At 70.0% G+C, this 112,560-nt stretch carries 107 protein-coding genes and 2 pseudogenes (2 of these 109 only partly in view); 53 read left to right on the top strand and 56 right to left on the bottom strand.

The features are described 5' to 3' along the window. Together K244_RS0115715 and hemC are read right to left on the bottom strand one after the other, a co-directional pair. Positions 1-14 carry the 5' end (the start) of a uroporphyrinogen-III synthase gene (locus tag K244_RS0115715; protein WP_020187237.1) on the bottom strand. It extends 736 nt beyond the left edge of the window, so 14 of the gene's 750 nt are visible here — the first part of the coding sequence; it begins with the start codon at positions 12-14; its stop codon lies beyond the left edge, outside the window. 12 nt (positions 15-26) lie between these two features. After that, the gene (gene hemC, locus K244_RS0115710; RefSeq protein ID WP_020187236.1) at positions 27-956 is read right to left on the bottom strand and encodes a hydroxymethylbilane synthase; all 930 of its coding nucleotides are present in this window, start codon (positions 954-956) and stop codon (positions 27-29) included. Between the two features lie 205 nt (positions 957-1,161). On the opposite strand from hemC, the gene K244_RS0115705 reads away from it, so the two are divergent. The 3 genes from K244_RS0115705 to K244_RS0115695 all read left to right on the top strand — a co-directional run bounded on the left by K244_RS0115705 (position 1,162) and on the right by K244_RS0115695 (position 4,094). Beyond that, positions 1,162-1,923, top strand: a complete 762-nt coding sequence (locus K244_RS0115705; RefSeq protein WP_020187235.1) for an alpha/beta hydrolase — start codon at positions 1,162-1,164, stop codon at positions 1,921-1,923. A 99-nt stretch (positions 1,924-2,022) separates the two neighbouring features. After that, a complete protein-coding gene (locus tag K244_RS0115700; protein WP_020187234.1) occupies positions 2,023-2,796 on the top strand; it encodes a SprT family zinc-dependent metalloprotease in 774 nt (257 codons plus the stop codon). A 95-nt stretch (positions 2,797-2,891) separates the two neighbouring features. Continuing rightward, positions 2,892-4,094: a multidrug effflux MFS transporter gene (locus tag K244_RS0115695; RefSeq protein WP_020187233.1), complete on the top strand. Its 1,203-nt coding sequence runs from the start codon at positions 2,892-2,894 to the stop codon at positions 4,092-4,094. Between the two features lie 4 nt (positions 4,095-4,098). Here K244_RS0115695 and K244_RS0115690 read toward each other — a convergent pair whose 3' ends face one another. From K244_RS0115690 to miaB, 8 genes are all read right to left on the bottom strand, one after another. After that, positions 4,099-4,788 carry a tRNA (guanine(46)-N(7))-methyltransferase TrmB gene (locus K244_RS0115690; RefSeq protein ID WP_020187232.1) on the bottom strand — a complete coding sequence of 230 codons (690 nt, stop codon included), beginning with the start codon at positions 4,786-4,788 and terminating at the stop codon, positions 4,099-4,101. 41 nt (positions 4,789-4,829) lie between these two features. Further along, complete coding sequence (gene metK / locus K244_RS0115685) at positions 4,830-6,002, bottom strand: methionine adenosyltransferase (protein ID WP_020187231.1); 1,173 nt, start codon at positions 6,000-6,002, stop codon at positions 4,830-4,832. A gap of 96 nt (positions 6,003-6,098) precedes the next feature. After that, positions 6,099-6,506, bottom strand: coding sequence for a helix-turn-helix transcriptional regulator (locus K244_RS0115680; protein WP_020187230.1), 408 nt, complete (start codon positions 6,504-6,506; stop codon positions 6,099-6,101). Positions 6,507-6,648: 142 nt separating this feature from the next. Next, a complete protein-coding gene (gene lnt, locus K244_RS0115675) occupies positions 6,649-8,244 on the bottom strand; it encodes an apolipoprotein N-acyltransferase (RefSeq protein ID WP_020187229.1) in 1,596 nt (531 codons plus the stop codon). Between the two features lie 31 nt (positions 8,245-8,275). Continuing rightward, positions 8,276-9,274: a hemolysin family protein gene (locus tag K244_RS0115670; protein WP_020187228.1), complete on the bottom strand. Its 999-nt coding sequence runs from the start codon at positions 9,272-9,274 to the stop codon at positions 8,276-8,278. Between the two features lie 4 nt (positions 9,275-9,278). Continuing rightward, on the bottom strand, positions 9,279-9,794 hold the full coding sequence (ybeY, locus tag K244_RS0115665; protein WP_020187227.1) for an rRNA maturation RNase YbeY: 516 nt from the start codon (positions 9,792-9,794) through the stop codon (positions 9,279-9,281). Then, positions 9,791-10,711, bottom strand: a complete 921-nt coding sequence (locus K244_RS0115660) for a PhoH family protein (RefSeq protein ID WP_155932027.1) — start codon at positions 10,709-10,711, stop codon at positions 9,791-9,793. Before K244_RS0115660 ends, ybeY begins: the two co-directional genes overlap by 4 nt. Positions 10,712-10,857: 146 nt before the next feature. After that, positions 10,858-12,243 carry a tRNA (N6-isopentenyl adenosine(37)-C2)-methylthiotransferase MiaB gene (gene miaB, locus K244_RS0115655; RefSeq protein WP_020187225.1) on the bottom strand — a complete coding sequence of 462 codons (1,386 nt, stop codon included), beginning with the start codon at positions 12,241-12,243 and terminating at the stop codon, positions 10,858-10,860. 160 nt (positions 12,244-12,403) lie between these two features. Between miaB and K244_RS0115650 the strand changes: the two genes are divergently transcribed. Continuing rightward, on the top strand, positions 12,404-13,465 hold the full coding sequence (locus tag K244_RS0115650; protein WP_020187224.1) for an FUSC family protein: 1,062 nt from the start codon (positions 12,404-12,406) through the stop codon (positions 13,463-13,465). Between the two features lie 10 nt (positions 13,466-13,475). Here the strand turns inward: K244_RS0115650 and K244_RS0115645 are convergent, their stop codons facing one another. From K244_RS0115645 to K244_RS0115635, 3 genes are all read right to left on the bottom strand, one after another. Further along, on the bottom strand, positions 13,476-13,889 hold the full coding sequence (locus K244_RS0115645; protein WP_020187223.1) for a dihydrofolate reductase: 414 nt from the start codon (positions 13,887-13,889) through the stop codon (positions 13,476-13,478). Between the two features lie 60 nt (positions 13,890-13,949). Further along, on the bottom strand, positions 13,950-14,384 hold the full coding sequence (locus K244_RS0115640) for a heme-binding protein (protein ID WP_020187222.1): 435 nt from the start codon (positions 14,382-14,384) through the stop codon (positions 13,950-13,952). An 83-nt stretch (positions 14,385-14,467) separates the two neighbouring features. Then, positions 14,468-15,121 carry a pyridoxamine 5'-phosphate oxidase family protein gene (locus tag K244_RS0115635; RefSeq protein ID WP_020187221.1) on the bottom strand — a complete coding sequence of 218 codons (654 nt, stop codon included), beginning with the start codon at positions 15,119-15,121 and terminating at the stop codon, positions 14,468-14,470. 220 nt (positions 15,122-15,341) lie between these two features. Between K244_RS0115635 and rimP the strand changes: the two genes are divergently transcribed. The 5 genes from rimP to rbfA all read left to right on the top strand — a co-directional run bounded on the left by rimP (position 15,342) and on the right by rbfA (position 21,736). After that, complete coding sequence (gene rimP / locus K244_RS22115) at positions 15,342-16,091, top strand: ribosome maturation factor RimP (RefSeq protein ID WP_024816540.1); 750 nt, start codon at positions 15,342-15,344, stop codon at positions 16,089-16,091. A gap of 5 nt (positions 16,092-16,096) precedes the next feature. Further along, positions 16,097-17,719, top strand: coding sequence for a transcription termination factor NusA (gene nusA / locus K244_RS0115625; protein ID WP_020187219.1), 1,623 nt, complete (start codon positions 16,097-16,099; stop codon positions 17,717-17,719). A gap of 20 nt (positions 17,720-17,739) precedes the next feature. Continuing rightward, positions 17,740-18,429, top strand: a complete 690-nt coding sequence (locus K244_RS0115620) for an RNA-binding protein (RefSeq protein ID WP_020187218.1) — start codon at positions 17,740-17,742, stop codon at positions 18,427-18,429. Continuing rightward, complete coding sequence (gene infB / locus K244_RS0115615; RefSeq protein WP_020187217.1) at positions 18,426-21,161, top strand: translation initiation factor IF-2; 2,736 nt, start codon at positions 18,426-18,428, stop codon at positions 21,159-21,161. The genes K244_RS0115620 and infB overlap by 4 nt, the downstream gene beginning before the upstream one ends. Positions 21,162-21,304: 143 nt before the next feature. Beyond that, positions 21,305-21,736 (top strand): 30S ribosome-binding factor RbfA, encoded by a 432-nt coding sequence (gene rbfA, locus K244_RS0115610; RefSeq protein WP_024816539.1) that lies wholly within the window; start codon positions 21,305-21,307, stop codon positions 21,734-21,736. Positions 21,737-21,825: 89 nt separating this feature from the next. On the opposite strand, the gene K244_RS0115605 is transcribed toward rbfA, so the two are convergent. Continuing rightward, positions 21,826-22,170: a DUF559 domain-containing protein gene (locus K244_RS0115605; RefSeq protein ID WP_024816538.1), complete on the bottom strand. Its 345-nt coding sequence runs from the start codon at positions 22,168-22,170 to the stop codon at positions 21,826-21,828. Positions 22,171-22,267: 97 nt separating this feature from the next. Between K244_RS0115605 and truB the strand changes: the two genes are divergently transcribed. The 4 genes from truB (at position 22,268) to K244_RS0115580 (ending at position 29,100) form a co-directional block, all read left to right on the top strand. Continuing rightward, a complete protein-coding gene (gene truB, locus K244_RS0115600; RefSeq protein ID WP_020187214.1) occupies positions 22,268-23,197 on the top strand; it encodes a tRNA pseudouridine(55) synthase TruB in 930 nt (309 codons plus the stop codon). Between the two features lie 42 nt (positions 23,198-23,239). Beyond that, entirely contained in the window at positions 23,240-23,509 is a 270-nt protein-coding gene (gene rpsO / locus K244_RS0115595) for a 30S ribosomal protein S15 (RefSeq protein ID WP_020187213.1), read from the top strand. A 332-nt stretch (positions 23,510-23,841) separates the two neighbouring features. After that, complete coding sequence (gene pnp, locus K244_RS0115590; RefSeq protein ID WP_020187212.1) at positions 23,842-26,067, top strand: polyribonucleotide nucleotidyltransferase; 2,226 nt, start codon at positions 23,842-23,844, stop codon at positions 26,065-26,067. A gap of 273 nt (positions 26,068-26,340) precedes the next feature. Further along, a complete protein-coding gene (locus tag K244_RS0115580) occupies positions 26,341-29,100 on the top strand; it encodes a response regulator (protein WP_051460029.1) in 2,760 nt (919 codons plus the stop codon). A gap of 6 nt (positions 29,101-29,106) precedes the next feature. Here K244_RS0115580 and K244_RS0115575 read toward each other — a convergent pair whose 3' ends face one another. The 8 genes from K244_RS0115575 to fabA all read right to left on the bottom strand — a co-directional run bounded on the left by K244_RS0115575 (position 29,107) and on the right by fabA (position 35,609). Then, the gene (locus K244_RS0115575) at positions 29,107-29,376 is read right to left on the bottom strand and encodes a hypothetical protein (RefSeq protein ID WP_020187210.1); all 270 of its coding nucleotides are present in this window, start codon (positions 29,374-29,376) and stop codon (positions 29,107-29,109) included. Further along, positions 29,373-30,152, bottom strand: coding sequence for an anti-sigma factor (locus tag K244_RS0115570; RefSeq protein ID WP_020187209.1), 780 nt, complete (start codon positions 30,150-30,152; stop codon positions 29,373-29,375). The genes K244_RS0115575 and K244_RS0115570 overlap by 4 nt, the downstream gene beginning before the upstream one ends. Further along, positions 30,139-30,627, bottom strand: a complete 489-nt coding sequence (locus K244_RS0115565; protein WP_020187208.1) for a sigma-70 family RNA polymerase sigma factor — start codon at positions 30,625-30,627, stop codon at positions 30,139-30,141. Before K244_RS0115565 ends, K244_RS0115570 begins: the two co-directional genes overlap by 14 nt. 110 nt (positions 30,628-30,737) lie before the next feature. Beyond that, the gene (locus K244_RS0115560; RefSeq protein ID WP_051460145.1) at positions 30,738-31,388 is read right to left on the bottom strand and encodes a YitT family protein; all 651 of its coding nucleotides are present in this window, start codon (positions 31,386-31,388) and stop codon (positions 30,738-30,740) included. 49 nt (positions 31,389-31,437) lie between these two features. Next, the gene (locus tag K244_RS0115555; protein WP_020187206.1) at positions 31,438-32,697 is read right to left on the bottom strand and encodes a hypothetical protein; all 1,260 of its coding nucleotides are present in this window, start codon (positions 32,695-32,697) and stop codon (positions 31,438-31,440) included. Between the two features lie 63 nt (positions 32,698-32,760). After that, on the bottom strand, positions 32,761-33,600 hold the full coding sequence (gene fabI, locus K244_RS0115550) for an enoyl-ACP reductase FabI (protein WP_020187205.1): 840 nt from the start codon (positions 33,598-33,600) through the stop codon (positions 32,761-32,763). Between the two features lie 159 nt (positions 33,601-33,759). Next, complete coding sequence (gene fabB / locus K244_RS0115545) at positions 33,760-34,971, bottom strand: beta-ketoacyl-ACP synthase I (protein WP_020187204.1); 1,212 nt, start codon at positions 34,969-34,971, stop codon at positions 33,760-33,762. Positions 34,972-35,087: 116 nt separating this feature from the next. Further along, positions 35,088-35,609 carry a 3-hydroxyacyl-[acyl-carrier-protein] dehydratase FabA gene (gene fabA, locus K244_RS0115540; RefSeq protein ID WP_020187203.1) on the bottom strand — a complete coding sequence of 174 codons (522 nt, stop codon included), beginning with the start codon at positions 35,607-35,609 and terminating at the stop codon, positions 35,088-35,090. A 240-nt stretch (positions 35,610-35,849) separates the two neighbouring features. On the opposite strand from fabA, the gene irrA reads away from it, so the two are divergent. Next, positions 35,850-36,353: an iron response transcriptional regulator IrrA gene (irrA, locus tag K244_RS0115535; RefSeq protein WP_020187202.1), complete on the top strand. Its 504-nt coding sequence runs from the start codon at positions 35,850-35,852 to the stop codon at positions 36,351-36,353. 106 nt (positions 36,354-36,459) lie between these two features. On the opposite strand, the gene K244_RS0115530 is transcribed toward irrA, so the two are convergent. Then, entirely contained in the window at positions 36,460-36,768 is a 309-nt protein-coding gene (locus K244_RS0115530; protein WP_020187201.1) for a DUF1294 domain-containing protein, read from the bottom strand. A 27-nt stretch (positions 36,769-36,795) separates the two neighbouring features. Further along, a complete protein-coding gene (locus K244_RS0115525; RefSeq protein WP_020187200.1) occupies positions 36,796-37,362 on the bottom strand; it encodes an SH3 domain-containing protein in 567 nt (188 codons plus the stop codon). A gap of 178 nt (positions 37,363-37,540) precedes the next feature. Here K244_RS0115525 and K244_RS0115520 point away from each other — a divergent pair, with 178 nt between their 5' ends. Continuing rightward, the gene (locus K244_RS0115520; RefSeq protein WP_020187199.1) at positions 37,541-38,536 is read left to right on the top strand and encodes a D-glycerate dehydrogenase; all 996 of its coding nucleotides are present in this window, start codon (positions 37,541-37,543) and stop codon (positions 38,534-38,536) included. Positions 38,537-38,652: 116 nt separating this feature from the next. Next, the gene (locus K244_RS0115515) at positions 38,653-39,021 is read left to right on the top strand and encodes a hypothetical protein (RefSeq protein WP_020187198.1); all 369 of its coding nucleotides are present in this window, start codon (positions 38,653-38,655) and stop codon (positions 39,019-39,021) included. Positions 39,022-39,152: 131 nt separating this feature from the next. On the opposite strand, the gene K244_RS0115510 is transcribed toward K244_RS0115515, so the two are convergent. Further along, positions 39,153-39,971 carry a HesA/MoeB/ThiF family protein gene (locus tag K244_RS0115510; protein WP_020187197.1) on the bottom strand — a complete coding sequence of 273 codons (819 nt, stop codon included), beginning with the start codon at positions 39,969-39,971 and terminating at the stop codon, positions 39,153-39,155. A gap of 277 nt (positions 39,972-40,248) precedes the next feature. Between K244_RS0115510 and K244_RS0115505 the strand changes: the two genes are divergently transcribed. Together K244_RS0115505 and K244_RS0115500 are read left to right on the top strand one after the other, a co-directional pair. Next, positions 40,249-41,256 carry a TraB/GumN family protein gene (locus tag K244_RS0115505; RefSeq protein WP_020187196.1) on the top strand — a complete coding sequence of 336 codons (1,008 nt, stop codon included), beginning with the start codon at positions 40,249-40,251 and terminating at the stop codon, positions 41,254-41,256. A gap of 115 nt (positions 41,257-41,371) precedes the next feature. Continuing rightward, complete coding sequence (locus tag K244_RS0115500) at positions 41,372-42,301, top strand: amidohydrolase family protein (protein ID WP_245259780.1); 930 nt, start codon at positions 41,372-41,374, stop codon at positions 42,299-42,301. Between the two features lie 16 nt (positions 42,302-42,317). Here the strand turns inward: K244_RS0115500 and K244_RS0115495 are convergent, their stop codons facing one another. Beyond that, a complete protein-coding gene (locus K244_RS0115495; RefSeq protein ID WP_024816536.1) occupies positions 42,318-42,764 on the bottom strand; it encodes an NUDIX hydrolase in 447 nt (148 codons plus the stop codon). 89 nt (positions 42,765-42,853) lie between these two features. Here K244_RS0115495 and K244_RS0115490 point away from each other — a divergent pair, with 89 nt between their 5' ends. Both K244_RS0115490 and K244_RS0115485 read left to right on the top strand, forming a co-directional pair. Then, positions 42,854-43,498 carry a DUF47 domain-containing protein gene (locus tag K244_RS0115490; RefSeq protein ID WP_020187193.1) on the top strand — a complete coding sequence of 215 codons (645 nt, stop codon included), beginning with the start codon at positions 42,854-42,856 and terminating at the stop codon, positions 43,496-43,498. A gap of 7 nt (positions 43,499-43,505) precedes the next feature. Next, positions 43,506-44,516, top strand: a complete 1,011-nt coding sequence (locus tag K244_RS0115485) for an inorganic phosphate transporter (RefSeq protein WP_020187192.1) — start codon at positions 43,506-43,508, stop codon at positions 44,514-44,516. 9 nt (positions 44,517-44,525) lie between these two features. Here K244_RS0115485 and K244_RS0115480 read toward each other — a convergent pair whose 3' ends face one another. From K244_RS0115480 to K244_RS0115465, 4 genes are all read right to left on the bottom strand, one after another. Continuing rightward, positions 44,526-44,771, bottom strand: coding sequence for a hypothetical protein (locus K244_RS0115480; RefSeq protein WP_020187191.1), 246 nt, complete (start codon positions 44,769-44,771; stop codon positions 44,526-44,528). A gap of 104 nt (positions 44,772-44,875) precedes the next feature. Then, positions 44,876-46,180: a cyclopropane-fatty-acyl-phospholipid synthase family protein gene (locus K244_RS0115475; RefSeq protein ID WP_020187190.1), complete on the bottom strand. Its 1,305-nt coding sequence runs from the start codon at positions 46,178-46,180 to the stop codon at positions 44,876-44,878. 102 nt (positions 46,181-46,282) lie between these two features. Then, a complete protein-coding gene (locus tag K244_RS0115470) occupies positions 46,283-46,921 on the bottom strand; it encodes an extensin family protein (RefSeq protein WP_020187189.1) in 639 nt (212 codons plus the stop codon). A gap of 115 nt (positions 46,922-47,036) precedes the next feature. Further along, positions 47,037-47,228, bottom strand: a complete 192-nt coding sequence (locus K244_RS0115465; RefSeq protein WP_020187188.1) for a DUF1674 domain-containing protein — start codon at positions 47,226-47,228, stop codon at positions 47,037-47,039. A gap of 129 nt (positions 47,229-47,357) precedes the next feature. Here K244_RS0115465 and htpX point away from each other — a divergent pair, with 129 nt between their 5' ends. From htpX to K244_RS0115450, 3 genes are all read left to right on the top strand, one after another. After that, positions 47,358-48,287, top strand: a complete 930-nt coding sequence (gene htpX, locus K244_RS0115460) for a zinc metalloprotease HtpX (protein WP_020187187.1) — start codon at positions 47,358-47,360, stop codon at positions 48,285-48,287. After that, complete coding sequence (locus K244_RS0115455) at positions 48,284-49,660, top strand: transcription antitermination factor NusB (protein ID WP_346430351.1); 1,377 nt, start codon at positions 48,284-48,286, stop codon at positions 49,658-49,660. The genes htpX and K244_RS0115455 overlap by 4 nt, the downstream gene beginning before the upstream one ends. An 82-nt stretch (positions 49,661-49,742) precedes the next feature. Continuing rightward, the gene (locus K244_RS0115450; protein WP_020187185.1) at positions 49,743-51,500 is read left to right on the top strand and encodes a heparinase II/III family protein; all 1,758 of its coding nucleotides are present in this window, start codon (positions 49,743-49,745) and stop codon (positions 51,498-51,500) included. A gap of 222 nt (positions 51,501-51,722) precedes the next feature. On the opposite strand, the gene K244_RS22110 is transcribed toward K244_RS0115450, so the two are convergent. Beyond that, positions 51,723-51,914 carry a hypothetical protein gene (locus K244_RS22110; RefSeq protein ID WP_020187184.1) on the bottom strand — a complete coding sequence of 64 codons (192 nt, stop codon included), beginning with the start codon at positions 51,912-51,914 and terminating at the stop codon, positions 51,723-51,725. A 245-nt stretch (positions 51,915-52,159) separates the two neighbouring features. After that, complete coding sequence (locus K244_RS0115440; RefSeq protein ID WP_020187183.1) at positions 52,160-52,645, bottom strand: MmcB family DNA repair protein; 486 nt, start codon at positions 52,643-52,645, stop codon at positions 52,160-52,162. Between the two features lie 153 nt (positions 52,646-52,798). On the opposite strand from K244_RS0115440, the gene K244_RS0115435 reads away from it, so the two are divergent. Next, positions 52,799-55,198 (top strand): transketolase, encoded by a 2,400-nt coding sequence (locus K244_RS0115435; RefSeq protein WP_020187182.1) that lies wholly within the window; start codon positions 52,799-52,801, stop codon positions 55,196-55,198. 16 nt (positions 55,199-55,214) lie between these two features. On the opposite strand, the gene K244_RS0115430 is transcribed toward K244_RS0115435, so the two are convergent. Continuing rightward, positions 55,215-55,727, bottom strand: coding sequence for a L,D-transpeptidase (locus tag K244_RS0115430; RefSeq protein ID WP_024816535.1), 513 nt, complete (start codon positions 55,725-55,727; stop codon positions 55,215-55,217). Between the two features lie 197 nt (positions 55,728-55,924). On the opposite strand from K244_RS0115430, the gene K244_RS24240 reads away from it, so the two are divergent. Further along, entirely contained in the window at positions 55,925-56,434 is a 510-nt protein-coding gene (locus tag K244_RS24240; RefSeq protein ID WP_020187180.1) for a hypothetical protein, read from the top strand. Positions 56,435-56,586: 152 nt separating this feature from the next. On the opposite strand, the gene acs is transcribed toward K244_RS24240, so the two are convergent. The 18 genes from acs to K244_RS0115335 form a co-directional block, all read right to left on the bottom strand. After that, complete coding sequence (gene acs, locus K244_RS0115420; RefSeq protein WP_020187179.1) at positions 56,587-58,542, bottom strand: acetate--CoA ligase; 1,956 nt, start codon at positions 58,540-58,542, stop codon at positions 56,587-56,589. A gap of 221 nt (positions 58,543-58,763) precedes the next feature. Then, positions 58,764-61,184, bottom strand: coding sequence for a phenylalanine--tRNA ligase subunit beta (gene pheT, locus K244_RS0115415; protein ID WP_020187178.1), 2,421 nt, complete (start codon positions 61,182-61,184; stop codon positions 58,764-58,766). Between the two features lie 127 nt (positions 61,185-61,311). Continuing rightward, on the bottom strand, positions 61,312-62,403 hold the full coding sequence (gene pheS, locus K244_RS0115410) for a phenylalanine--tRNA ligase subunit alpha (RefSeq protein ID WP_020187177.1): 1,092 nt from the start codon (positions 62,401-62,403) through the stop codon (positions 61,312-61,314). 186 nt (positions 62,404-62,589) lie between these two features. Next, entirely contained in the window at positions 62,590-62,964 is a 375-nt protein-coding gene (rplT, locus tag K244_RS0115405; protein WP_020187176.1) for a 50S ribosomal protein L20, read from the bottom strand. Between the two features lie 57 nt (positions 62,965-63,021). Further along, entirely contained in the window at positions 63,022-63,219 is a 198-nt protein-coding gene (rpmI, locus tag K244_RS0115400; protein ID WP_020187175.1) for a 50S ribosomal protein L35, read from the bottom strand. A gap of 170 nt (positions 63,220-63,389) precedes the next feature. Continuing rightward, positions 63,390-64,172, bottom strand: a complete 783-nt coding sequence (locus K244_RS0115395) for an AcvB/VirJ family lysyl-phosphatidylglycerol hydrolase (RefSeq protein WP_020187174.1) — start codon at positions 64,170-64,172, stop codon at positions 63,390-63,392. 73 nt (positions 64,173-64,245) lie between these two features. Next, positions 64,246-64,746, bottom strand: a complete 501-nt coding sequence (locus K244_RS0115390) for a hypothetical protein (protein WP_020187173.1) — start codon at positions 64,744-64,746, stop codon at positions 64,246-64,248. A gap of 17 nt (positions 64,747-64,763) precedes the next feature. Continuing rightward, positions 64,764-65,567 (bottom strand): TSUP family transporter, encoded by an 804-nt coding sequence (locus tag K244_RS0115385; protein ID WP_020187172.1) that lies wholly within the window; start codon positions 65,565-65,567, stop codon positions 64,764-64,766. A 150-nt stretch (positions 65,568-65,717) separates the two neighbouring features. Beyond that, on the bottom strand, positions 65,718-66,500 hold the full coding sequence (locus K244_RS0115380) for an enoyl-CoA hydratase (protein ID WP_020187171.1): 783 nt from the start codon (positions 66,498-66,500) through the stop codon (positions 65,718-65,720). 138 nt (positions 66,501-66,638) lie between these two features. Then, positions 66,639-67,502: a bifunctional DNA-formamidopyrimidine glycosylase/DNA-(apurinic or apyrimidinic site) lyase gene (gene mutM / locus K244_RS0115375; protein WP_020187170.1), complete on the bottom strand. Its 864-nt coding sequence runs from the start codon at positions 67,500-67,502 to the stop codon at positions 66,639-66,641. Between the two features lie 214 nt (positions 67,503-67,716). Then, the gene (locus K244_RS0115370; RefSeq protein WP_020187169.1) at positions 67,717-68,652 is read right to left on the bottom strand and encodes a prephenate/arogenate dehydrogenase family protein; all 936 of its coding nucleotides are present in this window, start codon (positions 68,650-68,652) and stop codon (positions 67,717-67,719) included. Further along, entirely contained in the window at positions 68,645-69,781 is a 1,137-nt protein-coding gene (locus K244_RS0115365) for a histidinol-phosphate transaminase (protein ID WP_020187168.1), read from the bottom strand. Before K244_RS0115365 ends, K244_RS0115370 begins: the two co-directional genes overlap by 8 nt. A gap of 25 nt (positions 69,782-69,806) precedes the next feature. Beyond that, the gene (locus tag K244_RS0115360; RefSeq protein ID WP_020187167.1) at positions 69,807-70,574 is read right to left on the bottom strand and encodes a chorismate mutase; all 768 of its coding nucleotides are present in this window, start codon (positions 70,572-70,574) and stop codon (positions 69,807-69,809) included. 141 nt (positions 70,575-70,715) lie between these two features. Next, entirely contained in the window at positions 70,716-71,108 is a 393-nt protein-coding gene (locus tag K244_RS0115355; RefSeq protein ID WP_020187166.1) for an ester cyclase, read from the bottom strand. 82 nt (positions 71,109-71,190) lie between these two features. Next, the gene (locus K244_RS0115350) at positions 71,191-72,351 is read right to left on the bottom strand and encodes an osmoprotectant NAGGN system M42 family peptidase (RefSeq protein ID WP_020187165.1); all 1,161 of its coding nucleotides are present in this window, start codon (positions 72,349-72,351) and stop codon (positions 71,191-71,193) included. Between the two features lie 57 nt (positions 72,352-72,408). Beyond that, entirely contained in the window at positions 72,409-74,082 is a 1,674-nt protein-coding gene (ngg, locus tag K244_RS0115345) for an N-acetylglutaminylglutamine synthetase (RefSeq protein WP_036306883.1), read from the bottom strand. A 118-nt stretch (positions 74,083-74,200) separates the two neighbouring features. Then, a complete protein-coding gene (locus K244_RS0115340) occupies positions 74,201-75,973 on the bottom strand; it encodes an N-acetylglutaminylglutamine amidotransferase (protein WP_020187163.1) in 1,773 nt (590 codons plus the stop codon). Positions 75,974-76,290: 317 nt separating this feature from the next. Then, positions 76,291-77,298, bottom strand: a complete 1,008-nt coding sequence (locus K244_RS0115335) for an NAD(P)H-quinone oxidoreductase (RefSeq protein WP_020187162.1) — start codon at positions 77,296-77,298, stop codon at positions 76,291-76,293. Between the two features lie 157 nt (positions 77,299-77,455). Here K244_RS0115335 and K244_RS0115330 point away from each other — a divergent pair, with 157 nt between their 5' ends. The 7 genes from K244_RS0115330 (at position 77,456) to K244_RS0115300 (ending at position 83,358) form a co-directional block, all read left to right on the top strand. After that, the gene (locus K244_RS0115330) at positions 77,456-78,826 is read left to right on the top strand and encodes a leucyl aminopeptidase family protein (protein ID WP_020187161.1); all 1,371 of its coding nucleotides are present in this window, start codon (positions 77,456-77,458) and stop codon (positions 78,824-78,826) included. 89 nt (positions 78,827-78,915) lie between these two features. Then, on the top strand, positions 78,916-79,506 hold the full coding sequence (locus K244_RS0115325) for a YqaA family protein (protein ID WP_020187160.1): 591 nt from the start codon (positions 78,916-78,918) through the stop codon (positions 79,504-79,506). Between the two features lie 55 nt (positions 79,507-79,561). Then, positions 79,562-80,404 (top strand): NlpC/P60 family protein, encoded by an 843-nt coding sequence (locus K244_RS0115320; RefSeq protein ID WP_020187159.1) that lies wholly within the window; start codon positions 79,562-79,564, stop codon positions 80,402-80,404. A gap of 128 nt (positions 80,405-80,532) precedes the next feature. Continuing rightward, on the top strand, positions 80,533-81,504 hold the full coding sequence (locus tag K244_RS0115315) for a YeiH family protein (RefSeq protein ID WP_020187158.1): 972 nt from the start codon (positions 80,533-80,535) through the stop codon (positions 81,502-81,504). 14 nt (positions 81,505-81,518) lie between these two features. Next, positions 81,519-82,415, top strand: a complete 897-nt coding sequence (locus tag K244_RS0115310) for a LysR family transcriptional regulator (protein WP_020187157.1) — start codon at positions 81,519-81,521, stop codon at positions 82,413-82,415. Continuing rightward, positions 82,412-82,849: an EamA family transporter gene (locus tag K244_RS0115305; RefSeq protein ID WP_020187156.1), complete on the top strand. Its 438-nt coding sequence runs from the start codon at positions 82,412-82,414 to the stop codon at positions 82,847-82,849. The genes K244_RS0115310 and K244_RS0115305 overlap by 4 nt, the downstream gene beginning before the upstream one ends. 23 nt (positions 82,850-82,872) lie before the next feature. After that, a complete protein-coding gene (locus K244_RS0115300; RefSeq protein ID WP_036305816.1) occupies positions 82,873-83,358 on the top strand; it encodes a hypothetical protein in 486 nt (161 codons plus the stop codon). Positions 83,359-83,362: 4 nt separating this feature from the next. Here the strand turns inward: K244_RS0115300 and K244_RS22100 are convergent, their stop codons facing one another. After that, positions 83,363-83,830 carry a class I SAM-dependent methyltransferase gene (locus tag K244_RS22100; protein WP_020187154.1) on the bottom strand — a complete coding sequence of 156 codons (468 nt, stop codon included), beginning with the start codon at positions 83,828-83,830 and terminating at the stop codon, positions 83,363-83,365. Between the two features lie 352 nt (positions 83,831-84,182). Between K244_RS22100 and K244_RS0115285 the strand changes: the two genes are divergently transcribed. Then, positions 84,183-84,857 (top strand): WecB/TagA/CpsF family glycosyltransferase, encoded by a 675-nt coding sequence (locus K244_RS0115285; RefSeq protein ID WP_051460026.1) that lies wholly within the window; start codon positions 84,183-84,185, stop codon positions 84,855-84,857. On the opposite strand, the gene K244_RS0115280 is transcribed toward K244_RS0115285, so the two are convergent. Continuing rightward, positions 84,814-86,226, bottom strand: coding sequence for a hypothetical protein (locus K244_RS0115280; RefSeq protein ID WP_020187151.1), 1,413 nt, complete (start codon positions 86,224-86,226; stop codon positions 84,814-84,816). The two genes, K244_RS0115285 and K244_RS0115280, sit on opposite strands and share 44 nt — an antisense overlap. Before the next feature lie 95 nt (positions 86,227-86,321). Between K244_RS0115280 and K244_RS0115275 the strand changes: the two genes are divergently transcribed. Together K244_RS0115275 and K244_RS22790 are read left to right on the top strand one after the other, a co-directional pair. Beyond that, positions 86,322-87,377 (top strand): glycosyltransferase family 4 protein, encoded by a 1,056-nt coding sequence (locus K244_RS0115275; protein WP_020187150.1) that lies wholly within the window; start codon positions 86,322-86,324, stop codon positions 87,375-87,377. Then, positions 87,371-88,555 carry a cellulase family glycosylhydrolase gene (locus K244_RS22790; protein ID WP_020187149.1) on the top strand — a complete coding sequence of 395 codons (1,185 nt, stop codon included), beginning with the start codon at positions 87,371-87,373 and terminating at the stop codon, positions 88,553-88,555. Before K244_RS0115275 ends, K244_RS22790 begins: the two co-directional genes overlap by 7 nt. Before the next feature lie 30 nt (positions 88,556-88,585). On the opposite strand, the gene K244_RS0115265 is transcribed toward K244_RS22790, so the two are convergent. Both K244_RS0115265 and K244_RS0115260 read right to left on the bottom strand, forming a co-directional pair. After that, a complete protein-coding gene (locus K244_RS0115265) occupies positions 88,586-89,461 on the bottom strand; it encodes a prephenate dehydratase (RefSeq protein WP_020187148.1) in 876 nt (291 codons plus the stop codon). Then, on the bottom strand, positions 89,458-90,228 hold the full coding sequence (locus K244_RS0115260; RefSeq protein ID WP_020187147.1) for a 3-deoxy-manno-octulosonate cytidylyltransferase: 771 nt from the start codon (positions 90,226-90,228) through the stop codon (positions 89,458-89,460). The genes K244_RS0115265 and K244_RS0115260 overlap by 4 nt, the downstream gene beginning before the upstream one ends. Before the next feature lie 229 nt (positions 90,229-90,457). Here K244_RS0115260 and K244_RS23210 point away from each other — a divergent pair, with 229 nt between their 5' ends. The 11 genes from K244_RS23210 to K244_RS0115205 all read left to right on the top strand — a co-directional run bounded on the left by K244_RS23210 (position 90,458) and on the right by K244_RS0115205 (position 104,132). Further along, positions 90,458-91,540 (top strand): cytochrome c family protein, encoded by a 1,083-nt coding sequence (locus tag K244_RS23210; protein ID WP_020187146.1) that lies wholly within the window; start codon positions 90,458-90,460, stop codon positions 91,538-91,540. A 184-nt stretch (positions 91,541-91,724) separates the two neighbouring features. Then, complete coding sequence (locus K244_RS0115250) at positions 91,725-93,602, top strand: extracellular solute-binding protein (RefSeq protein ID WP_020187145.1); 1,878 nt, start codon at positions 91,725-91,727, stop codon at positions 93,600-93,602. A gap of 224 nt (positions 93,603-93,826) precedes the next feature. Then, the gene (locus K244_RS0115245) at positions 93,827-95,716 is read left to right on the top strand and encodes an extracellular solute-binding protein (protein ID WP_020187144.1); all 1,890 of its coding nucleotides are present in this window, start codon (positions 93,827-93,829) and stop codon (positions 95,714-95,716) included. A gap of 260 nt (positions 95,717-95,976) precedes the next feature. Beyond that, a complete protein-coding gene (locus K244_RS0115240; protein WP_020187143.1) occupies positions 95,977-97,083 on the top strand; it encodes a microcin C ABC transporter permease YejB in 1,107 nt (368 codons plus the stop codon). Between the two features lie 154 nt (positions 97,084-97,237). Beyond that, positions 97,238-98,398 carry an ABC transporter permease gene (locus tag K244_RS22085; RefSeq protein ID WP_245259821.1) on the top strand — a complete coding sequence of 387 codons (1,161 nt, stop codon included), beginning with the start codon at positions 97,238-97,240 and terminating at the stop codon, positions 98,396-98,398. Next, on the top strand, positions 98,395-100,026 hold the full coding sequence (locus K244_RS0115230) for an ABC transporter ATP-binding protein (RefSeq protein ID WP_020187141.1): 1,632 nt from the start codon (positions 98,395-98,397) through the stop codon (positions 100,024-100,026). The genes K244_RS22085 and K244_RS0115230 overlap by 4 nt, the downstream gene beginning before the upstream one ends. Continuing rightward, entirely contained in the window at positions 100,023-100,673 is a 651-nt protein-coding gene (locus tag K244_RS0115225) for an NUDIX hydrolase (protein WP_020187140.1), read from the top strand. The genes K244_RS0115230 and K244_RS0115225 overlap by 4 nt, the downstream gene beginning before the upstream one ends. Before the next feature lie 129 nt (positions 100,674-100,802). Beyond that, entirely contained in the window at positions 100,803-101,858 is a 1,056-nt protein-coding gene (tsaD, locus tag K244_RS0115220; protein WP_020187139.1) for a tRNA (adenosine(37)-N6)-threonylcarbamoyltransferase complex transferase subunit TsaD, read from the top strand. Next, a complete protein-coding gene (locus tag K244_RS0115215; RefSeq protein ID WP_020187138.1) occupies positions 101,855-102,826 on the top strand; it encodes an NAD(P)H-dependent glycerol-3-phosphate dehydrogenase in 972 nt (323 codons plus the stop codon). Before tsaD ends, K244_RS0115215 begins: the two co-directional genes overlap by 4 nt. Positions 102,827-103,050: 224 nt before the next feature. Next, positions 103,051-103,470: an EVE domain-containing protein gene (locus tag K244_RS0115210; protein ID WP_020187137.1), complete on the top strand. Its 420-nt coding sequence runs from the start codon at positions 103,051-103,053 to the stop codon at positions 103,468-103,470. Continuing rightward, positions 103,431-104,132, top strand: a complete 702-nt coding sequence (locus K244_RS0115205; RefSeq protein ID WP_020187136.1) for a methyltransferase — start codon at positions 103,431-103,433, stop codon at positions 104,130-104,132. Before K244_RS0115210 ends, K244_RS0115205 begins: the two co-directional genes overlap by 40 nt. A gap of 9 nt (positions 104,133-104,141) precedes the next feature. On the opposite strand, the gene ppk2 is transcribed toward K244_RS0115205, so the two are convergent. Continuing rightward, on the bottom strand, positions 104,142-105,098 hold the full coding sequence (ppk2, locus tag K244_RS0115200) for a polyphosphate kinase 2 (protein WP_020187135.1): 957 nt from the start codon (positions 105,096-105,098) through the stop codon (positions 104,142-104,144). 62 nt (positions 105,099-105,160) lie between these two features. Here ppk2 and K244_RS0115195 point away from each other — a divergent pair, with 62 nt between their 5' ends. From K244_RS0115195 to phoU, 7 genes and pseudogenes are all read left to right on the top strand, one after another. Further along, positions 105,161-106,510 carry an ATP-binding protein gene (locus K244_RS0115195; RefSeq protein WP_245259779.1) on the top strand — a complete coding sequence of 450 codons (1,350 nt, stop codon included), beginning with the start codon at positions 105,161-105,163 and terminating at the stop codon, positions 106,508-106,510. Positions 106,511-106,710: 200 nt separating this feature from the next. Further along, positions 106,711-107,754, top strand: coding sequence for a PstS family phosphate ABC transporter substrate-binding protein (locus K244_RS0115190; protein WP_036306875.1), 1,044 nt, complete (start codon positions 106,711-106,713; stop codon positions 107,752-107,754). Positions 107,755-107,852: 98 nt separating this feature from the next. Continuing rightward, a complete protein-coding gene (gene pstC / locus K244_RS0115185; RefSeq protein WP_020187132.1) occupies positions 107,853-109,232 on the top strand; it encodes a phosphate ABC transporter permease subunit PstC in 1,380 nt (459 codons plus the stop codon). Next, a pseudogene (locus tag K244_RS24235) lies at positions 109,225-109,713 on the top strand (DUF3333 domain-containing protein); the annotation flags it as partial. The gene pstC and the pseudogene K244_RS24235, both read left to right, overlap by 8 nt. A 558-nt stretch (positions 109,714-110,271) precedes the next feature. After that, a pseudogene (pstA, locus tag K244_RS24230) lies at positions 110,272-111,066 on the top strand (phosphate ABC transporter permease PstA); the annotation flags it as partial. Between the two features lie 23 nt (positions 111,067-111,089). Next, on the top strand, positions 111,090-111,908 hold the full coding sequence (pstB, locus tag K244_RS0115175) for a phosphate ABC transporter ATP-binding protein PstB (protein WP_020187130.1): 819 nt from the start codon (positions 111,090-111,092) through the stop codon (positions 111,906-111,908). Positions 111,909-111,940: 32 nt separating this feature from the next. After that, positions 111,941-112,560, top strand: the 5' portion of a protein-coding gene (gene phoU, locus K244_RS0115170) for a phosphate signaling complex protein PhoU (protein ID WP_020187129.1). 88 nt of this gene lie beyond the right edge of the window; the window shows 620 of its 708 coding nt (coding positions 1-620); it begins with the start codon at positions 111,941-111,943; the stop codon falls past the right edge of the window.

The raw sequence follows: 112,560 nt of genomic DNA, 5'->3' as shown, positions 1-112,560 counted from the left end.
ACGAGGACCCTCATCGCGGGCGGCCGTCAGCCGAAGGCCGCGAGCAGATCGGCGGGCGTGCGCGCCTTTACGTCACGCCCTACCTCAGCGCCGAGCCGCGCCGCGTCCGCCATGTCGCCTTCGATTACGCCTTCGACTGTGCGAGCGCCGTCGACCGACAGCACAAGGCCGAGGAACCGGAGCCTGCCCGCTTCGGCGCGTGCGAGGCCCGCGATCGGCGTGCGGCACGAGCCGTCGAGGACGGCGAGGAAGCTGCGTTCGCAGGCCAGAGCCGCCGCCGTCGCCGCATGGTCGAGCGCGCGCAAGGCCTCGCGGGTGGCGTCGTCGTCCTCGCGCGCCGTCACCGCGATCGCGCCCTGCCCGAGCGCCGGGGGAAAGTCGTCGATGTCGAGGATCTCGGTGGCGTGGCCCTGGAGGCCGAGGCGGGTCAATCCCGCGAGCGCGAGGAGCGTGGCGTGGGCCTCGCCGCGCCCGAGCTTGTCGAGCCGGGTCTGCACGTTGCCGCGAAAGGAGACCACTTCGAGATCGGGCCGGAGGCGCCGCACCAGCGCGCCGCGACGCAGCGAAGCGGTGCCGACGATCGCGCCGGCCGGGAGTTCCTTCAGCGTCCGCGCCGACCCGCCGATGAGCGCGTCGCGCACGTCGGCGCGCTCCAGCGTGGCGGAGAGCGCAGTGCCGGGCGCAAGCTCGGTGGGCAGGTCCTTGGCGGAATGCACGGCGAGGTCGACGCGCCCGTCGAGCAGCGCCTCGTCGATCTCCTTGACGAACAGGCCCTTGCCGCCGGCTTCCGACAGCGGCCGGTCCTGGATGGCATCGCCCGTGGTCTTGATAGTCACGATCTCGACCGCCTCCGGCGCAAGGCCATGGGCTGCGATCAGGTCGTCGCGCACCCGGTTCGCCTGCCAGAGCGCGAGCGGGCTGCCGCGGGTGCCGATGCGAAAGCGAGGAGAGGTCATGAAGGAGGTCTTCCGCCGCAGAACGTCGCCTGCGGGTTAGCAGCCTCCGCCGGGCTTGCGCAATGAGCCTGGACTGAAGCGCGCGACGTTCGGGGCCGCCGTCCCGTCGCCGACGGCGTGACGTCGTCGTCGTCCTGTGCCAAGCGTGCGCGCCATGATCTTCCGCAGCCCGCGAGGATCTTCCGAGCACAGCGAGGGCGAGCGCATGTCCGAGATCACCTCCTTCAGACTGACGGTGGGCGAAGGCGCGGAGGCGCGCGAGCTCGCGCTGCTCGTGCGGTCCGGGACGGGCCCTTGCGTCGTCTGGCTCGGCGGCTTCCGCTCCGACATGACGGCGACCAAGGCGAGCGCGTTGGATTCCTGGGCGGCCGAAAGAGGCCGCGCCGCGCTCCGGTTCGACTATTCCGGGCACGGCGGTTCGGGCGGGCGGTTCGAGGACGGCACGATCGGTTCGTGGACCGAGGACGCGCTCGCCGCGATCGAGGCCCACGCGGGACCGGCGCCCGTGCTCGTCGGCTCGTCCATGGGCGGCTGGATCGCGCTCCTGGTCGCGCGGCGCATGGCGCGGCCCCCCTCCGGCCTCGTGCTGATCGCGCCGGCGGTCGATTTCAGCGAGACGCTGATGTGGGACCGGTTCTCGGAGGAGGTTCGCGCCGAGATCCTGGAGACCGGCCGGTGGCTGCGCCACAGCGACTATGCGCCGGAGCCGTACCCGATCACCCGGCGTTTCATCGAGGAGGGCCGCGACCATCTGCTGCTCGGCGGTCCGATCCGCGTAGGCGCGCCGATCCACATCCTGCAGGGCATGCGAGACCCGGACGTGCCGTGGGAGCACGCCCTGCGCACGGTCGAGCGCCTCGCCGAGGACGACGTGGTGGTGACGCTAATCAAGGACGGCGACCATCGCCTGTCGCGCGACGAGGACATCGCGCGGCTGCTCGAAGCCGTGGACGGCGTCACGAGCTGAGCATGAAGGGGTCGCGCAGCCGGAATCCGCGCGGCTAAAGTCGGCGGCGACGCTGATTCGCCGCCTTGCCGGCGGTCGGCCCACCACCGTCCGGTCGCCATGTCGCTGTTCCGCGCCTTCCGTGCCCTGCCGCTCCTCGCGCGTCCCGACGCGCGTCTGCACGACGACGCGCTGCGCGTCGACACCCGACTCGGCGAGGTCGCGATCGCGATCCGACGGAACGCCCAGGCGCGGCGGATGACGCTGCGGGTGCGCTCAGCCGCACGCGACGTGACGCTGACGCTGCCGGCGCGCACGTCGCTCGCGGCCGCGCGCGATTTTGTGGAGCGTCACGTCGGCTGGATCGAGCAGCGGCTCGCCAGACTGCCGGAGCACGTGCCCTTCGCGCACGGCGAGATCATTCCGCTGCGAGGAGAGCCGCACCGCATCGTGCTGAAGGAGAGCGTTCGCGGGCTCGTGCGCGTCGAGCCAGGCCTTCGCGGCGAAACGCCGGTCCTTGCGGTCTATGGCCTCGCCCCGCACGCGCCGCGCCGGCTCGGCGACTTTCTGAAGCGCGAGGCGCGCGATGACCTCACGGAGGCCGTCCGGCGCCACGCCGCGGCGCTCGGCGTCATGGTCGGACGCATGACGATCAAGGACACCAAGAGCCGCTGGGGCTCGTGCTCGGTCGCCGGCGATCTCGCGTTCTCCTGGCGGCTCATTCTGGCGCCGCCCTATGTGCTCGACTACCTCGCCGCGCATGAGGTCGCGCACCGCAAGGAGATGAATCACGGGTCGCGTTACTGGGCGCACGTCGCCCGCATCGTTCCCGACTACGACCGCGCGGAAGCCTGGCTCAAGGCCCATGGGGCGACGCTGCACCGATACGGCTGAGTCGTCGCGCGCATCGGCGCCATGCCGCGACGCGCCTCGACCTCGTCGGTCCCCGGCCTATCTGCGCAGCCTCCCGCCTCGTCTCCCGGCGTCCGATGCATCTGCGGCCCGACACCTTCGCTCTGACCTGCCTGCTCGCGCTGCTGACGGCGGTCGGACCGCTTGCGATCGACATGTATCTGCCGTCGCTGCCGCATCTGACGGCCGCGCTCGGCGCAAGCCCGGCTGAGGGGCAGCTCACGCTGTCCGCCTTCCTGTTGGGATTCGCCGGGGGGCAGATCGTCTACGGGCCGATGTCGGACGCGCGAGGCCGCAAGCCGACGCTGATCGTGAGCCTCGCGCTGTTCACCTTCGGAAGCGCGCTTTGCGCGCTCGCGCCCTCGATCGAGATGCTGATCGCCGCCCGTTTCGTTCAGGCGCTGGGAGGCGCGGGGCCGGTCGTGCTCGCGCGCTCGATCGTGCGCGATCTCTATTCCGGACCCCGCGCGGCCCGCGAGCTCGCGCGGATGGCGACGATCCTCGGCGTGGTGCCCGCGGCGGCGCCCCTGATCGGCGGCGTGCTCGAAACAACCTTCAACTGGCGCGCCACCTTCGTGCTGCTGACCGTCGTGCTCGCCCTCGAGATGCTGGTCGTCGCCTTCCTGCTGCCGGAGACGCTCAAGGCGCGGACCACCGGCGCGCTCAGCCCGCGCACGGTGCTCGCAAGCTACGGCGTGTTGCTGCGGCACAAGGCGTTCCTGTCCTACCTCGGCCTCACTGTGATCGCCTTCGGCGGGCTGTTCGCCTACATCTCGACGTCGTCGTTCATCCTGCAGTCGGTCTACAAGCTGTCCGAGATCGCCTACGGCGCGGCCTTCGCGATCGGGGTCATTGGCTTCATCGGCGGCACGCTCGCCGCGGGCCCGCTGGTGAAAACCCGCGGGCTGGACGGCGCGATCGGCGTCGGCGCCTGCGCGGTCGCGCTCGGCGGTTGCCTGATGCTGGCCCTCGTGACCCTGGGGCCGGGCTCTCCCGCGGAGGTGGTCGTCCCGATGATGATCTACATGTTCGGCGTCGGGCTGGTGATGCCGCAGAGCATGGCGTCCGCGCTGCAGCCGTTCCCGGAGCGAGCCGGCGCGGCGTCGTCGCTCGTCGGCTTCAGCCAGATGGCGTTCGGGGCGATCGTCGGCGTCGCGCTGGGCCGCACGCTCGGCGCCGGCGGCGTTCTCCCGCTGCCGATCACCGTCGCGTTCTTCGGCGTGGCGACGCTCGTGCTCTTCCGACTGTCGCGCGCGGCGCGCGGCGAAACGCCGGTCTGAGCGGTCAGAGCCGGCGGAAGATCAGGTAGCTGCCGCGCCGCCCTTCGCGGATCGCCTTCGCCTCGTAGCGGGTGCCCGGCCATCCGGCCCAAGGCTCGCGCCAGTCGGCGGCGCGGCGCGCGGTCCACTCGAAATCGTCCGAACGGCGGGCGTGCTCCAGCGTCCAGGCGACATAGGTGTCGATATCGGATGCGAAGCGGAACGGCGCGCCAGGTTTCAGCGCGCGGGCGATGCGGCCGAGGTTCTGGTCCGAGACGAAGCGGCGCTTCCAGTGGCGCGTCTTGGGCCAGGGGTCAGGATAGAGCAGATCCACCTGCGCCAGCGAGGCCGGCGGCAGTCGGTCGAGCAGCTGGGTCGCGTCGTCGTCGTAGAGACGAACGTTGCGCAACCCGCGCTCGGCGACGCCCGCCAGACCTTTGGCGAGGCCCGAGAGGAAGGGCTCGACGCCGATGAAGCCGATGTGCGGGTTGGTCTCCGCCTCATGAAGCAGGTGCTCGGCGCCGCCGAAGCCGATCTCGAGGCGCACCTCGGAAACGGGCGCCTCGAACAGCCGCGTGAGATCGTCGGGAATCGCTTCGAGGTCGACCTTCAGCCGCGGGAGATCGTCCTCGATCCGCGCCGCGCGGCCCGCGCGCAGCGGCTTGCCGCGGCGGCGGCCGAAGAACGAGCCTTCGTAGCGCGTGTCGTCGGACATGGGACGTTCGATCGCTCGCGCGGAATAGCTTCGCCCTGTGCTCAGCCGAGCGCGGACTTCAACGCCTCGGCGAGGTCGATCGCCTCCCAGGAGAAGCCGCCGTCGGCGTCCGGCGCGCGGCCGAAGTGGCCGTAGGCGGCGGTGCGCGCGTAGATCGGGCGGTTGAGCTGAAGCTTCTCCCGGATGCCGCGCGGCGACAGGCTCATCGCGTCGCCCAGGACCTGTTCGAGCTTCGCCTCGTCCACCCGGCCGGTGCCGTGCAGATCGACGTAGATCGACAGCGGCTGCGACACGCCGATGGCGTAGGATAGCTGGATCGTGGCCCGGTCCGCGAGGTCCGCCGCGACGACATTCTTCGCGAGGTAGCGCGCGGCGTAGGCGGCCGAGCGGTCGACCTTGGTCGGGTCCTTGCCCGAGAAGGCGCCGCCGCCGTGCGGGGCCGCGCCGCCGTAGGTGTCCACGATGATCTTGCGGCCGGTGAGGCCGCAGTCGCCGTCGGGACCGCCGATGACGAAGGAGCCGGTGGGGTTCACGTGCCAGATCGTCTCATCAGACACCCAGCCCTCGGGCAGAGTCTGGCGGATGTAGGGCTCGACGATCGCGCGGATATCGGCGGAGGTCTGGGTCTCGTCCGTGTGCTGGGTCGAGAGCACGATCGAGGTGACGCCGACAGGGACGCCGTTGGCGTAGCGCACGGTCACCTGGCTCTTGGCGTCCGGTCCGAGCGTCGGCTGCTCGCCTGAGTGCCGGACTTCGGCGAGGCGCTTCAGGATCTTGTGGGCGTAATAGATCGGCGCCGGCATCAGCTCCGGAGTCTCGCGGCAGGCGTAGCCGAACATGATGCCCTGGTCGCCGGCGCCTTCGTCTTTGTTGCCGGAGGCGTCAACGCCCTGCGCGATGTGCGCGGATTGGGCATGGAGATACACGTCGATTTCGGCGGTCTTCCAGTGGAAGCCATCTTGCTCGTAGCCGATGTCGCGGATCGCCGCGCGGGCGGCCTCTTCGATCCTGGCGTGCGTGATATCGTCCGGGCCGCGGACCTCGCCGGCGATCACCACCCGGTTGGTGGTGACCAGCGTCTCGCAGGCCACACGCGCTTCGGGCAGGGCGGCGAGGTAAAGATCGACGACCTCGTCCGAGATCCGATCGCTGACCTTGTCTGGATGACCTTCGGAGACCGACTCGCTGGTGAACAGGTAATCAGCACGCGCCACGAGCGGCCTCCTGCGACAGAAAAGGAAGACAAAACCGTTCGGTAGGCCGAACGGTTTTGTTCCTCGCAGAAGCCGCGCGGACGGTCAAGAAGGCGTTCAGGCCGCGGGTTCGGCGAGCGCGGAGACCAGGTCCACGATCTTGCGACGGACCTTCGGATCTGCAATCCGCACGAACGCCTTGTTAAGCTGGAGGCCTTCGGTAGTGGTCAGGAAGTCCACCACGTAGTCAGAGCTCGGAGCTTCGCCGAAGCCGGGCTGACCCTCGGCCAAGGCGCCGGGCGCGTCTTCGAAGAAGTACGACACCGGCACGCCCATCACCGTGGCGATCTGCTGCATCCGGCTTGCCCCGATGCGGTTCGTGCCCTTCTCGTACTTCTGAATCTGCTGGAACGTGATGCCGAGAGCTTCGCCAAGTTTTTCCTGGCTCATGCCGATCAAGACACGACGCATCCGCACCCGGCTGCCGACGTGCTTGTCGACCGGGTTCGGCGTCTTCTTAATCATTGAATTCTCCTCGCACACTTGAGCGTGCGGCGTCGCCCCCGCCGAACCTGCTTCGTTTCGCTTTGCGCGTCCGCTAACGCAGAAAGATCAAAACGCCCGACGTGAACAACGCGCCCAATTTTGATCTTGCCACGTTTCCCTGTCAAACGCGGGAACGCTTTATGCATACAACGATCAAAAATACCACAGGCAGCAGAAGGAAAAGCCAGCCCTCGGTACTTGAATACAGCGTGGCGGCTATTGGACGCGGCAGCCGCGCGTCGACTGTCCCACGTTGACCCAACGGCAGGGAGGCGATGACCCGCCCATAGGCGTCGACCACCGAGGACACCCCGCCATTCGCCGAACGCACCATCGGCAGGCCCTGCTCGATCGTCCTCACGCGGGCCTGCGCGGCATGTTGATACGGGCCGGGGGTGTGGCCGAACCAGGCGTCGTTGGTGACGTTCAGCAGGAAGTCCGGCCTGTCCCCTTGGGCGATCTCCTCGGGAAAGATCGCCTCATAGCAGACGAGCGTGCGGAAGCGCGGCCCCTGCGGCAGCGCGATCAGGTTCGCCCGCTCCCCCGCGGCGAACCCGCCCTGCAGGCGCGTCAATTGCTCGAGGCCGATCGCCTCCAGCCAGGACTGCAGCGGGAGGTATTCGCCGAAGGGCACCAAGTGGATCTTGTCGTAGGTGGCGAGGATCGAGCCGTCGTCGCCCACGAGGTGCAGCGCGTTCCAGAAGTCCGCGCCCGAGCCGTCCGCTCGCCGCTCGCCGCGCACGGAGCCGGTCGCGAGCGTCGTTCCCGGGGCGAGGCTGCGACCAATGCGGTCGAGCGCATCGGGCGCGCGCGACAGAAGGAAGGGGAATGCGGACTCCGGCCACACCGTCAGCGTCGCGTCGGCGAAGCCGCGCGCTTCCGGCGAGCGCGCCTCGTCCGACAGCGCGAGGTAGGCGTCCATGATGGTGTCGCGGGCCGCCTCCTGCGTCTTCAGGTCCTGAGGAATCTCCGGTTGCAACGCCCGCACCGTGACGCCCGGATCGAACTCCGTCTCGCCCGCGAGCGTGAGGCGCGCGAAGCCGAACACGGCGAGGCCTGCGAGCGTCGCCGCGGCGAGGCCGACCAGGCCGACGCGCGGGCGCAAGTCGCCAAGGACCGCGGGCGCGGCGAAGATCGCGAGGCACAGGAAGGTCAGGCCCTCGACGCCGATCACCGACGCGAATTGGCCGAGCCAGAGTTGGTCGGCGAGCGCGTAGCCGAAGGAGTTCCAGGGAAATCCGGTGAGCACGTGGCCGCGGGCGAGCTCCGCGAGGCCGAGGCCCAGCGCGAAGGCGAAGACCCGCCGCGCGCCGCCGCTCCACATGAGCCGCGCGAGCGCGAAGCCGGCGGCCGGAAACAGCGCGAGCCCCATGGGGAGACCGACCACCGCGAAGGGCATCAGCCAGCCGAACACGTCGGCGTCCACCAGGAAGGCCGAGCCCACCCACCACAGGCCTGCGAGGAAGTAGCCGAAGCCGAAGCACCAGCCGATGCGGGCCGCGGCGAAGAGGCTGCGAAGCCGCGTCGCGCCGGAGGCGCCGTCGATCAGCCAGACGGCGACGGGGAACGTGAGGGCGAGCGCCGGCCAGACCGAAAACGGCGGCATGGCGAGGGCGGAGACGGCGCCGGCGAAGACGGCGGCCAAGGCTCGCCGCCAGCCCGAAAGCAGCGTCAGCCGTTCCGCGAACGACGATAGGCCCTCGAGACGTCGCGGCATGGCGGTCGGGCCCTGTGATGTCGAAAACGGCTCAGGCCGCGTCCGCGGCGCTCCCGGGCGTATCCGATTCGTCCGCCGCGCGCGCGGGGTCGGTTCCGCCGCGCACGATGCGCACCGACACGACCCGCCGCGGATCGGCCTTCAGCACCTCGAGGCGGTGCCCGCCGGGGCCGGCCACCACGTCCCCCTCCGCCGGCACGCGGCCGGCGAGCGTCACGATCAGCCCGCCGAGCGTGTCGACCTCGTCGATGAAGTTCGAGATGTCGAAGGCGGGGCCCACAGCCTCGGCCACGTCCTCCAGCGCGGCGCGGGCGTCCGCCACGAAGCCGCCTTCGCCGTCGGCCGCGATCCGCACCTCCTCCTCGTCGTCGTGCTCGTCCTCGATGTCGCCGACGATGGTCTCGACGATGTCCTCGATCGAGACGAGCCCGTCGACGCCGCCGTACTCGTCGACCACGAGCGCGAGATGGATGTGCAGCGACTGCATGCGGGCGAGCAGGTCGGTCGCCGCCATGGAGGGCGGCGCGTAGATCACCGGGCGGATCAGGTCGGCGTCGCCGATGCGGGCGGTGACGTCCACCGTCGCGAGGTCGAGGGCCGTTCCTTCGCCCTCGGCGCCGCGGGCGATGACCGCGAGCGCGTCCTTGACGTGGATCATGCCGCGGGGCTCGTCGAGCGAGCCCTGGTGCACCGGTAGCCGCGAATGTCCCGCCGCGGCGAAGGTCGCGAGCAGCTGGCCGAGCGTGATGTCGTCTGACACCGCCACGATCTCGCTGCGGGGAACCATCACGTCGTCGACGCGGGTGCCGCGCAGGCCGAGCACGTTGCGAAGCAGCACCCGCTCCTGCGGCGAGACGGAGAGATCGGTCTCGTCCGTTTCGTCCAGGGCCTCGGCGAACTCTTCCCGCAGAGTCTGCGGCGCGCCGAGCCCGACGAAGGCCCGCAATCGCTCGATCCAGTTGTCGGAGCGCCCGTCGGAGCCGCGGCCGTGGGGGGCGCGTTCGCGGGCGGGGGTGTCGGAGGAAGACATGGGGTCAGACCGTTCGGAGAGTTTCAGGCGCGTCGGCGTAGGGGTCTGCGACCCCGATGCGAGCGAGGGCGCGGGTCTCGATCGCCTCCATCTCCTCCGCCGCGGCGTCGACGACGTGGTCGTAGCCGAAGAGATGCAACACGCCGTGGACGACGAGATGGGAGAGATGGGCGGAGAAGGGCTTGCCTTCGTCCTCGGCCTCGCGGGCGACGGTCTCGTAGGCGAGTATCACGTCGCCGAGCATCGGCGCGTCGGCCATCTGGTCCGGCTCGAAGGCCGGGAAGGTGAGGACGTTGGTGGGCGTGTCCCTGGCCCGCCACGCCGCGTTGAGCTCGCGCACGCGCGCGTCGTCGGCGAGCGTCACCGCGAGCTCCGCGTCGGGGAGGGCGTCGAGCTCGGCCTCGTCAAAGGCGGCGAGCACGGCGGCGGCCACGAGCGCTTCGGCGTCGGGGAGGGCGTCCCAGAGTTCGCTGTCGCGCACGGTTTCGAGCGCGACGGGGGGAGATCGATCCGGGCTCATACGCTCGGACTCTCGTGCGCGCCCTCGTAGGCGCGGACGATCCGCGCGACGAGCTCATGGCGCACCACGTCGGCGGCGGAGAACCGCGTCACCCCGATGCCCTCGACGTTTTCGAGCAGGCCGACCGCCTCGGCGAGCCCGGACACCTGGCCCGGCGGCAGGTCGATCTGGGTCGGGTCGCCGGTGATGATCATGCGGCTGTTCTCGCCGAGACGCGTCAGGAACATCTTCATCTGCATGGACGAGGTGTTCTGCGCCTCGTCCAGCAGCACGATCGCGTTCGCCAGCGTCCGGCCGCGCATGAAGGCGAGCGGGGCGATCTCGATCATGCCCGAGGTCATGCCGCGCTCGACCTTCTCAGCCGGCATCACGTCGTAGAGCGCGTCGTAGAGCGGGCGGAGATAGGGGTCGACCTTCTCCTTCATGTCGCCCGGCAGGAAGCCGAGGCGCTCGCCGGCCTCGACCGCGGGGCGGGAGAGGATGATGCGGTCGGCTTCGCCGCGTTCGATCAGAGCGGCGGCCCAGGCGACCGCGATGTAGGTCTTGCCGGTGCCTGCTGGGCCGGTCGCGAACACCAGCTCGTGGCGTCCGAGCGAGCGGATGTAGGCGTCCTGGGCCGCGGTGCGGGCGACGATGGTCTTCTTGCGGGTCGCGACCTGGGCGAAGCCCGGGCGCGGGCCGTCGCCGTCGGCGGGAAACAGCTGCCCCTGCGACGCCGCCATGCGGATCGCGCCGTCGACGTCGCCGAGGGCGACGGCCTCGCCGCGCTTCACCCGGTCGTAGAGGCTCTCCAGCACCTTGCGAGCCTGGCGGCAGGCCTCGGCGGGGCCGCGCAGCGCCACATGATTGCCGCGCACCGTGGCCTCGATGCCGAGCCTACGCTCCAGGAAGGCGAGGTTCTGGTCGTGGCTGCCCATCAGGCTCGAGGCGTGCCGGTTGTCGTCGAAGGCGATGGTGACCTCCGCCGGCGAGGAGGTCTCGCGGGCGAAGCCGGGCTTGCGCGGGGACGGCGCAGCCGCGTTCCCCCGCAACGGATCGAAACCTTTAACGGTGCTGTCCGCGCTCAAGCGGTCGCCTCCGCGGGCTCACGATGGGTTTCGCGCGCGCCGCCCGCGGGCGCGGCGAACAAGCTGTTGGCGCCGACGTCGGTCACCACGGCGTCGATCACGTCGCCGAGGTTAGCGCCCGGAGCGACGATCTGCACAGGCTGAAGATAGGGCGAGCGGCCGGCGAGCTGGCCCGTATGGCGTCCCGGCCGATCGAGCAGCACGTCGATGCGGCGTCCGATCAGCGAGCGCGCGAAGGCGGCCTGCTGCTTGGAGATCAGCGCCTGCAGCCGCTGAAGCCGCTCGTCCTTCACGGCTTCGGCGACCTGGCCGGCCATGTCGGAGGCGGGCGTGCCCGGCCGCGGGCTGTACTTGAAGGTGAAGGCGCTGGCGTAGTCCGCCGCGCGGGCGATCGCCATTGTCGCCTCGAAATCGGCGTCGGTCTCGCCGGGAAAGCCGACGATGAAATCGCCGGAGAGCGCAAGGTCCGGCCGGGCGGCGCGCACCTTGTCGATTAGGCGGAGGTACTCGTCGGCCGTGTGCTTGCGGTTCATCGCGGCGAGGATGCGGTCGGAGCCGGACTGCACGGGAAGATGCAGGTAGGGCATCAGCTTGGGCAGGTCGCGATGGGCGGCGATCAGGTCGTCGTCCATGTCGCGGGGATGGCTGGTGGTGTAGCGCAGCCGCGCGAGGCGCCCGATCTCGGCCAGACGTTCGAGCAGGCGCGCCAGCGACCAGGCCCGGCCGTCCGGTCCCTCGCCGTGGAAGGCGTCCACGTTCTGGCCGAGCAGCGTCACCTCGCGCACGCCGGCGGCGACCAGGCGCTCGGTCTCGGCGACGATCTGCGCCACCGACCGGGAGGCCTCGGCGCCGCGGGTGTAGGGCACCACGCAGAAGGTGCAGAACTTGTCGCAGCCTTCCTGCACGGTGACGAAGGCCGTGACGCCGCGGCCCCGGATGGCCTTGGGGGCCGGCCGCGAGAGGTGGTCGAACTTGTCCTCGACCGAGAACTCGGTGTCGACCGGCCGGCGCCCCTCCGCCGCCTCCCGCAGGAGCTCCGGCAACCGGTGATAGCTCTGCGGCCCGACCACGAGGTCGACGACCGGCGCGCGCTTCAGGATCTCGGCGCCTTCGGCCTGCGCGACGCAGCCTGCGACCGCGACCTTGGGCCGGCGCCCGGTCTCCTGCTTCATCTTCCGGATGCGGCCGAGTTCGGAATAGACCTTCTCGGCGGCCTTCTCGCGGATGTGGCAGGTGTTGAGGATGATCAGGTCGGCGTCGTCCGCCGACTCGGTTTCAACGTAGCCTTCGGGCGCAAGCGCGTCGGCCATGCGCTCCGCGTCGTAGACGTTCATCTGACAGCCGTACGATTTGACGAAAAGCTTGGGAGTGTGGGCTGTCATTCCAGAACGGTCTTTTGGAGCTCCGCGGGGCGGCGGAGGCCGCCCGTTCGAACCCAAGCTTTAGCCCGAAACCGCGTGCGAGAGAATAGCCGAGCGTTGATCTCGCGGGTCTTCGCGCCCGCGCGGGTCGCGCCATAACGTTATCGACGGGACATATTCGATGCGCCTCACCTTCGCCGACCGGCACGCCGCCGACCTCAAGTTCGCTGCGAAGGTCGCCGTGGCCTCGGCGTCGGCGTTCGTCGCAGCCACGCTGCTGTCGCTGCCCCAAGGTTACTGGAGCGTGATTTCGGCGCTCATCGTGGTCCAGACCAGCGTCGGCGGCACCGTCGCCGCGGCGCAGGAGCGAGCGGTCGGGACGGTCGTCGGCGCGATCGTCGGCGGAGCCGCTGGCTTCCTCCATCCGCAGTCGCTGGTCACGACCTCGGTCGTGCTGACGGCGACGGTCGCGCTGCTGTCGTTTGCGGCGGCGGGGCGTCCCATGTTGCGGCTTGCGCCGATCACGGCGGCGATCCTGCTGGTGGCGACCGCGAACCAGTCCGGCGCCCTGGTGGTCGCGGCGGAGCGCGTCGCGGAGGTGCTGCTCGGCTGCGCGATCGGCGTGGCCACGACGTTGATCGTGTTCCCCGCGCATGTGGACCGGGATCTCGCCCGCGAGGCGCGCAGCGTGGCGAAGGACATCGCCGCCTTGCTCAGGGGTGCTCCGACCCGCCGTCGCGGACCGGAGGGCGCGCACGTGCTCTTGGGGGCGCAGGACGCGATCCGCCGCAAGCTTGCGGCGCTGGAGAAGACGGTGGCCGACGCCCGCCGCGCGCCCGGCGCCCGGTCGGGCGCGGAGGGACGGGCGGCGCTCGCCCGGACGCTCTGGCGGGTGCGCAACGATGCGGTGGCGGTCGAGCGCGCCTTGAACGCGGCGCCCGACGCGACACGACGGCTGGTCGGGCCGCTGGCCGACGCGGTCATTCTGGCGGCCGCCGACATGCTCGACAGCGTCGCCTCCGGCCGGGACGTGACCGCCGAGCGCGACGAGGCCGACGCCCGGCTCGCCGCGCTCGACGACGCCGTGGCGCATCTTCGCGACGGCGAGACCGTCCGGCTGATCGACGTGGCGGCCGCCGTGCCCACCATGGGGCTCGTTTTCGCGCTCAGGAACCTGGTGGGCAACCTGGCCGATCTGTCCGACCGGCTGGGCGAGGCGAAGGAGCGGTTGGTGGTGGAGTGAACCTCGCGGCTCAGAACTCCAGCGCCTGCCCGCCCGCCAGCAGCCAGGCCGGGTCGAACCAGCGGTCGGCATCCCCGTCGTAAGGGAGACGGTTGATGTCCCAATGGCGGATGTACGGCGCATAGGCGCCCCAGGCGACCGGGCCGCCGCCGACGTACACGATCCGGTCGGGGAAGCGGGCGAGCACGTCGCGCGGCTCCATCGTGCGGTCGGTGATGAACAGCGTGCGGTCGCCGCGGGCGAACTCCGGGATCGCCTCGATCGTCTTGCGGCCCGCGACCAGCACGTGGCCGCGGGTGATGTCGAAGAAGCGCGCGACGTCGTCGACGAAGGGTGCGCGACGGTCGCCCTCCCAGGGAAGCACGCCGTGAAGACCCATCTGGCCGCGGAGGCCGATAGCGCAGATCGAGCGGACGTCGGGCATTAGCTTGAGGCCTCCTCGGCGCGGCGCCGGTCGCCGCGCCGGCGGTCTTACGGCGTTCGCTCAGGTCCTCCAAGGGTGCGCGGGGAGCTCCGACGAGCCGAGCGCCTCGACGCCTGCGGTCGCCACCGCGTGGTCGTTGTCGACCGAGCTGCCGCTGACCCCGATCGCGCCGATCATGACGCCGTTCTCGTCCACGATCGGCAGGCCGCCGGGAAAGGTGATCAGCCCGCCGTTGGAATGCTCAATCCCGAACAGCGGCGCGCCGGGCTGCGACAGCTTGCCGATCTCGCCGGTGGGCATGCCGAAGAACACCGCGGTCTTCGCCTTCTTGATCGCGATGTCGATGCTGCCGACCCAGGCGTCGTCCATGCGGTGAAAGGCCTTCAGGTCGGCGCCGGAATCCACCACCGCGACGCACATGAAGGTGTCGATCTCGCGGGCCTTCTCGATCGCCTTCGCGATGGCGGCTTCGGCGTTCTCTAGCGTGACGTGCATGACGCTCTCCCTGTTCCTGGTGCGAGCGGCGAGCTAGGGCGGGGCCATCGGGCTGCGACCGCGACGAAGGAACAACGGGCGCCTCAGGCGTCGCCGGTCACGAGCTTCGCTTCGTAGGAAGGCAAGTCGAGCAGGCCTTCGCTCTCCGCCCGCGCGCGCTCCTCCTGGGGAAGCGCGTCCTGCACGATGTCGAGCCGCTTCCAGGCGGCGAGCGGCGTGGTCTTGCCGGCTTCCGGCACGTACTTCGAGGTCTCGACCCGCACGTGCTTGTGGATGTAGCGCGGGCAGTTGACCCAGGCCTTGGTCACGTCGACCCGGACCACGTACTTCGCCTCCGGCCACGCGCCGATGAGCGGATCCTCGCGCTCCACCCGCGCCGTTCCTTGAACGCGCAGCCGGTGCGGCGTCTCGAAATCGATGAACAGCAGCCCGACCTTGGCCTGCCCCGCGACGTTGCCCATCGAATAGAACATCCCGTTGCCGTCGAAGCCGGGGAAGGCGAGGGCGTTCGGCCCCAGCACCTTCACCGCGCCCACCGGCCCGCCTTTGTATGAGACGGTCGGCATGCCCTCTGGATCGACGGTCGAGAGGAAGAAATAGTCCCGCGCGGCCACGAAGGCCGCGTCCTTGTCGCTCAGGGCGTCGGTCACGTGATGCTCGTCCAGGAAGCCCGCGAGCTTCGTCGAGCCGAACTCGTCCTGCAACGCCAGATGCTCGGCCGAATACAGCGAACCCATGATCCGTTTCTCCCGATGACGTTTGTCGTTGTTGGGCGGCATGACTGCACGGCCGGACGCGGCTGTCCATCGACGGCCGACGACGGCCGCGCTCTTGCGATCCGCGCGCAAGGCGCGTATATCCGCCTCACTCAATGACATCGTCGACTGGCTCGAACGAGCCCTTCGAGGGTGGGTCCTCCCGGGCCCGCTCCCAAACCTTGTTAGCCGAATGGACTCCATGGCCGACGCCATCGCGACCGAGATCGACAGCCCCCTCGACGAACCCCGCCTCGTGACCGAGAGCGGCGTCGATGCGCGCGTGGCGTCGATCGTGGGTCCCACGCTAATGGATCTCGGGTTCCGCCTCGTGCGGGTAAAGTCCTCCGGACGAAACGGCTACACGCTCCAGATCATGGTGGAGCGGCCGGACGGCACCTTCACGGTCGACGACTGCGAGGTCGCGTCCAAGGCGGTTTCGCCTGTGCTCGACGTCGAGGACCCGATCGAGAAGGCCTATCACCTCGAGCTGTCGTCGCCCGGCATCGATCGGCCGCTGGTGCGGGTCTCCGACTTCGCCCGTTGGGCCGGACATCTCGCCAAGGTCGAGATGGAAATCCCGGTCGACGGCCGTAAGCGCTTCAAGGGCTTTCTCGAAGGCGTCGCCGGCGACAAGGCGATCCTGCGCCGCGACGACGCGGCCAAGGACGAGGTCGCCCGGGTCGAACTGCCGATCGCCGACGTCGGCGAGGCGCGGCTGATCCTGACGGACGAGTTGATCCGCGAGGCGCTGCGGCGCGCCAAGGCCGCAGGCCGCGCGCCCGAAGAAGCCGACGAGGACGTGCCGATGACGGACGACGGCGCACCGTCTCCGGCTGCGAACGATGAAGACACTGACGCCGCTGCGCCGTCCGGCGCGCGGCCGGCCCGCCGGTGGAGCGGGAATGCGAAGGGGAACGGCGCAAAGCCGGCCCCTAAGGGACGGAGGTGACGTCAATGGCGGTCAGCGCCAACCGGCTCGAACTGCTGCAGATCGCCGAAGCGGTCGCCCGCGAGAAGGTCATCGACAAGAGCATCGTGCTCGAGGCGATGGAGGACGCGATCCAGAAGGCCGCGCGCTCGCGCTACGGTCAGGAGACTGAGATCCGCGCCGAGATCAATCCGAAGTCGGGCGAGATCCGACTTTCGCGGCTGATGCTGGTGGTCGAGCTCGTCGACAACGACAACATCGAGATCGCCGTCGAAGACGCGCGCAAGCGCAACCCCGCGGCGCAGCCCGGCGACTACATCGCCGACACGCTGCCGCCGTTCGATTTCGGCCGCATCGCCGCCCAGTCGGCCAAGCAGGTGATCGTGCAGAAGGTGCGCGACGCCGAGCGCGACCGGCAGTACCAGGAGTACAAGGAGCGCATCAGCGACATCGTCAACGGGCTGGTGAAGCGCGTCGAGTACGGCAACGTGATCGTCGACCTCGGCCGCGGCGAGGCGATCGTTCGCCGCGACGAGCTGTTGCCGCGCGAGATGTTCCGCCCCGGCGACCGCGTCCGCGCCTACGTCTACGACGTGCGCCGCGAGCCGCGCGGCCCGCAGATCTTCCTGTCGCGCACGCATCCGCAGTTCATGGCGAAGCTGTTCGCGCAGGAAGTTCCGGAGATCTATGACGGCGTCATCGAGGTGAAGGCGGTCGCCCGTGACCCAGGCTCGCGCGCCAAGATCGCCGTGATCTCGCGCGACGGCTCCATCGACCCTGTCGGCGCCTGCGTCGGCATGCGCGGCTCGCGCGTGCAGGCCGTGGTGCAGGAGCTGCAGGGCGAAAAGATCGACATCATTCCGTGGTCCCAGGACGCGGCTACCTTCATCGTCAACGCGCTGCAGCCGGCGCAGGTGGTGAAGGTCGTCCTCGACGAGGACTCGGAGAAGATCGAGGTCGTGGTTCCCGACGACCAGCTCTCGCTGGCCATCGGCCGCCGCGGCCAGAACGTGCGCCTCGCGTCGCAGCTCACCGGCTGGGACATCGACATCCTCACCGAGGCCGAGGAGAGCGAGCGGCGCCAGAAGGAATTCACCGCGCGCACCCAGGCCTTCATGGAGGCGCTCGACGTCGACGAGACGCTCGGTCAGCTGCTTGCGGCGGAAGGCTTCGCCTCCGTCGAGGAGCTCGCCTATGTCGAGCCGTCCGAGCTCGCGACCATCGAGGGCTTCGATGAGGACATGGCGGCCGAGATCCAGGCCCGCGCCCAGGACTATCTCGCCCGCATCGAGGCGGAGCACGACGCCAAGCGCATCGAACTCGGCGTCGAGGACGCGCTGAAGGAAGTGCCCGGCGTCACCACCGCCATGCTGGTCGCTCTCGGCGAGAACGACGTGAAGAGCGTCGAGGACCTCGCGGGCTGCGCCACCGACGACCTGATCGGCTGGATCGACCGCTCCGGCCCCGAGCCGAAGCGTGAGGCCGGCGCCCTCGACGGCTTCGACCTGTCGCGCGACGAGGCGGAGGCCATGATCATGGCCGCCCGCGTCAAGGCGGGGTGGATCGACGAGGCCGACCTGTTGCCGCCTGAGCCGGAAGCGGTCGAGGGCGAAGAGACCTACGTCGCGGACGGCGAGGCGCGGGTCTGAGCGGAGCGAACGAGGCGGACGTGGCTGAACGCGAGGACGACCGCAAGGCGCCGGAACGCACCTGCGTCGCCACGCGCGAGGCGAAACCCGTCGAGGAGCTGATACGTTTCGTCCGCGCGCCGGACGGAACGGTGGTTCCGGATCTGAAGCGCGAGCTTCCAGGCCGGGGCGTTTGGGTGACGGCGACGGCGGACGCGGTTCGCGTCGCGCTGAAGAAAAAGGCGTTCGCGCGCGGCTTCAAGGACGGCGCGACCGCGGTGGATCCGGCGCTTGATATGAGCGTGCGCGATCTGATGGAGCGCCAGGCGCTCGCGATGCTCGGCTTCGCCAACAAGGCGGGCCGTGTGATCTGCGGCTTCGCGAAGGTCGAGGCGGCGCTCGCGAAAGAGCCCGTCTTGGCGTTGGTGGAGGCGAACGACGCGGGAGCCGACGGCCTTCGCAAGCTGAGACAGACCGCCACGCGGCTCGGAAAAAGCTCCGGCCTGCGGGTGATGAGCCTGTTTCGCTCAGGTCAATTGGACTTGGCGTTGGGGCGGTCGAATGTGGTACATGCAGCGCTGCTCGCAGGTCCGGTCAGCGCCGCCTTCCTCGCACGATGCGACGCGCTCGCGCGGTATGAAGGCGTAAGCGGCGACGGACCCCCTCCGACGGACGCCGTCGGAGCGACAGTTACAGGCGCGGGCGAGCCCGCGGGAACGGACAAGGCATGACGGATACGAAAAACACGGGCGACAAGACGCTGACCGCTTCGCCGAAGACGCTGACGTTGAAGCGTTCGTCGGAGCCGGGCGTCGTGCGGCAGAGCTTCAGCCATGGGCGCACCAACGCGGTGGTCGTGGAGAAGGTGAAGCGGCGCACGCTCGGACCGGGCGAGACCGCCAAGGCGCCGGCTCCGGCGGCGCCGACGCAGGCGGCGGCTCCCGCCACCCCGCGGCCGGCTGCGCCCCAAGCGCCCGCCGCGAGCGCGCCGCGCCCCGCGGCGCCGCAGTCCCCCGCGAGCCCTCAGCGTCCCGCGCAGGGCGCACGTCCGAGCGGCCCGTCGCGTGGCGGCGGCCCCGGCGGCATGGTGCTGCGCACCCTGACGAGCGACGAGATGGGCGCTCGCGCCCAGGCGCTCGCCGGCGCCCGCGTGCGTGAGGCCGAGGATCGGAAGAAGGCCGAAGAAGAAGCTCGCGCGCGGATCATCCGCGAGGCGAACGAGGAGCGCGAGCGTCTCGCCGCCGAAGCGCGCAAGCGCGAGGAGGACGCGCGCCGGGCCCAGGAGGACGAGACCAAGCGCCGGGCGGAAGCCGAGGCCGCGAAGCGTCTCGGCGACCAGGCGCCTGCGCCGACGTTCTCGTCTCCGGCGGCGTCGCCTGCTCCTTCCGCCGCATCGCCCGCGGCCCGCCGTCCCAGCGCGCCGACCTCGGCCGCTCCCGGCGGCGTGCGTCGTCCGACGATGGCCGAGCCGGAGGAGCCCGCGCGCGCCGCGCCGCGCCGTCTCGGCGCCGCGCCGTCCCGCCCCGTCACCCCCGCGAAGCCGGAGCGCGCCAAGGCCGCCCCGACGAAGGAACGCGGCCGCCTGACCATCGCGACCGCGACCGGCGCGACGGGCGAAGACCGCACCCGCTCCGTCGCCTCTTACCGCCGTCGCGTTCAGCGCATGTCGGGCAAGGGACACCAGGAGCCCAAGGAGAAGCTGGCCCGCGAAGTGATCATTCCCGAGACGATCACCGTTCAGGAACTTGCGAACCGCATGTCGGAGCGCGCGGTCGACGTGGTGCGCCTGCTGATGAAGCAGGGCGTCATGAAGAAGATCAACGAGCTGATCGACGCCGACACCGCGCAGCTTGTGGCCGAAGAGCTCGGCCACACCGTCAAGCGCGTCGCCGAGTCCGACGTGGAAGAGGGCCTGTTCGACGCGGCCGACGTGGACGGCGAGGCCGTGACGCGGCCTCCGGTCGTCACGATCATGGGTCATGTCGACCACGGCAAGACGTCGCTGCTCGACGCCATCCGCCACACGGCGGTGGTGAAGGGCGAGGCCGGCGGCATCACCCAGCACATCGGCGCCTATCAGGTGACCTCGCCGCTCGGCGGCAAGATCACCTTCATCGACACGCCGGGCCACGCCGCGTTCACCGCGATGCGCCAGCGCGGCGCGCGCGCGACCGACATCGTGGTGCTGGTGGTGGCCGCCGACGACGGCGTCATGCCGCAGACGGCGGAGGCCATCAACCACGCCCGCGCAGCCGGCGTTCCAATCATCGTGGCGATCAACAAGATCGACAAGCCCGACGCCAAGCCGGACAAGGTCCGCAGCGAGCTGCTGCAATACGAGCTCCAGGTCGAGTCGCTCGGCGGCGAGACGCTCGAGGTCGAGGTTTCGGCCAAGGAGAAGCTCAATCTCGACAAGCTGCTCGAGATCATCCAGTTGCAGGCCGAGATCCTCGATCTGAAGGCTAATCCGGACCGCGCGGCCGAGGGCATTGTGATCGAAGCCAAGCTCGACCGCGGTCGCGGCCCGGTCGCGACGGTGCTCGTGCAGCGAGGCACGCTGAAGCAGAGCGATATTGTCGTCGCCGGCTCCGAGTGGGGCCGCGTGCGCGCGCTGATCGATGACCAGGGCGCCGCGCTGACGAGCGCCGGACCATCGACTCCGGTCGAGATCCTGGGCTTCAATGGCGCGCCTGAGGCGGGCGACCGCCTCGCGGTCGTCGAAAACGAAGCCCGCGCCCGCGAGATCGCCGACTACCGCCAGCGCCAGAAGCGCGAGCAGGCCGCGGCGCGCGCCACGGTGCGCGTCTCGGGCCTCGAGCAGATGATGTCGCAGATCAAGGTCGCCGGCAAAAAGGAGTTCCCGCTCGTCATCAAGGGCGACGTGCAGGGCTCCGTGGAAGCGATCGTTCAGGCGCTCGAGAAGCTCGGCAACGACGAGGTGGGCGCCCGCGTGCTGCTGTCCGGAGCCGGCGGCGTTACCGAGAGCGACGTGATCCTGGCCGCGGCCTCGAACGCGGCCGTGATCGGCTTCAACGTCCGCGCGCTGAAGGAAGCCCGCGACGCGGCCGACCGCACCGGCACCGAGATCCGCTACTACAACATCATCTACGACCTGGTGGACGACATTAAGTCCGCGATGTCGGGGATGCTGTCGCCGGAGCGGCGCGAGGACTTCCTCGGCAACGCCGAGATCCGGGAGATCTTCGCGGTGTCGAAGGTCGGCAAGATCGCCGGCTGTCTGGTCACCGAAGGCGTGGTCCAGAAGGGCGCCAGCGTGCGCCTCATCCGCGACAACGTCGTCATCCACGAGGGCAAGCTCTCGACGCTCAAGCGCTTCAAGGACGACGTCCAGGAGGTCCGCGCCGGCACCGAGTGCGGCATGTCCTTCGAGAACTACCAGGACATGCGCGCCGGCGACGTCATCGAGTGCTACCGCGTCACGGAAGTGAAGCGCACGCTCTAAACGCGTCCGACGCTCGAACCGTTTGCGACCCGCGGCTCACGCCGCGGGTCGTTCGTTTATCCGCTCACGGCCGGTCCGATCCCGGCCCTGACGGCGCAGCCGATCATTCCGGCCGCCGCATAGGCGCTTGAGGAACAAGACAAATGTCCCGCACTTCCGGGGGCTCGAAAGCCCCGTCGCAACGCATGCTCCGCGTGGGCGAACTCGTGCGCCATGCGCTGGCCGACGTGCTGCAGCGGCGCGAGATCCCTGATCCCGTCCTGGAGAAGCACGTCGTCACGGTGCCCGAGGTGCGGATGACGCCGGACCTCAAGCTCGCGACCGCCTACGTCATGCCGCTGGGCGGCAAGGACGTTAAGAAGGTGCTCGCCGCGCTCGACGCCAATCGTAAGCAGATCCGCATGCTGGTGGTGAAGCGGCTCGAGCTGAAGTCGGCGCCCGACATCCGCTTCCGCGTCGACGAGAGCTTCGACCGCGGCGCCCAGATCGACGCTCTGCTGCGCTCGCCTGAGGTGAAGCGCGACCTCGAGCCCGACGACGACGCGTCGACGGACGGCCCGGAGGACGCCCGGTGAGCGAGGCGCCGATCGGAGCCGGATCAGGCGCGGGCCTTCACCTCTCCCCGGCGGGGAGAGGTCGGCCCGCAGGGCCGGGTGAGGGGGCTTTATCCTCCTTGAAGTTGAGCGTCGATCGCCGACAGCACGCCATCGAGATTTTCGTAGACGTCGGCGTTCGTGACTCGCACGACAAAGAAGCCGCAACCCTCGAGCCGCGCGGTTCGAAAGTCGTCGCGCGCAATTTCGGCGGGCGTTCCATGGGTTGCGCCGTCAACCTCGACGATCAGTTTTCCGGCGATCGTGACGAAATCGACGACGTAGCCATCGATTGGATGCTGGCGGCGGAATTTCCAGGACGCGAGGCGCCTGCCTCTGAGCGCCTGCCACAATCCGGCTTCGGCGCTTGTCTGCTTCGCCCTCAAAGCTTGAGCGCGCGTTCTGAAACGTTCCATCCCCCTCGCCCGCTCGCCGCGCTCGCGACCTCTCCCCGCCGGGGAGAGGTGAAGGCCCCCGCCTCCTTCGCCAATCCTAGCCGGAAGGACGATCGCCATGTCGCGGCGTAAGAAGGGCCTTGAGATCTCCGGCTGGCTGATCCTCGACAAGCCTGTCGGCGTCACCTCGACCCATGCGGTGTCGAAGGCGCGTTGGCTCTACCAAGCGAAGAAGGCGGGCCACGCCGGCACGCTCGATCCGCTCGCCTCGGGCATCCTTCCGATCGCCTTCGGCGAAGCGACCAAGACCGTGCCCTTCGTGATGGACAGCCGAAAAATCTACCGTTTCGAAGTGCTGTGGGGCGTCGAGACCGACACCGACGACGCGGAAGGCGAGCCGATCGCGACCTCGGACGTTCGGCCGACGGCGGAGCAGATCCGCGCGCTGCTGCCGTCGTTCCATGGCTCGATCGAGCAGACGCCGCCGAAGTTCTCCGCGATCAAGATCGACGGCCAGCGCGCCTACGATCTCGCACGCGAGGGCGAAGAGGTCGAGCTCGCGGCGCGCACCATCGAGGTGCACCGGCTGGATCTGGTCGAGACCCCGGCGCCGGACCGCTCGGTGTTCGAGGCCGAATGCGGCAAGGGCACCTATGTCCGCGCGCTCGCCCGCGACATGGGACGCGCGCTCGGAAGCCGCGGCCACGTCACGGCGCTGAGGCGCACGGTGGTCGGCGGGTTCACCGAGGACGACGCGATTTCACTGGACGAACTGGAGCAATTGCGACAGGGTGCCGCCGGCGAGCATGGTCTCGCTGACGCTCTGCTTCCGGTCGAGACGGCGCTGGACGACATCCCGGCGCTCGCCGTCAATCGGGCGGAGGCGGCTCGGCTGCTCAATGGGCAACCGGTGCTGCTGCGCGGACGGGATGCCCCGACCTTCCAAGGTACGGTCTCCGTGACGACCGACGGCGCGTTGATCGCGCTCGGCGAGATCGAACGCGGCGAACTTCATCCCCGACGCATCTTCCACATCGCGCGGCCTTGAGGGTCGGGCGACGACTAAAACCGATCGAACGAGAGAGACCCGATGTCGATCACTCCAGAACGCAAGCAGGAGCTCGTCTCCGAGTACGCCACCAAGCAGGGCGACACCGGCTCGCCGGAAGTCCAGGTCGCGATCCTCACCGAGCGCATCTCCAACCTGACCGGCCACTTCAAGAGCCACGCGAAGGACAACCACTCGCGTCGCGGCCTGCTCAAGCTCGTCAGCCAGCGCCGTTCGCTGCTGGATTACGTGAAGGGCAAGGATCATGCTCGGTACCAGAGCCTGATCGAGCGTCTCGGCATCCGCCGCTGACGCCACGCTGAAGGGCGGTCGCCGATCGACCGCCATCCGCCTGTCATGCGACGGTGAGACGAGCATGGCGGAGACCGCAGACCGCGGCCTCCCGAGGCGACCAAGACGATAAGGGTGGTCGGCGCATGGGGCGCCGGCTCACGCCACGAACGAAGGGACCCGGGACGCCATCGGGCCCGAACGTCATGGGGCAGGATCGCAGGGCGCTTTCCCGGCCGACGTCGCGAGACGACGGTCCGAGTTCGCGGAGAAGCGCCGCGCCGTCTTGCCCATGGCCTTCACGACGCCCGACGGCCTCCTTGACGGTTCCAGACCGCAAGGACTGATTTTGCATGTTTGAGATCCACCGCGAAAAGATCGAGTGGGCCGGCCGCACGCTGACGCTCGAGACCGGGCATGTCGCCCGCCAGGCCGACGGCGCCGTCCTCGTGACCTACGGCGACACCACCGTGCTCGCGACCGCCGTGTCGGCGAAGTCGCCGAAGCCCGGCATCGACTTCTTCCCGCTGACCGTGAACTACACCGAGAAGTACTACGCCGCCGGCCGCATCCCGGGCGGCTACTTCAAGCGTGAGCGTGGTCCGACCGAGAAGGACACGCTGACCTCCCGCCTGATCGACCGCCCGATCCGTCCGCTGTTCGCCGACGGGTACAAGAACGAGACGCAGGTCGTCATCACGGTTCTCTCCTACGACCTCGAGAACGACGCCGACATCGTGGGCATGGTCGGCGCCTCCGCCGCGCTGACGCTCTCGGGCGTGCCCTTCATGGGCCCGATCGGCGGCGCGCGCGTCGGCTACATCGACGGCGAGTACGTCCTGAACCCGGTTCAGGACCGCATGAGCTCCTCGGCGCTTGACCTCGTGGTCGCCGGCACCCAGGACGCGGTGCTGATGGTGGAGTCGGAAGCCAAGGAGCTCTCCGAGGACGTTATGCTCGGCGCCGTGATGTTCGGCCACGCCGGCTTCCAGCCGGTGATCGAGGCGATCATCCGCCTGGCCGAGAAGGCCGCCAAGGAGCCGCGCGACCATCAGGTCGCCGACGTGTCCGAACTTGAGGCCAAGCTCCGCGAGCTGGTCGAGGCCGACCTCCGCGACGCCTACAAGATCAAGCGCAAGCAGGATCGCCAGGACGCCGTCTCCGCCGCCAAGAAGAAGGCGCTCGCCGCCCTCTCCGGCGAAGGCGTCGAGAACCCGGTCGAGCCGCTCAAGCTCGGCGCGGTGTTCAAGGAGCTCGAGGCCAAGATCGTCCGTTGGGGCATCCTGGACGACAAGATCCGCATCGACGGCCGCGACCTCACGACCGTCCGCCCGATCCTCGCGGAAGTCGGCGTCCTGCCGCGCACGCACGGTTCGGCGATCTTCACCCGCGGCGAGACGCAGGCCCTCGTGGTCGCGACGCTCGGCACCGGCGAGGACGAGCAGTTCATCGACGCGCTGTCGGGCACCTACAAGGAGCGCTTCCTGCTCCACTACAACTTCCCGCCCTACTCGGTGGGCGAGACCGGCCGCATGGGCGCGCCCGGCCGTCGTGAAGTCGGCCACGGCAAGCTCGCCTGGCGGGCGATCCACCCGATGCTGCCGGAAGTGACGGAGTTCCCCTACACGCTCCGCATCGTGTCCGAGATCACCGAGTCAAACGGCTCGTCCTCGATGGCGTCGGTCTGCGGCGCCTCGCTCTCGGCCATGGACGCGGGCGTGCCGCTGAAGCGCCCGGTCGCGGGCATTGCGATGGGCCTCATCCTCGAGGGTGAGAAGTTCGCGGTGCTCTCCGACATCCTCGGCGACGAGGATCACCTCGGCGACATGGACTTCAAGGTCGCCGGCACCGATCAGGGCGTCACCGCGCTCCAGATGGACATCAAGATCGCCGGAATCACCGAGGAGATCATGAAGGTCGCCCTCGCCCAGGCGAAGGACGGCCGTCTCGGCATCCTCACTGAGATGTCGAAGGCGATCGAAGCCGGCCGCACCGAGCTCGGCGAGTACGCGCCGCGCATCGAGGTCATCAAGATCCCGACCGACAAGATCCGGGAAGTGATCGGCACCGGCGGCAAGGTCATCCGCGAGATCGTGGAGAAGACCGGCGCCAAGGTGAACATCGAGGACGACGGCACCGTGAAGGTCGCCTCCTCGGACGGCAAGGCCATCAAGGCCGCGCTGAACTGGATCCGCTCGATTGCGTCCGACCCGGAAGTCGGCGTCGTCTATGACGGCACCGTCGTGAAGGTCGTCGAGTTCGGCGCCTTCGTGAACTTCTTCGGCGCGAAGGACGGCCTCGTCCATGTGTCGCAGATCTCGCGCGAGCGCGTCGCCAAGGTCTCGGACGTCCTCAAGGAGGGCGACAAGGTCAAGGTAAAGCTCATGGGCTTCGACGACCGCGGCAAGACCCGCCTGTCCATGAAGGTCGTCGACCAGGAGACCGGCGAAGACCTCGAGGGCAAGGGCGGCGCCGATGGCGGCGAAGCCCCGGCGGCCGAGGCCTCCGAGGGCGGCGAGGAGCGCTCGGGCGGTCGTCGCAGCGGCGGTCGTCGTCGTCGCGAAGAGGCGGCTGAGTAATCAGGCCTCGCGCTGACCGATGATTGAAAGCCCGCCGGCGGCGACGCCGGCGGGCTTTTTCATGCCGCCGCAAAGCCGCAAGCGCGCGGTGGAGGATCTCGGACATCCATGTTTATCAAGTAATTGCCTCGATCTGGACGAGTGGGGGCCGCAGGCGCTAACTGGTTCGATGGGATGTCGCGCGCGTCCCGGGGCGCCTGCGCCTCGACGATCGAGCCTGCCCCGCCCCCGGCACCTTCACGGGCCTCGCGAAGGACGGACCACATGAGCTCTATGACAGGACCCGTCGCTTCGGATTGGCCCCCCGCGGGAGGCGACGTCGGCCGCTTGATGCGTGTCCCGGGTTTCGAGGCCGCGGGCCTCGGCCCTGTCGACGCCTGGCCTGGCGCTCTGCGATCCCACGTCGACACGATGTTGGCGTCCCGCCAGTCGATGTACGTGGCCTGGGGACCGGATCTCGCGTTCCTCTACAACGACGCCTACGTGCCGATCTTCCCGGAGCGCCACCCCGGCGCCCTCGGCCGGCCGTTTTCGGAGGTGTGGTCCGATGTCTGGGCCCAGTTCGGCGGCACGATTGCGAGCGTGCTGAACGGCGAGCCGGCCCTGTTCGAGAACCTGCCGATCCCGATGATGCGGGCGGGCCATCTTGTCGACACCTGGTTCACCTTCTCGTTCACGCCGCTGCGCGGAGCCGGCGGCGCGATCGACGGCCTGCTCTGCATCACCACCGAGGTGACCGAGGGCGTGCTGGCGGCCCGACGCGAGCAGGACGCGCTTGCGGCTCTGAAAGCGCGCACCGACGCGCTGGCGACGGTCAACCGGGCCGGCGTCGCCATCACGTCCGAGCTCGACGTGGAGCGCGTCGCCCAGACCATCGTGGACGCGGGCGTCGCCCTCACAGGCGCGGAGTTCGGCGCGTTCTTCTACAATACCAGGGACGAGCGCGGAGAGGGCTACAGGCTGTACGCCCTGTCCGGCGCCGACCCGGAGGCCTTCGCGAGCTTTCCGCAACCTCGGAACACCGCGCTGTTCGCCCCCACCTTCGGCGGCGAAACCGTCGTGCGGTCGGATGACGTCACCCGAGACGCGCGCTACGGCCGCAACGCCCCCCACGCCGGGATGCCGGACGGGCACCTGCCCGTCCGCAGCTATCTCGCAGTGCCGGTCAAGTCGCGGTCGGGCGAGGCGATCGGCGCGCTTCTCTTCGGTCATGGCGAGCCGGCGCGGTTCGACGCGGCGGCGGAGGCGAGCCTGCTGAGCCTCGCGGGCCAGGCGGCGGTCGCGATCGACAACGCGCGCCTGTTCGCCCAGCTCGAACGCCAACTGCGGCACCGGGCGCGGGCCGAGGAGCAGCTCCGTCAGCTCAACGAAACGCTCGAAGCCAGGGTCGCATCCGAGATCGCGGACCGAAGGCAGGCCGAGCGGGCGCTTCAGCAGGCGCAGAAGATGGAGACGATCGGAAAGCTCACCGGAGGCGTCGCCCACGATTTCAACAACCTGCTCCAGGTCATCTCGGGCAATCTCCAACTGCTCACCCGGGACGTGGCGGGCAACGAGCGCGGCGAACGGCGGGTGGCCAACGCGCTCGCCGGCGTGGCGCGCGGCGCGAAGCTTGCGAGCCAGCTCTTGGCTTTCGGCCGCCGGCAGCCCCTGGCGCCTAAGGTGGTGAACGTCGGCCGCCTGATCGCGGGCATGGACGACATGCTGCGGCGCTCCATCGGCGAGGCCGTCGAGGTCGAGACCGTCGCAAGCGCCGATCTCTGGAACACGCTGATCGATCCCACGCAGATCGAGACCGCGATCCTGAACCTCGCCATCAACGCCCGCGACGCGATGAATGGCGCCGGCAAGCTGACGATCGAGGCCGGCAACGCCGTGCTCGACGCGGACTATGCGCGGCGTCACAGCGAGGCGACGGCGGGCCAGTACGTGCTGGTGGCCGTCAGCGACACCGGCTCCGGCATGACGCCGGAGGTGCTCGAGCAGGTGTTCGAGCCGTTCTTCTCGACAAAGCCTGAGGGCAAGGGGACGGGGCTCGGGCTGTCGATGGTCTATGGTTTCGTGAAGCAGTCCGGCGGCCACATCAAGCTCTACAGCGAGCCGGGCCAGGGCACCGCCGTGAAGCTCTATCTGCCGCGAGCGGACCAGGTCGAGGACGTGCAGGTCGCGCTGGACGGGACGCCGGTGCGCGGCGGAACCGAGACGATCCTGGTGGCGGAGGACGACGAGGAGGTCCGCGCCACCGTCGTCGAAACGCTCGGCGACCTCGGCTACCGAGTGCTGACCGCCAAGGACGCCGCGAGCGCGCTGAGCGTGGTTGAAAGCGGCGTTCCGATCGACCTGCTGTTCACCGACGTCGTGATGCCGGGAACGCTGAAGAGCCCCGAACTCGCCCGCAGGGCGCGCCTGCGCCTGCCGAACCTCGCGGTGCTGTTCACCTCGGGCTACACCGAAAATTCGATCGTGCACGGCGGCCGGCTCGACGCGGGCGTCGAGCTGCTGTCGAAGCCCTACGCCCGGGAGGCGCTGGCGCGGAAAATCCGGCACGTGCTGGCGAATCAGGCTCAGCGGACGCAGGCCGCTGAGCCTGATTCGGAGACCGCCGCTGTCGAGCCTGCCGGCGCGCTCGCGGACGCCGCGCCGTTGACCGTCCTGCTGGTCGAGGATGACGCGCTGATCCGCGCGAACGCGGCGGAAATGCTTCAGGGCTTCGGCCACGTTGTCGTCGAGGCCGGCAGCGCGGAAGAGGCGGACGCGGCGCTTCAGACGATGCCCGTGGATGTGTTGATGACCGATCTCGGGCTTCCCGGTGTCTCGGGCGGCGCCTTCGCGGCGCGCGCGCGAGAGCTGCGGCCCGGGGTCGGCGTGATCTTCGCCACCGGCAGCGACCTCGCGCCCGAGGTTGACGGCGACGCGCCGCTTCTACTGCGGAAGCCGTACGACGCCGAAGCGCTCAAAGCGGCGCTCGCCGCCGCGCGCCCCGCCGTCGCGGGACCGACGCAGGCCGCCGCCGCGCTCGTCCCGGACGGCTGACCGCGCTTAGTCTTCGGCGCTGCGGGGGCGGACGTCGTGGGGACAGAGCCGCCTGAGAGCGGACAGCGGCGAAGGCACGCGGCCGCCCATGGCGCGCAGCAGCCCGACGACGTTGCCCCGCGGCCGCGGCGCCGCCGTTTCGGCGATGGTTTCCTCGATGAACTCGTCGACGCGGCCCGCGCACAGCGCGTCGCGCAGGCGCGACCTGCAGGGGCTCGACCGCTCCGTTTGCGGCGTCGGCGCGGCGCGGCGAAGGACGACGACTTCGCCCCTCATTTGCGCCGCCGCGCCAGATCGCCCGCGATCTCGACGAGGCCGCTGGCGTCCACGCCGGGATTCGCCACCAGGACATAGCCGACCTCGCCCTTGCGCCAGAACGCGGCGGTCGCGCCGTCCGTCTGTGCGATCGTCGCGGGCTCCGTGCGCCGGTCGCCCGGTCGGGAGGCGTAGAGCGAAAGGACTCCGAAGGGCTCGGTCGCGAGCGTCATTTGGACGCTCGGTCCATACGTCGAAGGAAACACCTGCACGTCGAGCGCCTTCCAGCCGGATGGCAGCCGCGGCATCATGATCGCGGTCGCCGACCGCACCTCGTCCGGATCGTAGTCCGGCGCCTCGATCTGTGACCGCATCTCGCCGCGAAGCAGCGCGGTGCGATGGGCCATCACCGCTTCGGACACGAAGGTCGGGGGCTGCGTCGACGCCGAGACCTTGCTGACGAGCAGACTGTCCAACTGCTCGTTCGCGACCCAGCCCGCGCCGATCAGCAACAGAATGGCTGCGGCGCGCCGGAAGCCGGAAAACCGCGTGTCCAACCAGGCGGCGCGCTGCAGGCGCCGAGCGGCTGCGAGCGACCCGGCGGTCGGGCCGGGGACGTTCGCAAAGGCGAGCCTCAGCTCATCGCGCGAGCGTAGATCGGCCATCACCCGGCTGGCGAGGGCGGGATGGCGAGCCAGATGGCCCTCCACCTCTATGCGCCGCCCCACGGGCAACTGGTCGTCAACATAGGCGTCGAGATCGATTTCGGACATCTGGTCGTCGTCAGCGCTGGTCATCCGAACCTCCAACGAGCCGCAGGCGAGCGGGGCCCGAAGACGGGACGGTCTCCGGCGCCCGCAGCGCGGCGCGCGCGCGGCCGAGCCGCGACATCAATGTGCCGATGGGCGCGCCGATCGCGGCCGCGGCGTCCTGGTAGGAAAGGCCCTCGATCGCCACGAGGTGCAGCGCCGCGCGCTGATCCTCGGGAAGGGCGTCGAAGCGCACGCGCACCTCGGCGAGGCGCACGGCGTGCTCCTGCGGCGCGTCGAGGGCGGCCGCCACCGCCTCGCTCACCTCGAGCCGGGTCATCTCCGCGCGGCGGCGGCGCACGCCGTCCACGAACACATTGTGCAGGATCGCCAGGAGCCAGGGCCGAAGGGCCATGTCGGAGCGGAAGCTCGCGCGCCGTTCCAGCGCACGCGCAAGCGCTTCCTGCACCAAGTCGTCCGCATCGCCGTGGGGACCGGCCAAGGCCCGGGCGTAGCGACGCATGGGGTCAAGCTCCCCTGTCACGTCGAACCCGCGCCTCGGTGTTTTCATGATGTGTTTACGGAGCCGGTCGAGGGTTTAATCCCGACGCTTCGCAAAAAATTGCGTCGCGGTCAGAATCCTGCGTAGCGCCCGGGCTTGTGGTTCAAGACGAGCACCAGGCTCAGCGTCAGGGCGCTCAGCACCGAGAGCGCCAGATGCTCGAGGTCGAGCACCGTCGCGGCCGCCGCGAGCACCAGGAAATCGGTCAGGGCCTGGACGTGGCCGGCCCGCAGCCAGCCGCGCTCCTGGGCGTAGAGCGCGAGCGCGCTCGTGCCGCCGACGCTCGCCCTGTGCCGGGCCAGGGCGAGGACGCCCATGCCGAGCAGCACGCCGCCGGCGAGGGCCGCGAACACGCCGCTCTTCGACTGCAGGGCGAAGACGTGCGGCGCGAGCGCCCCGAATCCCGCGAGCATCGCGTTGACGATCAGGGTCTTCAGGGTGAACTCAGCCCCCATGGTGCGGTAGACGAGCGCGTAGAACGGCAGATTGACCAGCAGGAACAGCACGCCTGTCGGCCAGCCCAGCGCGAAGTGCAGGATCAGCGCGATCCCGGCGACCCCGCCGGTGGCGAGTCCGGCCGCCTGCAGCAGCGCAAGTCCGAAACCGATCAGCAGCACCGCGATGCAGAAGGCGACGGCGTCCTCCAGCCGCGTGTGCTTGCGCGCGTCGCCCTGTGGCTTCAGCTTTTCGGCGAGGCGGGCGGCGGGCTTGCTGATGTCCATGAACCGCAGCAAGCCACGGCCGGAGGCCGGCGTCCACGCCGGAGGAGGCTTAGCTGATCTTCAGAAACTCGCGGCCGACCTTCACCAAGTCGAAGCGTCGCCAGTCGCCCTCGGCCTTCGGCAGCTCGTAGCGCACGATGTCGGCGGTGGCGTAGGTGCGCGAGAGCTTGGACGGCAGGAACGAGCCGGTGCCGACCACGTCGACCGGCGCCGAGAGATTGCCGAACACGCGGCATTTCAGCGTGTCGAAGCCTGAGGAGGCGACGATCTTCGGCTTCTTGAAGCCGGCGTCGTCGAGCGCCTTGCGGAAGAAGATCACGGCCGCCGCCGTCACGCCTGTGCCGAACAGGACCTTGTCGCGGATCTCGTCGGCCGACAGGCCGTCGAGTTCGGCCAGATCGAAGCCTTGCAGCGCGAGCTTCGCCACCTCGCCGGGCGTGTGCCGGTGGGTCCATTTGAGGAGCGTGCGGACGCTCTCGTCCCAGTCGAGCCCTTCGAGGTGGCGGCCGCCGTGGGTGTCGAGCCGAAAGCTCAGCGTCCTGCCCGCCTCAGCGGGGCCGCCGGGCGCGTAGAACCACCGGCAGACGGCGAGCGCGTCGGTCACCTCGCGGCCGTCGTAGTCGACGAGCACCGTCAGGCCGGGTTCGTCGGGGAACTGGGCGGCGTAGAGCTTGGCGGCCTCCAGCGTCGCGCTCTCCACCGTGGGGTCGCGGCCGTCCTTCAGCATCAGCGCCTTGGCGTAGCCGATCAGCGAGTGCGGCATGGTGCCGAGCCCATGGGCCGTTCCATAGAACGGCGCCGCGAGGTCGGTGGAGGTCCCGACGAAGCCCTTCGCGCCCATCAGCTGCGCAGTGCGCGACCCGACGCTTGCGCCGTAGGAGCACGCGAGGTGCATATCGTCGCCGGTGGTGTGGCGGGCCTCCATGGCGAGGAAGGCGCAGTCCGGCAGCGCGAGCGCCATGGAGAAGGCGTTGAACGCCGACACGCAGGCGAAGCCGATCCGCTGCAGCAGCAGCGTCTCGATCGGCGACAGGGCGGCCAACGACCCAGTGACGTAGAGCATCGGCTTGCCCGGCGCGAGCGCGGCGCCCTCCGGCGCCGGTCGGTCGACCGCCAGCGGGATCGCGGCGTCGGCGGGATAGACCTCCTCCAGGAAGGCGATCGCCCGGTCGAGCGCGACGACGGCGTCCGCGCGCAGGAACACTGCGTAGGTGACGCGCGCGTCGCCATGGGCCGCGACGATCTCGGCGGTCTTGGCGAAGTAGGCGTCTGTGCGCTGCGCAACGAAGTCGGACGGGTGGTCGCTCACGTGGATCGCTCCGAAGCGCTCTCGCTCGTTCTCAGGGGCGGACGATCGCTGAGCCTGCTGGGTTCAGCCGACGCCGGCCTTCTCCGCCGCGTCTTCCGCCGCGACGATGGTCTTCAGGCTCTCGGGCCGCGGCATGGAGATGATGTTGTAGCCGGCGTCCACGAAGTGGATCTCGCCGGTGACGCCCGACGACAGGTCCGAGAGCAGATAGAGCGCGGCGCCGCCGACGTCCTCGATGGTGATCGGGCGGCGCAGCGGCGCGTGGCGGCGCTGGTGCTCGTACATCAGCCGCGCGTCCGAGATGCCCGCGCCCGCAAGCGTCCGGACCGGGCCGGCGGAGATCGCGTTGACGCGGATCCCCTGCGGGCCGTAGTCGGCGGCCAGATACCGCACGCTGGCCTCCAGCGCGGCCTTGGCGACGCCCATGACGTTGTAGTTCGGCATGACGCGGGTCGCGCCGCCGTAGGTCAGCGTGATCATCGACCCGCCATCCGTCATCATGTCGGCCGCGCGCTTCGCGACCTCGGTGAAGGAGAAAGCTGAGATCACCAGGGTGCGCGAGAAGTTCTCGCGCGTGGTGTCGGCGTAGCGGCCCTTCAGCTCGTTCTTGTTGGAGAAGCCGATGGCGTGGATCAGCAGATCGAGCCCGCCCCAGCGCTCTTTGAGCGCGGCGAACACCGCGTCCACGGAGGCGATGTCCTCCACGTCGCAGGGCAGCACGAGGTCTGAACCGACGCTCTCCGCCAGCGGCCGCACGCGCTTGCCCAGCGCGTCGCCCTGATAGGTGAACGCGATCTCGGCTCCTGCTTGCGCCAGCGCCTTGGCGCAGCCCCAGGCGATGGAGTGGTCGTTGGCGACGCCCATGACGAGGGCGCGCTTGCCTGAAAGAAGTCCGGCGACCATTCAAGTTCTCCGAAGGCTTGCGCCGGGCGGACGCTGGGCGTCATCCCGGACGTAGCGAAGCGGAGATCCGGGATCGTCACCCAGACATGGCGCTTCGTTCTGAAGACGATCCCGGCTCGGCCTGACGGCCGTCCGGGATGACGCTTTGCGCCCAGCTGGTCAGACCCGCTCGAACACCAGCGTGGCGTTGGTGCCGCCGAAGCCGAAGGAGTTCGACATCACGGCGTTCAACGTCTTGTCGGTCCGCTCGCGCAGGATGGGCATGTCGGCGAAAGCCGGATCGAGCTCCTCGATGTGCGCGCTCTCGGCCATGAAGCCGCCCTGCATCATCAGCAGCGAGTAGATCGCCTCCTGCACGCCGGCCGCGCCGAGCGAATGGCCGCTGAGCGACTTGGTGCCGGAGATCGGCGGGCACTTGTCCCCGAACACCGCGCGCAGGGCCTCGATCTCCTTGGCGTCGCCGACAGGGGTCGAGGTGGCGTGCGGGTTGACGTAATCGATTGGGTTCCGGGCGGTCTTCATCGCTTGGCGCATGCAGCGCATCGCGCCTTCGCCCGACGGGGCGACCATGTCGTAGCCGTCGGATGTCGCGCCGTAGCCGGTGAGTTCGGCGTAGATCTTGGCGCCGCGCGCCTTGGCCCGCTCATACTCCTCCAGCACCAGCACCCCGGCCCCGCCGGCGATGACGAAGCCGTCGCGGTTCTTGTCATAGGCGCGCGAGGCGGTGGCGGGCGTGTCGTTGAACTTGCTCGACATGGCGCCCATGGCGTCGAACATGTCGGACAGCGTCCAGTCCAGCTCCTCGCAGCCGCCGGCGAACATCACGTCCTGCTTGCCGTACTGGATCATCTCCGCGGCGTTGCCGATGCAGTGGCTCGACGTCGCGCAGGCGGAGGAGATCGAGTAGTTCACGCCCTTGATCTTGAACCAGGTGGCGAGCGTGGCGGACGCCGTTGAGGACATCGCCTTCGGCACGGCGAAGGGCCCGATGCGCTTCGGGCCGCCCTTCTCGCGGGTGATGTCCGCTGCCTCCACGACGACCTTGGTCGAGGGACCGCCGGAGCCCATGATGATGCCGGTCATCTCGTTGGAGATGTCGCTCTCCTCGAGCCCGGAATCCCGGATCGCCTGATCCATCGCGACGTGGTTCCAGCCGGAGCCGCCGCCGTGGAAGCGCATGGCGCGACGGTCGACCACCTCCGCCGGATCGAGCGTCGGCGCGCCTTGAACCTGGCACTTGAAGCCATGGGCCGCGAACTGCTCCGCGCGGGTGATGCCGGATTTCGCTTCGCGCAGGGAGGCGACGACCTCCTGCGTGGAGTTTCCGATCGACGACACGATACCCATGCCGGTGACGACGACGCGCCTCATGGGGAGCCTCCAGTTCCGTGACGGCCCGGGGTCCGCAGCATCTTGCGCGGGACGCGGGCCGGATCAGGTTGACGCGCCGCGTCGCGGCGCCGGGGGGTAAAGGCGACCTCCGCGGCTCAGGCCGCGGCGGCCTCGGCCTTGAACAGGCCGACCTTCAGGTCCTTCGCCTCATAGATGGTCTGCCCGTCGGCCTGAAGCCAGCCGTCGGCGATGCCGAGCACGAGGCGACCGCGCACGACGCGCTTGAAGTCGACGCCGTAGACCACCTTCTTGACGCTCGGGAGCACTTGGCCGGTGAACTTGATCTCGCCCGTGCCCAGCGCGCGGCCTCGGCCCGAGGATCCGGTCCAACCAAGGAAGAATCCGGTCATCTGCCAGAGCGCGTCGAGGCCGAGGCAACCCGGCATCACCGGGTCGCCCTTGAAGTGGCAGTCGAAGAACCAGAGGTCCGGCGTCACGTCGAGCTCGGCGCGGACGAAGCCCTTGCCGTGCGGGCCGCCGGTCTCCGAAATCTCCGAGATGCGGTCGAACATCAGCATGGGCGGTAGGGGAAGCTGGGCGTTGCCCGCCCCAAACAGCTCCCCGCGGCCGCAGGCCAGAAGGTCTTCATACTCGTAGCTGGCCTTGCGTTCGGTCATGTGACTGCGTCTGCGTCCTTATGGATCATTGCGTTCGCCAGAAGTCCGGCGCGCGAAGCGCGGCTTAGCTAGCACACATGTCGGACCGGCGAAAAGCGTTCCGAGTGAAGGAGGTTGCTCGCTGCGTTGCGACACGGTACGATTACGCATGCTTTCGCTGCGCATTGCTGCGCGCGTGTCCTTGTCCGGCGCGGCCGCCCTTCGGCTCCGCCTTCAACATGAGCGTACCCGAGACCGACGATGGCCGAACCGATCACGACCACCGCCGCCCCCGTCGCTTCCTCCGCCGCGGCCGATCGCTCGGTCGACTGCGGCCTGCGGCCGTCCCTGTGCGTCGCGCGCGACGTTGGTGGTCTGCTGCGCGACTCCGGCCTCCGTCCCACCCGCCAGCGCATCGCGCTCGGCCGTCTGCTCTACGCCAAGGGCGACCGGCACGTGACGGCCGAAATCCTGCACGAGGAGGCGATGCGCGCCCGCGTGCCGGTGTCGCTCGCCACCGTCTACAACACGCTCCATCAGTTCACTGAAGTCGGCCTGCTGCGCGAGCTCGCGGTCGACGGCTCCAAGACCTGGTTCGACACCAACGTCACCGAGCACCACCACTTCCTGGTCGAAGACGACAACCGCCTGATGGACATCCCGGGCGCGCACGTCTCCGTCGACCGCCTGCCGGAAATTCCGGACGGCATGGAGATCGCCCGCGTCGACGTCGTGGTCCGCCTGCGCCGCAAGCGCGTGAGCTGATCTCGGTCCGAGTTCGAGAAAAAGCCGCCGCGGTCTCCGGGGCGGCTTTTTTGTTGTCCGGACGTTGTCATCCTAGCCGAAGCGCAGCGGAGAACCGGGATCGCACTCAGAACGTAGTTTCGATCGCCCGCCACAGCAGCCATCCGCAGAGCGCCCCGGCAAGCACGCCGTGCGTCATAGCGATCACGTCGAGGATCGACCGAAACGGCTCCTTCCACGTCTTGTGGCGCAACAGGCGCTGGCCGGCGAGGGCGCCGACGCTGCCGCCCAAAGCCGCGAGCATCAGGAGTGTGCGCTCAGGGATGCGCCAGTCGCCTCGACCGGCGCGCGCCTTGTCGGAGACAAACGCCATGAACGCCGCGGCGTTGACGCCAAGTAGGTAAAGCGCCGCGAGCGGGAGCGCGGAGGGGCCCATATCAGGCTTTGCGGGCGCGATTGGAGATCAGTCGAAGCGTTCGCCGGGATAGACGCCCCAGAGCCGGTCCTGCGGGATGAAGCCGTCGAAGCCGTCGCCCTCCACCTTGCACCACGAGCCGTCGCAGCGGCGCACCTCGACGAGCACCTTCGGCTCCAGCCGCGCCGACAGGCGAGCGTCTGCGGTCGCCGAGGCGCGGATCGGAAGCGCGCTGTCTTTGGACCAGGGCGCGACCAGCGCCGTGCGCCGGCCCGACAGCAGGCTGTGCCAGACCCAGCCTTCAGACCCCTCGGAATCCCTGATGCGCCGCCAGTTGTCGTACTCGGCGACGATCTCGACCGGCTCGCCTGCGCGGCGGTAGACGAACGCCACGGGATGGTCCTTGGTCGGACCCTGGCGCACGTAGACCTTGGCGCTCTTCAGGCTGACGTAGCGCGGCACGGGAAGACCCGACACCGGACCGATCATCACCCCGGCCTCCGTCTCCCTGGCGGCCTGCGCGCGCGCCGCGCCGCTCAAGCCGGCCAGAACGCCGAGAGCCGCCGCCGCCGCCAGCGCCGCCCGTCCGAAGGGCTTCAGTCGATTCCCAGCCATGCGCGTCGCACGCTCCGTCTTTCGTCGCCGTCTTGCGTTCCGCCCTCCGTCTGCTAGAGACGCGAGGGGTCGCCGCGGGTCGCGTTCGCCGCACCGCGCGGCCTCGAACAAGCATCCGTTGTCCACGTTGACGATGGATTAACCGTACGCCCGAGCTCCTCCAGAAAGGTCGCCGGCCATGAAGAAGCGTCCGCTCGTCGTCGTGACCCGTCGGCTGCCCGACGTGGTCGAGACGCGCATGCGCGAGCTGTTCGACGCGCGGCTGAATCATGACGACAAGCCGATGACGCCGGACGAGCTGGCGACCGCCGTGCGGGAGGCCGACGTGCTGGTGCCGACCGTGACGGACCGCATCGACGCCGCGCTGCTCGCCCAGTCCGGGCCGAACTTCAAGCTGATCGCGAACTTCGGCAACGGCGTCGACAACATCGACGTCCAGAGCGCGCTCGATCGCGGGATCACCGTCACCAACACGCCCGGCGTGCTGACGGAGGACACCGCCGACATGACCATGGGCCTGATCCTGACGGTGCCGCGCCGCATCGCCGAGGGCGCCCGCGTGGTGCCGGACGACCACGAGTGGTCCGGCTGGTCGCCGACCTGGATGCTCGGCCGCCGCATCTGGGGCAAGCGCCTCGGCATCGTCGGCATGGGCCGCATCGGCCAGGCGGTGGCGCGGCGCGCCCGCGCCTTCGGCCTCTCGATCCACTACCACAACCGGCGCCGGGTGGCGCCCCACGTCGAGGAGCAGCTGGAGGCGACCTACTGGGAAAGCCTCGACCAGATGCTCGCCCGCATGGACATCGTCTCGGTCAACTGCCCGCACACGCCGGCGACCTACCACCTGCTCTCGGCGCGCCGGCTGAAGCTGCTGAAGAAAGAGGCCTACGTCGTCAACACCGCGCGCGGCGAGGTGATCGACGAGAACGCGCTCGCCCGCATGCTGGAGGCCGGCGACCTCGCGGGCGCCGCGCTCGACGTGTTCGAGAACGAGCCCGCGGTGAACCCCAAGCTCGTCAAGCTCGCGCGCCAGAACAAGGTGGTGCTGCTGCCCCATCTTGGCTCGGCCACCCTCGAGGGCCGCATCGACATGGGCGAGAAGGTCATCGTCAACATCAAGACCTTCATGGATGGCCACCGCCCGCCCGACCGCGTGCTGCCCTCGATGTTGTGAGCGCCTGACGTTCGACGTGAAGATCGACTGCGCCGCAACCCGTCTTGACTCGCCAAAACCGCCGTGCTGGATTTGTTCTGTGAACAAGGCGCGAACATAGGGCGACGGAGGGCGGCATGCGCATCATCGGCATTCTTGCGGGAGTGAGCGCACTGGCACTGAGCCTTGCCTCCGAACCTGCGGCCGCTGTCGAACTCGTCGGACCGCAGGACCTGAAAGCCAACTGGCTCGACGGGCGAACCGTCTCGACCACCGGGCCGCGCGGCGGGGCCTCCACCTTCGCGTTCGCGGCTGACGGAAAGGTCACCCGCGCCGGCGGCCGCGCAGGCTCCGCGACCGAGGGGACGTGGCGGGTCGACGACGAGGGCTTCTGCATGAAGCTCGGCCAGGCCCGGCGCGAATCCTGCTACCTCGCCATCAAGGCCGACGACGGCTCGCTGAAAGTCGTGCGCCGCCAAGGCGCGGCCTTCGTCTGGCGCCGCTGAGGCGACAGGCTCCGCCCTCGTCGCGCCCGCGCCGTCATGGTCCAGCTTGACCGGACCATCCACGTGAGGCGTCGAGTGCGACGCCGGAGATGGCCCCTCCGGTCGAGCCGGAAGGTGGCCCGCCCCGTGCGTCAGCCGCCGAATTTTTTAGCGTGGATCGACAGGTCGGTGATCGTCGGGTTGTCGCCGGTGACCGGGTTGTCCGGATCCCAGCCGTAGGAGACGGTCTCGAACCGCATGGCGCGGGCGTCGATGACCAGCAGGCGGCCGACGAGCCCCTGCCCGAAGCCGACGATCTCGCGCAGAACCTCGATCGCCATCAGCGAACCCATCAGCCCCGCCAGCGCCCCCAGCACGCCGGCCTCGGCGCAGCTCGCCACCGCGCCAGGCGGCGGCGGCTCGGGGAACAGGCAGCGCCAGGTCGGGTTGCGCTCGCCTTCGGCGTTCGTCTCGTGGGCGCGGATGGTGGTGATCGCGCCGTCGAAGGTCCCGAGCGAGGCGGTGACGAGCGGCCGTCCCGCTAGCGCGCATGCGTCGGCCACGAGATAGCGGGTCGCGAAGCTGTCCGAGCCGTCGGCGACGATGTCGTAGGCTTCGACGAGCGCCATCGCGTTTTCGGCGGTCAGCCGCGTCGGGTGCGGCTCCACCGTCACGTGCGGGTTCACGCGGGCGATGGCGTCGACGGCGGAGTCGGTCTTCAGGCGGCCGACGTCGGGGGTGCCGTGCAGCACCTGCCGCTGCAGGTTCGAGAGCGAGACGTGGTCGTCATCGACGATCCCGATCGTTCCCACGCCCGCCGCGGCGAGATAAAGCGCGAGCGGGCTGCCCAGCCCGCCGGCCCCCACGACCAGCACGCGGGCCTTGGCGAGCTTCTGCTGGCCCGGCCCGCCCACGTCGTGCAGCACGATGTGGCGGGCGTAGCGTTCGACTTCCGAAGGACTGAGCGGCATGGCCGCACCATACGCCGCAGGCCCCGGCGGGCAAGAGCGACGACAATTCCGGCGGACGATTGAGCGTCGCTTAAGAAGCCGCGGCGACGTCGGCCGTGGGACGCCAGAGCCGGGCGCCTGCGTGACCCCCCGGGGGGCTTTCCGGTCAGCGGGCGTAATGGCCGCCTCCGGGCCATCGCTCGTTAACGACGCGTCGAACTTTCGGACGGCGTTAACCCGCCGAAAGCGCCGTCGCGCGAGGATCGGCGACCCTCGCACGCCGGACCGCGCCCGCATCATGTTCTTCCGTCGCCTCGCCGCAGCATTCGCCGCAGCCCTGGTCGTCTCGCCCGTGGCCGCGCAGGACGTGGCGCGGTCCTGCGAAGGGCGGGACCTCATCGCCAAGGCGAAGGCGGAGGACCCCAAGGCCTACGCCGCCTTCGAGACGGAGGCGCGCGCCGTGCCGAACGCCGAAGGCCTGCTGTGGCGGATCACGCCGAAGGCCGCGAACGTCGCGCCGTCCTACCTGTTCGGCACCATGCACACGACCGACGCCGACCTCGTCGCCCTCAGGGAGCCGGTGCGCGCCGCGCTGAAGGACGCCAAAGCCGTCGCGGTCGAGATCGCCGACGCCAACGGCGCGGCGGCGCAGGCCGAGGTGGTGGCCTACGTCACCCGCAACGCCATCGACTTCTCCGGCAAAGGACTCGAGGGTCTCGACGAGGCGCAGCGGAAAGAGGTCGGACGTCGGATCGCGGAGAACGGCCTGCCCGCGGCGGTCGCGGGGTCGCTGAAGCCGTGGTTCCTCGGAATCACCCTCCAGGTTTCGGCCTGTGAAACCAAGCGCATGGCGCAGGGGCTGCCGACCATCGACGGCGCGGTCGAGCGGATCGGGCGGGACGGCGGCGCCAGGATCGTGGGTCTCGAGAGCATCACCGAACAGCTCGACGCCGTGTCAAAGATTCCGGATGAGACCGCCCGCCGCATGATCCGCGACACGGTCGCGACCCCGGCGGCGGGCGGCGATCTCCAGACCACCACGCTCGCGCTGTACCGCGCGCGGAAGGTCGGCTGGTATCTCGCCATGAAGGGCGGCCTGTTCGGCGCGGGCTTCGACGTCGAGGCCTACGCGGATTTCATGTCCGAGCTGGTGGACCGTCGCAACACCCTGATGGCCGAACGCTCCCGGGCGCTCATCGATGACGGCGGGGCCTTCGTCGCGGTCGGCGCGCTGCATCTGCCTGGTCCGAAAGGGCTGGTCGAGCTCTACCGACAGGCGGGATACGCGGTCGAAAAGGCGTGGTGACCGCGCTAGGATCTTCGTGAAGGCGTACGTCAGAGACGCCGAGACGGGAGGACGACATGACGACGGCGATAGGCGCGGCCGGGCCACGCGCGCTCCGGCGGCTTGGCGGGGCTCCATGAGGATCGACCGCCCGATGCATCCGCCGCGGGGCGAGCCTCCGGTCTGCCCTGGGCCGGCGCCCGCGCCCCATGCGGCGACCCGGTTCGATCCGCCGCCCGGATCGGTGGATTCCCACGCCCATGTCATCGGCTTGCCGCCGGCCTACCCCTTCGTCGCGGAGCGGAGCTACACGCCGCCGGAGGCGACCCCAGCCGCCTATCTCAGGATGCTCGACGCCACCGGCATGACCTATGGCGTGCTGGTGCAGGTCAGCGCGCATGGGACCGACAACCGGCTGATGCTCCGCACGCTCGCCGCGAACCGGGACCGCCTGCGCGGGGTCGCCGTGATCTCGCCGAAGGCGTCCGAGCGCGACCTGGCGGCGCTCGCCGAGGCGGGCGTCGTGGGCCTGCGCCTCAACGTGCTGTTCGGCGGCGGCGTCGGCTTCGACAAGCTCGAGACCTACGGCGCGATCGCCCGCGAGATGGGGTGGCACCTGCAGTTCCTGCTGGACGCTGCCGACCTGCCGATCCTCGCGCCCCGCCTGAAGGCCCTGCCCGTGCCCTTCGTGGTGGACCACATGGGCCATATGCCGACGAGCCGCGGCCGGGACGACGCCGGCTTTCGCACGCTGGTCGGGCTTGTGGCCGACGGGGCCTGGGTGAAGCTGTCGGGGGCCTATCGCATCAGCGTCGACGGGCCGCCCTACCGCGACGTCGCGCCCTTTGCGCGGGCGCTGTTCGAGGCCGCCCCCGAGCGCTGCCTCTGGGGCTCGGACTGGCCGCACGTTGCGCATTGGGCGCCGTCACTGGACGTGGGGCATCTTCTCGACGTCTTCGCGGACTGGGCGCCGACGCCCTTCGACCGCGCGCGCATCCTCGTGGAGAACCCTGCGCGGCTCTATGGCTTTCCCCCCACGACCGCCGTCCCACGCGTCGATCCGTGATCCTCGCGTCTGGCGGTCAGCTGTTCTCGAGGCGGGCTGGAAGCGTCTCGAGGATTTCCTTGAGGCCGTCTTCGTTCACCACCGCGGCGGCTTCCGCGGGCGAGAACCAGCGGCGGACGCGCTCCCCGCGCTCTGGCCAGTCCTCGAGCTCTTCGGTCACCTTCAGCGCGAACACGCCCACCCGACAGGGTCGGTCGCGGCCGAACTCCATGACCTTGACGTACTCGAAGGCGCCGATCTCAGCTCCGCCATCGCCCCGCACGCCGGCTTCCTCGAAGCCTTCGCGCAACGCAGCCTTCAGCGGCGAGCCCTTTTTCATCGGCCAACCCTTGGGAATGATCCAGCGGCCGGTGTCGCGCGAGGTGACGAGCAGCACCTCCAGCCCGCCGTCGGGGAGGCTGCGGTACGGCGCGACGCCAAACTGTTGGCGCGGCTTAGTCTTCTTTTTTGCAGCTTTTGGCATGCCGCTCATTTAAGACGCGCTCTTCGCAGGGGAACACCGGCGACGCCGCTTCGTTGAGCGATTGACGCGAAAGCTGGGGGGAACGTGCGATGCTGGGCTGGTTCCGGGCGCTGATGCCCAAAGAGGAGCGCTTCTTCGACCTGTTCGAGAGGCACTCGCAAACGCTCGTCAGCGGCGCACGCGCGCTCGAAGGGCTGCTCGAGGGCGGAGACGGCGTGGCCGCCCGCGCGCGGGAGATCGCGGATTACGAGCATCAGGCCGACGAAGTGACGCGCGACGTGCTGCTCGCGGTGCGACGCAGCTTCATTACGCCCTTCGATCGCGGCGACATCACCGACCTGATCCAGTCGATGGACGACGCGATCGATCAGATGCACCGGGTGGCGAAGACGGTGCTGCTGTACGAGCTGACCACGTTCGATCCGGTGATGCGCGAGATGGCGGCCTGCGTCGCCGAAGCGGCGCGGCTGACGGCCGAGGCGATCCCGCTGCTGAAGACGCCGAACGCGAACGCCGCCCGGCTGGGCGAGCTGACGGAACAAATCGTGGCGGTCGAAGGCCGCTCCGACGAACTTCACGACCAGGGCCTGAAAGCGTTGTTCAAGGGCGAGGGCCAAGCGAATCCCATGGCTTACATCATCGGAAGCGAAATCTACGGGCAGCTGGAAGACGTCGTCGATCGATTCGAGGACGTCGCCAACGAAATAAACGGCATCGTCGTCGAGAACGTGTGACAGCGCGATGGCGGATGCGACGCTCGCGTTTCCCATTCTGGTCGGACTGATCGCCGTCGCGCTGCTGTTCGACTTCCTGAACGGCCTGCACGACGCCGCGAACTCCATCGCGACCATTGTTTCCACCCGGGTGCTCAGGCCGAGCTTCGCCGTGCTGTGGGCGGCGTTCTTCAACTTCATCGCGTTCCTGTTCTTCGGCCTGCATGTGGCGCAGACCATCGGCGTCGGAATCGTCGACGCGCAGATCATCGACCCCACGGTGATCTTCGCGGCGCTGATCGGCGCGATCGTCTGGAACGTCGCCACCTGGATCCTCGGCATCCCCTCCAGCAGCTCGCATGCGTTGATCGGAGGGCTGGTCGGCGGCGCGACCGCCAAGGGCGGCTTCGGGGTCGTGGTGCTCGGCGGGCTGGGCAAGACCGTCGCCGCGATCGTGCTGTCGCCGCTGGTCGGCTTTCTGCTCGCGCTTGTCCTCGTGCTCGCGGTGTCCTGGGCCTTCGTTCGGTTCACGCCCTTCGCGGTCGACCGCACCTTCCGCATCGCGCAGTTCGCCTCCGCCTCGCTCTACTCGCTCGGGCATGGCGGCAATGACGCGCAGAAGACCATGGGCATCATCGCGGTGCTGCTCTACTCGCAGGGCATGCTCGGCGGCGCGTTCCACGTGCCGCTGTGGGTTGTGCTCTCGTGCCAGGCGGCGATGGCGCTGGGCACGCTCTGCGGCGGCTGGCGCATCGTCCACACCATGGGCTCCAAGATCACCCGCCTGAACCCCATGCAGGGCTTCTGCGCGGAGACCGGCGGAGCCATCACGCTGTTCATGGCGACATGGCTCGGCGTGCCGGTCTCGACGACGCACACCATCACTGGCGCGATCGTCGGCGTCGGCGCCGCGCGTCGCACGACCGCCGTTCGCTGGAACGTCGCGAGCGACATTGTGGTGGCGTGGGTGCTCACGCTGCCGGCGGCCGCGGTGATCGGGTTCGCGACCTACAAGATCATGGCGTGGCTTTTCGGCTGACGCCGCTCTTCAGCCGAAAACGCTCGACGGCGCGAGGGTGACCGCCTCGAGTTCCGCAAGGCGGATCAGCCGGTCCACGGCGACCTGGCCGCCATCGTTCGACATCACCACGATCTCGCTGAGACCGGCGGCTTCCTTCTCGCGGGCAAGCGCCAGCGCCTCCGTGGCGCTGCGTGCGAAGGCGATCGTCGACCGACCGTCTTGAGTGACGAGTACGTTGTAGGGCATGGCGTCCTCCCGGACATTTTCCGCCATGCTACGCATCTTCACCTAGGCCGTGCTGCGTCAATTGACGTAGTCGCGAAGGATTGAAGCGACGTTCCGCGCGAGCCCCAAGGCTATGCTCCGCGCGCAGTATTTCAGTCCCGATAGACGTCGCGGCGCGTGGGCGGCAGATCGACCGCGCCACTCTTCTGCCGGGCCGAGGACAGCGTCTGGCAGACGCCGATCGAGCCGCGCGCGAAGGCGAGCGAGACGCCGGCCAGATAGGCGATCCACATGCGGGTGCGGACCTCGCCGACCTCGGCGATGGCCGCGGCGCGGTTCCCCTGCAGCCGGCGGCACCACAGCGCCGTGGTGCGGGCGTAGTGCCGGCGCAGCGCCTCCACATCCTGCGGCTCCAGCCCCGCCCGCTCCATCCCCGAGAGGGTCGAGCCGATGTGGTCGAGCTCCGCCCCTGGGAAGATGTGGCGAAGGATGGCCTTGGCCTCGGGCCGCAGCTTGCGGTCGTCGCCGGGCTTGGCGCGCCGGGTGATGGCGTGGTGGAGGTAGAGCCCGCCCGGCCGCAGCAGCTTGCGGATCCCCCGGTAATAGGCGTCGGCGTTCTTCAGGCCGACGTGCTCGAACATGCCGACTGAAGCGATCTTGTCGAAGGCGCCGGCGACCATCGTCCAGTCCGCGAGCGCGACGGTGACCCGGCCTTGCAGACCACGCGCGCGGATCTCCTCCTGCGCGCCGGCGAGCTGCTCCTTGGAGAGCGTCACGCCATGGGCGGTGACGCCGTAGACTTCCGCCGCGTGGCAGATCAGGGCGCCCCAGCCGCAGCCCACGTCCAGGAAGGTGTCGCCCGGCTGCAGCCGGAGCTTGCGGCACACCAGATCGATCTTCGCCCGCTGGGCGGCGTCCAGGTCCTGCTCCCAGTCCTCGAAATAGGCGCAGGAGTAGATCAGCTTCTCGTCCAGAAACAGCCGGTAGAAGGCGTTCGAGACATCGTAGTGGTGCGCGATGTTCTTCTGGTTGTTTTCGGGGTCGCCGGACTTCCCCGGCGCGGCGCCGGGCTGGCCCTCCCACGGCAGCTTCGTCTGGCCGGCCGGCACCTTGAGGAAGGCCGCCGCGCCGCGCGCGAGCTTCAGCGGACCCACGGCGCGCAGCAGGTCGCGGCCGCGCACCGAGGGGCGGCGCTCGGCGAGATCGAACAGGTCGCCGTTTTCGAGATCGATGCGGCCGAGCGCGTGTAGGCGCACCAGCGTGTCGAGCTTCGGCGACTTCGACAGCGCCGCGAGGGTGCCTTCGTCGCCGAACTTCACCACCAGCTGATCCGAGCCCGCGTTCGCAGGAACGGTCGAGCCGTCCCACAGCCGGAGCGCCAGATGGGGGCCGAGCAGGGGCGCCACCGACGCGGCGATGTCGCGCGCGAGCGCTAGGCGTCGTTCAGCGGCGGTCATCGACCCGACTCTCCTCGCGATCCGCCGTGCGTCCCCGATCGCAAGGCGCGTCCCGCACGCCGTGTGCGACGGACGACGCGCCGGGTCAAGCGCAAGCGCGCCTCAGCGGCAGACGTCATACGGGCCGAGGTCGAAGTGGAAATGGTCACGGTGGGCGGCGTTGTAGTCGGGCGACAGCACGCCGGCGAACAGGCCGCAGGCGCCATCGCGGACCTCGCGCAGGAAGGCGCCGCGCGCCCCGCCGTCGCTCCAGTCGCCGAGCACGCTGACCGTGCGGCCGTCCGCGAGACGGAAGGCCGCGACGTCGAGCGCGTTGGCCGTGGCGTGCTGCGACCGGCGGCCCGTGGTTCGGCCGTAGACGTTGCGGCAGGAGTAGCTGCCGAAATGACGGATCTCGGCGAGCTTCGACCCCAGGTGCTTGAGCGCCGCCGGCTCCACCACGCGCCGTTCCCAGGCCGCCGTCGCGGCGGCGAGGGCGCAGCGCATCGCCGGCGGGGCGTCGAGCGCGATCGAAGCCGCGGCCGGAACCACGCCGTCGACATACCCGCAGCCCCCGACGCGCGGTCGCGGGGAGGCGGCGCGGAACTCGACCGCCGAGCGCGCCAGCACCCGGCGGCACAGATCGGGCGAGGCGGCGAGCGCGCGGATGCGCCACTGGGTGAACACGCCCGGCGGGTCGCGCAGGTCGAGCGGCCAATAGCGGTCGAGATCGGACGCGACGATCGCCGCCGTCACGCCCATGACCACTGCGATTCCCAGAAATCCGCGGGCGACGAGGCGACCCAGGATCCGCCGGCTTCGGGGGCGAGGCGGCGGCGGGGTCGGTTCGCCCGCCGCTTCGGGGGCGGGGGGCCGTTCAGAAATCGCTCGCGAGTCCCTTGCTCTCCCAGTCGCCGTAGCGCACGGGCTCCGGGCCCTTGCGGCCGTTGAGCTCCTTCGCCTTCGCGAGTTCGGCCGCCTGGCGCTCGTAGTCGGCGCGGCGGGCCTCGGCTTCGGCCAGCGCGCGGGCGGCGGCCTCGCTCAACGCCTTGCGCGGCTCCTCGGCCATGGCCTGCTCCCTTAGCTGATCCGATCGTGACCCGGCGACGCATTGGCGCGAACCGGGGATGCTCCCCACATATAAGCCGCTTGCGCCCCCGCGCGAGCGTTCGCGATCCATGGTGGAGACCCGACCCGCATGAACTACTTCCGCACGGCCCTTCTGCTGGCAGGCATGACCGCGCTGTTCATGGGAGTGGGCTTCCTGATCGGCGGCAAAGGCGGCCTGATGATCGCCTTCGTCGTGGCGCTCGCCATGAACGCCTGGAGCTACTGGAACTCTGACAAGGCCGTCCTGCGCATGCACAACGCGCAGGAGGTGGACGCCCGCTCCGCCCCCGAATTCTACGGCATGGTGCAGGAGCTCGCGGCCCGCGCCCAGCTCCCGATGCCGCGCGTCTACATCATCGACGAGCCGCAGCCGAACGCCTTCGCGACCGGCCGCAACCCCGAGAACGCGGCGGTGGCGGCCACTACGGGTCTGCTCCATTCCCTCAGCCGCGAGGAGGTCGCGGGGGTGATGGCGCACGAGCTGGCGCATGTGAAGAACCACGACACGCTGATCATGACGATCACGGCGACCATCGCCGGCGCGATCTCGATGCTGGCGAACTTCGGATTTCTGTTCTCCGGCAACCGCGAGAACAACGGTTCGCCCTTCGGCGTGATAGGGTCGATCGCGATGATGATTCTTGCCCCCATCGCCGCGATGATCGTTCAGATGGCGATCAGCCGCACCCGTGAGTATCAGGCCGACAAGCTCGGCGCCGAGATCTGCGGCCGGCCCGACTGGCTGGCCTCCGCCCTCGGCAAGATCGCCGGCGGGGCCGCGCACATCGAGAACGACGCCGCCGAGCGCAACCCCGCGACCGCGCACATGTTCATCATCAACCCGCTCTCGGGCCACCGGATGGACAATCTGTTCTCGACCCACCCTGCGACCGAGAACCGCATCGCCGCCCTGATGGAGCTCGCCCGCGGCATGGGCGCCCGTCCGGCGGCCGCTCCGTCCGGCCCGGCTTCGGGCCCCTGGGGCGGATCGCAGCGCCGAAGCGGCCCCTGGGGTTGACCCGTCCCCCCGCATTCCGGATCCCGACGCCGGGCCGCCGTTCGATGGGCGGCTCCCAGCGGCCTGCGCCCGAGCCGGTGGGCTTCGGGCCCCGCCGTGTCGCCGTGCGGCTGGTGGAGGGCGTGCTCTCCCGCTCGCGGCCGCTCGACGGCGCGCTCGAGGCGGAGCACGACCCGACCGGCTTCCGGGCGCTGGACGAGCGCGACCGCGCGCTCGCCCGCGCCATCGCCGGCTCGACCCTGCGACGGTTCGGCACCCTGCGCGCCCTGATCGCCGCAAAGCTCGAGAAGGGGCTGCCGAAGAAGGCCGGCCCGCTGGAGGCGATCCTCGCCACCGGCGCCGCCCAGGCGCTGTTCATGGACACGCCGGCGCACACCGCCGTCGACCTCGCCGTCGCCTGCGCCCGCGCTGATCCGGACGCCCGCCATTTCTCGGGTCTCGTCAACGCGGTGCTTCGCGGGATCGTCGCCGAAGGCGCGCCGGAGCCGACGCCGGGGGCCGACCTTCCGGCGTGGCTCTACGCCCGCTGGACGCGCGCCTATGGCGCGGAGACCGCCGCGGCGATCGCGCTTCGACTGAGCGTCGAGCCGGCGCTCGACCTGACCGTGAAATCCAATCCCGCTGGCTGGGCGGAAACGCTCGGCGGGGTCGTGCTACCCACCGGCGGCGTGCGCTTGGCGCAAGGCGGCCGCGTGGCGCAACTCGCCGGGTTCGACGACGGCGAGTGGTGGGTGCAGGACGCCGCCGCGGCGCTGCCCGCCCGGCTGTTCGGCGACCTCCAGGGCAAGCGCGCCATTGACCTCTGCGCGGCTCCCGGCGGCAAGACGGCCCAGCTGGCCGCCGCCGGCGCCGAGGTGGTCGCGGTCGACAAGTCCGCCGAGCGGCTGCGCCGCCTGAGCGACAATCTTTCGCGGCTGAAGCTGTCGGCCGAAGCCCAGGTCGGCGACGCCGCCGGCGTGTCGCTGGAGCCGGCCGACGCCGTGCTGCTGGACGCGCCCTGCAGCGCCACGGGCACCATCCGCCGGCATCCCGACGTCGCTTGGATGAAGCGGGAAAGCGACATCGCGACGCTCGCGAAGCTGCAGGCGCGGCTGCTCGACGCGGCGCTTCGGCTGGTGAAGCCGGGCGGCCTGCTGGTGTACTGCACCTGTTCGCTGGAGCCGGAAGAGGGCGAGCGTCAGATCGCGGCCTTCCTCGCCCGCGCGGCCGGCCGCGTCGTCGTCGAGCCGGTGACAGAGGCCGAGCTGCCCGGCTATGGCGAGGCCGTGGGTTCGGACGGCTTCCTGCGCACGCTGCCGAGCCATCTCGCGGCGGACGACCCCCGGCTCGCCGGCCTCGACGGCTTCTTCGCCGCGCGGATGCGTGTGGGCTGACGCGTCCGCGAATCGCGACAAGCGCCTGCAGGTGTGCGACGATTCCTGAAATGAGGGGGAAACGGCGAAGGGCCCGCATGCCATGAGCATCGGGGCGCTCGAGGAGACCGCGCGGCTCATGCGCTTCGCTGTCAGCGAAGGCGTGCGCGGCGGATGGCGGCGGATGGCCGGCCTTGCAGCGGCGCCGTGGCATGCGACAGGGCGCGCGCCGGACAAGCTCGTCATCGCCCCGCAGGACCTGCGCACCTCTGATCCCACCCGGGCCGGCGAGATCTACGCCGGCGTGTTCGCCTTCGCGGGCAAGAGCATGCCCGTCGAGGGGGCCTCGCCCTTCCGGGTCGAGCCGCCCTCGCCGGAATGGGCGGAGGCGCTGCACGGCTTCGGGTGGCTGCGCCACCTGCGCGCCGCCGATACGACGCTGGCCCGCGCCAACGCCCGGGCGCTGGTCGAAGAGTGGATCGCGCTGGGCGGCGGCGGAGACCCTATCGCTCGTGCCGCCCACGTCACGGCGCGGCGCGTGATCTCTTGGCTCTGCCAGTCGCCGCTGATCCTCGACGGCGCCGACCGCGCCTTCTACCGCCGCTTCCTGCGAAGCCTCGCACGCCAGACACGGCGGCTCGGCCGCGCGCGCCGTCTCACGCCCGACGGCCTGCCGCGACTCACCGTTGCCTGCGCGCTGGCCTACGCCGGGCTCTGCTTCGCCGGGGACGGACGGCTTCTGAAGTCGGCCTCCGCCACGCTTGGCGAGGAGCTGGATCGCCAGATCCTGCCGGACGGCGGGCATGTCAGTCGGAATCCGAGCGCGCTGGTCGAGGCGATGCTCGACCTGCTGCCGTTGCGACAGGCCTATGCGGCCCGCAACGCCCAGCCGCCGCAGTCGCTTCTGAACGCGGTCGATCGCGCGATGCCGATGATCCGATTTTTCCGGCACGGCGACGGGGCCTTCGCCCAGTTCAACGGAGCCGGGCCGACCCAGGCCGACTTGGTGGCGACTATCCTCGCCTATGACGACGCCCGCGGACCGCTGCCCGAAGAGGCGCCTCATTCCGGCTACGTGCGGCTGCAGGGCGGGCCCTCGGCCGTGCTTGTCGACGTCGGCTCGCCGCCGCCGCCGGGAGCGTCCCGCGACGCGCATGCCGGCGCCTTGTCCTTCGAGCTGTCCAGCGGCCCCGAGCAGATCGTGGTCAACTGCGGCGTCCCCCGCTTCGGCCGCGCGAGCTGGGGCGCCGCGCCGCGCGCGACCGCGGCCCATTCGACCCTCGTCGTCGCCGACACCTCGTCCTGCCGCTTCGCCGGCGTTCGCTGCGCCGGACTGCTGGGCCGGATCGTGGTCGCCGGACCGCGCGCGGTGGTCGCCCGGCGCGAGCGGACGGGAGAGGGCGTGCGGGTCGCCGCGACGCACGACGGCTACGCCCGCCGCTTCGGGCTGATCCACGCGCGCACGCTGACCCTCTCCGCCGCGGGCGACCGGCTTGAGGGCGAAGACGCGCTGCGGCCCGTCCACGCCGGGCGGGGTCCGGAGGATTCGCGCGTCGCGCTCCGGTTTCATCTGCATCCCGGCGTGCGCGCGAGCGTCACGCAGGACGGCCAGGGCGCGATGCTCGCGTTGCCGAGCGGCCGCGGCTGGCTGTTCGCGGCTCCGGGATTTGCGGTGGAGCTGGAGGAGAGCATCTATTTCGCCGGCGCCAACGGCCCGCGGCGAACCGAACAGATCGTCGTGCACGCGACGGTGCGCGGAGCGCCGCTGATCGGCTGGAGCTTCCGTCGCCTCGACGGCGACCTTGGGACGGAACGTCGCTCCCGGACGACGGGGCGCGACGAGGGGCCGACGCTGATCTGAGACAAGGCACCGGCGCCTTTTCGGCGCAAGGGGTTTGAGAGTCGGGATCCAACTCGGACAGCGTCGGCGGCGCTGAGCCCGGAGCCGTCATTTTCGGCAATGCGCAAGCCGCTCGACGTCTCGACCCCACGGTCGCACGGAACGTCTCTCTTTTCCCCGCGGCCGAGGATCATTTCGCCGGGTGGTCGATCAGCTCCGGGACGCGCCCGGAGCGCCATGCCGTCAAGCGACGCGGGCGGCGGGGAAAGGAATCACGACCGAGGCCGCGCTCACCGCGCCCTCCCGAAAATCCCCGAGGTGGCCCGATTCCACGACCTCGTCGATCGCCCGGCGCAGGTCGTCCGGCGAATTGACGTCATGGCCGAGATCGGAGGCGATCGTGGCGGCGCTGCCGATCAGGGCGGCGAACACCACGCGCGGATCCTCCCCGCAACGCTGAAGAGTACGGGCGAGGCGAAGGACTACGGCGTTCACGTCATCGTTCGACATTGGATCAGCGCCTCCGCGCCGCTACAGGCTCACTCCTTGCTAAAGAGCGAGCGCTACACTTGATCGGCAGACAAACTCACGTCCGAATCATCTTTGCCTATGTTCAATACTGAGTTTGTATTGAAATGAGACTGGACTGTGGCTGGGTTGCGTCATTTCCGGCGATTCGTTCACGACATGCTGAATCCTTCCGGATCCACCGTCGCCTGCAGCCGCGCCGCAGCGAGCCGCGCGAACGCAAGCGAGACGGCCTTGCGGCGCGCGCCCGCCAGCGGGAAGCGCGGGGCGTCACGCAGAATGGCCGCGCCGTAGCCGTCGGCGGCGATCAAGCCTACGTCCTCGGGGATCAGCGCCTGCGGGAAGTCCGCGCCCACGGCGAAGTAAAGCGCGTCGCAGAACGGCCGGTACTCGGGCCATTTACGGTCGGCGCGAAAATCCTGAGGTCCGGATTTGATCTCTATGATGACGATCTCGCCGGTGCGGCCGAGCGCCATCACGTCGGCGCGCCGGCCGGAGCGGAGCGGCGTCTCGCGCAGGCAGCCATAACCGGCCGCGACGAAGTGCCGGCACACGCCGCGCGCCAGCGTGGCGGCCACTCCCGACAGCGACGACGGCCGCGCCGCCTCCGCCACGACCTCGTCGAGCAGTTCAACCACGGCTCCTGAAGGCAAAATGTTCTCCATACGTTCGATAATGGCACGAACAGGGAACGGCGCAAGCGTGAAGTTCAGCCGTGCGCGTGGAACGGTCGACGTGAGGTGCGCCGGGGCTATGATGACGCTCCCAGACCCGGAACAGGACGCAAGATCATGGCGGTGGGACAGGCGGAGGATCGGCGGCTTGGGCCGCTGCGGGAGCTGGAGCGCAAGGCGCTCTGGCTTGCGACGTGGACGATCCACAACGCCAACCATCTGCGCCCGTCTGACGGGCTGAAGGTCGGCGGCCATCAGGCGTCCTCCGCGTCGCTCGCGACGATCATGACGGCGCTTTACTTCGCGGCGCTGCGGCCCGAGGACCGGGTCGCGGTGAAGCCGCACGCGAGCCCGGTGTTCCACGCCATACAATACCTGTTCGGGAACCAGACCCGCGAGAAGCTGGAGGCGTTTCGCGCCTTTGGCGGCGCGCAGTCCTATCCCTCGCGGACCAAGGACGTGGACGACGTCGACTTCTCCACCGGCTCGGTCGGCCTCGGCGCCGCGGCCACCGTGTTCGCCTCGCTGACGCAGGACTACCTGCGCGCCAAGGGGCTGGGGACCGAGAGGCCGGAGGGGCGCATGATCGCGCTTGTGGGCGACGCGGAGCTCGACGAGGGCAACATCTTCGAGTGCCTGCTCGAGGGCTGGAAGCACGGGCTCCGGAACTGCTGGTGGATCATCGACTACAACCGTCAGAGCCTCGACGCGGTGGTGCGCGAGGGCCTGTACGAGCGGATCTCGGCGTTGTTCGAAGGCCTCGGCTGGGACGTGGTCGTGCTGAAGTACGGGCGCCTGCTGGAGGAGGCCTTCGCGGAGCCCGGCGGGGGGAAACTCCGCGATTGGATCGACCGCTGTCCGAACCAGCTGTTCTCAGCGCTGTCCTTCCAGGGCGGCGCCGCATGGCGCAAGCGACTGCTGGACGAGATCGGCGACCAGGGCGCGGTCACGGCCCTCATCGAGCGGCGCTCCGACGCCGAGCTCGCGGCGCTGATGACGAACCTTGCGGGCCACGACCTGCCGACGCTGCTGGAGGCCTTCGAGCGGATCGACCACGACCGGCCGGTCTGCTTCCTCGCGTACACCATCAAGGGCTACGGCCTGCCGCTCGCCGGCCACAAGGACAACCATTCCGGGCTGATGACGCCGGCTCAGATGGCGGCCTTCCGCCAGTCCATGGGCGTCCGCGAAGGCCGGGAGTGGGACCCGTTCGAGGGCCTGTCGATTCCGCCCGACGAGCTGCAGGCTTTTGTCGAGAGCGTTCCCTTCGTGGCGAAGGGTCGCCGCCGCTACGAGGGCGGCAAGCTTCCGGTCCCCGCGCGGCTCGAGGCCGACATTCCCGTCGAGACCTCGACCCAGGCCGCCTTCGGTCGTCTGCTGGACGGGCTGGCGAAGGGCGACACGGCCCTCGCCGATCGTATCGTCACCACCTCGCCGGACGTGACCGTCTCCACCAACCTCGGGCCCTGGGTGAACCGTCGCGGCCTGTTCGCCCGCGAGAGCATGGCGGATCTGTTCCGCGAGGAGCGCATCGCTTCGGCGCAGAAGTGGGAGTTCGGGCCGAAGGGCCAGCATCTCGAGCTCGGCATCGCCGAGATGAACCTGTTTCTGGCGCTCGGCGCTTTGGGACTGTCGCACTCCCTGTTCGGCGAGCGGCTGATCCCGGTCGGCACGCTCTACGATCCCTTCATCGCACGCGGCCTCGATGCGCTGATCTACGCCTGCTACCAGGACGCCCGCTTCATTCTGGCCGCGACGCCCTCGGGGGTGACGCTCGCGCCGGAGGGCGGCGCGCACCAGTCGATCGCGACCCCGCTGATCGGCCTCGCGCAGGATGGGCTCGCAAGCTTCGAGCCGGCCTACGCCGACGAGCTGGCGGCGATCCTCGCCTTCGCCTTCGACTACGTGCAGCGCGACGGCAAGTCCGGGGTGGCGGACTGGGAGCGCGAGGAGACCGGCGGCTCGGTGTACCTCCGGCTTTCCACCCGCATGCTGGAGCAGCCGCAGCGCGCGATGACGCCTGAGCTTGCGGGCGAGATCGTCGACGGCGCCTACTGGTGGCGCGAGCCCGGCCCGAACTGCGAGGTGGTGATCGCCTACCAGGGCGTGGTCGCGAAGGAGGCGATCGAGGCCGTGGGGCTGATCGCCGGCGATCGTCGCGACGTCGGCCTGCTGGCCGTCACCTCGGCCGACCGGCTGATGGCGGGCTGGACCGCCGCCCAGCGGGCGCGCGAGCGCGGGGTCGCGCACGCGTCGTCGTTGGCGGAGAGGTTGCTCGGCCGCCTGCCGCGCCATTGCGCGCTCGTCACGGTGATCGATGGCCATCCGGCGACGCTGGGCTGGCTTGGATCGGTCTGCGGCCACCGGGTGCGGGCGCTCGGCGTCGAGCACTTCGGACAGACCGGAACCATCGCCGACCTCTACCGACACTTCGGCATCGACGCTCAGGGCCTCGTCTGGGCCGCGGAGGGTCTGGCTCCCGGACGGCCCCTGCGGCATCTGACGGCCTTGGGCTGAGGTCGTTGCGAAGCCGTCAGGGGACCACGACGACCTTGCCGCCCACGCGGACGCGCTCGTAAAGGTCGACGATGTCCTCGTTGCGCATGCGGATGCAGCCGTAGGACGCGTAGGTGCCGATCGATTTCGGGCGGTTGGTGCCATGGATCGCGTATTGATCGCGGTCAAGCAGGAGCGCGCGCGGACCCATGGGGTTCTTGGGGCTGCCGCCCGGTATCACGTCCGGCAGGTTCGGCTTGTCGCGGCGGACGTCCTCCGGCGGGGACCACGCCGGCTGGACGTACTTGCCCTTGATCCAGGCGGACCCGAACCACTGCTTGCCGGGCTTCCCGACGGCGACCCGGTAGCGCATCGCCCGGCCGTCGCCGCCGATGAGGTAAAGGGCGCGCTCGGCGTTGCGGACGACGATGGTGCCTGCGCTGTAGGCGTCGCTGTCGAACGGCACGATCTCGCGCGCTCCAGCCTCCAGCGGCAGGCCGGCGACCGCCAGAGCGAACGCCCCCAAAGCGAACCACCACCTCTTCGTCATGCCACGCACCTGAGCGACCCAATCATCTTGAAAACACTGCACTGTTATGCCGCGCGTCTGGTTCACGCCCGCCTAACAACGTGTAGCGGTCGCCCGTGGTTGCACAGTGGCCCCGTTAACGGTCGTTATAGATTGTCCGATGCTTAATAAGGATTATGTTCCTTGATTTAGACACAAGCAGACCGATGATTGGGACCATGATCCGATTCTGGTCTTATATCAGTCGTCGCCGTCTCGCGGATGCTCTGGCCGGCGCGGCCTTCGGCGCGGTCGTGACGGCGGCGGGCCTGCCGTTCGCGCAGGAGATCGCGCCGCCGCCCGCCGCGCCGCCGTTGTCCCCGACCTCGACGCTTCCTGGCCTGCGCGCGACGGCGCTCGATGTGATCGACGGCGACACTTTCGAGGCCCGGGTCCAGGCGTTTCCGGGCCAGGAGATCGTGGCGCGGGTGCGGATCGACCGCGTCGACGCGCCCGAGCTCCGCGGACGCTGCGCCGTCGAGACCGCCTCGGCGGAGGCGGCCCGGACGGCGTTGTTGGATCTTTTGCGCGGCCGCCCGCTGACGCTTACAGCCGTGCGAGGGGACAAGTACTTCGGCCGTGTGGTCGCGCGCGTGACGGCGTCCGGCGTCGGCGACGTGGCCGAGGCCCTGATCACGGCCGGCCATGGCCGCGCCTACGCCGGCGGTCGTCGCGCGGGTTGGTGCTGAAAGAGGATGTGGAGGAGGGGCATCCCGGCCGAAGCGCAGCGCAGAGCCGGGACCGTAACTTGAAGCCCGTCGATCCGCGCCGCATCCCGGTGACGATCCCGGATCGGCCAGCGGCCGTCCGGGATGACGTCGTTCGTCGGATGCCCGGGCGCCTACGCCGCCTGGCTCTTCGCCTTGTTCTGGCGGTGGTCGATCAGGTCGTCGACCACGCCGGGGTCGGCCAGCGTCGAGGTGTCGCCCAGCGCGCCGAAGTCGTCCTCGGCGATCTTGCGCAGGATGCGGCGCATGATCTTGCCGGAGCGGGTCTTGGGCAGGCCGGGGGCGAACTGGATCAGGTCCGGCGCGGCGATCGGGCCGATGTCCTTCCGCACCCAGGCGACCAGTTCCTTGCGGAGCGCGTCGTCGCCCTCGACGCCGCTGTTGAGCGTCACGTAGGCGTAGATGCCCTGACCCTTGACGTCGTGCGGATAGCCGACGACCGCGGCCTCGGCCACCTTCTCGTGCGCCACCAGCGAACTCTCGACTTCAGCCGTGCCCATGCGGTGGCCGGAGACGTTGATGACGTCGTCGACGCGGCCCGTGATCCAGTAGTAGCCGTCGGCGTCGCGCCGGCAGCCGTCGCCGGTGAAGTACTTGTTGGGATAGGTCGAGAAGTAGGTGTCCTCGAAGCGCTTGTGGTCGCCGTAGACGGTGCGCATCTGGCCGGGCCACGAGTCCGCGATCACGAGGTTGCCCTCGGCCGCGCCCTCCAGCACCTTGCCTTCGGCGTCGACCAGCTCCGGCTTGACGCCGAAGAACGGCTTGGTGGCCGAACCCGGCTTCAGGTCGGTCGCGCCGGGCAGCGGCGTGATCAGGATGCCACCGGTCTCGGTCTGCCACCAGGTGTCGACGATCGGGCAGCGGCTGTCGCCGACGACCCGGTAGTACCATTCCCAGGCTTCCGGGTTGATCGGCTCGCCGACGGAGCCGAGCAGGCGCAGCGAGGCCCGCGAGGTCTTCTTCACCGGCTCCTCCCCGCCGCCCATCAGGGCGCGGATCGCGGTCGGCGCGGTGTAGAAGATGTTAACCTTGTGCTTGTCGACCACCTCCCAGAACCGGGACGTGGAGGGATAGTTCGGCACGCCCTCGAACATCAGCGTGGTCGCGCCGTTCGCAAGCGGGCCATAGACGATGTAGGAGTGGCCCGTCACCCAGCCGACGTCCGCCGTGCACCAGTACACGTCGCCGTCGTGGTAGTCGAAGATCAGTTGGTGCGTGTAGGAGGCATAGACTAGATAGCCGCCGGTGGTGTGCAGCACGCCTTTCGGCTGGCCTGTGGAGCCGGAGGTGTAGAGGATGAACAGCGGGTCCTCCGCGTTCATCGCCTGCGGCTCGTGCTGGGGCGAAGCCTCCGCGACGGCGTCCTCGTAGCGGATGTCACGGCCTTCAGTCCACGCCACGTCGGCGCCAGTGCGGGTGACGACGAAGACGGTGTCGACGCCGCCGACCTTGGCGATCGCCGCGTCCGTGTTCGCCTTCAGCGGCACCTTGCGGCCGCCGCGCAGGCCTTCGTCCGCGGTAATGACGACCTTCGACGCGCAGCCCTCGATGCGGCTTGCCAGGCTGTCCGGCGAGAAGCCGCCGAACACGATGGAGTGCACCGCGCCGATGCGGGCGCAGGCGAGCATGGCGTAGGCGGCCTCCGGGATCATCGGCAGGTAGATCGTGACCCGGTCGCCTTTCGCGACGCCCCGGTCCTTCAACGCGTTGGCGAAGCGGCAGACCTGCTCGTGCAGCTCGCGGTAGGTGATCGCCTTGGAGTCCTTCGGGTCGTCGCCCTCCCAAAGGATCGCGACCTGGTCGCCGCGGGTTTCGAGATGGCGGTCGACGCAGTTGGCGGCGACGTTGAGGGCGCCGTCCTCGTACCATTTGATCGAGACGTTTCCGGGCGCGTAGGAGACGTTCTTCACCTTGGTGAAGGGCGTGATCCAGTCGACGCGCTTGCCGACCTCGCCCCAGAAGCCGTCGGGATCCTGGATCGAGCGGGCGTAGTCCGCGTCGTACTTCGCGGCGTCCACATGGGCGCGCGTCGCCCACTCCTGAGGAACGGGGTGCAGTTTCTCGGACATCTCGCTCGCCTCCCGGGCGTCGGTTCCGCCCGCTCGTGACCGCGGCGGGCTTGGGTCTCGCGCCACCTTATGCTGCGGCGCCGCGCGGCCTCAAGCGGCTGCGAGCTTGTACTTTGCGCGCAGACGGTGGCCGCCTGACCATCAGCTAGGTCAAGTCCTCGACGCGGCAAAGCTCGCGGCGCCGCCGGGAGCGAACTTTGACGGAGACTTGATGCGGAGCCTCACCCCCGTAGGGTCGCGCCCGTGGCCTTGGCGACCTGGGCGACGATGCGGGCGGAGATCTCCTCGATCTCGGCGTCCGTCAGCGTCTTCTCACGCGGCTGGAGCGTGACGGCGAGGCCGAGCGAGACCTTGCCCTCCGGGACGCCCGGTCCCTCGTAGCGGTCGAACAGGTCGACGCGGGTCACGAGCTTCCGCTCCGCCGCCTGCGCCGCCCGGATCAGCTCGCCTGCGGCCACGTCGCGGTCCACCACGAAGGCGAAGTCGCGGGAGAGCGGCTGGAAGGCCGAGCCCTCGAACGGCGGCTTGGCGCGCGTGGGCTTCGCCTTCGGCTGCGGCAGCGCGTCGAGGATCAGCTCGAAGCCGACCAGCGGGCCGGAGACGCCGAGCGCCGCCAGGGTGCGCGGGTGCAGCTCGCCGAAGGCGCCGAGCACGACCTTGGGGCCAAGCTGCAGCAGCCCTGAGCGGCCGGGATGGAACCAGGCCGGCGCGGACCCTTGCGCGATCTGGACGGCCGAGGGCTGCAGCCCGAGGTTCGCGAGCACGGCGAGGGCGTCGCCCTTGGCGTCGAAGGCGTCGACCGCGGCGGTCGTTTCCCCCCACTGGCGGCCGGCGCCGCGCGCCTTGGCGGTCCCGCGCCGGAGCCCGGTCGCGGCGATCTTCTGGTCCTCGGGACGGTCGCCCCAGAACACCTGGCCGACCTCGAACAGGGCGACGTCGGACAGGCCGCGGTCGGCGTTGCGCTGGGCGGCGGCGATCAGGCCGGGCAGCAGGCTGGGGCGCATGTCGGAGAGGTCGGCGGCGATCGGGTTGGCGAGCGTAAGCTCGGGCTTCGATCCGCCGAAGCTGTCGGCCTGCGCCTTGGAGACGAAGGACCAGGTCACCGCCTCCACCAGGCCGCGGGCCGCGAGCGTCCGACGCGCGATGCGGGCGCGGCGCTGCACGGGGCTGAGCTTCGCGCCGCCGACGCTGACGCCCGCCGGCAGCGGCGTCGCCTGCACCCGGTCGAGACCGATGATCCGCACCACCTCCTCGACGATGTCGGCCTTGCCCGACACGTCCGGGCGCCAGCTCGGCACCGCGACCTTCAGCAGTTCGCCCTGGCCAGTGACCCAGAAGCCGAGCCGGTGGAGCGGGACCTTGACCTCGGCCGGGGTGACGGCGAGGCCCGCGAGGCGCTTCACCTCCGAAACGGGGAAGTCGAGGATCAGATCGCGCTCGACGACTTCGCCGGCGGTGACGATCTCGGAAGCCTCGCCGCCGCAGATGTCGATGACGAGCTGGGTCGCGAGCTCGAGGCCAGGCAAGGTGAAGGCCGGGTCGACGCCGCGCTCGAATCGGTGCCGGGCGTCGGAATGGACGTTCAGCGCGCGGCCGGTGCGGGCGATGTTGAGCGGATCCCACAGCGCGCTTTCGATCAGCACCTCGGTCGTCGTCGAGTCGCAACCCGTGGCGGCGCCGCCCATGACGCCCGCGATCGACTGGACGCCGTTGTCGTCGGCGATGACGCACATGGTCTCGTCGAGCACGTAGGTTTTGCCGTCGAGCGCGAGGAGGCTCTCGCCCGCCCGCGCGCGGCGCACGACGAGGTCGCCCGTCACCTTGGCGGCGTCGAACACGTGCAGCGGGCGGCCGCGGTCGAAGGTCAGGTAGTTGGTGACGTCGACCAGCGCGTTGATCGGCTTCTGGCCGATGCTCTTCAGCTTGCGCTGCAGCCATTCGGGCGAGGGCCCGTTCCTGACGCCGCGCACAAGGCGCAGCGCGAAGAACGGTGACAGCGGCTCGGCGTCGCCGAAGTCGAAGCGCACGCCGGTCGGGCAGGGGAACGCGCCCCGGACGGTGCGGGCGGGCGGCTCGATCAGCTCGCCGATCTCGGCGGCGGCGAGATCGCGGGCGACGCCGTGGACGCCGAGGCAGTCCGGTCGGTTCGGCGTGACGGCGATCTCGATGACCGGGTCGTCGAGGCCGACCAGCGGCGCGAAGGGGCGGCCGACGGGCGCGTCGGCGGGCAGCTCCAGGATGCCGTCGTGCTCGTCGCCCAGGCCGAGCTCTCGCGAGGAGCACAGCATGCCGCCGGACGCGACGCCGCGGATCTCGGAGGCGCCGAGCTTGACGCCGGAGGCCGGGATCACCGTGCCGGGGGCTGCGAAGACCACCTTCAGCCCGGCGCGCGCGTTCGGCGCCCCGCAGACCACCTGCAGCGGCGCGCCCTTGCCGACGTCGACGGAACAGACCTGCAGCTTGTCCGCGTTGGGATGGCGCTGGGCGTCGAGGATGTGGCCGACCACGAAGGCCGAGAGCTCGCCCGCCATGTCCTCCACATGCTCGACCTCGAGCCCCACGCGGGTGAGCGTCTCGGTGACGGCGACCAGGTCGGCGTCGCCCGCGAGGTGCTCTTTCAGCCAGGAGAGGGAGAATTTCATCTGGATTGGCCCTCAGGGCGTCATCCCGGCCGAAGCGAAGCGCCGAGCCGGGATCGTCGTCAGGAAAAGGCGCCTTTCACGGCGGACGATCCCGGATCGGCCTTGCGGCCGTCCGGGATGACGCGCCCTACGAACTCAGCCCGCCCGCGAGCGTCGGGAAATCGAGCGGGCGGAAGCCGTAGTGGCTGAGCCAGCGGGCGTCCGCCGAGAACAGGTCGCGCAGGTCCGGCATGCCGTACTTGAGCATGGCGATGCGGTCGATCCCCATGCCCCAGGCGAAGCCCTGGTAGACGTCCGGGTCGACGCCGCAGTTGCGCAGCACGTTGGGGTGCACCATCCCGCAGCCGAGGATCTCGAGCCAGTCGTCGCCCTCGCCGATGCGCACCTCGTTGGGCAGCTTCCGGCAACGGACGTCGACCTCCATCGAGGGTTCGGTGAAGGGGAAGAACGACGGGCGGAATCGAAGCTCGACCGAGGGCACCTCGAAGAAAGTCTTGAGGAACTCCTCCAGCACCCAGCGCAAGTGGCCGAGATGGGCCTCCTTGTCGATGACGAGGCCCTCGACCTGATGGAACATCGGCGTGTGCGTCTGGTCCATGTCGAAGCGGTAGGTGCGGCCGGGGCAGATCACGCGGATCGGCGGCTGCGTGCTCCGCATGGTGCGCACCTGCACGGGGCTGGTGTGGGTGCGCAGCAGCAGGCGCTCGCCGTTCGGCTTCTCAGGAAGGAAGAAGGTGTCGTGCATCTCGCGGGCCGGATGGCCGACGGGGAAGTTGAGCGCGGTGAAGTTGAGTTCGTCGGTTTCGATGTCCGGGCCTTCGGCGACCGAGAAGCCCATGGCGGAGAAGATCGCCGTGAGCTCGTCCATCACCTGGCTGACGGGATGGATGCGGCCGGTCTCGAGGCCGCTCTCGCGCACCGGGAGCGAGACGTCGAGCCGCTCGGAGGCAAGCCGCGCCTCCAGCGCGGCGTCGGCGAGCGCCGCCTTCCGTTCTCCGAGCGCCGCGGCGACGCGGTCGCGCAACGCGTTGAGGGCCGGACCGAAGGTCTTGCGCTCGTCCGGGCTCATGGAGCCCAGCGTCTTCAGCTTTTCGGAGACGGAGCCCTTCTTGCCGAGCGCCGCCACGCGCACGGCCTCAAGCGCCGCTTCGTCGGACGCGCCCGCGACCTGCGCGAGCACGTCGGCTTCGAGGGAGTTGAGGCTGTCGATGTCGGTCATGCGAGACGCCGCTTCCGTTCGGCCGGGTTCGTCGCCCGAGCCTGAAACGCAACGTCATCCCCCGGCTTGTCCGGGGGATCCACCGGCGGCGTGGAGCTCTACGACTGCTGTGGATGCCCCGGACAGGCCGGGGCATGACGACGAGCTTGGATCAAAAGGAGCGGCGCCGGGTGGGCCGCCCGAGGATCACGCCGAGGCGGCTTCCTTCGGAAGCGCGTCCTTGGCCTTCAGCGCGATCGCGGCGAAGGCGGCGGGCTCGTGGATCGCGAGATCCGACAGCACCTTGCGGTCGACTTCGATGCCGGCCTTAGCGAGGCCGTCGATAAAGCGCGAGTAGGTCAGGCCGTGCTCCCGGACCGCGGCGTTGATGCGCTGGATCCAGAGCGCGCGGAACGTGCGCTTCTTGTTCTTGCGGTCGCGGTAGGCGTACTGCATCGACCGATCGACGGCGGCCTTCGCCGCGCGGATCGTGTTCTTGCGACGGCCATAAAAGCCCTTCGCGGCGTCGAGCGTCTTCTTGTGCTTGGCGTGGGACGTGACGCCCCGTTTAACGCGAGCCATGGTCTAAAATCTCTCGTCTCAGGTGTTCGGGATGAGCGCTGTGAAAGCGTCGACGCGTCAGCCGTAGGGCAGGAACGTCCGGACGATCCGCGCGTCTTGCGGGGTCAGGATGGTCGTGCCGCGCTGGTTGCGGATCTGCTTGTTGGTGCGCTTGATCATCCCGTGGCGCTTACCGGCCTGGGCGGAGATGACCTTGCCGGTCGCGGTGAAGCGAAAACGCTTCTTCGCCGCCGACTTGGACTTGATCTTGGGCATTTCGCTCTCCGAATGAGGAGAAGCCTCCGGCGATCGACCGTCGCCCGCGAGGGGAGACAGGCCAAGCTCGAGGCTTCGAGCAGTTAAGGGGCGCGCCACGGCAGCCCATGTCAGGCCGGGCACGCGCGGAAGCCGGGCTTATACGCGGGCTCCCGCTTGTTTGCAACGGCTCACGCGCCCTTCAGCGTCGCCGCCACAGTGCGGGCGAGAGCGTTGTAATCGCCGTCGAAATGATGGCCGCCCGCCGTCTCGATCAACCGCACGCGCGACGGGTCGAGCGATGGGCACAGCGTGCGGCCTTCCGCCTGCTCCTCTTCGCCGTAGACGCAGACGATCGCCGGGCGCTCCGGGGCCTGCGCGACGCGCGCGACCTCGGTCGCGGTCGACAGCGGGTAGCCGTCGATCCACCCGACGATCTTGGCGACGCCCATCGCGAGATTCGCCGTGCGCGACAGGCCGAGCATGGCGACGGCGCGCACGGCTGCGCGGTCGGCCGGCGGAAGCCGGTTGTAGGCGACCGGGACCGTGTCGGCGCCGAAGGAGTAGCCGACAAGCGCCACGTCCTGAACGCCCCAGACCCGGCGGGCGGCTTCGATCATGCGGCCGACATCGGCCCCCACCTCGTCCGGCGACCGTGGCGCGAGGAAATAGCGCAGGCTGTCGAGACCGAGCGTCTCGATCCCTTCGGTGGCGAAGCCCGCGGCCAGCTTGCGGTCGAGGTCGGCCCATCCGCCGCTGCCGGTGATAAGCACCACCGCCGCCCGCGGCGGGCCGGCGCGCGGCGCGACGGCGACGACGGGCAGGCCGGCGATCTCGTGGAGCGTCTCGCCTGCGGGCAGCGCCCCCCGCGCGAAGCCGGGAAACCAGTGATGAAAGGTTCGGGCGAGCGCCGGCGTCGCCGCGAGGAGGACGCCGGCGAAGGCGAAGCTGGTCAGCGCGCGGCGCGGCGTCATCGGCAAGGTCCCGCAGGCGATCCGGACGCTCGACGTCGCGCGCGGATTGCGGCGCGATCAGGGCCGCAATCCGTCACTGCGGCAGGGCTGTCACCGCGATTCCGACGGTGCGCGACGGCGAGCCGCTGATCTGGATCGTCGCTGGTCCCTCCTGGAGTTGGAACCGCACGGATTTGCGCGCGCCCTCGCAGTCGAGCACGCCGGAGAATCCCGCCTCGTCCAGGCGCTTGCCGGCCTGCACCACGTCGATCCAGACCCGCTCTGTCGTGGTGATCTGGTGGAGGCCGGCTTTGGCCTCGAAGCGCAACACGCCGGCGGGAGCGGCGGGCGCCGCCGGCCTGCCCGGCGGGAGCTCAAAGCCGGCCTTGGCGGCGTTGGTCAGCACGAGGCGCACGGCGGCGGGCCGCGTGAGGTCGAGCCGCCCGCCGCTGTCGCCCACGGGCGCGGCCGCCAACAGCGCCTTGTCTGGCTCGATCGGCCAAGCGAAAGCGCCGCAGCCGCCGGTCTCGGCGGCGAGCGCCGGCAGCGCCGCGAGGGCGGCTACAAGAGCGAGGGGAAGCGTCGAGGCGCGCAACGGCGGTCTTTCGATGTCTAGGGCGGTCCGAACGCCGCTCTGACCGCCGCGCCCACCGGGTGGGCGGGATCGAACATCAGGCGCGCGGACAGGGCAAGGGCCACGACGATGACGAGCGGGCGCACCAAGCCGACGCCGTGCTTCAGCGCGAGCCCCGCGCCAAGCCGCGCGCCGACCAGCGTCCCCGCCGACATGGCGAGGCCGGCCGACCACACCACGTGGCCTGCGAGGATGAACACGATCAGCCCCGCGAGATTGGACGAGAGGTTCAAGAGCTTGGTGCGCGCCACCGCCTTCACCGCGCCGAGGCCCGCCAGTCCCACAAGCCCGATCATGTAAAAGGCGCCGGCGCCGGGCCCGAACAGGCCGTCGTAGGCGCCGATGGGGGCGGCGACGCCGAGCGCGAAGGCGACGGGTCCCAGCCGCGCCCGGCCGTCGACGTCGGACAGCCGCGGACCGAAGGCGAAGTAGAGCGCGACCGCGATCAGCAGGAAGGGCAGCGCGGCGCGCATCAGCTCGACGGGCGCGAACGCGACGAGGGCGGCGCCGGCGACCGCGCCGAGGAAGGCTGCGGCCGACAGTCCCCACGTCGCCGGAGACCGGGCGTCGAGCATGCCGGCCTGGGCGAAGCGGGCGGTGGCGGCTGCGGTGCCGATCGCGCCCTGCAGTTTGTTGGTGGCGATGGCCGACACCGGGTCGAGCCCGCCCAGCAGCAGCACGGGCACGGTCACCAGCCCGCCGCCGCCGGCGATGGCGTCCACCACGCCGGCGAGGAGGCCCACCGCGGCGAAGAGCACGAGAATCTCGAGCGGAAGGTCCACGGGAAGAGCTCAGGTGGGAGGCAGGCGTCATCCCGGCCGAGCGAAGCGAGAGCCGGGATCGTGGAGAGGAAGAGCGCGATGGTCCGGGGCGCGATCCCGGCTCGGCCTGCGGCCGTCCGGGATGACGCGAACGCGGGTCGGCGAGGCGGCCTACCTGTTCTTGAACGCGGGCTTTCGCTTTTCCACGAAGGCGGTCATGCCCTCGGTCTGATCCTCGGTCGCGAACAGCGCCTGGAAGGCGCGGCGCTCGAAGCGGACGCCCTCGGCGAGGCTCGCCTCCTCAGCCACGTTCACCGCCTCCTTGGCGGCGAGCACGGCGACGCGCGAGAACGACGCGATCTTCGCCGCCGCCTCGAGCGCCTCGTCGACCAGCCGCTCCGGCGCGACGATCCGGGCGACGAGCCCGGCGCGCTCAGCCTCCGCTGCGTCCATCATCCGGCCGGTGAGGATCAGGTCCATAGCCTTGGCCTTGCCGACGGCGCGCGTCAGCCGCTGGGTGCCGCCGAAGCCCGGGATGATGGCGAGCGTGATCTCGGGCTGGCCGAACTTCGCGGTGTCGGCGGCGAAGATCACGTCGCACATCATGGCGAGCTCGCAGCCGCCGCCGAGCGCGTAGCCCGCCACCGCCGCGATCGAAGGCTTGCGGCAGGTCGTGATCCGCCGCCAGCCCGCGCCGAAGTCCTCGAGGAAGGCCTCGGCGTAGGTCTTCTCGGCCATTTCCTTGATGTCGGCGCCCGCCGCGAACGCCTTTTCGCTCCCCGTCACGACCACCGCGCCCACCGCGTCGTCCGCCTCGAAGGCCTCGAAGGCGAGCGCGAGCTCCTCGATCAGCCGCCCGTTCAGCGCGTTCAGCGCCTTCGGCCGGTTGAGCGTGATCAGGCCGACGACCCCGCGGGTCTCGACGAGCAGAGTTTCGTAGGGAGCGTCGGTCATGGGGCCTCTTGGGATTGGAGCGTCATCCCGGCCGAAGCGGCGCCGCCGCGCAGAGCCTGGATCGTCTTGAGAATAAAGCGCGCTATCCGAATGGCGATCCCAGCTCTCGCTTCGCTCGGCCGGGATGACGCTCGCTTGTCATTTCTGGCACTGCGCGCAGAAGAACGTCGAGCGCCCCGTCTGAACGATGCGCTGGACCACGCCGCGGCAGCCGGGCGTCGGGCAAGGCTCGCCCTCGCGGTCGTACACGCGGAAGGCGTGCTGGAAGTAGCCGAGCGCGCCGTCGGCGTGAGCGAAGTCGCGCAACGTGGACCCGCCGGCGGCGATGGCCTCCTCGAGCACCTGGCGGATCGCGCCAGCGAGCAGGTTGGCCTTCCGGATCGTCAGCGTGCCGGCGGCGCGGGTGGGCGACAGCTTCGCCCGGTGCAAAGCCTCGCAGACGTAGATGTTGCCGAGGCCCGCGATCAGCCGCTGGTCGAGCAGCGCGGCCTTGAGGCTCGTCTGCTTGGTCCCGAACAGGCGCAGCAGCAGGGCGCCGTCCAGCGCGTTGCCGAGCGGCTCGATCCCGACGTGGCGGAACAGCGGGTGCGCCTCGAGGGTCGCGCGCGGCGACAGCGTCATGAAGCCGAAGCGTCGGGGGTCGTTGTAGGTGACCTTCGCCCCGCCCTCGAAGGCGAACTCCACATGGTCGTGGGCCGCGGCCTTGGAGCGGGGGTGGTGGAACGACCCCGGCGCGACTTCCGCTTCGGGAAGAAGAATGCGGAACGAGCCGGACATGCCGAGGTGCATCACCAGCACCTCGCCGTCGTCGAGGTCGGCCAGAAGGTACTTCGCTCTGCGTCCCAGCGACGTGACGGTGCGGTCCTTGAGCCTCGCCGCGAACCGTTCGGGGAAGGGAAAGCGCAGGTCCGGCCGGCGCGCGTCCACGCTGAGGATGCGGTGGCCTTCCATGACCGGCGCAAGCCCCCGGCGGACGGTCTCGACCTCGGGAAGCTCAGGCATCGGCGCGCTCCGGAGCGCGCTCGGAGACCGGGAGCCCCCTCACTCGCCGCTGCGCGGCGACCTTTCCCCGCTGGGGAGAGGTGACGACCCGCGCCTCCCGTCGGGCGTTCCGCAGTTTGGCGGGTGCGGTCCCGCCGCGCACCTCTCCCCGGTGGGGAGAGGTCGGAGGGCGCAGCCCTCCGGGTGAGGGGGCGCAGCCCCAGCCGGCCACCGCTCAGTCCTTCGCGGGCGCGGTCGCCCTGCGGCCGAAGTCGGGGGCTGCGGTGTCCTGGCCCTGCTCGACGATCGAGCGGCGGATCGCGCGGGTGCGGGTGAACAGGGCGAACAGCGCGTCGCCCTCGCCCCAGCGGATCGCCCGCTGCAGCGCCGTCAGGTCCTCCACGAACCGGCCGAGCACCTCCAGCACCGCCTCGCGATTGTTGAGGAACACGTCGCGCCACATCGTCGGGTCCGAGGCCGCGATGCGGGTGAAGTCGCGGAAGCCGGAGGCCGAGTACTTGATGACCTCCTGCTGGGTCACCTCCTCGAGGTCGGCGGCCGTGCCCACGATGTTGTAGGCGATCAGATGCGGCACGTGGCTGACGATGGCGAAGACCAGGTCGTGGTGCTCCACCGACATGGTGTCGACCATCGCGCCCATGCCTTCCCAGAAGCCGCCAAGCCGCGCCACGTCGCTCGTGTCGGCCGGGGACAGGGGCGTCAGGATCGCCCAGCGCCCACGGAACAGCTCGGCGAAGCCCGCGTCGGGGCCGGAATCTTCGGTGCCGGCGATGGGATGGGCGGGCACGAAGGTCGCGTAGGGCGGCACGTGCGGGGCCATGTCCCGCACCACCGCGCCCTTCACCGAGCCGACGTCGGAGAGGATCGCGCCGGGCTTGAGCCGCGCCCCGATCTCGGCCGCGACCGCGCCGCAGGCGCCGACGGGCGTGCAGACGATGACGAGGTCCGCGCCCTCGGCCGCTTCCGCCGCGCTCTCGGCGACCACGTCGGCGATGCCGAGCTCGGCGACCCGTGCGCGCACCGCAGGATCCCGATCGGCGGCGACGAGCGTTCCGACGAGGCCGCCGGCCTTCGCGGCGCGGGCGATGGAGGAGCCGATCAGGCCGAGGCCGATGATGGCGACCCGGTCGAACAGGGGTCCATCAGCCACGGGCGTCGCCCGCGAGGAACGCTTTCAGCCCGTCGAGCACGGCGCGGTTCGCCTCCTCCGAGCCGATCGACAGCCGCAGCGCGTGCGGCAGGCCGTAGGTGGAGACCGCGCGCAGGATCACGCCCCGCGCCGTGAGGAAGGCGTCGGCCTCCGCCGCGGTGCGGCCCGGCGTCTCGGGGAAGTGCACCAGCACGAAGTTCGCGACGCTCGGCGTGACCTCGAGGCCGAGCGCGCGGATCTTGTCTGTCAGCGTCGTCAGCCAGAGCGCGTTGTGGTCGACGGCGGCGTCGAGATGCGCGCGGTCGGCGATCGCCGCCGCGCCGGCTGCGATCGCCGGGGCGGACAGGTTGAACGGTCCGCGGATGCGGTTCAGCACGTCGACCACGGCCGCCGGGCCGTACATCCAGCCGATGCGCAGCGCCGCGAGCCCGTGCACCTTCGAGAAGGTGCGCGTCATCACCACGTTTTGCGATCCGCTGACGAGCTCGACGCCGGCGGCGTAATCGTTCGCGCGGACGTACTCCGCGTAGGCCGCGTCGAGCACGAGCAGGACGTCGCCCGGCAGGTTCGCGTGCAGCCGCTTCACCTCGTCGAACGGCAGGTAGGTGCCGGTCGGGTTGTTCGGGTTCGCCAGATAGACGATGCGCGTGCGCTCCGTGACGCAGGCGAGGATGGCGTCGACATCGGCCGTCAGGTTGGTCTCGGGCGCGACCACGGGCACGCCGCCGGCGGCGAGGATCGCGATCCGATAGACGAGGAAACCGTGCTCGGTGAAGACGCCCTCGTCGCCCGGGGCGAGGTAGCCATAGGCCAGCAGCGACAGGATCTCGTCCGAGCCCGCACCGCAGACGATGCGCGCCGGATCGAGCCCATAGGCCCGGCCGATCGCCTCGCGCAGCGCGGTGGACGAGCCGTCCGGGTAGATCTCGAGATGGCCGGCCGCCTCCCGAAAGGCCTCGATCGCGCGCGGACTCGCGCCGAGCGGCGTCTCGTTGGACGAGAGCTTGTGGAGCTTCACGCCCGCCGGCGCTTTGCTCTTGCCGGGCACATAGGCCTCGATCGCGAGCGCGCCCGCGCGGGGCGTCGGGCGATCGGCAGGGGAGAGGGCGGCGGGAGACGCGGACGTCATCGGGAACGGCTTTCGTGAAACGGGATCAGCGCGCCGCGGCCGGCTGCGCGTAGCCGCCGAGCGGCAGGGCGTTCGGCGCGGGAGCCGCCGCGCCGGGAACGGCGACGAGCCGGTTGCGGACGCCGTTGCGCGTCACCCCGGCCAGGATCTCGACCTCGGGGCTGAGGTGGAGATCGCCGTCGTCGTGCACCGCCCAGACAGACACCTCGCTCGTGCTGCCGGGGCCGAGCGGCCGGGCGATCACGAGCGCGGGGGTCGGGGCGGGATGGCCCTCCGCGGGCAGGAAGGGAAGGCGAGCCATGACTTGCGGGCCCTCGCCGCCGAGCGCGTCCCACCAGGCGCCGGCAGGCTGCGGCTCCAGGCGGACAAGCCCGAGGTCGCCGGTCGAGGCGCGCACCGCCTCCACCACGCGGCCCGGTATGGCGTGGCCTTCCAGCGGTACGTCGAAGCCCACGTGGAAACGGGCGAGGTCGTGCATCGCGAGCGCTTCGGGACCCTGCTCCACATGCAGCGTGAACGGCGCCTGCACATGGGTGAAGGTCGCGATGATGGTGCGCCAAAGATGTTCGGCGGTCGCGAGCGGCAGGCGGCCCTCATGCCGGTCCGCGATCCGCCGCATCATGTCCGCCTCGCGCCCCGGCCGGAACGCCGAGCCCGTCTGCGAGGTGCGCTTGATGGCGATGAGCCGGTCGATGACCGCGCCGCGCTCCATCAGCAGGCGATGCATCGCCTCGTCGATCCGGTCGATGTCACGGCGGATGTCGGTCAGCGGATCGGGGGTCGCGTCGTTCATGGCGGCGTCTTCGGCTCGGCCGGCAGACCTCTCGCCCGCGGCGGCCCCTTCATAGACGAGCCGGGGCGCGAGGCAAACCATGCGACGTCGCGGCACGATCGGCAGGAAGACGCGGCGACGGAGAGAGGTCGATGCGGCGGCCTAGCGAAGCTGCGCTTCGATCGCGGCCTTATCGATGACCGACCAGACCTCAAGGATCCGTTGGTCGCGAAATCGGTAGAAGACGTTCTCGCAGAACCGCACCCTTCGGCCATGCACGGGCAGGTCGAGGAACTTGCCTTTGGGCGTGACGTCGAAGTCCAGCCTGCTCGCCACGAGCGGGGGGTCTACGACCAGAATCTGAATACTGAAGTGCAGGTCGGGTATGCGCTCATAATCGGCCTCGAGCATGGACCGATAGCCGCCGATCCCCAGAGGCCTACCGTTGTGACGGACGTCGCCGTGGACGAATTCGCCAAGCTTCGTCCAGTCTCGCCCGTTGAGGCAGGCGATGTAGCCGCGGTACGCGGCCTCAAGGTCGTCTTTGCTCGGCATCGGTCATCCAATCCGTGACACGTCGATCAGAGCTGGGCCTCGCCGAAGCCGCGGCCGGGCGAGGCGATCGGAAACCCCAGCGTCAGCCTTCGGCGGGGAGCTGCTCGCCGGGCTCGATGTCGGGCTCGGCCGGCTCGATCGGCTGGTGCGGGAAGCCCTCGATGGAGCCGACCGCCTTGGCGTCGCGCTTGATGTCGATCGCGCTCGTCACATAGGCCGTCATCAATTCCGCCAGCGAGCGCAGCGCGTGCATGTGGATGCGCTCGTAGCCGTGGCTCGCGTCGATGCCGAAGGTGACGAGCGCGGTGCGCACGTCCACGCCCGCCTCGATCGCCGAGGCGCTGTCGGAGCGGTAGTAGCGGAACACGTCGCGCTGGTGCCGAATGTCGTTGTCGCGCGCGAGCCGGATCAGCTCGTGGGTAAGGTGGTAGTCGAACGGCCCGGTCTGGTCGGCCATGGCGATGGTCACGCCGAACTCGTCCGACGCCTGCCCCGGCGCGGTGGTGCCGTTGTCGATCGTCACCATGGCGGCGACGTCGTGCGGGAGCACCGCCGAGGCGCCGACGCCGACCTCCTCGGCGATCGAGAAGATCCACCAGGTGTCGACCGCAGGCTTCTTCCCGGAGTCGATCACCGCCTTCAGCGTGGCGAGCAGGATCGCGACGCCGGCCTTGTCGTCGAGATGGCGCGAGACGATGAAGCCGTTCTCGAGGAACTCCGTCTCCGGGTCGATTGCCACCACGTCGCCGACATGGAAGCCCAGCCGGTTGAGGTCCGGCACGTCGCGCACCAGCGCGTCGACCCGCACCTCGACGTAGGGCCAGCCGGTCGGCTGGGTGTCGATCTCGTCGGCGTAGGTGTGGCCCGAGGCCTTGAGCGGTAGGATCGAGCCGCGGTAGGCGCCGGCCTCGGTGAAGATCGTGCAGCGCGCGCCTTCGGCGAAGCGAGCGGACCAGCTGCCGATCGGCACCAGCTCCAGCCGGCCGTTGGGCTTGAGGTACTTCACCTGCGCGCCCAGCGTGTCGAGATGGGCGATCAGCGCGCGGGAGGGATCCTTCGCCCGGCCCTTCAGCCGGGCGCGGATGGCGCCGCGGCGCGTGACCTCAGGTTCGACGCCGAGCCGCTGCAACTCGTCCACCACCGCGTGGGTGATGGTGTCGGTGAAGCCCGAGGGGCTCGGGATCTTGAGCAGGGCTTTGAGCTGGTCGCCCAGATAGTCGATGTCGACGTCGAGACGCGGCATGGGGTCTCCGCGGTTGGGAGCGATTCGAGAGGCCTCAATACCACGAGCTGACGGCCGTCACCCCAGCCCCATCCGCCGCACGCCCGCCGGCATCGACAGCGGGAACAGCAGATCGACGAAGCGCTCGGCGGTGGGCTGCGGCTCGTGGTTGGCGAGGCCGGGCCGCTCGTTCGCCTCGATGAAGGCGTAGGTCGGCTCGTGCGGCGCGCGCACCATCAGGTCGACGCCGACGACGGGGATGTCGATGGCGCGAGCCACCTTCACCGCCGCCTCCACCAGTGCGGAGTGCACCACGCCGGTGACGTCGTGGATCGTGCCGCCGGTGTGGAGGTTCGCGGTCTTGCGGACGGCGATGGTCTGGTTCGGCGGCGCGATGTCGTCGAGTGCGAAGCCCGCCGCCTTCACGCAGCGCTCGGTCTCGGAATCGATCGGAATCTGGCTTTCGCCGCCTGTCGCGGCGGAGCGGCGCCGGCTCTGCGCCTCGATCAGCGCGCGGATGGTCGAGCGGCCGTCGGTGGTGATCTGCGCCGGGCGGCGCACGGCGGCGGCGACCAGCTTGAAGTCGATGACGATCAGCCGCAGGTCTTCGCCTTCCGCCATCTGTTCGATCAGCACGCGGTCGCAGAACGCCTTGGCGCGCTCCACCGCGGCTTCGACATCGTCGATGGTCTGCAGCCCGACGGCGATGCCGCGGCCCTGCTCGCCGCGCGCGGGCTTCACCACCACTGCGCCGTGGCGGGCGAGGAAGGTCTCGATCTTGTCCCGGTCGTCGGCCTCGATCTGCTCGGGCACGGCGACGCCCGCGCGGGACACGGCCCGCCGGGTCACCGCCTTGTCGTCGCAGATCGACATGGCGACGCCGGTCGTGAGCTCGCTGAGAGACTCGCGGCAGAGAATGGAGCGACCGCCGTGGGTCAGGCGGAAGAAGCCGCCCTCCGCGTCCGTGACGTCGACGCCGATGCCGCGCCGGCGCGCCTCGTCGACGATCAGCTTAGCGTAGGGATTAAGGCCCTCGGCGCCCTGGTCGCCGATGAACAGGCGCTCGTTGATCGAGTTCTTGCGCTTCACCGAGAAGGTGGGGATGCGGGCGAAGCCGAGCTTCTCGTAGAGGCCGATCGCCTGCGTGTTGTCGTGCATGACCGACAGGTCCATCCAGAGCGCGCCCTGGTCCCGCAGGGTCTCCGCGAGGCGGCGCACCAGCGTCTCGCCGACTCCGGGGTGGGACGCCTGGGGGTCGACCGCGAGGCACCACAGCGACGAGCCTTTCTCAGCGCAGCCGAAGGCGCGGCCGTGGTCGACGCCGGTGACCGTACCGATGACGGCGTGGGTCCGGGCGTCCTCGGCGACGAGGTGGATCACGACGTCGTCCTCGCGGGCGCGGTCGAAGAAGTCCGGGCGCACCGTCACCATGTGGCGCGCGGAGTAGATGCGGTTAATCTCCTCAGCATCGCGCGGCTGCTCCACGCGGCGCACGACGAACGCGCGTTGGCCGCGCTTCGAGGGCTCGTAGGCCGTGAGATCGAGCCGGAACATGTGGCTGGGGTCGAGGAACAGCTCCAGCGGCGCTTGGGCGAGCAGAACGTGCGGGTCGTCCACGTAGACCGCGATGTCCCGGGCCTCGGGCCCCTCCTCGCGCAGCGCCTCCGCGAGCGCCTTGGGGTCGGCGAACGTCTGGGCGAACAGCAGCCGGCCCCAGCCGCAGTCGACGATCGCGTCGGTGGTGTGGGCCATGGTCCCCTCCTGCGCTTCGCCCGCAAGGCCTCGCCCCATGCGGTAGGCGGCGGCCGCGGACTCTCCCGAAACGATCATGTTCGGCTCTTTCATTCGATGTCGGCCGGTCGTCGGGCGCTCAGACGCCGTGGGTCTGGAGCCAGACCTCCAGCAGGGCGCACTGCCAGAGCTCGGACCCGCGCAGCGGCGTGATGTGCTTGGCCGGATCGTCGAACAGCGTTTCGAGATACTCGGGGCGGAAGAGCCCGCGCTCGCGGGCGGCCTGGCTGCCGAGCGCGTCGCGCACCATCTCCAGCGTCTGGCCCTCGAGATACTTGAGGCCGGGCACCGGGAAGTAGCCCTTCGGGCGATCGACGATCTCTTTCGGCACGATGTGCCGGGCGAGATCCTTCAGCACGCCCTTGCCGCCGTCCGCCAGCTTGTGCTCGCCGGGAATGCGCGCCGCGAGCTCGACCAGCTCGTGGTCGAGAAACGGCACGCGCGCTTCAAGCGAATGCGCCATCGTCATGTTGTCGACGCGCTTCACCGGGTCGTCGACCAGCATCACGGTGCTGTCGAGGCGCAGCGCCTTGTCGACCGCGTCGTCGGCCCCAGGCATGTCGAAGTGCTCCTCGACGAAGGCGCGGGCGTGGTCGGCGGTCGCGTACGGCTCCGTGACGTGCGCGTTGTAGCGGGCGTTGTCGCGGTCGAAGAAGGCCTTGGCGTAGTCGGCGGCCGGCGCGTTGGAGGCGGCGACGGGTGGATACCAATGATAGCCGGCGAAGATTTCGTCCGCGCCTTGGCCGCTCTGCACGACGGTGACGTGCTTCCGCACCTCTTCCGACAGCAGATAGAACGCCACGCAGTCGTGGCTCACCATCGGCTCAGACATGGCGTCGATCGCGCCCGGCAGCGCGTCCAGCATCCGGCGCTCCTCGATCGTGATCTTGTGGTGCTTGGTGCCGAACTTCTGCGCGACGATGTCTGAGTACTTGAACTCGTCGCCCTCCTCGCCGCCCTTGGCCTCGAAGCCGATCGAGAAGGTCTCGACGTTCTGGTGGCCGAGTTCGGAAAGCAGCGCCACCACGACGCTGGAATCGACGCCGCCGGAGAGCAGCACGCCGACCGGCACGTCCGCCACCATGCGCCGCGTCACAGCCGTTCGAAGACTGTCGTGCACCTGCTCCCGCCACTCGTCGAACGAGCGCGCGACGTCGACGGCGGAGCGCTCGTAGGAGACGGCCCAGTAGACCTCCTCCTTCGTGCGCCCGTCCGCCTCGTAGATGCGCAGGGTCGCCGGCGGCAGCTTACGTACGCCGGCAAGGATCGTGCGCGGCGCGGGCACCACAGAGTGGAAGGTCATATAGGCGTTGAGGCCGACCGGATCGATCGTGGTGTCGACGCCGCCGGCCTTCAGCAGCGACGGCAGCGACGACGAGAACCGCACCCGGCCGGCGCCCTCCGAGACATAGAGTGGCTTGATGCCCAGGCGGTCGCGGATGAGGATCACGCGCCCGGAGTCGCGCTCGTGGATCGCGATGGCGAACATGCCGAACAGCTTCTTCGGCAGCTCGGCGCCCCACTGCTTCCAGCCCTTGACGATCACCTCGGTGTCGCCGTCGGAGAAGAAGCGGTGGCCCTTGGCTTCAAGCTCCGCACGGAGTTCCTTGTGATTGTAGATGCAGCCGTTGAAGACGATGGTGAGGCCGAGGTCGGGATCGACCATCGGCTGCTCGGCCTTCTCGCTGAGGTCGATGATCTTCAGCCGCCGGTGGCCGAACGCGACGCGGCCGCGCGCGACGATGCCCTCGCCGTCAGGCCCGCGGGACACCATGCAGCCGGCCATCGCCGCCACGGCTTCGACCGAGGCCGGCTGACCGAGAAACGTGAATTCGCCGCAGATTCCGCACATGTCGCGTGTCGCCCCAGGGTTGAACGCCGGACGCGCCTCTGCGGCCCGTCGGGATGGACGGCGGACCTGCGCATGCGTCGGCTCTTGCGGGGAGGAGCTAAGGCGGACGCGCCGAAAGGCGAGTCTTTTGGAGGGGGACGTGCGATCGGGCAGGGTGCAGTGTCAGCGACGCTGGCTTCAGGATGCCCTTCGAGACACCCTCCCCGTCGTCCTCCGGCTTGACCGGAGGACCCATCTCAGGCGTCGAGCGCCGGACCCGAACCGGGATGGTCGGTTACCGCGCGCGTGGGATCGCAGAGCGCGAGCGCAGACGGTCCTTAGGCTTTGCCCGTCGTCAGGATGATCTTGCCCATGTGCGAGCTTCCCTCCATCAGGCGGTGAGCCTCGGCGGCCTCCGCCAGTGGGAAGGTGGCGTGGATCACGGGCTTGACCTCGCCCGCCTCGATCAGCGGCCAGACCTCGCGCTGAAGCGCCTCGGCGATGGCGGCCTTCTGGGCGATCGGGCGCGCGCGGAGCGTCGAGCCGGTGAGGGTGAGGCGCTTCAGCATGATCGGCGTCAGGTCGATCTGCACCTTCGGCCCCTGCATGAAGGCGATCTGCACCAGCGTGCCGCCGAAGCTGAGCGACTTCAGGTTCCGTGCAGTGTAGTCGCCTCCGACCATGTCGAGGATGACGTCGACGCCCTTGCCGCCGGTCTCGGCCTTCAGCACCTCGACGAAATCTTCCGTGCGGTAGTCGATCGCCTTCGCCGCGCCGAGCTTTTCGCAGAAGGCGACCTTGTCGGCGCCGCCGGCGGTGGCGTAGGGCGTGGCCCCACGGGCCTTGGCGAGCTGGATCGCCGTCGTGCCGATGCCGCTCGTCCCGCCGTGCACCAGGAAGCGCTGGCCGGACTTCAGGCCCGCCTGCTCGAACACGTTGGTCCAGACCGTGAAGAAGGTCTCCGGCACCGCAGCCGCTTCGACCAGCGTGAGGCCCTTGGGGGCCGCAAGGCAGGTCGCGGCCTGCGCTACGGCGTATTCGGCATACCCGCCGCCCGCGATCAGCGCGCAGACGGCGTCGCCGACCGCCCAGTTGGTCACGCCCGAGCCGAGCTTGACGATCCGGCCGGCAATCTCCAGGCCGAGCGTCTCGGGAGCGCCGGGCGGCGGCGGGTACATGCCCTTGCGCTGCATCACGTCCGGACGGTTCACGCCCGCCGCGACGACTTCGACCAGCACTTCGCCTTCGCCCGGCTCCGGGAGCGGCCCGTGCGCGAGAACAAGCACGTCCGGCTCGCCGGCGCCGTCGGCTCGGACGTAGGCCATCTCGGTCGGAAGATCGGTCATCGGGTGAGCGCCTCGCTGGTATGCCTCGATTGCGGAGAAAGGGTTTGGCGCGTCCGGCCCCTCGGGGCAAGGCTCGGCGCCGCCGAGCGTCGCCCTCGTCGTCCGAAATGTGCGATGACATCGCCCGCGTTTGAGCGATCAGTGTCTGGAGGCCCCCATGCCGTCGATCTTCGTCCCCGCCGCCGACAGCGCGACGCCGATCTGGTTCGTCCCCGCAGGCGGCGTCCTGCCGGAGACGGCGCGCGGCTGGGCCCAGGCGACCGGCTTCGAGACCACCGCCGGCGCGACGCTGGCGGTTCCGGGCTCGGACGGCGGGCTGGCGGGCGTCGCGCTCGTCACGGAGAGCGCCGGCGCGCGGGAGAAGAACCCCTTCCTTGCCGGCAAGCTCGCGGGCGTCCTGCCCGCAGGGACCTACCGGTTCGAAGACGCCGGACAGACCGCCCGGCTCGCGGCGCTGGGCTTGGCGCTCGGCCTCTACCGCTTCACCCGCTACGGCAAGCCGGCCGCCAAGGACATCCGCCTCGTCGCCCCCGACGGCGTCGACGTCCCGGCGCTGGAGCGCACGGTTCGGGCGGTCGAGACCGCGCGCGACCTGATCAACACGCCGGCCAACGACCTCGGCCCGGTCGAGCTCGAGGCCGCGATCCGCACGCTCGGCGAGCGCCACGGCGCGACGGTGACCTCGATCGTCGGCGACGATCTGCTGGCCCAAAACTTCCCGCTCGTTCACGCGGTGGGCCGGGCCGCCGCCGCCCACCGCGCGCCGCGGGTCGTCGACCTCGTCTGGGGCCCCGAGGACGCGCCGAAGGTGACCCTCGTCGGCAAGGGCGTGGTGTTCGACACCGGCGGCCTCAACATCAAGCCCGACGCCTCCATGCTGCTGATGAAAAAGGACATGGGCGGCTCGGCCGTGATGATCGCCGCCGCTGACATGGTCATGGGCGCCAAGATCCCGGTCCGGCTCAGGCTGATCGTCGGCGCGGTGGAGAATGCGATCTCCGGCGACGCCTTCCGGCCTGGCGACGTGATTCCGAGCCGCAAGGGCCTCTCGGTCGAGATCGGCAACACCGACGCGGAAGGCCGCCTCGTGCTCGCCGACGCGCTGGCGCTGGCCGACGAGGAGGCGCCGCAACTGATCGTGGACGCCGCCACCCTCACCGGCGCCGCACGCGTCGCGCTCGGGCCTGACCTGCCGCCGCTCTACAGCGACGACGACGCCTTCGCCGCCGACCTGCTGCGGCACGCGCAGGCCGAGCACGACCCGCTCTGGCGCATGCCGCTCTGGAACCCCTACGACGACCTGCTGGCCTCCAAGATCGCCGACGTGAACCACATCTCCGGCGGCCCCTTCGCGGGCTCGATCACCGCGGCGCTGTTCCTGCGCCGCTTCGTCGGCCAGGCCAAGACCTGGGCCCATCTCGACGTGTTCGCCTGGACGCCCTCGGCGAAGCCCGGCCGTCCGGAAGGCGGCGAGGCGCAGGGCGCGCGGGCGCTCGCCGCGCTGATTATCGAGCGCTACGGCCGCTGAGTTCACGAAGGCGTTGGAGCGGCGTTTCGGGACGGACGGACGCCGTCCGCATCGGCCATAACCCTCGCGCACACAGCGCGCGGGGGACGATGCTCAAGAGGATCTACGACTGGTCGCTGAGGATGGCGCAGCACCGTCACGCCGAGCGCGCGCTGGCGGGGCTTTGCTTCGTCGAAAGCTCGTTCGTTCCGGCCCTGCCGGAGGTGATGCTGCTGCCGATGATCCTGGCCGAGCGCGCCAAGGCGTTCCGCTACGCCATCATCTGCACCGTCTCCTCCGTGCTCGGCGGCGTCCTCGGCTACGCCATCGGCTTCTTCCTGTTCGAGGCGATCGGCGAGCCGCTGCTGCGGTTCTACGGCATGTCCGGCGATTTCGAGGAGGTCGCGGGCACATACAACGAGTACGGCTGGCTGATGGTCCTGATCGGCGGCGGGATCACGCCGATCCCCTACAAGGTCATCACCATCGCGAGCGGCCTGACGCAGCTCGACGTCGTCACCTTCGTGGCGGCCAGCGTCGTCGCCCGCGGCGTGCGTTTCGCGCTGCCCTGCGCGCTGCTTTACCGGTTCGGCCCGCAGGCGAAACGGCTGATGGACACCCGGTTGACGCAGGTGTTCTGGGGGTCGCTCGTGCTCGTCGTGCTGGGATTCGTGGCCGCGCCCTACCTCTTCAAGGGCTGACGGCTCTCCCGAATCGAAGACGTTTCCTTCGCGATTTTTGGGTAGAGTGCCGGCGATGAAGACGCCCCTCGACCGCCGCCTGACCCCCGCCCGTCCCGACGTCGCCGCAGCCCATCTCAAGGGCCGCGTGGAGGCTTTGCGCTTCGTGGAGGGCGACCGCCGCCGCGTCGCCGTGGGCCACGCCGGCCTCAGGCGGGCCCCGAACCCGCTTGCGGGCCTCGAGACCGAGGCGCTCTACGGCGAGGAGGTCGTGGTCTACGACGAGCTCGAGGGGTGGGCCTGGGTTCAGCTCTCGCTCGACGGCTATGTCGGCTACATGCCCTCCGCGGCGCTGTCGGCGGACCTCGGTCCGGGCGCCACCCACCGCGTGGCCGCGCTGCGGACGCTGCTGTTCCCCGAGCCGTCCATCAAGACGCCGCCCGCGGACGCGCTCTCCATGGGGGCCAAGGTGAGCGTCGCCGATCTCGACGGCCGCTTCGCCGTGCTCGACACCGGCGCCTACGCCATCGCGGCGCATCTGGCGCCGGTCAACGCCTTCGAGGGCGATCCCGCCGCGGTCGCGGAGCGCTTCGTCGGAGCGCCCTATCTCTGGGGCGGCCGCACCAGCCTCGGCCTCGACTGCTCCGGCCTCTTGCAGGTTTCGCTCGCCGCCTGCGGAATCGCGGCGCCGCGCGACGCCGACATGCAGGAGGCGGCGTTGGGCGAGGCGGTGTCGCTCGACGACGTCCGGCGCAACGACCTCCTGTTCTGGAAGGGCCACGTCGCGCTGGTGCGGGACAGGGACACGATCGTCCACGCCAACGGCCACGCCATGGCGGTTGCTCTGGAGCCGCTGCAGGCCGCCATCGCGCGCATCGGGGCAGGGGGCGATCCCGTCACCGGCGTTCGGCGGCTATAATCGGTTTTCGCGAACGTTCTGACGCTATCAATGCGTTGGATTGATTGAAAGCGGAATGCGATCGTCCTGCGTCCGCGCAGGAGATCGCTTTGACCGAGGTCAGTCTCGCCGTTCCACAAGGTCGCGCGATGTGCGCCACGCTGGCGCCGGGCCTGGCGCTCGCGGCGCTCGTCGCCGCCGCAGCCTATGGCGCGCGGCTGGCGCCGGGGCTTGGATCGTTCAGCCCGATGATCCTCGCGCTCGGCCTCGGGGTCGTCGTCCGCGTCGCCCTGGGGCCGCTGCCCAACCTCCGGCCCGGGGTCGTCTTCGCGATGCGCCGCGTGCTGCGGGTCGCGATCGTGCTGCTCGGCCTGCAGCTGACCGTCGGCCAGGTGGCGGAGGTCGGCGCCGGCGGCGTCGCGATCATCGCGGCCTCGCTCGGCGCGACCTTTCTGGCGACGGTCGCGCTCGGCCGGATGCTCGGCGTCGACGCCCGGCTCGCGCAGCTGATCGCCGCGGGGACCTCGATCTGCGGGGCGTCCGCCGTGCTGGCGGCCAACACGGCCGTGCGCGGACGCGACGAGGACGTCGCCTACGCCGTGGCCTGCGTGACGGTGTTCGGCTCGATCGCCATGTTCGCCTATCCTCATCTCGCGAGCCCGTTCGGCCTCGACGCCCATGCCTATGGGCTGTGGTCCGGCGCCTCGATCCATGAGATCGCCCAGGTCGTCGCCGCCGCCTTCCAGCAGGGGCCGGACGCCGGCGAGTTCGGGGTGGTGGCGAAGCTCGCCCGCGTGATGATGCTGGCGCCCGTCGTGGCGGCGCTCGGGGTCTACATGGCGCGGAGCGGCGACAGCGCGGCGCGCGCGCCGTTCCCGTGGTTCGTGCTCGGCTTCGTCGCGCTGGTCGCGCTCAACAGCCTCTTCACGCTTCCCGCCGGCCCCAAGGCCTTCGCGATCGAGGCGACGCCGGCGCTGCTCGCGGTCGCGCTCGCCGCTATGGGGCTCGAGACCGACCTCGTCAAACTGCGCGAGAAGGGACTGCGGCCCTTGCTTTTGGGGCTGGCGTCGTTCCTCTTCATCGCGAGCTTCAGCCTGGCGCTGGTCAAGCTGACGACCTGAACCCCCGGACCCGCATGACGCTGGAGCAGCTTCGGATCTTCGTCGCCGTCGCCGAACGCGAGCACGTCACGAAGGCCGCGGAAGCCATCCACCTCACCCAGTCGGCGGCGAGCGCGGCGGTGTCGGCGCTCGAGACGCGGTACGGGGCCAAGCTGTTCGACCGCGTCGGCCGGCGCATCGCGCTCACGGAGGCCGGCCGCCTGTTCCTGGCGGAGGCGCGCGCCGTGCTCGCCCGCGCCGCGGCGGCGGAGACCGTGCTGGCCGATCTCGCGGGCCTCAAGCGCGGCCGGCTCGCGCTGGGGGCGAGCCAGACGGTGGCGAGCTACTGGCTGCCGGCGCTGATGCAGCGCTTCCGGACCGCCTATCCCGGCGTCGCGCTCACGCTCGCCATCGGCAACACCGAGACGATCGCCGCGCTGGTGCGCGACGGCGCCGCCGACCTCGGCGTGGTGGAGGGGGCGGTGGACGACCCGACGCTGTCGGTCGCGCCCGTGGCCAAGGACGACCTCGCGCTGGTGGTCGGCCGCGCGCACCCCTGGACCGACGGAAGGCGCGTCGGCCGCGCCGATCTCGCCGCCGCGCGCTGGGTGCTGCGCGAACCCGGCTCCGGCACGCGGGCGATCCTCGAACAGGCGCTGGCCTCGGCGGGGCTTTCGCTTGGCGACCGCGAGATCGCGCTCGAGCTTCCCTCCAACGAGGCCTGCCGCGCGGCGGTGGAGGCCGGCGCCGGCGCGACCGTGCTGTCGACGTTGGTCGCCGCGCCGTCGCTGGCGTCCGGCGCGCTCGTCGCCGTGCCTTATCCGCTTCCCGGGCGCTCGTTCTTCGCGCTTCGCCGCGTCGAGCGGTATGAGACGCAGGCCGAGCGCGCCTTCCTGGCGCTGCTCGCCGATCCCGAGGGCGTCGCGTCATGAAGAGCCTGCTCGCGTCCTGGCAGATCTGGGCCCTGCTTTCGGCCGTGTTCGCCGCGCTCACCGCCGTCTTCGCCAAGATCGGGGTGGCGAACGTCAGCTCCGATTTTGCGACCTTCGTGCGGACGATCGTCATCCTGCTGGCTCTGGCCGGGATCCTCACCGCGACCCGGCAATGGCAGGATCCAGCGGCCGTCAGCGGCCGGACCTATGTCTTTCTCGCGCTGTCTGGGCTCGCGACCGGCGCGTCGTGGATCTGCTACTTCCGCGCCCTCCAGCTCGGCGACGCCGCCCGGGTGGCGCCGATCGACAAGCTCAGCGTCGTTCTCGTCGCGGTGTTCGGCGTGGCCTTCCTGGGCGAGCGGCTGTCGGGCGCGAACTGGCTCGGCGTCGGGCTGATCGGCGCGGGCGCGATCCTCGTGGCCTACCGGGGCTGATCGTGGCGTCCCCACGGTCCTGGATGCGCGCTGTGGTGTCGGCGCCGGTCGCGGCCGCGGTCCTGACGTACCGCGCGCTCGACCGACTGCTCGGGCCGCTGGTGCGCCCGATCCTCCGCGGGCTCGGCGAACTCGCGTTTCTCCAGCGCCTGGGGTGGGCGATCGCGGACGCGCCGCCCTACGTCGTGCTGGCGCTGCTGGCGGTGCCGTTCCTGCTGATCGAGCCGCTGAAGGCGCTGTCGCTCTACTGGATGGCGGTCGGCCACCCTTGGGAGGGCGGCGCGGCGCTGGCGGTCTGCCACCTGCTCAGCATCCTCACCTCCGAGCGCGTCCTTCACCTCGGCAAGCCGAAGCTGATGACGATCCCGTGGTTCGCGACGGGCTACGTCTTCGTCGCCGACGTCCGCGACCGCGCGCTCGCCTGGCTGCATGCGACCGCGGCGTGGCGCCTCGGCCTTGCGGCGGCGGACCGCGCGAAAGCGGTCGCGCGCCGTTGGTTCGGGGCGTGACGCCTCAGCGCACGGCGATCAGCGACTTCGTCAGACCCGCGACCCGTTCCTTCACGATGGTCGAGTCGGGGAACAGCGAGGCCATCGACGGCGCGTTCAGCAGGATCGCGTCCTGCAGGATGGCGTTGGCCTCGTCGACGTTCGCGGCCTTCGGATAGAACCCGCAGGCCTTGGCCTGCACGATCAGGGCGCGCCACGGCCGCGGAAGCCAGTGGATGAACGGCGTGCGGAAATGCGGCTCCAGCGGGAACCAGTAGTTCGGCGTCTGGATAAAATGCCGCGGCGCCACACGCCGCGTCTCGGCCGCCATGCGCTTCTGGTTCGACCATTGCCCGACGTGCTCGATCACCGAATTCGAGTAGGCGAGGTCGAAGCTGTTGTCCGCGTGGTCCTTCAGGTTGCAAGCGTCGCCGGCAAGGCTGGTGAAATGCGGGTCCGTCACGTTTTCCGCTTCGAGGTTCACCAGCGTCACATGAAGAGATCTTCCTCCCCAAATATCCGACAAAGCGTTCCAATGATCAAATCGACCGCCGACATCGATAATATCGCAGTGACCTTTTTGCTTTATTATCTCATCGATTATCACTACAAGCTGGCCGAACCGCTTCATACGAAAACGATTGCGGTATACGCTCTGGTCGTCGGTCCCTAGAAACATGTCGATTCGACGCCTTTTGGAGTGACGGTCGGCTGCAAGCCAGCGACGATGACACTCTACAGACACCCGCCCGCCGTTTCCGCACCGCACGCTCCGTATGGCAAAAAAAATCGATATTTTGGGGCTGAAAGTGCTGGCCGCGACCCGGGCCGAAGCGGTCGCGGCTATGGATCGCGCCGTCGCCGCTCCGGAGCCGGCGCTGATCTGCTACCTCAACGCGCACATCTCGAACATTGCGTCGCGGAATCCGGACCTGACGGCCGCGCTGGAGCGCAGCCTGCTGCTGAACGACGGCGTCGGCGTCGACCTGGCGGCGAAATGGATTCACGGCGAACCGTTTCCCGACAACCTCAACGGAACCGACATGACGCCGCGGTTTCTGGCGGAGACGGAGCACCGGCTGAAGGTGTTCCTGCTGGGCGCGCGTCCCGCGGTCGCGGAGCTCGCGCAGATCGCGTTCCGCAAGATCGCTCCGAGGCACGACTACGTCGGCGCCCGCGGCGGTTACTTTCCGGACGAGCGGGGCGATGAGGTGGCGGCCGAGATCCGCGCGTCCGGAGCCGATTTCGTCATCGTCTGCATGGGCGCGCCGCGGCAGGAAATCTGGACCGCGGCCCATCTCGAGGCGATGGGCTGCAAGGCGGCGATCTGCGCCGGGGCGCTGTTCGACTTCATGTCCCACGGCAAGCGGCGCGCGCCGACGTTCGTCCGGAAGTACCGCTTCGAGTGGCTGTGGCGGCTGATGCTCGAGCCGCGCCGGCTGTTCCGGCGCTACGTGCTGGGCAACCCGCTGTTCGTCATGCGGGTGATCCGCGCGCGGCTCGCCCGCGGGCGAGGCTGAACAGGTCGAACCGCAGGGCGATCGCGCCGACGACGGCGACGAACAGCGCCGTTTTCGCGGCGAGCGCCGCGGCCGGGTGCAGGCTCCAGCCGTCGATCGCAAAGGCCGCCAGCGTCACGCCCAGCGCCGCCGCGGGCATCACGGCGAGCGCCGTCATGTCCACGGGCAGCTTCCGCAGGCGGCGACCGAGGAGCGCCGCGGCGAGCGTCGCCACCCCATGCGCGATCATCAGGGCGATCGCGCCGCCGATCGCGCCCTGCGGCGGGACGAGCGCGAGGGCGATCGCTGCCGAGGTCGCGACGAAGACGGCCGCGATGATGAACTCGAGCAGCGCCGCCTTCGCGAAGAAGATGACCTGCGAGAAGTAGAAATTCTTCAGCGTCATGAAGCAGAAGGCGACGGCGAAGTAGGGGATGATCTCGTAGCCGCGCTGGGCGAAGGGCTCGCCGAGGGCGAGGCGCGCGAGGTCGTGGCCGAAGACCACGAAGAAGGCGGCCCCGAAGGTCGCGGCGGCGAGGCAGGCCTGGAAGGCGCGGCGCATGACCGCGTCCGACTCGGCCTCGTGGCCTTCGTCGGCGAGCTGCTTGCCGACGGTGATGAGCGCGAGCGCGATGGATTCGCCGACCACCATGAAGCTCTGCCGCATCAGGTCGGCGATGACGCCGTAGGGGCCAAGCGTCGCGTCGCCGGCGAAATAGGAGATCATCAGCCGGTCGACGGTCTGGCCGACGGCCATCACGCCGAACGAGAGGATGAGCGGCCAGCCGTAGCGCACCAGAGTCGCGGCGGCGTCCCGGCTGGCGGGCGCCCCCACGAAATGCTTGACCGCGAGCGCGCTCGGCACGGCGGCGATCAGATGCGCGACCGCGATCGCGATCGAAAGCGAAATCGCGGTCGGCTCGAGCGTCAGCGCGACGCAGCCGAGCACGAGCGAGAACACCGCGCGGAAGATCATGGACAGAGCGACGGCCCGCGCCGCGAGCCGCGTGCGGGCGACTTCGACCAGCGCCTCGTAGACGGTCATGCCGAAGAACAGGCCGAACAGCGCCGCGGCGAAGCCCGGCGTCATCGCGCCGAAGGCCGCTGCAAGGCCGAGACCGAGCGCCACGACAAGGGTGGCCGCGCCCAGGAGCCGGGCGTAGGACGCCACGATGGTCTCCGCCTGGGCGGCGCGGTAGACGCCGAAATAGGCGAACTTCATCCATTGGGTCGCGAAGCCGTAGACGATGATCGCCCAGGCGAAGGTCAGCACATAGGCCCCGTACTCCGCGGGGCTGACGAGCCGGGTGAACAGCGCGACGGACACGAGGTTGCCGGCGGCGGAGACGACGCGCGAGCCGAAATAGAGGACGAGGTTCGAATCCTTCACGAAACGCCTTTCTGGCCGTCGCGGCAGGGCGACCTTAACGTGCGAACGTTAGGGGAAGGTTCGACGGTCCGCCGCCCGCCACGAGGTCCCGCCGCATGAAAGTCCTGCAGATCCTCCACACCAACGAGCTCGGCGGCGTGAAGACGCTGGCCGACATGATCGCGGAGGATCTCGGCCGGCGGGGCGTCACGGTCGACACCGTGCTGCTGTTCGACCGGCCGGACTTCGGCAAGGCCGAAAAGGTCAAGGCCGCGATCGCGATGGCGCGGCGGCTCGCCCGCGACGACCACGACGCCATCTTGGCCTATCAGGCGACGGCGTGCATTCTCACGGGGCTGTTCGGCCGGAAGCTCAAGATCGTGCACCAGACCTGCACGCCCAGCGAGACCCAGGCCCTGGTGCGGCTGGCGGACCGGTTGGTCGGGACGGCGGGCCGCTATTCGGTTAACGTGGCGAACACAGCGTTCACTCTGCACGAGTTCAAGAGCTACCCCGCGGGGTACCGGACGGACATGCGGCTGATCGAGCACGGGCTCGACGCGCCGCGCGCCGCATCCGACCGCAAGGAGACGCGCCGGCGCTTCGGCCTGCCCGTAGGCGCGCCCCTCATTCTGAACGTCGGACGGATGGCCGCGCAGAAAAACCAATCGGTGCTGATCGAAGCGCTGCCGGCGGTTCCGGACGCGACCCTTGCGATCGCCGGCCACGGCGGCGACGGCGAGATGCTGATCGCGCTCGCCGAACGCCACGGGGTCGCGGACCGCGTGCGGCTCCTCGGCGGCGTCGCGGCGGCGGACGTGGCCGATCTCTACGCTGCGGCCGACCTCTTCGCCTTCCCCTCGGTCTGGGAGACCTTCGGGCTCGCGGGCGTCGAGGCGGCGATGTCGGGCGCGCCGATCGTCGCCTCCGACATTCCGGTGCTGCGCGAGGTCCTGGCCTCCAAGGAGCCCGACGCCCCGGTCGCCTTCGCGCCGCCGCAGGACGTCGACGCCTGGCGGCGAGCGCTGGCGCAGGCGCTCGCGACGCCGGCCTCGACCGAGCGCCGCGCCGCCTTCGCCGACGAAGTCTCCCGGCGCTACGCCCGGGAGCGCATGAGCGCCCAGTACATGGAACTGCTCGAGGGACGGGATCTCCCGGCGCCGCCATGGTGATCCGCGTCCTCGCCCTCGTCGTCGCCCTCTTTGCGCTGGCGCTGGTTCCGGCGCAGGCCGAGCCCCTGTTCGGCAAGGGAGCCGGGCTGCCCGACATCTACCTGTTCCCGCGGGTGGTCGACGGGGCTTACGCCGCAGAGCCCTACCCAGACCCCGACGGCGGCGCGAACGCCTACCGAACCTCCACCTTCGCGGCGACGGGCTTCGACCACGTCCGGCTCACGATCGACCTCGGTCCGTTTCTCGACGATCCCGGCTCGGCCCGCTGGGCGACCTTCCGCGACCCCTTCCTCGCTCTCATCGATCGTTTCCGCCGGGAGAAGCTCGGCGTCATCGTCACGCTGACCGCGCCGGGCCTCAACGGCCAGATCCCGGAGGACCAGCTCGACGGGCTCGAAGGTCCGCGGTTCAAGCGCTACACAGAGGTCGTCGGTCGCGTCGCCCGGATCCTCAAGAACCGACGGGGGCGGATCGCGCTCGAAGCCATGAACGAGCCGCAGCAGGCCTGCGTGGCCGAAGGCAAGCTCGACTGGACCGCCTACCAGGAGCGTCTTGTCGCGCGGATCCGGACGGAAGCCCCCGACCTGCTGCTGTTCGTCACCGGCGGGTGCTGGTCCAAGATCGAGGGACTGGGCGGCGTCGGCGACGCGCTGCTGGCGGACCCCAAGACTCTCGTCAGCGTGCATTTCTACGAGCCGTTCCTGTTCACGCACCAGGGCAGCACCTGGACGCTGCCGATCATGCCGCTGATCGCCGGCCTCCCGTTCCCGGCCGCTCCCGACCGGCTCGACGTCGTGCTCGCCCGCGCGGTCGAACGCGGCCTCGGCCGACCCGCGCTGATCCTCGAGGCCCAGGCGGCGATCCGCTACTACTTCGTCGAGAAGTGGGACGCGACGAAGGTGCGCATGCAGTTCGACGCGCTGGAGCGCTGGCGCCGCGGCCGCAACATTCCGCCCGAGCGCATCGTGCTGACGGAGTTCGGCGCCTCGAAGGCGGACGGCCTCGCCGACGACGTCGCGTCGCGCGCCGCCTGGCTCGAGGCCGTGACCCGCGTGGTCGAGACCCGGGGCTGGGGATGGACGCTCTGGGTGCCGAGCCGCGGCCCCTACGGCGTCGACGACGGGCAGGGCGGTTATGATCCCCGCTTCCTCAACGCGTTGCGGCTGAGCGCGCCCTAGGGCGTCGCGCCGGAGAAAAGCCCGACCAGGCTACTCCGCGGCGCGCTTGGCGACCCGGAACTCGTGCGCGGGGTAGACGCCGAGGATCTTTAGCTCGGTCGAGAAGAAGGCGAGCTCCTCCAGCGCCCGGGCGAGCGCCGGATCGTCGGGGTGGCCCTCGACGTCGGCGTAAAACTGGGTCGCCGTGAAGGCGCCGTCGAGTTGGTAGCTCTCGAGCTTCGTCATGTTGACGCCGTTGGTGGCGAAGCCCCCGAGCGCCTTGTAAAGCGCGGCCGGAATGTTGCGCACCCGGAAGACAAAGGTCGTCACGGTGAGGTCGCCGCCGCGCGGCGCGGGCTGCGCCTCCGGCGCGAGCACGACGAAGCGCGTCGTGTTGTTGGCTTCGTCCTCCACGTCCTCGGCCAGCACGTCGAGGTCGTAGATCTCGGCCGCGAGCCGCGAGGAGAGCGCCGCCCGGGTCGGGTCGCCGGCCTCGGCGATCTCGCGGGCGGAGCCCGCCGTGTCCGCCCCGACGATCGCTTCGAGCTTGAGCGAGCGAATCAGCTTCCGGCACTGCCCGAGCGCCTGGACGTGGCTCTGGACGCTTTTCAGCGTGCCGAGCGTCGCCCCGCGCACACCCACCAGCTGGTGGTGGATCGGCATGAAGAACTCGCCGACGATGTGCAGGCCGGCGTTCGGCATCAGGTGATGGATGTCGGTCACCCGCCCGTTTGCGGAGTTCTCGATCGGGATCATGCCGAGCGCCGCCTCGCCCGAAGCGATCGCGGCGAGCGCGTCCTCGAAGGTGCGGCAGGGGAGGGCGTCCATCTCGGGATAGGCCTCGGCCGCCGCCATGTGCGAGTTCGCGCCGGGCTCGCCCTGGTAGGCGATGCGGCCCTCGCGGGCGATGACGGGATTGGGGGTCACGACGGAACGCCCTCCGCGGCGTGGATCAGCAGCGTGCGGGCGCGCTCGAGATCCTCCGGCGTGTCGACGCCGAGCGGCACGGTGTCGACCTTGACCGCGTCGATGCGCATGCCGGCCTCCAGCGCCCGGAGCTGCTCCAGCTTCTCCCGCGTCTCCAGCGGCGACGGGGGCAGCTTCACGAAGCGTTCGAGCGCCGCCCGGCGGTACGCGTAGAGGCCGATGTGGTGGTAGAGCGGCCCGGGACCGGTCGGCGCGGTGGCGCGGGTGAAGTAGAGGCAGCGGAAGCGGCCGGGCGCGATCTCGGCGCCCACCATCTTCACCACGCTCGGCGCGGTCTTTTCCTCGTCGCGCACGATCTCGGCGACGAGGGTCGCGATGTCGACCTCGGGATCCTGCAGCGGCAGCAGGCTGGCGCGCACGACGGCGGGGTCGAGCGTCGGCAGGTCGCCCTGCACGTTCACGATTACGTCGAAATCCCGGTCCGGATCGACCACCCCCAAGGCCTCGTGGATGCGGTCCGAACCGGAGGCGTGATCGGCCCTGGTCATCGCCGCCTGGCCGCCCGCGGCGACGATCACGTCGCGCACCTCCTCGGAGTCGGTGGCCACCACGACGGGGCCGACGCCAGCCTCCACCGCGCGTCGCCACACGTGGAGAATCATGGGCTCGCCGTGGATGTCCGCAAGCGGCTTGTTGGGCAGGCGGGTGGCGGCGAGGCGGGCCGGGACGAGGACCAGCGGGCGCGGATGGTTTCGAAGGGTCGGCATCGGGAAATGTTCGGCGCTCGGACGGCGGAATGGCCGCTAAAGGCCCTCGCGGGCCGCGAATAATGATGGCGGCGGCGTGATAGCCGAGTTGCAGCGGTTCCGCAAAAGCGGGTAGCGTCCTCCCGCCCCGACATGCTGAACGGCGTGGTTTCTCCGCGCGTTGACGCAAGTTTCTGGAAATGGCCAAAAAACGGCGCGGAGCGAAGCCGCCGCCGATCGCGGAGGAAAGATGGACTCGTTCGAGCTGAACAAGATCGCCGGCGCCGTGCTTGGCGCCTTGACCGTGACGCTGACGCTCAACGCGGTGGCGGGCCTTGTCTTTGGCCAGCACGAACCCGAGAAGCCGGGCTACGAAGTGGCCGCGCTGGACGAGTCCGGCGGCGGCGAGGCGGGCGGCGGGGCTGCGGCCGCGGCTCCGATCGAGGCCAGGCTCGCCAAGGCCGATCCGGCCAAGGGCGAGGCCGTCGCGAAGAAGTGCGGCGCCTGCCACTCGTTCGAGAAGGGCGGCGCGGCCAAGGCCGGTCCGAACCTCTACGGCGTCGTCGGGCTGAAGCATGCGCACATGGAGGGCTTCGGCTACTCCGCGGCGATGAAGGCCACGACCGACAAGACCTGGGACTTCGCGAACCTCGACCACTGGATCGAGAACCCGAAGGGCTACATCTCCGGCACCTCGATGGCCTTCGCCGGCATCAAGAATCCCGAGGAGCGGGCGAACCTGCTCGCCTATCTCAACAAGAACTCCGACAGCCCGCAGCCGCTCCCGGCGGCGCCGGCGGAAGGCGCAAAGCCCGCGGCCGCGGGCGGCGACAAGGGAGCGGCCGCTCCGGCGGCAGGCGGCGGCGACTTCAAGGCGCTGGTCGCGGCGGCCGACGTGAAGAAGGGCGAGGCGGTCGCGAAGAAGTGCGGCGCCTGTCACTCCTTCGACAAGGGCGGCCCGGCCAAGGCCGGCCCGAACCTCTACGGCATCGTCGGGCTGAAGCACGCGCACATGGAGGGCTTCGGCTACTCCGCCGCGATGAAGGCGACGTCGGACAAGGTGTGGGACGTCGACAACCTCGGCCACTGGCTCGAGAGCCCCAAGGCCTACGTCCCCGGCACCTCGATGGCCTTCGCTGGCATCAAGAGCCCCGAGGAGCGCGCGGCTCTGATCGCCTACCTCAACAAGAACTCCGACGCGCCGGTCGATCTCGGCGCCGCGGGCGGGGGCGACGCCAAGCCCGCGGCTCCGGCCGAAGCCGCTCCGGCGCCGCAGGAGGGCGCTGCGCCGGGACAGCCGGGCGCGACCCCTCCGGCCGAACAGCCGAAGTGACGCTCCGAGGCTGACGCCTCATGGAAAGGCCGGGCCTCGCGCCCGGCCTTTCCATGTCGGCCGAGCGGCCGTCACGGCGTCATGATCGCGCGCGGCCTTGACGCTCGCCTTTAAGCCGCCTCCTCTCGCGACATAATCCGTGGGCGCCCGCGCCCAGACGCGTTGCAGAGGACCACGCCCGCCGATGACGTTCCGCCTGTCCGCCGCCGTTCTCGTCGCGAGCCTCGCGCTCGGTTCCGCAGCCCACGCCCAGGAGCCTGCAGCGCCGATGACCCCGGCGGCGCCCGCGGCGGACGTCTGGAAGCACGGGCTCTCGCTGTTCGGCGACGTGAAGTACCCGGCGGGCTTTCCGCATTTCGATTACGTCAACCCCGACGCGCCCAAAGGCGGCGCCGCGCGGCTTGCGACGCAGGGGACGTTCGACAGCCTCAACCCGTTCATCCGCAAGGGAAATCCGGCGGCCGGCGCGGCGCTGCTCTACGACACGTTGATGACCGATGCGCTGGACGAGCCGGCAACGGAGTATGGGCTGATCGCCGAGAGCGTGCGGCATCCCGCGGACTGGTCGTCCGTCACCTTCCGGCTGCGCCCCGAGGCGAAGTTCCACGACGGCTCGCCCGTCACTGCCGAGGACGTGATCTGGTCGTTCGAGACGCTGAAGCGCGTCAACCCGATGATGGGCTTCTACTATCAGGACGTGACGAAGGGCGAAAAGACCGGCGAGCGCGAGGTCACCTTCACCTTCTCCGGCCCCGGCAACCGCGAGCTGCCGCAGATCATGGGCCAGTTGCAGGTGCTGCCGAAGGCCTGGTGGGAAGGGACCGACGCCCAGGGCCGGAAGCGGAACATCGAGGACGGCACGCTCGAAAAACCGGTCGGCTCCGGGCCGTACCGCGTGAAGGACTTCGCGCCGGGCCGCTGGATCTCGTACGAGCGCGTCGCCACCTACTGGGCGAAGGATCTCAACGTCCGCAAGGGCGTGAACAACTTCGACGAGCTGCGGTTCGATTATTTCCGCGATTCCACCGTGCTCGTGGAGGCGTTCAAGGGCGACCAGTACGACTGGCGCGAGGAGAACAGCGCCAAGAACTGGGCGACGGCCTACCAGTTCCCCGCCGTGGCCGAGAAGCGCGTGACCCTCGAGACCTTCAAGGACAGCCAGTCCGGGCGGATGCAGGGCTACGCCTTCAACCTGCGGCGCGACAAGTTCAAGGATCCGCGGGTGCGCCGGGCCTTCAACCTCGCCTTCGACTTCGAAGAGATCAACAAGACCATCATGTTCGGGCAATACGTCCGGATCGACAGCTACTTTTACGGCACGGAGCTGGCTTCGAAGGGCTTGCCCGAGGGCAAGGAGCGCGAGATCCTTGAGAGCGTGAAGGACAAAGTCCCGCCGAAGGTCTTCACCGCGCCCTACGCCAATCCCGTCGGCGGATCTGCGGACGCAACCCGCGCCAACCTGCGCGAGGCGCTGCGCCTGCTGCGCGAGGCCGGCTGGGAGGTGAAGGACCGCAAGCTCGTGAACGCCGCGACCGGCGAGCGCATGACGGTCGAGTTCATCTACCGCGACCCAAGCCAGGAGCGGATCCTGAGCTTCTACGCGCCGGCGCTGGAGCGCCTGGGCGTGGAGGTGCGCCAGAGGCTGCTCGACGACAGCCAGTACATCAACCGCATCCGCGCTTTCGACTTCGACATGGTGACGGTCGGCTGGGGCCAGTCCCTGTCGCCCGGCAACGAGCAGCGCGACCAATGGGGTTCCGCGGCCGCCGACCGGCCGGGTTCGCAGAACTTCGTCGGCATCAAGGACGCCGGGATCGACGCGCTGATCGACAAGATCATCTTCGCCAAGGACCGCGAAGAGCTGACCGCCGCCACCAAGGCGCTCGACCGCGTGCTGCTGGCGCACAACTACGTCGTGCCGCAGTTCACCAGCCTCGAAGACCGCACCGCCCGCTGGAACCGCTTCGCGCGGCCCGACAACCTGCCGCCGCGCGGCGCGCTGTTCCCCACCGTCTGGTGGTGGGACGCGGAGAAGGCGAAGGCCACGGGGGGGCGTTCGTGAGGAAGCGACGGGGCGACCGTGGCGGCGCCATTTCAGGAAAAGACGCGACGTCGCCGTCCCCCTCTCCCCTTGCGGGAGAGGGTTGGGGTGAGGGGTCGTCCGGCACAACCTCCCACGGTTCAGGATGTCCCCCACGACCCCTCATCCGGCCGTCGGCTGACGCCGCCGTCCACCTTCTCCCGCAACGGGAGAAGGGAAGAGCGCGCGTCTCACGTCGCGCCGTGATGGCCTACGCCGGCGCGGCCGCGGCGTTCGGGATGTTCCCGCGCGCCGCGCGCGCCCAGACCGAGGGCGCGCCGGCGGCGGCGACCGCCGTCGAGGGCGATCCAAAGGCGTTCGGCCCCGAGCGCCACGGCCTCTCGGCCTTCGGCGACCTGAAATACCCGCGCGACTTCACCGCCTTCGACTATGTGCGAGCGAATGCGCCGAAGGGCGGCTCGTTCTCCCAGACGCCCTCGACCACGGCGCTCAACCAGAGCTTCTCGACCTTCAACACGTTGAACGCCTTCATCCTGAAGGGCGACGGCGCGCAGGGCATGCAGCTCACCTTCGACACGCTGATGGCGCGCGCCTTCGACGAGCCGGACGCGCTCTACGGGCTGGTCGCGAAGTCGGTCGCGGTGTCCGGCGACGGCCTCGCCTTCCGCTTCCGCCTGCGCCCCGAGGCGCGTTTCCACGACGGCTCACGCCTCACCGCCGAGGACGTGACGTGGTCGTTCGAGACGCTGAAAGCCAAGGGCCACCCGCTGATCGCCCAGGCGATCCGCGACCTGGAATCGGTCGAGGTCGAGGCTGAGGACGTGGTGGTCCTGCGCCTGTCGCCGAAGCGCACCCGCGACTTGCCGCTGACCTTGGCGTCGCTGCCGATCTTCTCCAAGGCCTGGTACGCCACCCGCGATTTCGAGGCCGCCGGCATGGAGGCGCCGCTCGGCTCAGGCCCCTACAAGGTCGGCCGCGTCGTGCCCGGCCGCGCCATCACCTTCGAGCGCGTCACCGACTGGTGGGCGAAGGACCTCGCGGTCAACGCCGGCCAGTGGAACTTCGACGCCCTGCGCTACGAGTTCTTCCGCGACCGCGCGATTGCGTTCGAGGCGTTCAAGGGCGGCGCCTATCTGTTCCGGGAGGAGTTCACCTCCCGCGTCTGGGCGACCGGCTACGACTTCCCGGCCGTGCGCGAGGGCAAGGTCCGGCGCGAGACGCTGCCGGACCTCACCCCCTCGGGCGCGCAGGGGCTTTGGTTCAATCTGCGCCGTGCGAAGTTCCAGGACCCGCGCACACGGGCCGCGATCGCGCTCGCCTTCGACTTCGAGTGGATGAACGCGAACCTGATGTTCGGCGCATACAAGCGCACCGTCTCGGTGTTCCAGGGCGCGCCGGAGATGATGGCGACGGGGCCCGCCGAAGGCGCGGAGCTCGCGCTGCTCGAGCCGTTCCGCGGCACGATTCCGGACGAGGCGCTCGGAGAGCCGGTCGTTCCCCCGGTCTCGGACGGCTCGGGCCAGGATCGCACACGGCTGCGCGAGGCCGCGCGGCTGCTGCGCGAGGCCGGCTGGGCCATCAAGGACGGCCGCGCGGTGAACGCCGGCGGAGAAGCGCTGACCATCGAGTTCCTGGAGTTCGAGCCCTCGTTCGAACCCCACCTCAATTCCTTCATCAAGAACCTGAAGGTTCTCGGCGTCGAGGCGACCATCCGGCAGGTGGACCCGGCTCAGTACCAGAGCCGCACCAACAGCTTCGACTTCGACGTCGTCAGCCGCCGCATGAGCATGGACCCGACGCCGGGCGAAGGCCTGCGGCAGGTCTACGCTTCGGAATCCGCCAATCTGCCGGGCTCCCAGAACCTTTCGGGCCTGGCGAACCCGGCCGTCGACGCGCTGATCGAGGCCATGATCGCGGCCAAGAGCCGGGACGAGCTGCACGTCGCGGCCCGCGCGCTCGACCGCGTGCTGCGCGCGCTGCGCCTGTGGGTCCCCGCCTGGTACAAGGACACGCACACGCTCGCCTACTGGGACGCCTACGGCCATCCGCCGGAGAAGCCGCGCTTCACGCGCGGGACGCTGGAGACCTGGTGGTGGGACGCGGACAGGGCGGCGAAGGCGGGGGTGAAGGCGTGAGCGCGTTAGGTCGGCCGGCGCACGTGCGGGCGGAGGCATCGTCGCTTTCTCCGCGGAAGCCGGCGCCTTTCGAAGTAGCGCGCGGGCCTTCACCTCTCCCCGTCGGGGAGAGGTCGCGAGGCGAAGCCGCGCGGGTGAGGGGGCTTCGACCGCTCCTGCATGAGGCGAGCCCCCTCACCCGGCCCTGCGGGCCGACCTCTCCCCAATGGGGAGAGGTGAAAACCCGCGCCTCAATTCTTGCGACGAGGGCCTGACGCCGCATGCTCGCTTACGTCGCACGCCGTCTGCTGCTGATCGTGCCCACGATCCTCGGGATCATGCTGGTCTCCTTCGTCATCATCCAGTTCGCGCCAGGCGGCCCGGTGGAGCGAGTGATCGCGGAGGTCACGGGGCAAGGGACCAACGCCACCGACCGGTTCTCGGGCGGCTCGGGTAATGATCTGTCGCCGACGCAGCGCTCGGTCTCCAACGACCCTGTGACGTCGAAGTACCGCGGCGCGCAGGGGCTCGACCCGGCCTTCATCAAGCAACTTGAGAAGCAGTTTGGCTTCGACCGGCCGGCGCACGAGCGCTTTGTAAAGATGGTCTGGGACTACTCGCGCTTCGATTTCGGCCGCAGCTACTTCCGCGACATCGATGTGATCGACCTCATCCTCGAGAAGATGCCGGTGTCGATCTCGCTCGGCCTGTGGATGACCCTGATCTCGTATCTGATCTCGGTGCCGCTCGGCGTCGCCAAGGCGATCCGCGACGGCTCGCGCTTCGACGTCTGGACCTCGACCGTAATCGTGATCGGCTACGCGATCCCGGGCTTCCTGTTCGCCATCCTGCTGGTGGTGCTGTTCGCCGGCGGCACCTTCCTCGACTGGTTCCCGCTGCGGGGCCTCACCTCCGACAACTGGGATCAGCTCTCGCTGTGGGGGAAGATCGTCGACTACTTCTGGCACCTGACGCTGCCGCTGATCGCGCTCGGCATCTCGGCTTTCGCCACCACCACGCTGCTGACCAAGAACTCGTTCCTCGACGAGATCCGCAAGCAGTATGTCCAGACCGCGCGGATGAAGGGCCTGAGCGAGAACCAGGTGCTCTACGGCCATGTGTTCCGCAACGCGATGCTGCTGCTGATCGCGGGCTTCCCCGGCGCCTTCATCGGCGCGTTCTTCACCGGCGCGCTGCTGATCGAGACCATCTTCTCGCTGGATGGGCTCGGCCTGCTCGGCTTCGAGTCGATCGTGAATCGCGACTACGCCGTGGTGTTCGCCAGCCTCTACATCTTCTCGCTGCTCGGCCTCGTGGTCTCGCTGATCTCGGACCTCAGCTACATGTGGGTCGATCCCCGCATCGACTTCGAGACGCGGGAGACGTGATGCGAGCGAACGGCCGAATACGCCGCGCGGTCCTCCCCTCTCCCCCTTGCGGGGAGGGGCCGGGGGCGGCGACGTCGCGCCCTTCGCCGCGAGGGACGTGCGCATGACCGACGCTGCGATCGCCGCTCCGCCGCCCACGCCCGGCGCGCCGCCGATGCCCGCCGTCCCGCGCGGACGGCTGTCGCCGATCAACCGGCGCAGGCTCGCCAACTTCAAGGCGAACCGGCGCGGGTGCTGGTCGCTCGTGCTGTTCCTGCTGCTGTTCGTGGTCACGCTGTTCGCGGAGTTCATCGCGAACGACAAGCCGTTCCTCGTGAAGCACGACGGCGCCTTCTTCGTGCCGGCGCTCGTCACCTACGCCGAGACCGCCTATGGCGGGGAGTTCGAGACCGAGGCGGACTACCGCGACCCCTATCTCCAGAAGCTGATCAAGGACGGCGGCGGCTACATGATCTGGCCGCCGGTGCGCTACTCCTATCGCACCATCAACCTCAACCTGCCCACGCCTGCGCCCTCGGCGCCCACGTGGATGCTGACCGACGAGCAATGCTCGAAGGCCTCCGTCGGCCGCACGCCCGAGGGTGACGCCGCGCCGACGCAAGCGGGAGCCGCGCCCAAGGCGAAGACCTGCGCCGACCTCGAATGGAACTGGCTCGGCACCGACGACCAGGGCCGCGACGTGCTGGCCCGGCTGATCTACGGCTTCCGGCTGTCGGTGCTGTTCGGCCTCGCGCTCGCGGTGCTGTCGTCGGTCATCGGCGTGCTGGCGGGCGCCGTGCAGGGCTATTTCGGCGGCTGGATCGACCTGGCTTTCCAGCGGTTCATCGAAATCTGGACCTCGGTGCCGACGCTCTACCTGCTGATCATCCTGTCTTCGGTGTTGGCGCCGAACGTCTGGGTGCTGCTCGGGATCCTGCTGCTGTTCTCCTGGACCGCGCTCGTGGGCGTGGTGCGAGCCGAATTCCTGCGCGGCCGCAACTTCGAATACGTCCGCGCGGCCCGGGCGCTTGGCGTCTCGAACCGCGCCATCATGTTCCGCCACCTGCTGCCGAACGCGATGGTGGCGACGCTGACCTTCATGCCCTTCATCCTGTCGGGCTCGATCACCACGCTGACCGCGCTCGACTTCCTCGGCTTCGGCCTGCCGCCGGGCTCGCCGTCGCTCGGCGAACTGCTGGCCCAAGGCAAGTCCAACCTGCAGGCGCCCTGGCTCGGCATCTCGGGCTTCGTGGTGATCGCGCTGATGCTGTCGCTGCTGATCTTCGTCGGCGAGGCCGTGCGCGACGCCTTCGACCCGCGGAAGACCTTCCGATGACCGACGCTCCGCTGCTCTCCGTCCGCGACCTCTCCGTCGACTTCGCCCGCGAGGGCGGGCGGACGCTCGCGGTCGACCGGGTGTCGTTCGACCTCGCTAAGGGCGAGACGCTGGCGATCGTCGGCGAGAGCGGGTCGGGAAAATCGGTTACGGCGCTCTCGATCGTGCGGTTGCTGGCCTACCCCGCCGCGGGGCATCCCTCCGGGGAGGTCCTGTTCAAGGGCCGCGACCTGCTGAAGGCCTCCGAGCGGGAGCTGCGCAAGGTGCGGGGCGCGGACATCACCATGGTGTTCCAGGAGCCAATGACCTCGCTCAACCCGCTCCACACCATTGAGCGGCAGGTGGGCGAGGTGCTGAAGGTCCATCGCGGCTGGTCGACGGCCAAGTGCCGGGAGCGGACGCTGGAGCTACTCGACCAGGTCGGCATCCCGGACGCAGCCGAGCGGCTGGACGCCTATCCCCACCAGCTCTCGGGCGGCCAGCGCCAGCGCGTCATGATCGCCATGGCGCTGGCGAACGAGCCGGACCTGCTGATCGCCGACGAGCCCACCACCGCGCTCGACGTGACGGTGCAGGCGCAGATCCTTGCGCTGTTGAAGGAGCTGCAGGGCCGGCTCGGCATGGCCATGCTGTTCATCACCCACGATCTCGGCATCGTGCGGCGCATCGCCGACCGCGTCTGCGTCATGACCGCGGGCAAGATCGTCGAGCAGGGCGGGACCCCCCAGGTGTTCGCCGCGCCCCAACACGCCTACACCCGCAAGCTGCTTGCGGCCGAACCCAAGGGCGCGCCGCCGCCGCTCGACCCGGCGGCGCGCGCCATCGTCGAGGTCGCGGACCTGAAGGTCTGGTTCCCGATCAAGCGAGGGCTGCTGCGCAAGACGGTGGGCCATGTGAAGGCGGTGGACGGCGTCTCCGTCACCGTCCGGGAAGGCCAGACGCTGGGCGTCGTCGGGGAGAGCGGGTCGGGCAAGACGACGCTCGGCCTCGCGATCCTGAAGCTGATCGCGAGCGAAGGGCGCATCGCCTATCTAGGCCAGGCGATCGAGGGCTTCACCGCGGCGGCGATGCGGCCGCTCCGGGCGGACATGCAGATCGTGTTCCAGGACCCCTACGGCTCGCTCAGCCCGCGCATGACGGTGGTCGACATCGTCACCGAGGGCCTCGACGTGCAGGGGTCGCGGCTGAAGCCTGCGGCGCGGCGCGAGGCGGCCACCAAGGCGCTGGCGGACGTCGGGCTCGGCGCGGACGCGCTCGACCGTTACCCGCACGAGTTCTCCGGCGGCCAGCGCCAGCGCATCGCCATCGCCCGCGCGCTCGCGCTCGAGCCCGCCTTCATCGTGCTGGACGAGCCGACCTCGGCGCTCGACATGTCGGTGCAGGCGCAGATCGTCGATCTGCTGCGCGCCGTGCAGGCCAAGCGGAAGCTCTCCTTCCTGTTCATCAGCCACGACCTCAAGGTGGTGCGCGCGCTCGCGAACGATCTGGTCGTCATGCGCAACGGCAAGGTGGTGGAGCACGGGCCGGCGGCGGAGGTGTTCGCGCAGCCGAAGACCGACTACACCCGCGCCCTGCTGGCCGCCGCCTTCGACCTCGAGGCCCGCGAACCCGAAGCCGTGGCCCAGTGAGCGACGACGTGGCCGACGACGACATTCTGGCCGCCCGGGTCGCCGACGTGGCGTTCGAGGGGCCGACGCTGCTGCACGACGGCTACCGCCGGCTGGAGCTCTGGCGCGCTACCTTGCCGGAGGCCCCCGGCCGCGGCGTCGTCGTGCAGGAGCGCGAGGTGTTGCGCGCAGGGCCGTGCGTGGGGGTGATCGCGGTCGACCTCGCCCGCGACGAGATCGTGCTCATCCGCCAGTTCCGCGCGCCGGCCGCGCTCGCGACCGGCAAGGGCGACCTCGTCGAGATCGTCGCCGGCCGCATGGAGCCGGGCGAGGACGCGGCCTTCGCCGCGCGCCGCGAACTCACGGAGGAGACCGGCCTCGTCGCGCTCGCTCTGTCGAAGCCGCTGCTGACCTTCCTGCCGACGCCCGGCATCGTCGACGAGCACGCCACGCTGTTCCTCGCGTCCGTCGACGCCAGCGCGTTGCCCGAACACGCCGGCGCGGCCGACGAGCGCGAGCTGACCCGCCCGTTCGCGGTCCCGATCGACGCCGCGATCAAGGCGATCGAGAGCCCGGTCGCGAGCAACGCCTACCTGCTGATCGCGCTGCAGTGGCTGGCGCTGAACAGGGGGCGGCTGCGCGCGGTGCTGGAGGTCGGCGAGAGCTGAGCGGATCGCGAGCGACGTCGGACATCGATGGTCCGGTCAAGCCGGACCATGACGGCGATGGGTCCCATGGCGCAACGCGGCCTCGCCCGCTATGTCTGGCCCTCCCCCTTCGGAGACCGTTTGAGCCCCATGCTCGTCCTCGGCATCGAGACCACCTGCGACGAGACCGCCGCCGCCGTCGTGCGGCGCAGCGGCGAGGGGCCGGGCGAGGTGCTGTCCAATGTGGTGCGGGCGCAGTTCAAGGCGCACGCGGCCTTCGGCGGCGTGGTGCCGGAGATCGCGGCGCGCGCCCACATCGACGCGCTCGACGGGGTGGTGGCCAAGGCGTTGGCCGACGCCGGCCTGACGCTCGGCGGGCTCGACGGCGTCGCGGCCGCCGCAGGTCCGGGCCTCGTGGGCGGCGTCATCGTCGGCCTGACGGCGGGCAAGGCGCTGGCGCTCGCGGCGGACAAGCCGTTTTCGGCCGTGAACCATCTGGAAGCCCACGCGCTCACCGCGCGGCTCACCGACGGCGTCGCCTTTCCCTATCTTCTGCTGCTCGCGTCCGGGGGGCACACCCAGCTGCTGGCGGTGCTTGGCGTTGGCCGATACCTGCGCCTTGGCGCGACGCTCGACGACGCCCTGGGGGAGGCCTTCGACAAGGTCGCGAAGATGCTGGGCCTCGGCTATCCCGGCGGCCCTCAGGTCGAGCTTCGAGCGGCGAACGGCGACCCCGCGCGCTTCGCATTCCCGCGGCCCATGCACGGCCGGGCCGAGCCCAACTTCTCGCTCTCCGGCCTCAAGACCGCCGTTCGGCTCGAGGCGGAGCGGACCGCGCCCCTGAGCGAGAGCGACGTCGACGATCTCTGCGCCAGCTTCCAGGCCGCGGTGGTGGACGTGGTCGCGAACCGCACGCGGGCCGGCGCCCGCGCGTTCACGGAGCGCTTCGGGCCCCCGAGCGCGCTGGTGGTCGCCGGCGGCGTCGCGGCCAACGGCCCGATCCGGCAGGCTCTGCAGGGTCTGGCCGGCGACCTCGGCGTGCCCATGGTCGCGCCGCCGCTCGCGCTCTGCGGCGACAACGGCGCGATGATCGCCTGGGCCGGCGCCGAGCGGCTGGCGCTGGGCCTCGTCGACGATCTCGACTTCGCGCCGCGTCCGCGCTGGCCGCTGGACGCCGCCTCCGCCGCGCCCGGAGCCAAGGCGTGAGCGTCGCGGTCGTCGGCGCCGGCGCCTGGGGCACGGCGCTCGCCAATGTCGCGGCCGAGGCCTGCGGCGGCTGCACCCCGCTGATCGGCCGGGACGCCGCGGCGATGGCGGAGGTCGCGGCGGCCCGCGTCAACGCCCGCCGGCTGCCGGGCGTCGCGCTCCACGACGGCGTGGCGCCGACCGCCGACCTCGACGCGGTCGGCGGCGAGGACGTCGTCCTGCTCGTCACGCCGATGCAGACCCTGCGGGCGGTCGCGCGAGATCTTGCGCCGCGCCTGAAGCCGGGAGCGATCGTGGTCGCCTGCGCCAAGGGCGTGGAGCGCGGCGCGCACGCCCTCCCGCCGCAGGTCCTGTCCGAGACGCTTCCTGGCTTCGGGCATGCGCTGCTGTCGGGCCCGAGCTTCGCCGACGACGTAGCGCGGGGCCTGCCCACGGCCGTGACGCTGGCCGCGTCCGACGAGACGCTCGCGGCGGCGCTCGCCGCTCGGCTCGCCACCCGCAGCTTCCGCCCCTACCACACCACCGACATGACCGGCGTCGCGCTCGGCGGCGCGGCGAAGAACGTGCTCGCCATCGCCGCCGGCGCGGCGGAGGGCCGCGGTCTCGGCGCGAGCGCCGTCGCGGCGCTGATCGCGCGCGGCTTCGCGGAGCTGTCGCGGTTGGGGGCGGCGCTCGGCGCGAGGCCTGAGACGCTGGCGGGGCTGTCCGGCCTCGGCGATCTGGTGCTCACCGCGACATCGTCGAAGTCGCGCAATTTCGCGCTCGGCCAGGCGCTCGGCCGCGGCGAGGCGCCGCCCGACAAGCTGGCGGAGGGCGCCGCGACCGCCGAAGCGCTGGTCGCGCTCGCGGCCGCGCACGGCGTCGAGATGCCGATTTCGGCCGCCGTCGCCGAGGTCGTCGCCGGCCGCGTCAGCGTCGCCGCGGCGATCGAAGGCCTGCTCGCCCGCCCGCTCAGGGCCGAGGCTTGACGGCGGAGGCGCTGGCCTCGAAGAGAGCGATGAGGCTTTCTGGCCGAGTGCGTGCTTCGAAACGCCGTCCTGGCGGACGGCTCCTCAGCATGAGGCAGTTTGATTTTCCTTCAGCTTCCACCTCCTCATGCTGAGGAGGTCTGAAGGGCCGTCTCGAAGCACGCGCTCCAGTTCGGTCGTCGACCCTGTGACGACCGTCGAAACCGCGAAGAGGTGACCTCCCCATGGCCTACTGGCTGTTCAAGTCCGAGCCCGACGCCTGGTCGTGGGAGCAGCAGAAGGCGGCGGGACGCGACGGGACCGAGTGGACCGGCGTCCGCAACTACCTCGCCCGCAACAACATGCGCGCGATGAAGCTCGGCGATCTCGGCTTCTTCTACCACTCGAACGAGGGCAAGGAGGTCGTCGGGATCGTCGAGGTGGCGAAGCTCGCGCACCACGATTCGTCGACCGACGATCCCCGCTGGGAGTGCGTGGACATCCGCGCGGTCGAGGATATGCCGCAGCCGGTGACGCTGGCCGCCGTGAAGGCGAACGACAAGCTCTCCAAGATGGCGCTCGTCACCTCCATGCGGCTCTCGGTGCAGCCGGTGACGGAGGACGAGTGGGCCGAGGTGCGGCGCATGGGCGGGCTGACCTCCTGAGCGATCCCGTCCGAGGCGACCCCGCAGCCTTCGTCCGCGCCAACACGCGCGCACGACCGGTTCCACACGCGCCCGAGATCACGCTCCACGTCGCCGACGAGGCCGTGCCGCTCTGGACGAAGACCGAGGACGAGCTCTCCGCCATCGGCCTGCCGCCGCCGTTCTGGGCCTTCGCCTGGGCGGGCGGACAGGCGCTCGCGCGCTATCTGCTGGACACGCCGGAGACGGTGCGGGGCAAGCGCGTGCTGGACGTCGGCTGCGGCTCCGGGCTCGTGGCGATCGCGGCGATGAAGGCGGGAGCGATGCAGGTCACCGGCGCCGACGTCGACTCTTTCGCGCTGGCGGCCATCGCCATCAACGCCGCGGCCAACAGGGTCGTGGTCTCCGTCACCGGCGACGACCTCATTGGCGGCCCGCATCCGGCCGTCGATCTCGTCACCGTCGGCGATCTGTTCTACGAGCGCGATCTGAGCGAGCGCCTGCTCGCCTGGCTCGACGGCTTTCTTGCGCTCGGGGCGCCCGTGCTGATTGGCGATCCCGGCAGGAGCTATCTGCCGCGTTCGCGGCTCGTGGCGCTCGCGGAATATACGGTGCCGGTGACCCGGGATCTCGAGGACGCCGACGTCAAGCGCAGCACGGTCTGGCGGCTCGTTTCCGGCTGAAGCCGCGGGTCAGTGCTCGCCGCCGTCCTTCAGGAACGCCGCGGCGTCCATCACGATGCGGCTGTCGGCGCCGCCGATCGCCTTCAGGTTCCGCCCCTTGTAGGGCACGTTCAGCAGCAGGTGGCGGATGCACTCCAGCCGCAGACGCCGCTTGTCGTTCGCCCTCACTACGGTCCACGGCGCCGCGTCGGTGTGGGTCGCGGCCAGCATGCGCTCGGCGGCGTGGGAGAAGCTGTCCCAGAGGTTCAGCCCCGCGTAGTCGATCGGCGAGAGCTTCCAGCGCTTCAGCGGATCGTGCCGGCGGTCGTGCAGCCGCTTGATCTGCATCTCGCGGCCGATCGTCAGCCAGAACTTGAACAGCCGCACGCCGTCGTCCACCAGCAGGCGCTCCACGCGCGGCGCCTCGTCCAGGAAGCGGGCGGTCTCCTCCGCCGTGCAGAAGCCCATGACCGGCTCGACGCCCGCGCGGTTGTACCAGGAGCGGTCGAACAGGGCGATCTCGCCCGCGGTCGGCATCTCCGCCAGATAGCGCTGGAAGTACCACTGGCCCGCCTCGACCGGCGTCGGCTTGCCGAGCGCGACGACCTTCAGGCTCCGCGGATTGAGGTGCTGGGAGATGCGGTGGATGGTGCCGCCCTTTCCCGCGCTGTCGCGGCCCTCGAACACCACGACGATTCGCTCGTTCTCGGTCTTCGCCCAGGCCTGCAGCTTGAGTAGCTCAATCTGGAGGAGCCGCAGCGTCTCGCTGTAGGCCTTGTGCGAATAGGACTCCTCGTAGGGGAAGCCGCCGCTGCGGAAGGCGCCGGTCTCGACCTTGGGGGGCAGGTCGGCCGCGTCGAGATCCACCTCGACGCCGTCGAGCATGACCTTGGGCGCTTCGCCGGCGCCCTCGGGCACGACCTCGTCCAGCAGAGCCTCGGCGGCGGTCTTCTTTTTGGTCTCGCCCGCCTCGGGTTTCTTCGTCATAGGTCGCATCCTCATGTCTTGGTGCCCTCATGTCTTGGCGCCGTCACGCAGGTGGCGTCCTATTGCGATTCATCCAGTACGCCGCACGCAAGGCCACGATCGCCCGCCCCATGCCGCAGCTTCCCGACGACGTTTCGCCCGCCGCCAAGTCCGACCGCCCCGCCGCGCGGCTCGCGCGCGCCGGCTGGACGCTGGGCGCGACGGCGGCGGTGCTCATGGTCTTCGCGGCGCTTGGACGGGTGCGGCCGCTGGAGGCGCTGCTGGCCTTCGTCCTCATCGGCGTCGTGACGGTGGTCGCTCCGCGCCGGCGCAGCTTCGCTGCTCCCGCGCGCCGGGCCGCGCCCGCTCCGGAGGCGGTGAGCCCCCAGTCGCTGACCCTGCTGTCCGGCCTCCCCGATCCGACGGTGGTGCTCGACAGGCGCGGCGTGACGCTCGCCTTCAACGCGCACGCTCTGGCCGCGCTGCCGGCGATCCGCGCCGGCGACCCGATTTCCTTCGCCGTGCGCGCGCCCGAGGTGCTGGAGGCGGTGAAGGCCGCGGCCAAGACCCGGCGTCCGCAGGTTGTGGCCTACGCCGAGCGCGTGCCCGTCGAGCGCTGGATCGAAGCGCATGTCGCGTCCGCCGGCGGCGAGGACGGGGCGCCCTCCGCGATCGTCGTGGCCTTTCGCGACCTGACCGAACAGCGCCGCTCCGAGCGCATGCGCGCCGACTTCGTGGCCAACGCCAGCCACGAGCTGCGCACGCCGCTGGCCTCGCTGCTGGGCTTCGTGGAGACGCTGCAGGGACCGGCGAAGAACGACGCCGTGGCCCGCGAGAAGTTTCTCGCCATCATGCGCACGCAGGCGAACCGCATGTCGCGGCTGATCGACGACCTGCTCTCGCTGTCGCGCATCGAGCTCAAGGCCCATGTGCGCCCGCGCGACGTGGTCGACGTCGTGGCCGTCGCCCGCAACGTGGTCGATGCGCTTAGCCCGCTAGCCGAGGAGCGCGGCGTCGAGGTGACGCTGCTCACGGACGGGCCCGCGCTCGCCACGGGCGACCGCGACGAACTCACCCGGGTGGTCGAGAACCTCGTCGAGAACGCCATCAAGTACGGCGACGACGGCAAGCGCGTCGAGGTGACGATCGCGACCGCAGGAGAGGGCGTCCGGCTGGCCGTCCGGGACTACGGCCCGGGCATCGCGCCGGAGCATCTGCCGCGTCTCACCGAGCGGTTCTACCGGCCCGACGTGTCCCACAGCCGCGAGAAGGGCGGGACCGGCCTCGGTCTGGCCCTGGTCAAGCACGTGCTGCAGCGGCACGGCGGCCAGCTCGCGATCCAGAGCGAGCTCGGCGCGGGCGCGACCTTCACCGTGACGATCCCCGCGGCCGTTCCCGCGCCGGCGCCGCCCGCTCTCGCCAAGGCCAGCTGAACAGCCCGGCGCGGCGGCTGTCATCCATCTGTCATCCAGGCGTCATAGAAGAGATATGCCGCGTCGCTAGGGTCCTGCTCGACCCCGCGATCGAACGCGGGGCGCGCGGTCTCGCCTCGGCGTCGGGGCCGCCTCCATGACATGGTTTCGGCGTCCGACAGGGCGTCTCACACAGGAGAGGCAGCGTGAAGCTCTTCACGATGACCAGCGCGCTCGCGCTTGCGTTCGCGGGCGTTTTCGGGGCGGCCGGCGCCGCCCAGGCGCAGTCGCGCGATCAGATCCGCATCGTCGGCTCGTCGACGGTGTATCCCTTCACGACCGCCGCCGCCGAACAGTTCGGCAAGGGCGGCCAGTTCAAGACCCCGGTGGTCGAGTCGACCGGCACCGGCGGCGGCCTCAAGCTGTTCTGCGCCGGCGTCGGCGCCGGTCACCCCGACGCCGCGAACGCCTCGCGCGCGATCAAGAAGTCCGAGTTCGACGACTGCCAGAAGAACGGCGTCACCGAGATCGTCGAGCTGAAGATTGGCTTCGACGGCATCGTGCTCGCGAACTCGAAGAAGGGGCCCGACTTCAAGGTGACCCGCCAGCAGCTCTTCCTGGCGCTCGCGAAGGAAGTGCCGGGCCCGGACGGCAAGCCGGTCGCGAACCCCTACAAGACCTGGAACGACATCGACCCGTCGCTCCCGGCCGAGAAGATCGAAGTCCTCGGTCCCCCGCCGACCTCCGGCACGCGCGACGCGTTCCTGGAGCTCGTGATGGAGAAGGGCGCAGAGAAGGTCGAGAGCCTCGCGGCTCTGAAGAAGTCCGACGCCAAGGCGTTCGACCGCTCGTGGAAGACCATCCGTGAAGACGGCGCCTACATCGACGCCGGCGAGAACGACAACCTGATCGTCCAGAAGCTCGAGGCGAACCCGAAGGCCGTCGGCATCTTCGGGTACTCGTTCCTCGAGGAGAACGGCTCGCAGATCAAGGGCGCGACGGTCGAGGGCAAGGCCCCGACCTTCGAGGCGATCGCCGACGGCACGTACAAGGTCTCGCGTCCCCTCTACGTCTACTTCAAGAAGCAGCACGTGGGCGTGATCCCGGGCCTCAAGGAGTTCATCGGCGAGTACGCCTCCGACAAGGCGATGGGCGAGGAAGGCTACCTGACGGAGAAGGGCCTTGTGCCGCTCCCCAAGGAGATGGCCACCACCGCCGAGGACGCGGCCAAGAAGCTCGCGACCATCGGCGCGCCGGCTTCCTGACGCTGCGCTTCGCGCGACGCCGGATCGAGCGATCCGGCGTCGCGTCCGTTTGAGACCTACCGTTTCCCCTCCGAGCCTACGGGCGGAGCCATCGTCGGATGACCCTCATCTACCTCCTCGGCCTCGTCCTCGTGGCGGCCGGCGCCTACGTCGTCGGGCGGCAAAAGGGCGTCACCTTCGCCATGGCCGGCGGCGCGTCGCGCATGCACTCGCTGCCGAGCTACCACGGCGCCTATCTCGCGGTGTCGGCCATCGCGCCGATGCTGCTCTGGTTCATCCTCTGGCTCGTCTTCGCCCACCGCGTCGTGGAGTGGGCTGGCATGTCGGCGCTGCCGGCGGATCTCGCGCCCGCCGACGGGCTCGCCTACGCCTCCCGGCTCCGAGAGATCCTCCTGGTCGCCGACGGCGTGCAGACCAACGAGGTCGCGCCCGGCGTCCGCGCCGCGGGCGAGACCTACGCGCTGTGGCGCGGGCTCTCCGAATGGGCGCTGCTGATCGTCGGCCTCGGCCTGGCGTTGATCGGCTTCGCCTGGGGCGCGCGCCAGCTCGAGCCGCAGTTCCGCGCCCGCAACGGCGTCGAACGCTTCGTGAAGGTGCTGTTGATCGCCTGCTCGGCGGTCGCGGTGCTGACCACGGTCGGCATCGTGTTCTCGGTGCTGTTCGAGACGCTGCGCTTCTTCGCCAAGTACCCCTGGTACGACTTCCTGTTCGGCCTGCAGTGGTCGCCGCAGACCGCGATCCGCGCCGACCAGGTCGGCGCCTCGGGCGCCTTCGGCGCCGTGCCGCTGTTCGCGGGCACCACGCTGATCATGCTGATCGCCATGTCGGTCGCCGGCCCGATCGGCCTGTTCGCCGCGATCTTCATGGCGGAGTACGCGAGCCCCCGGGTCCGCGGGGTCGTGAAGCCGGTCCTCGAGGTGCTGGCGGGCGTGCCCACCGTGGTGTTCGGCTTCTTCGCCGCCCTCACCGTCGCGCCCTTCATCCGCTCGACCGGCGAGGCCTTGGGGCTGAACGTCGCCTCCGAGAGCGCGCTCGCGGCGGGGCTCGTCATGGGCGTCATGATCATCCCCTTCGTCTCGTCGCTCTCCGACGACGTGATCAACGCGGTGCCGCAGTCGCTGCGCGACGGCTCCTACGGCATGGGCGCGACCAAGTCGGAGACCATTAAGAAGGTGATCCTGCCGGCGGCCCTGCCCGGCATCGTCTCCGCCTTCATGCTCGCGATCTCCCGCGCCGTCGGCGAGACCATGATCGTGGTGATGGCGGCCGGCCTCGCGGGCAATCTCACCTTCAATCCGCTCGAGGCGGTCACCACCGTCACCGTGCAGATCAAGACGCTGCTCGTCGGCGACCAGGAGTTCGACAGCGCCAAGACGCTTTCGGCCTTTGCGCTCGGCTTCGTGCTCTTCTTCTTCACGCTGGTGCTGAACTTCATCGCGCTCCGCATCGTCCAGAGATACCGAGAGCAGTATGACTGAGATGACCGCCCTCTCCGGTTTGGGCCATCGCGTGGACGCGGACGAAGCCCGCGCCCGGGTCCGCAAGCGCTACCGCGCGGAAGCCCGCTTCAAGGCCTACGGCGTCGGGGCGATCGCCTTCGCCGCCCTGTTCCTCGTGGTGCTGCTCGCCGACATCGTCACCAAGGCGCTGCCCGCCTTCACCGTCACCCACCTCGTGCTCGACGTGTCGGTCACGGCCGAGACCGTCGATCCCGACGGGTCCCGGCAGGCCGCCTCGCTCGCGCGAGGCGACTACCTGAAGCCGCTCCGGGAGGTCTATCAGGGCTTCTTTCCGGAGGTCTCCGGCCGGGCTCCCCGGCGTGAGCTGAACGGACTGATCTCCAGCGGCGCCGCCGACGAGCTCCGCAAGCAGGTAATGGCCGATCCGGCCCAGATCGGGCGGACGGTGAAGACCCGCGCGCTCGTCTCCGACGACGCCGACCTCTACTACAAGGGCGTGGTGACCGATGTCGTCGAGGAGACCGGCGAGGCCGTCGCGACGCCCTCCGCGACCTCCGGCGACGTGGCGGTGACGACGTCGACGCCGGCCTTCGCGAACGATCTCGCCAAGATCAAGTCCGAGCTGTCCGAGACCGCGCGCAAGCGGCGGTTCGAGGTGGATCGCATCCGCACGCTGCGGGACGGCATCCTCGCGGACAGGCCTTCGGCCGAGTTGGCGCTGCGCGAGGCGCAAGGCGGCGGCGACGCCACCCGGATCACGATCGCCCAGAACGCGCTGGCCAAGATCGACAGCGACGCCCAGAGTCTTCAGGCCCAGATGGAGACGCTCGCCGGCGAGGCCGCCGACTTCGAGGCGCGCTTCAAGGACGCGGGCGGCGCCGAGACGCTCGACGAGAAGCTGCCGAGCCGGCTGCTGGCGATCAACGGCGGCATCGTGAAGATCACGAGCCTCGCCGCCGACCGGGTCGAGGGCCGGGCGCTCACGCCGCTGAAGAGCCTGGACGCCGCTCAGGCGGGCGCCTGGACGCTGCTGGAGTACGAGACCCCCGAGAACTCCCGCCGCGTCAATGACCAGCAGATCGCCTGGCTCGAGACGCTGAAGGCCAAGGGGCTCGTCGAGACCGGATTCAACTGGGGCTTCCTCACCTCGGGCGACAGCCGCGAGGCCGAGCAGGCCGGCATTCTGGGCGCGCTCGTCGGCTCCATCTTCACGATGGCGGTGACGCTGGTGATCTGCCTGCCGATCGGCGTCGGCGCCGCGATCTACCTTGAGGAGTTCGCCCCGAAGAACCGGTGGACGGACATCATCGAGATCAACATCAACAATCTCGCGGCCGTGCCGTCGATCGTCTACGGCCTTCTCGGCCTCGCCGTGTTCCTGAACTTCTTCGGGATGCCGAGGTCGTCGGCGGTGGTGGGCGGCTTCGTGCTCGCCCTGCTGGTGCTGCCGACGATCATCATCGCGAGCCGCGCGGCTCTGAAGGCGGTGCCCCCGTCGATCCGCGAGGCCGCGCTCGGCGTCGGCGCCTCGCACCAGCAGGCGGTGTTTCACCACACCCTGCCGCTGGCGATGCCCGGCATCATGACCGGCACGATCATCGGCATGGCGCACGCGCTGGGCGAGACCGCGCCGCTGCTCCTCATCGGCATGGTGGCGTTCATCGTCGACGTGCCGACGAGCTTCACCTCGGCGACGACAGCGCTGCCGGTCCAGATCTATCTCTGGTCGGACCTGCCGGAGGTGGCCTTCCAAGCGAAGACCTCCGCCGCCATCCTCGTCCTCCTGTTCTTCCTGTTCGTCATGAACGGGCTCGCCATCGTCCTCCGCAAGCGCTTCGAGCGCCGCTGGTGACCGGACCCAACGGAGTAAGACCCATGGACGCGACCGCGACCGCCGCCCGGCCGAAACCGACGGCCTCCGCCACGCTCCCCGCCGGCGATCCCAAGATCGTCGCCAAGGACGTCAACGTCTACTACGCGGAAAAGCACGCGCTGAAGGACGTCTCGCTCGACATCCCCGAGCGCGCCGTGATGGCCTTCATCGGCCCGTCGGGCTGCGGCAAGTCCACGTTCCTGCGCTGCATCAACCGGATGAACGACACGATCGCCTCGTGCCGCGTCGTCGGCTCGATCAAGATCGACGACCAGGACATCTACGATCCGAGCCTCGACGTGGTGCAGCTCCGCGCCCGCGTCGGGATGGTGTTCCAGAAGCCGAACCCGTTCCCGAAGTCGATCTACGAGAACATCGCCTACGGACCCCGCATCCACGGCCTCGCCCGCTCCAAGGCCGAGCTGGACGAGATCGTCGAGCAGGCCCTGCGCAAGGCGAGCCTCTGGAACGAGGTCAAGGACCGTCTGCAGGACGGCGGCACCGGTCTGTCCGGCGGCCAGCAGCAGCGCCTCTGCATCGCCCGCGCGATCGCCGTGAGCCCCGAGGTCATCCTGATGGACGAGCCCTGCTCTGCGCTCGACCCGATCGCGACGGCGAAGATCGAGGAGCTGATCGACGAACTGCGCCAGAACTTCACGATCGTGATCGTGACGCACTCGATGCAGCAGGCCGCGCGCGTCTCGCAGCGCACCGCTTTCTTCCATCTCGGCGTCATCGTCGAGACGGGCCCGACCGAGCGCATCTTCACAAGCCCGAACGACAAGCGCACGCAGGACTACATCACCGGCCGCTTCGGCTGATCCGACGGCGACAGGGGACATCGACAATGGCAATGACCGACCACATCGTCAGCTCGTTCGACGCCGACCTGCAGACGCTTGGCGACAAGCTCGCGGAGATGGGCGGCCTCTGCGAGAAGCTCGTCGGGGAGTCGATCGAGGCGCTTCTGCGCCGCGACATCCCGCTCGCCAGGCGGGTGATCGAGTGGGACCGCTCGATCGACCGGCTGCAGCATGAAATCGAAGAGAACGGCATTCTCACGATCGCCAAGCGCGCGCCGGTCGCGATCGACCTCCGAGAGGTCGTGGCGGCTTTGCGCATCGCGAACGATCTCGAGCGTATCGGCGACCTCGCCAAGAACATCGCGAAGCGCGTCGTCGCGCTCGAAGGCCAGTTCCAGCCGCCGAAGCTAGCCGGCGGCGTCGCCCACATCGCCGACCTCACGCTCGCGCAGTTAAAGGAGGTGCTCGACGCCTACACCCAGCGCGACGAGCGTCGGGCGATGGAGGTGTGGAAGCGCGACGGCGACATCGACGCCCTCTACAACTCGCTGTTCCGCGAGCTGCTGACCTACATGATGGAAGATCCGCGCAACATCGGCTTCTGCGCCCATCTGCTGTTCTGCGCCAAGAACATCGAGCGCATCGGCGACCACGCCACCAACGTGGCCGA

The organism is Methylopila sp. 73B (assembly GCF_000526315.1).
Lineage (GTDB): Bacteria > Pseudomonadota > Alphaproteobacteria > Rhizobiales > Methylopilaceae > Methylopila.
The sequence above is the reverse complement of the archived record's forward strand: the minus strand, read 5'-3'. Positions and strand labels throughout refer to the sequence as shown.

Coding starts and splice junctions, on each gene's coding strand:
- hemC (WP_020187236.1), bottom strand. CDS start 956: ATGACCTCTCCTCGCTTTCGCATCGGCACCCGCGGCAGCCCGCTCGCG.
- K244_RS0115705 (WP_020187235.1), top strand. CDS start 1,162: ATGTCCGAGATCACCTCCTTCAGACTGACGGTGGGCGAAGGCGCGGAG.
- K244_RS0115700 (WP_020187234.1), top strand. CDS start 2,023: ATGTCGCTGTTCCGCGCCTTCCGTGCCCTGCCGCTCCTCGCGCGTCCC.
- K244_RS0115695 (WP_020187233.1), top strand. CDS start 2,892: ATGCATCTGCGGCCCGACACCTTCGCTCTGACCTGCCTGCTCGCGCTG.
- K244_RS0115690 (WP_020187232.1), bottom strand. CDS start 4,788: ATGTCCGACGACACGCGCTACGAAGGCTCGTTCTTCGGCCGCCGCCGC.
- K244_RS0115680 (WP_020187230.1), bottom strand. CDS start 6,506: ATGATTAAGAAGACGCCGAACCCGGTCGACAAGCACGTCGGCAGCCGG.
- lnt (WP_020187229.1), bottom strand. CDS start 8,244: ATGCCGCGACGTCTCGAGGGCCTATCGTCGTTCGCGGAACGGCTGACG.
- K244_RS0115670 (WP_020187228.1), bottom strand. CDS start 9,274: ATGTCTTCCTCCGACACCCCCGCCCGCGAACGCGCCCCCCACGGCCGC.
- ybeY (WP_020187227.1), bottom strand. CDS start 9,794: ATGAGCCCGGATCGATCTCCCCCCGTCGCGCTCGAAACCGTGCGCGAC.
- K244_RS0115660 (WP_155932027.1), bottom strand. CDS start 10,711: ATGGGCAGCCACGACCAGAACCTCGCCTTCCTGGAGCGTAGGCTCGGC.
- miaB (WP_020187225.1), bottom strand. CDS start 12,243: ATGACAGCCCACACTCCCAAGCTTTTCGTCAAATCGTACGGCTGTCAG.
- K244_RS0115650 (WP_020187224.1), top strand. CDS start 12,404: ATGCGCCTCACCTTCGCCGACCGGCACGCCGCCGACCTCAAGTTCGCT.
- K244_RS0115645 (WP_020187223.1), bottom strand. CDS start 13,889: ATGCCCGACGTCCGCTCGATCTGCGCTATCGGCCTCCGCGGCCAGATG.
- K244_RS0115640 (WP_020187222.1), bottom strand. CDS start 14,384: ATGCACGTCACGCTAGAGAACGCCGAAGCCGCCATCGCGAAGGCGATC.
- K244_RS0115635 (WP_020187221.1), bottom strand. CDS start 15,121: ATGGGTTCGCTGTATTCGGCCGAGCATCTGGCGTTGCAGGACGAGTTC.
- rimP (WP_024816540.1), top strand. CDS start 15,342: ATGGCCGACGCCATCGCGACCGAGATCGACAGCCCCCTCGACGAACCC.
- nusA (WP_020187219.1), top strand. CDS start 16,097: ATGGCGGTCAGCGCCAACCGGCTCGAACTGCTGCAGATCGCCGAAGCG.
- infB (WP_020187217.1), top strand. CDS start 18,426: ATGACGGATACGAAAAACACGGGCGACAAGACGCTGACCGCTTCGCCG.
- rbfA (WP_024816539.1), top strand. CDS start 21,305: ATGTCCCGCACTTCCGGGGGCTCGAAAGCCCCGTCGCAACGCATGCTC.
- K244_RS0115605 (WP_024816538.1), bottom strand. CDS start 22,170: ATGGAACGTTTCAGAACGCGCGCTCAAGCTTTGAGGGCGAAGCAGACA.
- truB (WP_020187214.1), top strand. CDS start 22,268: ATGTCGCGGCGTAAGAAGGGCCTTGAGATCTCCGGCTGGCTGATCCTC.
- rpsO (WP_020187213.1), top strand. CDS start 23,240: ATGTCGATCACTCCAGAACGCAAGCAGGAGCTCGTCTCCGAGTACGCC.
- pnp (WP_020187212.1), top strand. CDS start 23,842: ATGTTTGAGATCCACCGCGAAAAGATCGAGTGGGCCGGCCGCACGCTG.
- K244_RS0115580 (WP_051460029.1), top strand. CDS start 26,341: ATGACAGGACCCGTCGCTTCGGATTGGCCCCCCGCGGGAGGCGACGTC.
- K244_RS0115575 (WP_020187210.1), bottom strand. CDS start 29,376: ATGAGGGGCGAAGTCGTCGTCCTTCGCCGCGCCGCGCCGACGCCGCAA.
- K244_RS0115570 (WP_020187209.1), bottom strand. CDS start 30,152: ATGACCAGCGCTGACGACGACCAGATGTCCGAAATCGATCTCGACGCC.
- K244_RS0115565 (WP_020187208.1), bottom strand. CDS start 30,627: ATGCGTCGCTACGCCCGGGCCTTGGCCGGTCCCCACGGCGATGCGGAC.
- K244_RS0115560 (WP_051460145.1), bottom strand. CDS start 31,388: ATGGACATCAGCAAGCCCGCCGCCCGCCTCGCCGAAAAGCTGAAGCCA.
- fabI (WP_020187205.1), bottom strand. CDS start 33,600: ATGGTCGCCGGACTTCTTTCAGGCAAGCGCGCCCTCGTCATGGGCGTC.
- fabB (WP_020187204.1), bottom strand. CDS start 34,971: ATGAGGCGCGTCGTCGTCACCGGCATGGGTATCGTGTCGTCGATCGGA.
- fabA (WP_020187203.1), bottom strand. CDS start 35,609: ATGACCGAACGCAAGGCCAGCTACGAGTATGAAGACCTTCTGGCCTGC.
- irrA (WP_020187202.1), top strand. CDS start 35,850: ATGGCCGAACCGATCACGACCACCGCCGCCCCCGTCGCTTCCTCCGCC.
- K244_RS0115530 (WP_020187201.1), bottom strand. CDS start 36,768: ATGGGCCCCTCCGCGCTCCCGCTCGCGGCGCTTTACCTACTTGGCGTC.
- K244_RS0115525 (WP_020187200.1), bottom strand. CDS start 37,362: ATGGCTGGGAATCGACTGAAGCCCTTCGGACGGGCGGCGCTGGCGGCG.
- K244_RS0115520 (WP_020187199.1), top strand. CDS start 37,541: ATGAAGAAGCGTCCGCTCGTCGTCGTGACCCGTCGGCTGCCCGACGTG.
- K244_RS0115515 (WP_020187198.1), top strand. CDS start 38,653: ATGCGCATCATCGGCATTCTTGCGGGAGTGAGCGCACTGGCACTGAGC.
- K244_RS0115510 (WP_020187197.1), bottom strand. CDS start 39,971: ATGCCGCTCAGTCCTTCGGAAGTCGAACGCTACGCCCGCCACATCGTG.
- K244_RS0115505 (WP_020187196.1), top strand. CDS start 40,249: ATGTTCTTCCGTCGCCTCGCCGCAGCATTCGCCGCAGCCCTGGTCGTC.
- K244_RS0115500 (WP_245259780.1), top strand. CDS start 41,372: ATGAGGATCGACCGCCCGATGCATCCGCCGCGGGGCGAGCCTCCGGTC.
- K244_RS0115495 (WP_024816536.1), bottom strand. CDS start 42,764: ATGCCAAAAGCTGCAAAAAAGAAGACTAAGCCGCGCCAACAGTTTGGC.
- K244_RS0115490 (WP_020187193.1), top strand. CDS start 42,854: ATGCTGGGCTGGTTCCGGGCGCTGATGCCCAAAGAGGAGCGCTTCTTC.
- K244_RS0115485 (WP_020187192.1), top strand. CDS start 43,506: ATGGCGGATGCGACGCTCGCGTTTCCCATTCTGGTCGGACTGATCGCC.
- K244_RS0115480 (WP_020187191.1), bottom strand. CDS start 44,771: ATGGCGGAAAATGTCCGGGAGGACGCCATGCCCTACAACGTACTCGTC.
- K244_RS0115475 (WP_020187190.1), bottom strand. CDS start 46,180: ATGACCGCCGCTGAACGACGCCTAGCGCTCGCGCGCGACATCGCCGCG.
- K244_RS0115470 (WP_020187189.1), bottom strand. CDS start 46,921: ATGGGCGTGACGGCGGCGATCGTCGCGTCCGATCTCGACCGCTATTGG.
- K244_RS0115465 (WP_020187188.1), bottom strand. CDS start 47,228: ATGGCCGAGGAGCCGCGCAAGGCGTTGAGCGAGGCCGCCGCCCGCGCG.
- htpX (WP_020187187.1), top strand. CDS start 47,358: ATGAACTACTTCCGCACGGCCCTTCTGCTGGCAGGCATGACCGCGCTG.
- K244_RS0115450 (WP_020187185.1), top strand. CDS start 49,743: ATGAGCATCGGGGCGCTCGAGGAGACCGCGCGGCTCATGCGCTTCGCT.
- K244_RS0115435 (WP_020187182.1), top strand. CDS start 52,799: ATGGCGGTGGGACAGGCGGAGGATCGGCGGCTTGGGCCGCTGCGGGAG.
- K244_RS0115430 (WP_024816535.1), bottom strand. CDS start 55,727: ATGACGAAGAGGTGGTGGTTCGCTTTGGGGGCGTTCGCTCTGGCGGTC.
- K244_RS24240 (WP_020187180.1), top strand. CDS start 55,925: ATGATCCGATTCTGGTCTTATATCAGTCGTCGCCGTCTCGCGGATGCT.
- acs (WP_020187179.1), bottom strand. CDS start 58,542: ATGTCCGAGAAACTGCACCCCGTTCCTCAGGAGTGGGCGACGCGCGCC.
- pheT (WP_020187178.1), bottom strand. CDS start 61,184: ATGAAATTCTCCCTCTCCTGGCTGAAAGAGCACCTCGCGGGCGACGCC.
- pheS (WP_020187177.1), bottom strand. CDS start 62,403: ATGACCGACATCGACAGCCTCAACTCCCTCGAAGCCGACGTGCTCGCG.
- rplT (WP_020187176.1), bottom strand. CDS start 62,964: ATGGCTCGCGTTAAACGGGGCGTCACGTCCCACGCCAAGCACAAGAAG.
- rpmI (WP_020187175.1), bottom strand. CDS start 63,219: ATGCCCAAGATCAAGTCCAAGTCGGCGGCGAAGAAGCGTTTTCGCTTC.
- K244_RS0115395 (WP_020187174.1), bottom strand. CDS start 64,172: ATGACGCCGCGCCGCGCGCTGACCAGCTTCGCCTTCGCCGGCGTCCTC.
- K244_RS0115380 (WP_020187171.1), bottom strand. CDS start 66,500: ATGACCGACGCTCCCTACGAAACTCTGCTCGTCGAGACCCGCGGGGTC.
- mutM (WP_020187170.1), bottom strand. CDS start 67,502: ATGCCTGAGCTTCCCGAGGTCGAGACCGTCCGCCGGGGGCTTGCGCCG.
- K244_RS0115365 (WP_020187168.1), bottom strand. CDS start 69,781: ATGACGTCCGCGTCTCCCGCCGCCCTCTCCCCTGCCGATCGCCCGACG.
- K244_RS0115360 (WP_020187167.1), bottom strand. CDS start 70,574: ATGAACGACGCGACCCCCGATCCGCTGACCGACATCCGCCGTGACATC.
- K244_RS0115355 (WP_020187166.1), bottom strand. CDS start 71,108: ATGCCGAGCAAAGACGACCTTGAGGCCGCGTACCGCGGCTACATCGCC.
- K244_RS0115350 (WP_020187165.1), bottom strand. CDS start 72,351: ATGCCGCGTCTCGACGTCGACATCGACTATCTGGGCGACCAGCTCAAA.
- ngg (WP_036306883.1), bottom strand. CDS start 74,082: ATGGCCCACACCACCGACGCGATCGTCGACTGCGGCTGGGGCCGGCTG.
- K244_RS0115340 (WP_020187163.1), bottom strand. CDS start 75,973: ATGTGCGGAATCTGCGGCGAATTCACGTTTCTCGGTCAGCCGGCCTCG.
- K244_RS0115335 (WP_020187162.1), bottom strand. CDS start 77,298: ATGACCGATCTTCCGACCGAGATGGCCTACGTCCGAGCCGACGGCGCC.
- K244_RS0115330 (WP_020187161.1), top strand. CDS start 77,456: ATGCCGTCGATCTTCGTCCCCGCCGCCGACAGCGCGACGCCGATCTGG.
- K244_RS0115325 (WP_020187160.1), top strand. CDS start 78,916: ATGCTCAAGAGGATCTACGACTGGTCGCTGAGGATGGCGCAGCACCGT.
- K244_RS0115320 (WP_020187159.1), top strand. CDS start 79,562: ATGAAGACGCCCCTCGACCGCCGCCTGACCCCCGCCCGTCCCGACGTC.
- K244_RS0115315 (WP_020187158.1), top strand. CDS start 80,533: ATGTGCGCCACGCTGGCGCCGGGCCTGGCGCTCGCGGCGCTCGTCGCC.
- K244_RS0115310 (WP_020187157.1), top strand. CDS start 81,519: ATGACGCTGGAGCAGCTTCGGATCTTCGTCGCCGTCGCCGAACGCGAG.
- K244_RS0115305 (WP_020187156.1), top strand. CDS start 82,412: ATGAAGAGCCTGCTCGCGTCCTGGCAGATCTGGGCCCTGCTTTCGGCC.
- K244_RS0115300 (WP_036305816.1), top strand. CDS start 82,873: ATGCGCGCTGTGGTGTCGGCGCCGGTCGCGGCCGCGGTCCTGACGTAC.
- K244_RS0115285 (WP_051460026.1), top strand. CDS start 84,183: ATGGATCGCGCCGTCGCCGCTCCGGAGCCGGCGCTGATCTGCTACCTC.
- K244_RS0115275 (WP_020187150.1), top strand. CDS start 86,322: ATGAAAGTCCTGCAGATCCTCCACACCAACGAGCTCGGCGGCGTGAAG.
- K244_RS22790 (WP_020187149.1), top strand. CDS start 87,371: ATGGTGATCCGCGTCCTCGCCCTCGTCGTCGCCCTCTTTGCGCTGGCG.
- K244_RS0115260 (WP_020187147.1), bottom strand. CDS start 90,228: ATGCCGACCCTTCGAAACCATCCGCGCCCGCTGGTCCTCGTCCCGGCC.
- K244_RS23210 (WP_020187146.1), top strand. CDS start 90,458: ATGGACTCGTTCGAGCTGAACAAGATCGCCGGCGCCGTGCTTGGCGCC.
- K244_RS0115250 (WP_020187145.1), top strand. CDS start 91,725: ATGACGTTCCGCCTGTCCGCCGCCGTTCTCGTCGCGAGCCTCGCGCTC.
- K244_RS0115245 (WP_020187144.1), top strand. CDS start 93,827: ATGGCCTACGCCGGCGCGGCCGCGGCGTTCGGGATGTTCCCGCGCGCC.
- K244_RS0115240 (WP_020187143.1), top strand. CDS start 95,977: ATGCTCGCTTACGTCGCACGCCGTCTGCTGCTGATCGTGCCCACGATC.
- K244_RS22085 (WP_245259821.1), top strand. CDS start 97,238: ATGCCCGCCGTCCCGCGCGGACGGCTGTCGCCGATCAACCGGCGCAGG.
- K244_RS0115230 (WP_020187141.1), top strand. CDS start 98,395: ATGACCGACGCTCCGCTGCTCTCCGTCCGCGACCTCTCCGTCGACTTC.
- tsaD (WP_020187139.1), top strand. CDS start 100,803: ATGCTCGTCCTCGGCATCGAGACCACCTGCGACGAGACCGCCGCCGCC.
- K244_RS0115210 (WP_020187137.1), top strand. CDS start 103,051: ATGGCCTACTGGCTGTTCAAGTCCGAGCCCGACGCCTGGTCGTGGGAG.
- ppk2 (WP_020187135.1), bottom strand. CDS start 105,098: ATGACGAAGAAACCCGAGGCGGGCGAGACCAAAAAGAAGACCGCCGCC.
- K244_RS0115190 (WP_036306875.1), top strand. CDS start 106,711: ATGACCAGCGCGCTCGCGCTTGCGTTCGCGGGCGTTTTCGGGGCGGCC.
- pstC (WP_020187132.1), top strand. CDS start 107,853: ATGACCCTCATCTACCTCCTCGGCCTCGTCCTCGTGGCGGCCGGCGCC.
- pstB (WP_020187130.1), top strand. CDS start 111,090: ATGGACGCGACCGCGACCGCCGCCCGGCCGAAACCGACGGCCTCCGCC.